The organism is Streptomyces sp. NPDC050504 (assembly GCF_044458065.1).
GTDB lineage: Bacteria > Actinomycetota > Actinomycetes > Streptomycetales > Streptomycetaceae > Streptomyces.
In genome coordinates this window covers 80347-192403 of the sequence record NZ_JBITHO010000001.1, presented here as the reverse complement: position 1 = coordinate 192403, position 112057 = coordinate 80347, and the positions used below count along the sequence as shown (strand labels likewise).

Sequence of the window (112057 nt, the reverse complement as noted above, 5' to 3'; positions counted from 1 at the left end):
GTGCACCTCGTGGGCGAAGCGCACGCCTTCGGCGTCGAAGACGTCCAGAACCGGGTTCCAGCGCTCGGCGAAGTCCTCGTAGCCCCGCTCGATCATGTGGGCGGGCACGGGCGGGAACATCGCCACCAGGTGCCAGATGGCGGATCCGGTGAAGCCCACGACGGTACGGACCCCGAGGGCGGCCGCGGCCCGCGCGGTGTCCGCGATCTCGCGGGCCGCCCTGGTGCGCACGCCCTCCGGCTCGCCGTCGCCCCAGATGCGGGCGGGCAGGATCGCCCGGTGGCGTTCGTCGATGACGGCGTCGCAGACGGCCTGGCCCACCAAGTGGTTGGAGACCGCCCAGCACGTGAGGCCGTACTTGTCGAGCAGCGCGTGCCGCCCGGCGACGTACGAAGGGTCGGCGAGGGCCTTGTCGACCTCGAAGTGGTCGCCCCAGCAGGCGAGTTCGAGTCCGTCGTAGCCGAAGTCGCGGGCCAGTCGGCAGACCTGCTCCAGCGGCAGGTCCGCCCACTGGCCGGTGAAGAGGGTGAAGGGACGTGGCATGACGGCGTGCCTCCTATGCCTGTGCGGGGACGGAACCGGCCCCTACGGGGGCGGGGTCGGCCGCCACGGGGGTGTAGACGGCGTTCTTCCGCGCGCTCTCCTCCACCGCGGCGAGCACCCGCTGCACCCGCAGCCCGTCCGCGAAGGACGGTTCGGGCTGGACGCCGTCCGCGACGGCCCGCACCAGGTCGCGGGCCTGGTGGACGAAGGTGTGCTCGTAGCCGAGCGCGTGGCCCGGCGGCCACCACGCCTCCAGGTAGGGGTGGCCTGGCTCGGTGACGAGGATCCGCCGGAAGCCCGCGGACACGGCGGGCTCGGTGTGGTCGTGGAAGGACAGTTCGTTCAGCCGCTCCAGGTCGAAGGCGAGGGAGCCCAGTTCGCCGTTGACCTCCAGGCGCAGCGCGTTCTTGCGGCCCGTCGCCATGCGGGTCGCCTCGAAGGAGGCGAGCGCCCCCGAGGCGAGGCGCCCGGTGAACAGCGCCGCGTCGTCCACGGTCACCGCGCCCCGCTCCGCGCGGGCGCCGGGCACGGGCCGCTCGCGCACGAACGTCTCGGTCAGCGCGGAGACCCCCACCAGCGGCTCCCCCGCGAGGTGTTGCGCGAGGTCCACGATGTGCGCCCCGAGGTCGCCCAGCGCCCCGGAGCCCGCCCGCTCGCGGTCGAGCCGCCAGGTGAGCGGGAAGTCCGGGTCCACCAGCCAGTCCTGGAGGTACGTCAGCCTCAGGTGGCGCAGCGCGCCGAGGCGCCCGGCCGCGATGAGTCCGCGCGCGTGCGCGACGGCCGGCACCCTGCGGTAGTTGAAGCCGACCATCGCCAACTGCCCCCGGGTGCGGGCCGCTTCGGCGGCCGCCGCCATCGCCTCGGCCTCCGCGACGGTGTTGGCGAGCGGCTTCTCGCACAGCACGTGCTTGCCCGCCTCCAGCGCGGCGATCGCGATCTCCGCGTGGCTGTCGCCCGGGGTGCACACGTCGACGAGGTGGACGTCGTCGCGGGCGACGAGCGCCCGCCAGTCGGTCTCGGCGGCCGCCCAGCCGAGCTTGTCGGCCGCGGCCCGCACGGCGTCCGGGCTGCGTCCGCACAGCGCGGCGAGCCGTGGCCTCAGCGGCAGGTCGAAGACGCGTGCGGCGGTGCGCCAGCCCTGCGAGTGGGCGGCTCCCATGAACGCGTGTCCGACCATGCCGATGCCGAGTTCCCCGGCTGCTTCGCCGGTCGCTTCCTCAGGGTTACGGGCGGCCATACGGGCTTCCTCCTCGTCGTCGTGCGGTGCGGGGCCACTGGCGGGGGCTCGCCGTCAGCGGAAGCCCGTCGGCAGGTACTGGTCGACGTTCTCCTTGGTGACGACGGCCGAGTAGCAGGTGACCGTCGCGGGGATCTCCAGTTCGGAGAGACCGCCGATGCCCTTGCCCTGGCCCAGCGCGCGGGCCAGGTCGATGGCGGAAGCGGCCATCGTCGGCGGGTAGAGGACGGTCGCCTTGAGCACGCCGTCGTCGGCCTTGATGGCGTCCATCGCGGACCTGGCGCCCGCGCCGCCGACCATCAGGAACTCCTTGCGGCCCGCCTGCGCGATGGCCCGCAGCGCGCCCACGCCCTGGTCGTCGTCGTGGTTCCACAGCGCGTCGAACTTCCCCTGGGCCTGGAGGAGTTGGGCCATCTTCGCCTGGCCGGACTCGACGGTGAACTCGGCGGCCTGACGGGCGACCTTCTTGATGTTCGGGTAGTTCTTGAGGGCGTCGTCGAAGCCCTTGGTGCGCTGTCGGGTCAGCTCCAGGCTGTCCATTCCGGCCAGCTCGACGACCTTGGCGTCCGGCTCGTCCTTGAGCTGTTCGCCGATGTAGCGCCCGGCGTTGAGGCCCATGCTGTAGTTGTCGCCGCCGACCCAGCAGCGGTACGCCTGCGGGGTCGCGAAGATCCGGTCGAGGTTGACGACGGGGATGCCCGCCTTCATGGCCCGGAGCCCGATCTGGGTCAGGGCCTTCCCGTCGGCGGGGAGGATGACCAGGACGTCGACCTTCTTGTTGATGAGGGTCTGGATCTGGCCGATCTGGGCGGCGGTGTCGTTGGAGCCCTCGGTGATCTCCAGGGTCACGTCCGAGTACTTCTCCGCCCGCGCCCTGGCGTTGTCGTTGATGGCGTTGAGCCAGCCGTGGTCGGCCTGCGGGCCCGCGAAGCCGATGGTGACGGCCTTGCCGGTCCCGTCGTCGGCGGGGGCGTCGTTGCGGGCCGGTTCCTCGTCCTTCGACTCCTTCGGCTCGTTGCTGGTGCAGGCGGTGAGCAGGGCGGTCGCGGAGACTCCCGCGGCGCCCAGGAGCATCCCTCTGCGGCTGGTGCGGGGGCTTTCTGGCATGGCGGTTCAACCCTTCCGGGAGGGGGGATCGGGTGGGTTCGCGGGGGGGTGTACGACCGGGTGTCAGGCGGGGTCGCCGCGCAGCGTGCGGCGCTGCACCAGTACGGCGGCGACGATGATCGCGCCCTTGGCGATCTGCTGCGTGGCCGTCTCCAGGTTGTTCAGGGCGAAGATGTTGGTGATCGTGGTGAAGACCAGGACGCCGAGCACCGAGCCGACGATGGTGCCCCGGCCTCCGCTGAGCAGGGTGCCGCCGATGATCGCGGCGGCGATGGCGTCCAGCTCGTAGAGGTTGCCGTTGGTGTTCTGTCCCGAGCCGGCGAGGACCACCAGCAGGAACGCGGCGATGCCGCAGCAGAGCCCGGAGAGCAGGTACAGGTAGAGGCGCTGTCTGCGGACGTCGATCCCGGCGAGGCGGGCCGCCTCCGCGTTGCCGCCGACGGCGACGGTGCGCCGCCCGAAGGTGGTGCGGCCCAGCAGCAGCCAGCCGACGGCGGTGACGGCGGCGAAGACCAGCACCAGCGGCGGAACGCCGAGCACGTAGGAGTCGGGGACGCCGAGGTCGAGCACCGAATCGACGGTGACGATCTGCGTCTTGCCGTCGGTGATCTGGAGCGCGAGCCCGCGCGCCGCCGCGAGCATGGCGAGCGTCGCGATGAACGGCACCATCCCCCCGTACGCGATGAGCACGCCGTTCACCAGGCCGCAGCCGAGGCCGACGACGACCGCGGTGAAGAGGATGCCCGCGAAGCCGTACTCCTGGGTGGCGAGCGTCGTCGCCCAGACCGAGGCGAGCGCGACGATCGCGCCGACCGACAGGTCGATGCCGCCGCCGACGATGACGAAGGTCATGCCGACGGTGACCACGCCGATGACCGAGGACTGGGTGAGGACCAGCTGGAGGTTGCCGGTGTCCAGGAACTCGTCCGGTTTGGTGAGGCCGCCGACGGCGACCAGCACGGCGAGCACGCCCAGCAGCGAGAGGTTGCGCACGTCGAGGCGGAGCCCGAGCGCGGGGCGCGAACGCGGCGCGGGGGAAGGGGACTTGGTTTCGGGTGGTGCGGTGTCCTGCGGGATCATGCGGTCGGGCTCCCTTCCATGACGAGGTCGAGCACGCGGTGCTCGTCGAGCTCCGTGGCGGGCGCGCCGTGCACCACGCGCCCCTCGCGCAGGACCAGCACCCGGTCGGCGAGACCGAGCACTTCGGGGACCTCGCTGGAGACGAGGAGGACCGCGAGCCCTTCGTCGGCGAGGCGGCGGATCACCGCGTACAGCTCGGCGCGGGCGCCGACGTCGACGCCCCGGGTCGGCTCGTCCAGTAGCAGGACGCGGCAGCCGCGCAGCAACCAGCGGGCGAGCACGGCCTTCTGCTGGTTGCCGCCCGAGAGGGTGCGGACGGGGGCGTCGGGGTCGTCGGGGCGCAGCGACAGTTCGCGGGTGGCGGCCCCGGCGGCGGCGCGTTCGGCGGCGCGGTCCAGCCAGCCGGCGCGCGAGAAGCGGGAGAGCGAGGAGACCGAGACGTTGCGGGTCACGGATTCGAGGGCGAGGAGCGCCTGGGCCTTGCGTTCCTCGGGCGCGAGGCCCAGCCCCGCGCGGACGGCGGCGCGGACGCTGCCGGGGCGCAGGGCGCGGCCGTCGACCAGGACCCGGCCGGTGTCGGGGCGGCGCGCACCGTAGACGGTCTCCAGGATCTCGGAGCGGCCGGAGCCGACGAGCCCGGCGATGCCGAGGATCTCGCCGGGGCGCAGTTCCAGGTCGACGTCGCTGAACTCGCCCTTCCTGCCCAGGCGTTCGACGCGCAGTACGGGTTCGTCCGCGCGCTCCCCGGTGGTGGCGGGGCGCGGCGGGAAGACGTACTCGACGTCGCGTCCGGTCATCAGCGCCACCACGTCCCGGGTCGGGGTGGTCTTCGCGGGGAGCCCCGCGGCGACGGCCCGGCCGTCCTTCAGTACGGTGACCCGGTCGCCGATCCTGCGGATCTCCTCCAGGCGGTGGGAGATGTGGACGACGGCGACGCCGTCGGCGGTGAGGTCGCCGACGATCCGGAAGAGGTTGTCCACCTCGTCGGGGTCGAGGGCGGCCGTCGGCTCGTCCATGACGATGAGGCGCACGTCGTGCGAGAGGGCGCGCGCCATGGAGACGACCTGCCGCTGGGCGGCGGAGAGCCGGGCGACGAGCCGGTCGGGGTCGATCTCGGGGTGGCCGAGCCGCCCCAGCAGGGCGGCGGTCGTGGACCTGGCGCCGCGCCTCCTGACGACGAAGCCCGCGGTGGTGGGTTCGTGGCCGAGGTGGACGTTCTCGGCGACGGAGAGCCCTTCGACCAGGTCGAGTTCCTGGTAGATGGTGGCGATGCCCAGGCGCATCGCGGCGCTGGGCGACTTGAGCGCGACGCGGTCGCCGCGCCAGGTGATCGTGCCGCCGTCGGGCTGGTGCGCCCCGGCGAGGACCTTGATGAGCGTGGACTTGCCCGCACCGTTCTGGCCGAGCAGACAGTGCACTTCGCCGGGGGCGACCTCCAGGTCCACGCCGTCGAGCGCGCGCACGCCGGGGAAGGTCTTGGTGATGCCGGACATGGCGAGCAGTGGTGCGGACGGCTCGGCCGGTGCCGGTGCCGGTATTGATGCTGGTGTCGGCTCTGGTGCTGGTGGTGCTGATGCCATGACGGTTCCCCCTGGCGGGTGCGGCCGGATTCAGGGCAGAGCAGGAGCAGCGGTACGGAGACGGTGGCGCGGAGGCGGTGGTGCGGGGCCCGTCAGGCGGGTGAGAAGAGGTGGTCGCTGATGAGGCGGGCCGCGCCGATCACTCCGGCGACGGGGCCCAACTCCCCCAGCACGATGGGGAGGTTGCCGGTCGCCAGCGGCAGGGACTGGCGGTAGACCTGGGTGCGCACGCTCGCCAGGAGGGTGTGGCCGAGGCCGGTCACCCCGCCGCCGATGACGACGAGCCCGGGGTTGAAGAAGCTGACGAGCCCCGCGATGACCTGGCCGACGCGGTTGCCGCCCTCGCGGATCAGGTCGAGCGAGGTGGCGTCGCCCGTCGCGGCGGCCGCCGCGACGTCCGCCGCGCTGAGGGCGCCCGCGGCGGCGAGGCGGGCGGCCAGCTCTTCGGAGCGTCCGGTACGGGCCGCTTCCTCGGCGTCCTTGGCGAGCGCGGCGCCGCTGAAGTGGGCCTCCAGGCAGCCCCGGTTGCCGCAGGCGCAGGAGCGGCCGTCCGGCTCGACCTGGATGTGGCCGATGTCGCCCGCGCTGCCGGTGGTGCCGCGGTGGACGGCGCCGCCCACGACGATGCCGCAGCCGATGCCGGTGCCGATCTTGACGCAGAGGAAGTCGGCGACGGTGCGGGCGACGCCCGCGTGCTGCTCGCCCATCGCCATCAGGTTCACGTCGTTGTCGACCATGACCGGGCAGCCGAGCTCCTGGCTGAGCGCCTCCCTGACCGGGAAGCCGTCCCAGCCCGGCATGATCGGCGGCGCGACCGGCACGCCCTCGGGGAAGCGCACCGGGCCGGGGACGCCGATGCCCGCGCCGTCGAAGCCCTCCGCGAGGCCGGACGCCCTGAGCTTGCCCGCCATCGCGAGCACCTGCTCGAAGACGGCGACGGGGCCCTCGCGGACGTCCATGGGCTGGTTGAGGTGGCCCAGGACCTCCAACTCCGCGTTGGTGACGGCGACGTCGACCGAGGTCGCGCCGATGTCCACGCCGAGGAAGCGGAGTTCGGGGGCGAGGCGGATGTTGTGCGAGCGGCGCCCGCCCCGGGACGCGGCGAGGCCGTCCGCGACGACGAGGCCGGTTTCGAGGAGGCGGTCGACCTCGACGGCGAGCTTGGAACGGGAGAGGTCCACCTGATCGCCCAGCTGGGCGCGGGAGTTGGGCCCCGAGTCGCGGAGGAGGCGCAGCAGGCGGGCCTGGTGCGCGTTGGCGGGTCGTGCGGTCATGCGTCTCACGCGGCGGCCCCTGCCTTTCCCCTGCGGTGGCCTGCGGTGGGCTTTCGAGGGGGAACGTAGCAGTCGCTGTCGGGAGTGGGAAGAAGTCGGGCGTGAATCGCCGCGAACTTTCTCCACACCGAGGACAAAGGTGGGTACGGGGGTGCTGGTTCCGCTGCGCGGGGGCGGGCGCCCTACGGGCAGCGGATCACCTGGCCCGCGTACGACAGGTTCCCCCCGAAGCCGAAGAGCAGCACGGGCTCCCCCGTACTCACCTCTCCCCGCTCCACCAGCTTCGAGAGCGCCATCGGGATCGACGCGGCCGACGTGTTCCCGGAGTCCACCACGTCCCGCGCGACCACCGCGTTCACCGCCCCGATCCGCGCCGCCATCGGCTCGATGATCCGCAGGTTCGCCTGGTGCAGCACCACGCCCGCCAGCTCCTCGGGCGTCACCCCCGCCCGCTCGCAGACCTTCCGCGCGATCGGCGGGAGCTGCGTCGTGGCCCAGCGGTAGACGGACTGCCCCTCCTGGGCGAACCGCGGCGGCGTCCCCTCGATGCGCACCGCGCGCCCCATCTCCGGCACCGACCCCCACAGCACGGGCCCGATCAGCGGCTCGTCGCTCGCCTCGACGACCGCCGCGCCCGCGCCGTCCCCGAGCAGCACGCACGACGTGCGGTCGGTCCAGTCGGCGATGTCGCCCATCTTGTCCGCGCCGATGACCAGCGCGCGGCTCGCCGCCCCGGCCCGTACCGCGTGGTCGGCGGTGGCCAGCGCGTGCGTGAAGCCCGCGCAGACGACGTTCAGGTCCAGGACCGCGGGCGAGGCCATGCCGAGGCGGGCGGCGACCCTGGCCGCCATGTTCGGCGAGCGGTCGATGGCCGTGGACGTGGCGACCAGCACCAGGTCGATGTCGGCGGGCATCAGCCCGGCCGCCGCGAGGGCCTTGGCCGCCGCGTGCGCGGCCAGCTCGTCCACGGGCTCGTCGGGGCCCCCGATGTGCCGGGTCTTGATGCCGACGCGGCTGCTGATCCACTCGTCGCTGGTATCGACCATCGCGGCCAGGTCGTCATTGGTGAGCACCTTGGCGGGCTGGTAGTGCCCGAGGGCGACGACGCGTGAGCCGGTCATGTGCGGGGTCCCCTTGCTGCGAGTGACAGGAGCTTCCCAGTCTTGGCGGCTACCGCCGGGTACGGGGTGCGTGATCCCACAGGATCCGGCGGCCGTCTTTGGAGCCTTCCGCGCCGGGGTGCGCGTCCCGGGCGGCGCGCGGCCCCGCGTACCGTACGGCGAGAATGGGGCGAACACCGGACATCGGCACCCCGTCGAGGCAGCCGTACGCGGCAGTGAGGGAGGGTCGGCCATGGGACGCGCCACCGAGCGCCGCAGGGTCGTGCGCATCAGGGACGGCGCGGTGTCCACCCGCCCCGACACGCTCGTCGCCGAGGAGCCCCTGGAGATCCGGCTGAACGGCAAGCCGCTCGCCATCACCATGCGCACCCCGGGCGACGACTTCGCGCTCGCCGCCGGGTTCCTGGTCAGCGAGGGCGTCGTCGGCGCGGCCGACGAGGTGCGGTCGATCGTGTACTGCGCGGGCGCCAAGGACGACGGCACCAACACCTACAACGTGGTGGACGTGCGCCTCGCCCCCGGCGTCCCCGTCCCCGACATCACCCTCGAACGCAACGTCTACACCACCTCGTCCTGCGGGCTCTGCGGCAAGGCCAGCCTGGACGCCGTGCGCACCGCGACCCGCTTCCCCGTCGCCGACAGCCCGCCGCTGCGCATCGCGCCCGCGCTGCTCTCCGAGCTGCCCGACCGGCTGCGCGCCGCGCAGCGCGTCTTCGACACGACCGGCGGGCTGCACGCCGCCGCGCTCTTCTCGGAAACCGGCGAGCTGCTCGACGTGCGGGAGGACGTCGGCCGCCACAACGCCGTCGACAAGCTCGTCGGGCGCGCCCAGCGCGACGGGCGGCTGCCGCTGTCGCGCGCGGTGCTGCTGGTCTCGGGGCGCGCCTCCTTCGAGCTGGTCCAGAAGGCGGTGATGGCGGGGATCCCGATGCTCGCCTCGGTCTCCGCGCCCTCGTCCCTCGCGGTGGAGCTGGCCGCCGAGTCGGGGATGACGCTGGTCGGCTTCCTGCGGGGCACGTCCATGAACGTGTACGCGGGCGAGAAGCGGCTGGAGCTGTAGGGGCGGGGCGGGGTCCGCGAACCGTTCACGGACCCCGCCCGCTCCCACCGTGTCCGGTCCCACCGGGTCCGGTCCTACCGGCCGAAGAGGCGGGCGATCCTGCTCGGGCGGTGCCACTCCTGGAACTCCCGCGCCGCGCCGCGCCCGCCCGCCTCCTCGACCTCGCGCGCGATCCGGGCCGACTCCTGCTCGCGCACCGCCTGCCTGAGCACGTCCTCCAGCAGCCCGGTGCGGGTCTTCTCCCACAGGGCGTTCAGGCCCGGCGCCATCGACCAGCTGAGGTAGCAGAAGGCGGCGTACGCGGGCGAGTCCGCGATCCGGTGGCCCACCGGCTCCTCGCGGGCGGCACCGGCGTACGCCGCGATCAGGTCGGCGTGCGCCGAGAAGGCCAGGTGCTCCAGCTCACCCGTCGGAAGCCCCTCGTCGAGCAGCGCGCGGGCGAGCGCGGTCCTCGCGCGCAGCGCGGTGACGGGCTCCAGGGGCTGCGCGGTGCGGTACAGGGTGACGGCCTCCTGCGTGAAGCCCGCGTCGGCCGTGCCGTTCTCCATGCGGCCCGCGAGGTGCAGCAGCGCGAGGCCCGCGCGGCGCCTGGAGTCCAGGCTCCGTGGGACGAAGCGCACCAGGTCGGCGGCGAGCTCGGGGGCCTGCGGGTCGTCGACGGGGGCCGTGGTCGCGGTCGCGATGAGGTCGACGTCTATGCCGGACGCGACGAGCCATTCGGGGCCGACCTGGTGGAGGAGGGTCCGTGCCTCGTCGGTGCGCATGGGGCGGGCGCCCCAGACCTTCCGGTGGGCCGCGGTCAGCACTTCGGCCCGCCCGGCGGCCTCGGGGCCCGCGCCGCCCACGAGCGCGTGGAACCGCCGCACGTCGGCGGCGGGGTCGGGCTCGGGCTCGGGCTCGGGCTCGGAATCGGGTTCCGCCCCGGCTTCGGACCCGGAGTCGGTCTCGGGTCCGGCCTCGGGTTCGGGTTCGGCGGGCGGGGCCTGCGTCGGCAGCGGGATCGGGAACGGTACGGAGGCCGGCAGGTTCTGGAAGAGCGAGGCGGGCAGCGGCACTACGGGCGGAGCGGGCGGAACGGCCTCAGGGGCGGGAGCGGGAGCGGCCTCAGGGGCCGGGGCGACCCGCAGGTCCCGTACGGGAATGTCCTCCTCGTCCGCGAGATCCATGAGATCCGCGAGATCCGCGAGATCCGCGTCCGGCTCGGGCTCCACGACCGGCTCGGGCTCCGCTTCCGGAGCCGACCACGGCTCCCCCGCGGGGACCGCGCCCATCTCCCGTACGAGGCCTGCCCCCGCCTCCTCGGGCGCCGCCACCACTGCGACGGCCGTCACCGCGACGGCCGCCCGCAGCGACTGCGGCACGGGGACCTTCAGCGCCTCGGCCAGGGCGCTGAGGTCCCGGACCAGCTCCGCCTCCCCCGCGTCCACCCACGTCAGCGCCTTCGTCAGGTCGGCCTTCAGCTGGTCCGTCGCCTGGTGCTCCGTCATCAGGGCCATCTGGTGCGCCAGTCGGGCCTGCGCCGCCCACTCCTCGGGCGAGCGCGCGTCGCCGTCGCCCTCGGCGAGCGTCACCAGCAGCGGGCCCCAGAACTCCGCGCCGTGCTCCTCGCCGTGCCGCTCCGCCCAGCGGGCCGCGGCCGTGCGGCCCACCGAGTCGAGGGCGACGCAGCGGGACGCGGCGAGCGCGGCGAGCCGGTCCGCGTCGAAGGGGCCCTCTCCCGGCAGCCGTGCGGCGAGCGCGAAGAGCTTCGGCAGGCCCGCGAGCCACACGGCGGCCGCGACGCCCGCCCAGGGGTCGGTGCGCCCGGCGCCCGGCAGGCCGCGGGCGCAGTCGTGGACGCGCAGCCCGCCGTCCAGGAGGTCGACGTCCACGTCGGGCGAGGTGCCGACCAGCCGCTGCGGCGCCGTGCCGGGGCTCGGGGTGTACGAGGCGAAGGTGAGCCCGTGCGCGGCCTCGCGCGGCAGCACGGAGCTGGCGATCGCGATCCACTGCACGGCGTCGGACTCCTCGCGCTCGACGACGACCACCCGGGGCGCGTCCGGCGACTCGTACAGCGCGCGGACGTCGGCGACGAACGCGGCGAGGTGCGCGGACCTGGAGCGGGCGAAGACGGTGAGGCCGACGCGGTTGAGCCGCCTGCCCGGCCTGAGCTCGCCGAGGGCGGGCGACTCCCACAGTTCTATCGGGAGCAGCGGGACCACGACGCCCGGGGCGAGCCGCACGGCGGTCACGTCGCCGTCGCCGTCGCCGCCCCGGGCGACGAGTCTGCTGCCGTCCGAGAGGAAGCTGTGCGTGAACGATGGTTGGGAGAGCGGGAGTCCACCGCCGTGGGCGACGATCTCCGCGATCTCCGGGAGGAGTTCGGCGGGAGTGTCCGCCGCTACCGAAGTGAACCGGGAATCCGTCCCCGACCAGTGAAGCATCACCCTTGTCCCCCTTCCGTGCGGGTCCATCCCACCAGATCCTGTCAGGCGCGGGCGCCCGAGGGGTCGGCAATGGGGGTCAAGGTCTCCGAAATCGCTTCCGGCGCGTCCGCCGCGCGGCGCCTCGCGATCACCGCGCACACCATCAGCTGCATCTGGTGGAACAGCATCAGCGGCAGCACGGCCACCGCCGCCTCCGCGCCGAACAGCACGCTCGCCATGGGCAGTCCGGCCGCGAGCGACTTCTTCGAACCGGCGAACTGGATCGCGATCCGGTCCTCCCGGCCGAAGCCGAGCCGCTTCGCCCCGTACCAGGTGAGCGTGAGCATGACCGCGAGGAGCACCGCCTCGACGCCGAGCAGCGCGCCCAGCCGCGCGAGGCCGACCCGGTGCCAGACGCCCTCGACGACGCCCGCGCTGAAGGCGGTGTAGACGACGAGGAGGATCGAGCTCCGGTCGGCGTACCCGATGACCTTCTTGTGCCGTGCGAGGAACCCGGCGACCCGGCCGCGCAGCAGCTGGCCCGCGAGGAACGGCACGAGGAGCTGGAGCGCGATCCTCAGCAGCGAATCGGCGGAGAAGCCGCCCGCGTCGCCGCCGATGAGCGCGGCGGCGAGCAGCGGGGTCAGCAGGATCCCGGCGATGCTGGAGAAGGATCCGGCGCAGATCGCGGCGGGGACGTTGCCGCGGGCCATCGAGGTGAAGGCGATGGACGACTGGATGGTGGACGGCACCAGGCAGAGGAAGAGCAGACCGCTGTGCAGAGAGGGGGTGAGGACGTACGGGACGAGGCCGTACGCGGCCAGGCCGAGCAGCGGGAACACCACGAAGGTGCAGGCCAGCACGGTGGTGTGGAGCCGCCAGTGGCGCAGCCCCGCCAGGGCCTCGCGGGCGGACAGGCGCGCGCCGTAGAGGAAGAAGAGCAGGGCCACCGCGCCCGTCGACGTCCCGCTCGCCACCTGGGCGCCCGTGCCCGAAGCGGGCAGCAGGGCCGCGAGGACCACGGTGCCGATCAGGGCGAGTACGTACGCGTCCAGGGGCAGCCAGGGCGGGAGTTTCGGAGCGGGGAGGCGGGGGCGGGGGCGGGGGCGGTTCATGGGATCATCGTCCCCCCGCCCGGCCCCATCGGGAATCCCGCTCACCGCTCTCACTGTCATCGCGGACCGTGATGACCCGGGGTAGCGTGCCGGGATGTACGAGACCTCGCAGCTGCGCACCTTCCTGGCCGTGGCCCAGACCCTGAGCTTCACGCAGGCCGCGCGGCGGCTCGGGCTGCGCCAGTCGACGGTGAGCCAGCACGTGCGCCGCCTGGAGGAGGCGGTGGGGCGGCCGCTGTTCAACCGGGACACGCACCGGGTGGACCTCACCGAGGACGGCGAGGCGATGCTCGGGTTCGCGCGGACGATCCTGGACGCGCAGGAGCGGGCCGCCGCCTACTTCACCGGTACGCGGCTGCGCGGGCGGCTGCGGTTCGGGGCGTCGGAGGACTTCGTGCTCGCACCGCGCTTCCCGGAGATCCTGGAGTCGTTCCGCCGCGAGCACCCGGAGGTGGACCTGGAGCTGACGGTGGGCCTCTCGGGGACGCTGCACCGGCGCCTCGAAGCGGGGCGCCTCGACCTGGTGCTGGCCAAGCGGCGCTCGGGGGACGCGCACGGCGAGCTGCTGTGGGAGGACGAGCTGTGCTGGATCGGGGCGCCGGGGCTGCGGCTCGATCAGCGGCGTCCCGTACCGCTGATCGTCTTCCCGCCGCCCGGCATCACCCGGGCCCGCGCGCTCGAAGTGCTGGAGGAGCACGGCCGGCCGTGGCGGGTGGTGTGCACGAGCGGCAGCCTGAGCGGGCTGATCGCGGCGGCGCGGGCGGGCCTGGGCGTGATGGTCCACGCGGGCGGCCTGGTGCCGCCGGGGCTCGTGCCGCTCCCGGCCCGCGGCGGGCTGCCCGAGCTGGGCGGCGTCGACTTCGTGCTGCTGCACGGGCGCGGGCGGCCCGCCGCGCAGGGCCCGGCGGACGCGCTGGCGGCGGCGCTGCTGGCGGGCGGGGACCGGCTGCACCGCGCGCGGCCGGCGGCCCGCGCGTGAGCCGTGCCACCAACCAACCCGCGTGCACGCGTGTCGGCCTGTGTCTGAACCTGGGTCGGAGCGGCGCGCGGGCCGGGCGGCGTGCGCCCGGCCCGGGTTCGGACACGGGCCCTCAGCTCCTGGCGCGGTGCGTCTCCTCGTACGTCAGCTGCTTGACGGTCCTGAGGATGGGCGCGCTGTCGATGTGCTGGACCCCGGGCAGGCTACCGAGGCGCCCGCTGACGTACCGGTAGACGTCCGCGGTGTCGGCGCAGACGACCACCGCGACGAGGTTGCAGTGGCCCGCGGTGGCGGAGACGAAGGCGACCTCGGGGTGGGTCGCCACGGCCCGGCCGACCTCGTCGAGCGCGGCGGGCGCCGTCGTGATCCACAGGACGGCCCTGGTGTCGTGGCCGATGGCCGCGGAGTCGAACTGCACGTCGATGAAGAGCGCGCCTGACGCGAGGAGCTGGTCCAGGGCCCGGCGCACGGACGACTCGGTGCGCCCCGTGGCCCTGCGCAGTTCCTCGACGCTCGCCCTGCCGTCCTGCTCCAGGGCCGCGATCAGCCGGTCGTCCTCGGGGGTGAGGACGGGCGGCGGGCCCGCGGGGTCGGCGGCGGGCGGCGCCAGGGCGGCGATCTCCCCGGGGGTGAGGTAGTCGCGCTTGGACAGCCAGCCGGTGGGGCCGCCGTAGAAGCGGTGCAGCATCTGGTGGGCGCGGATCTCCACGATGCTCGGGGTGCGCGGGAGCCTGCCGAGGATCAGTTCGTCGTGTTCGTCCCGGGAGCGGGGCAGGGTCATGCCGACCACTTCGGTGCCGCCCGACGCGAGCCCGATCCAGGCGGTGCGCCGACGCCTGGCGAGCGCCCTGGCCAGGGGTTCGGCCGCGTCGGGCGTGCAGCGCAGCCGCAGCAGCCAGCTGTCCTCGCCGAGCCGGGTGCCGTCGCGGACCGCGACGATCCGCAGCCCGGCCAGCTCGCGCAGCCTGCGGTAGCGGCGGGCGACGGTCTGGTCGGAGACGCCGAGGACCGCGCCGATCCGGCTGAAGGGGGCGCGGCCCGCGATGTCCAGGGCCTGGAGCACGCGCCGGTCGAGTGCGTCGAGGGTGTCGGAATTCATCGCACGGGGCTCGTCTCGTGTCGGTTTTCGTCGCCGATGGCGACCGGATCGGTGGGACTCCGACCGGTGGGCCGATCGTACGGGGGCAGGACGCCGACGTACGAGGGAGAGAGTCATGCGCAAGTGGGGGCCGCTCGTCGCGGTCTGTCTGGGGACGTTCATGCTGCTGCTGGACGTGACGATCGTGATCGTCGCGCTGCCCGACATCGCGGGTGAGCTGGGCGCCTCGCTCACCGGACTGCAGTGGGTGATCGACGTCTACGCGCTGGTGCTGGCGGCGCTGCTGCTCGGCGCGGGCGCGGCGGCCGACGTGCTGGGGCGGCGGCGGGTGTACGCGGCGGGGACCGCGCTCTTCACCCTGGCCTCGGTCGGCTGCGGCTTGGCGCCGGGCACGGGCGCGCTGGTGGCGATGCGGGGCGTGCAGGGGCTCGGGGCCGCCGCGATGTTCGCCACGACGCTGTCCCTGCTGGGCGCGGCCTACCGGGGCCGGGACCGGTCGTTCGCGCTCGGCATGTGGGGCGCGGTCAGCGGCGCCGCCGCGGCGCTCGGGCCCGTGCTGGGCGGGGTGCTGACGCAGGGCCTGGGCTGGGAGTGGATCTTCTTCATGAACGTGCCGGTGGGCGCGGTGGCGATCTGGCTGACGCTGAACGCGGTGGCGCCGGACGGCGCGCGCGGGACGCGGCGGCTCGACCTGGCGGGCGCGGCGGCGTTCGCGCTGTTCGCGGGGGCGACGACGTACGCGGCCGTGCGGGCGGGCGAGGAGGGCTGGACGTCGGGGCGGACGCTCGCGGTGTTCGGCGTGGCGGCGGTCGCGCTGGTGCTGTTCGGCCGGGCCGAGCGGCGGGCGGTGGACCCGCTGCTCGACCTGTCGCTGCTGCGGCGCGGGGCGTTCGTGACGGTGCTGGTGGCGGGGCTGGCGTACAACGCGGCGGCGTTCGGCGTGATGCCGTACGTCTCGGTGTGGCTCCAGACGGTGCTGGGGCTGAGCCCGGTGCGGGCGGGGCTGGCGCTGCTGCCGCTGGCCGCGGTGTCGTTCGTGGTCGCTGCGGCCGGCGGGCGGCTGCTGCACGGGGCGCAGGCCCGGTTCGTGCTCGGCGGCGGACTGCTGCTGATCGGCGGCGGGACGCTGGGGCAGGCCGTGCTGGACGCGGACTCGGGCTGGGCGTCGCTCTCGGCGGGCCTCGCGGTGAGCGGGGTCGGCGTGGGGCTGGTGTCGCCCGCGCTCGGCGGGGCCGCGCTGGCCTCGGTGCCCGCGCGGCACTCGGGGATGGCGGGCGGCGCGGTCAACACGTTCAGGCAGCTCGGCTTCGCGCTGGGGATCGCGGTGTTCGGCACGGTGGCGACGAGCCGGATGACCGACGTGCTGCACGACGGCGGGGCGGCCAGGGAGCTGGCGGGCGGCGGGGCGGCGGCGCTGCGCGGCACGGTGCCGGACGAGGTGCTGCGCACGGCCTTCGCCTCGGGGCTCGACGGGGCGCTGACGGCGGCTGGGGTGCTGGGGCTCGTCGGGGGCCTCGCGGCACTGGCATGGGTGCGGTCGCCGGGGCCGGAGGCAGAGACGGAGGCGAAGGCAGAGTCGGAGCGGGACCGGGGGGACGGCGTGCCCGCGGTCGGCGCCGGGGCCCCGGCGTCTCCGGGCGGCGCGTGAGCACGTAGTACAGATTTGATGGAGATTCGGGCGCGCGCTCCTTGCCCGTCGGCCGGGAGCGCGTCCCGTCTTCCCCCTTTGTGCCGGGGTTTCACCGCCTGACCTGTGGCAATGCTCTTGGCACCGGGCCTCACCAGGCCTCCGGAGCCCCTCCCGCGGGCCGGTCCCGTGGGGTAGCGTCGCGGCTCGCTGTGCGGAGCGCCACGAGGAGCAGGCCATTGCGCGAGTTCACTGTCCCACCGCTGGCGGCGCAGCCGCAGGCCGGTGGCCTTGCGGACGCCGTGTTCGACAACGCCGACAGCGATCCGCACCGGGTCGCGCTCGGCCGCAAGTCCGAGGACGGGCACTGGACCGACGTGTCCGCGGCGACCTTCCGCGACGAGGTGCTGGCGCTGGCCAAGGGGCTCATCGCGCACGGGGTCAGGTTCGGCGACAGGGTCGCCCTGATGTCCCGCACCCGCTACGAGTGGACCCTCTTCGACTTCGCGCTCTGGACGGTCGGCGCGCAGCCCGTGCCCGTCTATCCGACGTCGTCGGCCGAGCAGGTCCACTGGATGCTGCACGACGCCGAGGTGTCGGCGGTGCTGGTCGAGCACGAGGACCACGCGATGACCGTCGGGTCGGTCGTCGACCGGCTGCCGCACCTCAAGCGGCTGTGGCAGCTGGACGGCGGCGCGGTGGGCGAGCTGTTCGCGGCCGGCGAGCACATCGCGGACGACGTGGTGCACCGGCACCGGCGCGCGGTGACGCCCGACTCGGTGGCGACCGTGATCTACACGTCGGGCACGACCGGCCGCCCCAAGGGCTGCGTGCTGACCCACGCGAACTTCACGTACGAGACGGACACCGTCGTCCGGCGCTGGGAGCCGGTCTTCCACACCCGGCCCGGCGACGAGGCGTCCACGCTGCTGTTCCTGCCGCTCGCGCACGTCTTCGGGCGGATGGTGGAGGTCGCCGCGGTACGGGCCCGGGTGAAGCTCGGCCACCAGCCGACGCTCTCTGCGGGCGCGCTGCTGCCCGACCTCCAGGCGTTCCGGCCGACGTTCGTGCTGGCCGTGCCGTACGTCTTCGAGAAGGTGTACGCGGCGGCGCGGCGCAGGGCCGAGGAGGAGGGCAGGCTCGGCCCCTTCGAGAAGGCCGAGGAGGTGGCGGTGCGGTACGCGGAGGCGCTGGAGCACCGGGCGTTCGGGCTCGGCCCCGGCCCTTCGGCCGCGCTGCGGGTGCGGCACCAGTTCTTCGACAAGGTCGTCTACGGCAGGGTCCGCGAGGCGCTGGGCGGCCGGGTGCGGCACGCGATGTCCGGCGGCTCGGCGATGGAGCGCGGGCTCGGGCTGTTCTTCGGGGGCGCCGGGGTGACGGTGTACGAGGGGTACGGGCTGACCGAGACGACGGCGGCGGTCACCGCGAACCCGCCGGAGCGGGTGCGGTACGGCACGGTCGGGCAGCCGGTTCCCGGCACGACGGTGCACATCGCGGAGGACGGCGAGGTGTGGGTGCACGGCCCGCAGGTCTTCGCCGGGTACCTCGGCGAGCCCGACGCGACGGCCGCGGTGCTGCGCGACGGCTGGCTGGCCACCGGGGACCTGGGGGCGCTGGACGAGGACGGCTACCTGACGATCACCGGGCGGAAGAAGGAGATCCTGGTGACGTCGAACGGCAAGAGCGTGTCGCCGGTCGCGCTTGAGGAGCGGGTGCGGGCGCATCCGCTGGTGGCGCAGTGCATCGTGGTCGGCAACGACCGACCGTACGTCGCGGCGCTGGTGACCATCGACCAGGAGGGCGTGGACCACTGGCTGCGGATGCGCGACGAGCCGCCGATGCGGGCGGAGCAACTGGTGCGCGATCCGGAACTGGAGAAGGAGATCCGGCGGGCGGTGGTCACGGCGAACACGCTGGTGTCCCAGGCGGAGTCGATCAGGACGTTCCGGATCCTGGCGCACCCGTTCAGCGAGGAGCACGGGCTGCTGACGCCGTCCCTGAAACTGAAGCGCAGGGCGATCGAGGCGGCGTACCGGGCGGAGGTGGACGCGCTGTACGAGCGGCCGAGCCTCCCGTGACCGGCCGGTCCCGCCGGGGCGGGGCGGTCCTGCCGGGGCGGGGCGGTCCTGCTGGGGCGGGGCGGGGCGGCTAGCCGAAGAGCGGCTGCCCGGCGTCCGTGCACAGCTCGGCCGGTGGCCGCTCCCGCGCCTCGCCCGGCCGGAAGGCGATCGGCGGGCCCGCCTCCCACTGTCCGCCGTCGAACCGCACCACCCGCAGCGCCAGGACGTGCTCCCGGCCCTCGCGGGCGACGAACACCTCGTTGTAGCCGTTCTGTTCGTCGGACTCCTTGGAGCCGAGCGTCGGCGCGCCCGCGATCCGCATCGTCCAGTCGGCCTCGCGCCCGCCGAGCAACAGCCGCTCGGCGGCGGCGAAGCCCAGGTGGGTGTGGCCGTGCAGGACGAGCGCCGTCTCGGCCGCCGACAGCGCCCGCTTCGTCTGCCCCGCGTTGAGCAGGCCCGAGTAGGGCGCGACCTCGACCGCGGGGACGGGCGACAGCGGGTGGTGCAGCGCCGCGATCGACACGTACCCGGGCTCGGGCGCCAGCCGGTCCAGCACCCCGCGCGCGACGACCGCCGGGTCGTAGCGCTCGAACCCCTTGATGAGCCGTACGGCCTCCTCGCCGTCGCGGTCGTCCGCGACGGCCACGAACCGCGCCATGTGCTCCTCCAGCCGGGCCCGGTCCCCGTCGTGCACGGGCTCCCCGCCGGACTCGGCCGAGCCGAGCAGCGCGATGCGCAGCTGGGCCAGCGGGTACCTCACGTACAGCCGCCGCGCCGCGTGGTCGGCCAGGTGCAGGTCGGGGTGGGGGTAGGCGTCGAAGACCCGGGCGAACCAGGCGTGCCTGGCCTCGGGCCCCGGGGCCAGGCACAGGTCCCAGGAGACGTCGTGGTTGCCGCCGACCAGCACGACGCGCGGATCCTCCTCCCGCAGGTCCCGGTGGTCGGCGAGGAGCGCCCGCACTTCGGCCAGCCAGTCGGCGGCCTGCGCGCCGTACTCGTCCTCGGGCAGGTTCACCACGTCGCCCGTGACGACCACCAGGTGCGGGGCGCGGCCGGTGTCGGCGAGTCTGCGCAGGTGGGCCAGGTAGCTGTCCATCGGGGTGCCGTCGCCCGCGAGCGAGGCGAGCAGCCGCCCGGCCCGCGACGTGTCCTTGGCGTCGACGGTGGAGCGCAGGCTGCCCCCGTGGTGCAGGTCCGAGATCTGGTGGACGCGCAGCACCTCGGGCAGGTGCCGCGCGAGGACCGGGTCCTGTTCGATCGCGGTGTCGGGGCGCTCGCGGCCCACGCACTCGCCGAGCCCCGCGGTCCGCCACCGGGCGGAGCGCAGGGCCGCCCGGTGCTCGGGGGCGAGCCCGTCGCGGAACCACTGCTCCACGTAGGCGTGCCTGCTGACGGCCTCCTCGACGGCCGCCCGCGCCAGGGCCGCCGGGTCGTCCCTGAGCCGCGGCTGCCCTTCCGCGACCTGAAGGGCGAGTTCGAGCAGGAAGGGCACGAGCGTCCAGCCCTCCTCGTGGGCCCGCAGCCCCCGTACGACCGCGTCGGCCCACTCCGGCGCCCTGGCGGCGAACCGCGCGCACTCCGCCCGGTCGAGCGCGGGCGGGCGCACCACGTCCTTGGGCGCGTCGGCACCGAGGCAGGGCACGAGGAGCCGGTGCTCGGCCGGGGTGGCGAACACCACGGGCACGGCGCCGGTCTCCCGCACCGCCCACAGGCCCTCCGCGAGCAGCGCCGGGTCGGCTCCGGCGGCCCCGGGGCGGGCCAGTGCGGGCTCGTCGACGAGCAGCAGCTGCCCCTCCGTGAGACCGGGCTTCCCCTTGCCTCCGACGAGGCACTGGAGCCGCTTGCGGCGCACCTCCCGGTCGCCCCCGCGCAGATCGACCCGGAGCGTCGCGCCGCTCCCCCTGGCCCGCTGCACCGCGTGCGCGAGCCAGGTCTTGCCCGCGCGGCGGCCCATCACCACCAGCCAGGCGGGGCCGTTGGGCAGCGACGCGGTGGTCAGCGGCACCGCCCACGCCGGCGCGGTGCCGTCGGCGAAGCGGACGTCGAGGTCCGGCTGGTAGGACCGGCCGGCCCGGTAGTCGTTCATCGGGACGCGTTCCCCTCGCGCAGTGCGGATTCGTTCCTGGCGATCCAGTCGTAGAACGGCAGGTCGGGCAGTGCCGCGCCGGAGCTGAGCAGTCCGACGTCGACCAGGTCGGCCCGCTGCGCGCCCGCGAGCCGGACCGGTACGCGCCCGGGTGCCAGCAGCAGCCCGGCGCGGCCCGCCGGTTCGATCTCGGCCCAGCGCCCTTCGAAGTGCGAGGCCCAGCCGTCCAGCAGGCAGTCGTCCACCAGGCGGCGCAGCGCGGCCCGGCCCGCGAAGTGCGTCAGCTTCCCGCTCTGGACGGCGCGGACCACGGCGTCGCCCACCACCTGGAGGTAGAACGGCCAGGTGCCGACGAGGCTGAGGACGTCGGCGCCGCCGCGCTCGGGGGCGATCTCCACGCCGAGGTTGGCCGCGGTGCCGACGAGGAAGCGCAGGGCGTCGCGCTCTTCGAGCGGCCCCAGGTCCCGCCGCAGCACGTCGTTGCCGAAGCTGGAGCCCGGCCACTGGAGCGCCCAGCGCACCACGCTCCCCCAGTCCTTGTGGGTGCCGGTGTAGACGATCCAGGCGCCCGCCTGGCCCAGGTCGCGCAGCCAGGAGACGGCGGCGGGGTGGTATCCCGTGAGCCGCCCGACCTCGTCCAGCAGGAACACCAGGCGCTCGGTGCCGCCGCGCCCCTCCGCCTTGTCCAGGAGCGCTTCGGCGGGCCGCTCGTGGCTCCACACCTCGCGGTCGAGGCTGCGGGCGAGCCCGTCGGGCGTGTTCACGGGCGCCTCGTGGTCGTCGGGGAGCGGCAGGACGACCCGGTGGACGCCGGGCACGCCGTCCGCCCTGAGCCGGTCGGCCAGTTCGCGCAGCACCCAGGTCTTGCCCGCCCTGCGCTGGCCGAGCAGCGCGGCGGAGGTGCCGGACGCGTACAGGTCGCGCAGGTGGGCGAGTACGTCCTCGCGGCCGACGGGCCGTCCCGTGCCGCTGCCCACCGTGAACCGGTCGGCGACGAGCGAGGTGCGTTCGATGCGGAAGGGCAGCTGGGCGGCCGTCACGTCGGCGTACCGCTCGCGCGCCGCCCGGCCGATCTCCGTGAGCGCCCGCTCCTGGCCCCGGCGCGTGGGGTCGCCCGGCAGGAGGGCGACCTGGATCTCGCCGGAGCCCGCCTCGCGCTTGACCCGCCCCGGGATGTCCGCGTCCAGGTCCAGGACCGTGGCGGCGCGGACGACGTCCCGGATCGCCTCGACGGTGAAGGCGCGCGTGTCTTCAGGGGTGCCGGGACGGAAGCGCAGGCCCCGCGAACCCGCCATCACCAGGTGGATCCCGTACCGCGGGCCGCGCTCGAAGAGCGACCTGAGGTCGCCCATGACCTGCTGGGTCTGTTCGGCCGGCCAGCTCCCGCACGGCGCGAACCAGTCGTCGACCAGCACCAGCAGGTACGGCAGCCTGCGCCCGCCCGTCGTCACGCCGCGCTGGTCGACCATGGACTTGAAGCCCCCGGCCGCGAACAGCTCCTGCCGCCTGCGCAGTTCCGCGGCGAGCCGGTTCAGCAGCCGCATCACCAGGTCCGGCTGGTCGAGGGCGGCCAGGGTTCCGCAGTGCGGCAGCTCGGCCAGCGCCCCGAGGGCGCCGTCCCCGAAGTCGAGCCCGTGGACGTGGAGGTCGGCCGGGCTGTGCAGCAGCGCCGCCGAGGCGGCGAGCGTACGCAGCATCTGCGACCTGCCGCTGCCCGGGGTGCCGAAGACCACCGCCCCTCCCCCCTTGGTGAGGTCGAGCACCGCGGGGCGGCGGGCCAGCTCGCTCGGCACGTCCTCGATGCCGTACGCGATCGGTGCGGCGTCCCGGCCCGCGGCGGCGGGCTCCACCTGGCTCAGCAGCACCACCGGTTCGAGCGGGCGCAGCCAGGGGGCGAGCTGCGGCGGCACGTCGAGCTCGGCGGCCGCGGTGCAGACCGTGGAGACCAGCACGTCGAGGTCGTCCGGCCCTTCGTGGGCCGGCTCGTCCTTCAGCGACCTGTGGCGGGTCGTGCGGCCCGGCCGCACCCAGCCCACTTCGGCGGCCACCGGGCCCGCCCTGCCCGGGTCGCGCAGCCAGGTGGACGCCGTCGACATCCTGACCAGGGCCTCGCCGCCGGTCCGCAGCAGGGCCTCGCCGCGGTCGCCGCGGCCCAGGGAGGCGGCGTCGGGCGCGTCGATGAAGTCCATGCTCTCTCCGCGGTCGGCCAGCCGCAGGGCGATGCGCAGGTTGGCGGTCTCGTGCACCGCGGGCGGGAAGCCCTTCCCCGGCTGTTGCGTGGCCAGCAGCAGGTGCACGCCGAGCGGGCGGCCCCGGCGCGCGATCGCGACCAGCGCGGCCACGAACTCCGGGCGGTCCTCGACGAGTGTCGCCGTCTCGTCGACCACGATCACGAGCCGGGGCAGCGCGGGGAGTTCGCGCCGCCCGGCTCGCCGCCCGGCACGTCGCCCCGCGTAGTCGCCGAAGTCGCGCGCGCCCGCGTCCTGGAGCACGACGGCCCGGCGGCGCAGTTCCGCCTCCAGCAGCCGGGCCAGCCGGTCGGCCTGCTCCGCGTCGAGCCAGCTCACCACGCCGTTGGTGTGCGGAAGCCCGGCGCAGGGGCCGAACGCGGCCCCGCCCTTGTAGTCGATCAGCAGGAAGTTCAGCTCGTCCGGCCGGTTGCGCAGGGCCAGCGAGGCGATCCAGGTGCGCAGGAAGTGCGTCTTGCCCGAGCCCGTCGTTCCCGCGACCAGGGCGTGGGGGCCGTCCCTGTCCAGGTCGGCGACGACCGGCCCGCCCTGGGCGACGCCCACCACCGCGGCCGGCGACCGGGGCTCGGCGGCCCAGGCCCTCAGCAGTTCGGCGGGGTCGGACGCGGGCGCGCCGACCAGGTCGGTCAGCCTGGTGCCGCGGGCCCCCGCGCCGGACCTCGCCCTCGCGTCCCGCAGCGGCGCCAGGGCGCGGGCGGTGGCGTCGAGCCAGGCGTCGGTGACGGTGTCGGCCCGCCAGCCGGTCCGGTCGGGTCCGGCCGAGCCGCGCAGCTCCATGCCGTAGTGGTCTCCCGTGACGACCGCGGTGCAGTGCGGCGGAAGCCGGTCGGCCCGCGCCTCCAGGTAGACGAAGCGCATGTTGGCCAGGTGCCCCCTTTCGAGGAGGGCCAGCAGCGAGGAGCGGGCGGCCGACAGCTCGGCCCCGTCCAGCACCACCACGGTCCACGGCGGCTCGGGACCGCCCCGCTCGCGGTCCGCGAACTCCCGCAGCAGTTCGTTGACCTGGCGTACGTGCCCTTCGATGTCGCGGCTCACCGTGGGGGCGTCCCCGGTCCGCGTCGCGGGCAGCCAGCGCGCGAACCGCCAGGCGTCCGCGTACTGGGCGCCCGCCAGGACCCGCACCTTCACCTCGGACGGGCGTCTGCGCAGCGCGAGCTGGACCACGATCCAGGCGGCGAGCGACCGCCGGACGCCGCTCGGCACGGCGATGCCCAGGACCTGGTGGTCCGCGAGGTCGACGGTGACCGGGTCGTGCGCGCGCGTCAGCCCGCGCCGCAGCCTGACCCGGCCCGCGCGCTGCCCGAGCCGCACCTCCAGGGGCGCGGCGTGGACCGGCGGCCTCAACCCCCAGAGTTCGCCCATGAAGATGTTCTCCGGTTCCGGTACGGACAAGTGGTGCACGGCTGTGACCGCCTTGTCCAGGCGCGTCTGCCTCCGGCGCCGACCGCGCGGAGTCAGCCAGAAGGCACCCTTCAGCTCGTTCCGCACCTTCTCCTCGCGCTGCACCCGCCAGTCGACGGCGTCCCCCGCCGCGAAGGGGGGTGCCTCGGGCACGACGAAACCGCCGGGGCGCCGTCCCGCCTCCCCTTCCCCTGCCAGGATGCTCCGCAGCCCTCTGCCGGTCAGGCTCCGCACGGAAAGCGGCGGCGGAAGGGGCGCGCCGAAACCGACGCGCGCGCCGTCCAGCACCGGGAAGTCCCCCATCGTCCCGGACAGGCGCCGCGGCCCGTCGTACAGCATGCCGCCCCCGGCCAGCTCGGGCAGGAGCACCGCCAGCGCCCGCGCGACCTCAAGGACGGGCGTGGCGTCCGTCGCCTCCACCACCACGTCCCGCTCCGCCCCCTCCCGGGAGACGACCGTGAACATCCACTCGGGCACCGTGCGCTCCCCGCCCTCAGCGCTCCAGCTGCGGCGGCGCCTGCGCCTGGAGCTGCTGCGCGGTGGACCGGAACTCGGTCAGCCAGTCCGCGGTCTCCGACTCCACGTGCGTGCGCACCGCCGTCACGAGCCGGGTGATCAGCTTCAGCCGCCGCTCCAGCGCGGCGGGCTCCAGCGGCCCGTCGCCGCCGCGCAGCAGCTCGCCCGACCAGGCCATCCGGAACCGGCTCAGCTCGCCCTGTAGTGCCTGGGCCGCCGCGATGTCGCGCATCCAGCCGGACGAGAGCCCGAAGAAGTGGTCGAAGCCCTTGCAGCCCGCGGCCACCGCGAGCAGGACGTACCCCCAGCCCTGGGCCCCTCCCCCGTTCGCCGCGTCGGCGAGCGGCACCGCGGTGCCCGCGACGGCGAGCGCGACGGTCAGGCCGCGGACGATCCGGGACCCGACGCGCTTGAGGCGCTTGTCCCGGAAGTACCAGTCGATGGCCTCCTCGGCCTCCCGCTCGGCCCAGTCCCTGATCAGCTGGAGCGCCTGGTTCCGGTCACGGAGCGTGTCCGCGGTGAGGGCCGGGAAGGGCCTGTTCCGCAGGTTCCGCAGGTCGCGTCTGCCGTGGCTGTCGGTCGGACGCGCCGCGGGCAGTGGTGCGGGTGATGGTGCGGCCGGTGGTGTCCCCATCCTCAACTGCCTCCCCCGAAGGCCAAGTTCAGTGAGGAAAGCGTACCGCCCGGCAGGCCCGCCGGTCCCGGGAATGCGATCACCCTCCCGCACGTTGACCATGGGAGTACCAACCGACGACGTAAGGATCGACCGCTCGTGAGCAAGGTCCCCTCCATCACCCTCAACAACGGCGTCGAGATGCCGCAGCTCGGCTTCGGCGTCTGGCAGGTGCCCGACGACGAGGCCGCGAAGGCGGTCGGCACGGCCATCGAGGCCGGGTACCGGAGCATCGACACCGCTGCCATCTACGAGAACGAGAAGGGCACGGGCCAGGCGATCGCCGCCTCCGGCCTCCCCCGTGACGAGCTCTTCGTCACCACCAAGCTGTGGAACAGCGAGCAGGGCTACGACTCGACGCTGCGCGCCTTCGACGCCTCGCTCGACAAGCTGGGCCTCGACCACGTGGACCTGTACCTCGTCCACTGGCCGCTGCCGATGAAGGACGCGTACGTCGACACGTACAAGGCATTCGAGAAGCTGCTCGCCGACGGCCGCACCAGGGCCATCGGCGTCTCCAACTTCCTCCCCGCCCACCTGGAGCGGCTGATCGCCGAGACCTCCGTGGTCCCGGCCGTCAACCAGGTCGAGCTGCACCCCCAGCTCGCCCAGGCCGAGCTGCGCGCCTTCCACGCGGAGCACGGCATCGCCACCGAGGCCTGGTCGCCGCTGGGTCAGGGCAAGGGCCTCCTGGAGGTCCCGACGGTCGTCGCGATCGCCCAGAAGCACGGCAGGACCCCCGCCCAGGTGGTGCTGCGCTGGCACCTCCAGACGGGCAACGTGGTCATCCCGAAGTCGGTGACCCCCTCCCGCATCCAGGAGAACATCGACGTCTTCGGCTTCGAGCTGGACGCCGACGACCTCGCCGCGTTCGCAGCGCTGGACGAGGGCAAGCGCCTGGGCCCCGACCCGGCGACCTTCGACGTCGGCGCGTGAGCGCGGCCGGGCCCGTCGAACCGGTCCCGGAGGGGCTGTACCTGCTGCGCAACATCGGCAGCGGGCTGGTCCTGGAGGTGTACGGGGGAGCGAAGGGCAGCGGCGCCAAGGTGCAGCAGGGCGCGGAGACCGGCGCCGCCTCGCAGCACTGGCGCATCGCCCCGGTGCACGAGGGCGCGAGCCTCTACCACGTGGTGAACGCGCACAGCGGCAAGCGGCTCGACGTGGCCAACGCCGACACCGAGAACGGCGCACGGATCCAGCAGTGGAAGGCGAACAACTTCGGTGCCCAGGAGTGGCTGGTCGAGCGGCACCTCGACCCGGCCGCGCCGGGCACGGTGACGCTCACCGCGTTCATCAGCGGCCTCGCCCTGGAAGTGGACGAGGCCGGTGACGCCAGGCAGTGGGAGGACACCGACTCCCCCGCCCAGTGGTGGCGGTTGGAGCCGGTGAAGGAGTAGGGCCCGAGGGGGCGCCGCGCACCGCGGCGCCCCCTTCCACCTGCCCGGGGCCCTTCTGCCTGCCCGGGGCCCGTTCACTTGCCCCGGAACTCCTGCGGGCTCACTCCCCGCACCCGCTTGAACGCCGCGCTGAGCGCGAACGACCCGCCGTAGCCGACCTTCCTCGCCACCGCCTCGATCGTGGCGTCCGTCTCGCGCAGCAGATCGGCCGCGAGCGCGAGCCGCCACCCCGTCAGGTAGGCCATCGGCGGCTCGCCCACCAACTCCGTGAAGCGGCGGGCGAGTCCGGCCCGGGAAACGCCGGTCTTCGCGGCGAGCGCGGCCACCGTCCAGGGGTGCGCCGGGTCGTTCTGGAGGAGCCGCAGCGCCTGCCCCACGACCGGGTCGCCCATCGCGGCGTACCACGCGGGCGGCCGTGCGCCCGGCCGGGAGAACCAGGCGCGCAGCACCGCGATCAGCAGCAGGTCCAGGAGCCGGTCCAGGACCACGCTCTGGCCCGGCTCGTCGCGCGCGATCTCCTCGTCGAGCAGCGGCATCAGCGGGCAGTTCCACACCTCGGCGGGGAGCAGCAGCAGCGGCGGCAGCGCGTCGAGGAGGCGTCCGCTGATCTCGCCCGCGAGCAGGTACGTGCCGATCAGCATGGTCGCCGAGCCGTCGGGGGCGTTGCCCCAGGTGCGCACGCCGAGGTTCATCGACTGGGCCAGCGGCTCCCCGCGCAGGGTGGTGCACACCCCGCCGGGGCCGACGGTGGCGTGCGGTTCGGCGTCCGGCGCGTGCGCGACGGTGTACGCCTCCGGGCCGCGCACGACCGCGACGTCCCCGGCTACGAGCCTGACGGGCTCCCCGCCGTCGGGCACGATCCAGGCTTCGCCCCTGGCCATCGACATGAGGCAGATCGGAGCCCGGTCCTCGATCCGCACGGACCAGGGCGGTTCCATCACCATGCGCAGCAGGAAGGCCCCCCTGGCCCGCGGCCCGTCCAGGAGTCCGGCGAGTGCGTCCATGCCGAAAGCGTAGACGCAGGCGCATGCGGCTGAGCTTCTGGGCCATGGAGGGCGCCGGGGGTCGGGGGCCAGTCTGTGGTCATGACGACGAACACGAGGAACAGCGGAACGGACAGCGGGAACGGCGGGCGGACCGTGCTCGTGACGAGCGGCACGGGCAAGACCGGCCGTCGCGTGGTGGAGCGGCTGCGGGAGTCGGGCCTGGACGTCAGGTCCGGGTCGCGCGGCGCGGGCGACGTGCGCTTCGACTGGGACGACCCCTCGACCTGGGAGCCGGCGCTGACCGGCGCGGACGCGGCGTACGTCGCGTACTACCCGGACCTGGCGGCGCCGACCGCCCCCGACGCGCTGCGGGAGCTGGGCCGGATCGCGGCGCGGTGCGCGGTGCGCGAAGTGGTGCTGCTCTCGGGGCGGGGCGAGCCCGAGGCCGTGGTGGCCGAGCGGGCGCTGCGGGAGGCGGCGGACGGCGTGGTGGTGACGGTCGTACGGGCGGCGTTCTTCGCGCAGAACTTCAGCGAGGGGCCGTTGGCGGAGGGCCTCGCGACGGGTGAGCTCGTCTTCCCCGCGGGGCGGACGGCGGAGCCGTTCGTGGACGCGGACGACCTGGCGGACGTGGTCGTCGCGGTGCTGGCCGGGGACGGGCAGCGGGGCGGGGTGCACGAGGTGACCGGGCCGAGGCCGCTGACCTTCGACGAGGTGGCGGCGGAGCTGTCGCGGGCGACGGGGCGCGCGGTGCGCTACGTGCCGGTGACGCCGGAGCAGTACGCGGCGGCGCTGGAGGGGTTCGGGATGCCCCGGGGCGAGGCGGTGTGGCTGGCGGAGCTGTTCGGGACGCTGCTGGACGGCCACAACTCCTCGACGACGGAGGGCGTGAAGCAGGTGCTGGGCCGGGACCCGAAGGACTTCGCGGAGTTCGCCGACGGGGCGGCGGCAGCGGGTGTCTGGGGGGCCTGAAGGGGCTGCCCGGAGCCGGGGGCTCCAGGGCGTGCGGAGACGTGCGGGTGACGCCGATGTGACGCACACGTATTGCCGGTGCGGCCGAGGGGCCATAACTTGCCGGTATGGAGCTGGAGTTGCGTCACCTTCGGACGATAAGGGCCATCGCGGACGCGGGCAGCCTCACCAAGGCGGCCACCGCTCTGGGGTTCGCCCAGCCCGCGCTCTCCACGCAGTTGCGGCGCATCGAGAAGGCCCTGGGCGGACCGCTCTTCGACCGGGACCACACCGGGGCGCGGCCCACGCTCCTGGGCGAGCTGGTCCTGGAGCGGGCCAGGGTGCTGCTGCCCGCCGTGCGCGAACTCCAGGAGGAGGCGGTGCGGTTCGCCAACACCGTGGAGCGCCTGGACCGGTTCAGGCTCGGCGGGACGCACGGCCCGCTGCTGGGCGGGGTGGTGGACCGGCTGGCGACGGCCCGTCCGTCGGCGCCCGTGTCCACGTACACCTCCTGGTCGGTGAGCGAGATCAGCTCGATGCTCGTCGCGGGGCGGCTGGACTTCGCGCTGATCGGCACGTGCGGCGAGAGCGCGCCGCCCGAGGCGGAGCGGCTGCGCTGGCAGGTGGTCGGTACGGACCCGGTGTTCGTGATGCTCCCCGACGGCCACCGGTTCGCGGGCAAGGAGGAGTTGGAGCTGTCCTGGCTCGCCGACGAGTGCTGGACGAACGTGCCGGGCGAGGGCTGTTTCGCGGACTGCTTCAACGCGGCGTGCACCCGGGCTGGCTTCACGCCCTCCCAGGTGTACGAGACGGACACCGCGTCCTGCGTGCACCTGGTCCAGGTGGGCCGCGCGGTGGGGTTGTGCCGGGCGACCTTCCCGCCGACCCCGGGCCTCGTGACCCGTCCGCTGGCCGGGGCGCCGCTGGCCTGGCGGCACCTGCTGGGCTGGCACCCGGACGCCCCGGCGGCGGACGCGGCGGGCGCGGTGTCGGGGCACACCCGCGCGGCGTACGCCGAGGCGGTGGCGCGCAGCGAGACGTACGCGCGGTGGCTGGCGGAGCACCCGAGGTTCGGCGCGTCGGACTGAGCGGGGCGGAGCCGGTAGCGGTACGGGCACACGGGGCAGGGCCGGTAGCGGTACGGGCACCACGTGCCCCCGTACGGCTACGGGGGCACCACGTACCCCCGTACCACCGCTACGGCCCCTGCCCGTCAGTGCGCGCCGTGGCCGCGCGCCGCTTCCTCGACGCGCTGGGCGAGCGCGAAGTCCTTCTCGGTGACCGCGCCGCCCGCGTCGTGGGTGTGCACCGCGAGCGTCACGGTGTCGTAGCCGAGGGTCAGTTCGGAGTGGTGGCCCAACTCCTCCTGGATCCCCGCGACGTGGACGACCAGGGCGGTCGCGGCGAAATGGTTCGCGAGGCGGTACGAGCGACCGATCCGGTCTCCCGTCAGCGTCCATCCCGGCAGCTCGCGCAGCCGGTCCTCGATCTCTTTCTGGGACAGCGGTTCCGTGGGCATCGCCCGACTCCCTCCGGTGGGCCGGCAGGTGGCACGAGTATGACACCCGGCCTGCCACTCCAGCACGGGTACTGACACGATCCACTCATGACACAGGGAAAGCGTCACGCGATCGTCATGGGCGGCAGTCTCGCCGGGCTCCTCACGGCACACGTGCTCGCCGCGCACGCCGACCGGGTGACCGTGATCGAGCGCGACCGCTACCCCGAGGGGCCCGAGCCGCGCGCCGGGGTCCCGCACGGCAGACACACCCACATCCTGCTGGAGAGCGGGCTGCGTGCCCTGGACGAACTCCTCCCCGGCTTCGCCCGGGAGCTGGTCGACGGGGGCGCGCACCGCGTGGGCATGCCCGACGACGTGGTGCTCTGGCAGTCGGGCGGCTGGCAGCGGCGCACCGAGGGCACCGCCCATCTGGTCTCCGCGTCCCGCCCGTTCACCGAGTGGCTGGTGCGCCGCCGGGTGCTGGCCCACGAGCGGATCGAGGTCCGGCAGTCCACCGACGCGATCGGCCTGGTCGGCGACGCGTCCCGGGTCAGGGGCGTGCGGGTGCGGACCCGGGATACCCGGGCCGCCGGGGCCGCCGGGACCGCCGATGCCGAGGTCCTGACGGCCGACCTGGTCGTCGAGGCGACCGGCCGGGGCAGCCGCGCCCCGCAGTGGCTGGCCGAACTGGGCGCCGAGCCGCCCGCCGAGGAGACCGTCGACTCGGGCCTCGGCTACGCCACCCGGATCTTCCGCGCCCCGCCGCCCGACCACCCCGGCACGTACAGCGGCGTCTACGTCGTCCCCGATCCCGGCCGGCCGCGCGGGGCCGTGGTGCTCCCGCTGGAGGGCGACCGCTGGATCGTGACGCTCTCCGGTTTCCGGGACGGCGCGCCGCCCACCGACGAGGAGGGCTTCGCGCGCTTCGCCGACCTGCTGCCGCACCCGGTGGTCCACGACTGGGCGGCCAAGGGCGAGCCCGCTTCCCCGGTGCACGGCTACCGCAGGACCGCCAACGTCCGCCGCAGGTACGACCGTTCGGGGCGCCGCCCGGCCGGGTTCCTGGTCGTGGGCGACGCGCTCAGCGCGGTGAACCCGGTGCACGGGCAGGGCATGACGGTGGCCGCGCTGGGGGCGCTCGCGCTGCGCGACGTGCTGGCCGACCGGGGCCGCGCGCCCACCACGCGCCGCGCGCAGCGGGCGCTGTTCACGGCGACGCGGCAGGCGTGGGACGTCGCGACGGGCGCCGACAAGGCGATGCCGGGGACCACGGGCAACGCGTCGGGAGCGCGGGCCGCCGACGTGCCCGTCGACTGGTACCTGGGCCGCATCCTGGCGCGCGCCTCGGGAAACCCCGTGGTGGGCGCGGCGATTCGCGACGTGCTGTTCCTGAAGGCGCCGCTCGTCTCGCTGTTCGCGCCGCGCGTGCTGCGGGAGGTGCTGCTGAGTCCCGTACCGCCGCTGGTGACCGAGCTGCCGAGGTTCCCCGAGCGCCACTGACCCCCGGCGCCCGGTGGGGGCGTCCCCGAATCCCCGCAGACGCCCGCGCGTTTGATCGGTTACGGTCGAAGGCATGACGACTGCCGCACCCGCGCCCGCGCCCGCCACCGGAGTGGGCCCCCTGCTGCGCGGCTGGCGCGAGCGGCGGCGGCTGAGCCAGCTGGAGCTGGCCCTGCGCGCCGACTCCTCCGCCCGCCACATCAGCTTCGTGGAGACCGGCCGCTCCCGGCCCAGCGAGGAGATGATCCTCAAGCTGGCCGACCACCTGGACGTGCCGATGAGGGACCGCAACGGCCTGCTCCTGGCGGCGGGTTACGCCCCCCGCTACGCCGAGACCACGTTGGACGACCCGTCGATGTCGGCGCTGCGCGAGGGCATCGCGCGCCTCCTGGAGGGCTACGAGCCCTACCCGGCGCTCGTGGTGGACGCGGCGTACAACGTGGTCGCGGCCAACCGGGGCATCATGGCGCTGCTCGACGGGGTGCCCGAGCACCTGCTGACCGCCCCGCTGAACGCCATGCGCCTGGCCCTCCACCCGGAGGGCCTGGCGTCCCGGCTGCTCAACTACCGGGAGTGGCGCGCCCATCTGCTCCACCAGATGGAGCGGCAGATCGCCCTGGCAAGGTACGAGCCGCTGCGCGCGGTGTACGACGAGGTCGCCGCGTACCCGGCGCCGGAGGGCGCGGACGCCTTCGACCGTACGGTGGAGCCGGAGCCGTACGCCCACTTCGCGCTCCCGATGGTCGTCGAACACGGCGGCCAGGTGCTGTCGTTCGTCTCGTCCATCGCGACGTTCAACACCCCGATGGACGTGACCGTCGCCGAGCTGGCCATCGAGACGCTGCTCCCGGCCGACCCGGCGACGGCGAAGTACCTCAGGACGCTGGCGTCCTAACGCCCCGTCGCCTTCAGCGCCATCTGCTGGACGACAGCGAACCCCGCGACGACGGCCGCCTGGGCCGGGATCCAGAACGTCCCGACGGCGGTCGCGTCGAACCAGGCGAAGAGCGCGACGACCGAGAGGACCGCCCAGGCGTAGTTGGCCTCGATCACCAGCTTGGTGAGGAAGGCGGAGGGCTCGCGCCGCGTGGCGAGCCAGGCGACGTCGGCGGCGTACAGGAGCAGGAAGACCCCGATCCCGAGCACGAGCCCCCGCCCGACCCCGAGCAGTTCGGCGACGGGCCCCGACAGGGCGGCGTACACGAGGCCGTTGGCCCCGGTGACGACCGCGTCGAGAGCCAGGAAGCGCCGCAGGGAGGCGACGGGCTCGGCGGTACGGGAGAGGCCGGAGAGCAGGGCTGACGACATGGTGGATCGCCTCCGTCGGAGTCGTACGTGCAGGTCAGGACCGCGGACTCGGACGGAGTGCGCCGCCCGAGTCCCGGTACGACAACCATGCCGGGCGGGCCGGCGGGGGTCGATTACCCGAGAGGTAATGGAGGCGCCGCCGCTACTGCGCCGCCGTTACTGCGCCTCCAGGTAGGCCGACAGCCTTCGCAGGTCGGTGTGGACCGCGCTCTCCGGGGTCAGGACTATGCGCAGGTGTTCCGTGACCACCCGCTCCCTCGATGCCGTCAGGAACGAGATCACTATCAGGTGCACCAGGTCCGCCTGGGAGATCTGGCCCGAGAGGCGGGCCAGGCCCAGGCCGATCGCCGGGATGTTGAGCGTGCCCAGGTCGCCCGAGGTCCGGACGGTCGGCCAGAGTGCCGCCAGCGCGTCCCAGATGCGCGAGACGCTGGACTCCGCGACGCAGTCCTCGGTCATCCGGCTGTACGCCAGGCCGTAGTACGTGCGTCGTTCGTTCCTCAGGACCGCCACCGTGCCGAGCGGGTAGCGGTCCAGTTTGCCCAGCGGCTTCGTCTCCCGCGTCTCCCGGCCCACGACCGGCTTCGTGCGCAGCGCGCCCACCAGGTCCGCGTCCAGTGCGGTCCTGTCGTCGCCGTACTCGCGGGCCAGGAACTGCGCCTGCACGCTCGTGGTGGCGATGATGCGGGGCGGCTCGGTGTCGAAGGTGTCGGTCATTCCGATGACCAGGTGGCCGTCCTGTTCGAAGAGGTCCCCGACGACCACGGAGATCCGGGTCGTCGGAACGCCGAACTCCCTGCTGTACGAGGAGCGCGGCCACGCCGTCCACAGCGCGTAGCCGAGCGGGACCGCCAGTGCACCCGTGAGGATCGGGACGCCGAACTCCTGGGTGAGGTCGGGGAACAGGCCCGTCGCGAGCCCGACCACGCCCGCGACGAGGCCGAGGGCGGCGAGGAACGAGCGGGTGAACAGGGCGATGGTGCTGGGGCGCCGCAGATTGGCCAGCAGCGCCCGGCCGGGCAGTCCGCTCACTCAGCGGCCGTGTAGCGCTCGGTGGCCGTGAAGGACTCGGGGACCTCGGTGGCCCCGGAGGCCGCTGGGGATCCGGGAACCGCGGAGGGCCCGGGAACCGCGGAGGACCCGGTCGCGGATTCGCCGTCGCCCGGCCGCCCGGCCCGGTGCGGGGCCAGCGGGAGTGCGGGCGGCAGCAGCAGGGTCTCCCGGTCGGGGCCAGCGATGATCTCGTAGCCGTCCTCCGACTTGACCGAGACGTGGACGCCCCGGACCTCCGCGTACTCGTCCACCTCCCGCGCGAGCAGCTCAGCGGTGGAGTTCGAGATCGCCCCGGCCTCGTACACCACCTGGTACTCCTCGGGGATCCGGTCCGTGATGACCCGGTAGTTGAGCGCGCGGTCCTGCGGGACGGAGAGGTGGCCGATCAGCTCGTCGATGATCTGGCGCTGCGCCTTCCGGTCGGCGGCCGGCACCTGGTCGTCCCGCTCCGGCTTCACCCTGAGCATCGGGGCGGAGGAGTCGAGGCGCGCGAACAGGGTGCGCATCACGCTTTCCTGACGTCGCGTCAGGACCAGTACCTCTTCCAACACGTCCCCGGTGTCGCGCACCGGCGTGGCGTCGGGCGACGCCCCCGGCAGTTCCCTGGCCTGCTTCAGCGCCTTCTCCAGGCGCGGCCAGAAGAGGTCGAACGTCTCGTCCAGCCTGGCGTCGTCCAGGTCCCCGAGGTTGACGTGGTCGCGGACCGTGCGGACCATCGCCAGGACGTCCTCGCGGCTGGCGCTGGACGCCGCCTGGAACTGGGCGAGCGGCCCCGTGAGGTCCTTGACCGGGAGGTCGAGCAGGCACGGGATGACCCGCGCCTCGCCGAGCGCCTTGGAGAGCGCGCCCGCCTCGAAGTTGATCCACGGCGCCTGGCTGTTCTCGCGGGTGACGCAGATGATGCCGAGCGAGGTCTGCTCCAGCTCGGTCGCGATCACCCTGAGCCCCCGGTCGCCCTTGGCGATGTCGAGCGAGGAGACGAAGGGGTCGATGGCCTGGATCACGTACTTCAGCCAGGACTTGAGCGACTCTGCCATCAGCTTCGACTGGGGTCCCGACCAGCTGATGAACACCTTCACCGCAGCGGTCCCTCCGCATTCGGCGCGGGCCGGTCGCCCGGCCGCCAGCTGAGCGTGATCTCGAAGTGGGCGTCCGTCGTGTTCTTGGCCACCACGGCCTGCCCGCTGCCGGTCACCTTGATGCCGAAGTGGATCGTCACCTCGTCCGGCTGCGTCTCCCGCAGCGCGCGCATGGCGGCGGCGGCCGCCTCGCTCACCGGCTGGAAGACCCGGTCGAAACTGGCCACCGGCCGGTCGGGGCGCAGTGAGCGGAAGTCGCCGTCCCGCTCCTCGATCTCCACGCTCACCACGTCGCCGCGGGAGTGGTAGTTCACGACCCCGTCGTCGATTCTGCCTACGCTCAACTGCTCCAACTCCTCAGCGCCTCAGGACAACGTCACCAGCGTACGGAGGAGCGGGCCCCGCCGGGAGTGTTCAGCCGATCGGAGTCACGACGCGCGCGGCCCAGGCGTCGGAGACCTCCGCGAGCGTCGCCGGCGACCAGCGGGGGGCGCGGTCCTTGTCGATCACCTGGGCGCGGATGCCCTCCACCAGGTCGGGCCAGGCGAGGGCCGCGCAGGAGGTGCGGTACTCCTGCTCCAGGACCTGCTCCAGGGTGGGCAGCGCGCGGGCGGCGCGCATCGCGGCGAGCGTGGTCTTCAGGGCCGTGGGCGACTTGGCCAGCAGGGTTTCGGCCGTCTCCTTCGCCTCGGGGACCCCGCTGTCCAGGAGCCGTTCGACGATCTCCGCGACGGAGTCCGCCGCGTAGCAGGCGTCGATCCACGCGCGCCGCTCCGCGAGGGCGCCGGGCTCCGGCGCGGTCTCGTGGCGCGCCACCACGTCCGCCGCCTCGTCCCTGGCCAGTTCGGCCACCAGGACGCGCAGCCGCTCGGAGGGGACGAAGTGGTCGGCGAGGCCGCACAGCAGGGCGTCGGCGGCGCCGATCGCCGCGCCGGTCAGCGCGAGGTGGGTGCCCAGTTCGCCGGGGGCGCGGGAGAGGAGGTGGGTGCCGCCCACGTCGGGGACGAAGCCGATGCCGGTCTCGGGCATGGCGACCTTGGAGCGCTCGGTGACGATCCGTACGCCGCCGTGGGCGGAGACGCCGACGCCGCCGCCCATCACGATGCCGTCCATCACGGCGACGTACGGCTTGGGGTAGCGGGCGACGCGGGCGTTGAGGCGGTACTCGTCGCGCCAGAACGCCGCCGACGCCGTGCCGCCCGCCCGCGCGTCGTCGTGGATGGCGCGGATGTCGCCGCCCGCGCACAGGCCGCGCTCCCCCGCGCCGGTGAGGACGACCGTACGGACGTCCCGGTCGTGCTCCCAGGCCGTCAGCGCCTCGTCGACGCGGTTCACCATGGAGTGGGTGAGGGCGTTGATGGCGCGGGGGCGGTTGAGCGTGATGTGCCCGGCGCGGCCGTCGGTGTGCAGGAGCACGGTGTCGTCGGGGGCGCCGGTGGGGATCGGGGTCATGGCGCCCCAGCGTAGGAGACGTCCCGGGGTGTCATCGCGGCTGGTGCGCCCTGTTCACCGGGCGGACGGTGGCACGCCTCATCCAGGACGCGCCTCATCTAGGACACGTGGCGGCCTAGTTCCCTGGGAAGCTGGACGGCCCGTCCCCCGCCCCGAGGAGTCCCCGCGTGACCGCCCGAGCCGACGCCGCCCCCGTCCGCCTCGTCGACGACGCCGAGCGCCGCCGCCGCATCGCCGTGCGCCAACTGCTCGCCCCCGCGCACCGCGCCGCCACCGTGCGCGGCGTGGTCGACGCGGTGGTCGCGCTGCACGCCACCGACCCGGCGACGGTGCACCTGTCGGCGGCGGCCCGGCTCGCCGAGCCCTCGGTGGCGGCGGTCGAGTCGGCCCTGCACGAGGACGGCGGCCTGGTGCGGATGCACGGCATGCGGCACACGCTGTTCGTGGTCGCCGACGGCCTGGTGCCCGCGCTCCAGGCGTCCACGACCGGTCCGGCCGCGGTCAAGGAGCGGCGCGGCCTGACCGCGTTCGCCGCGGAGGGCGGGCTGGACGAGGCGTGGCTCGCGGCGGCCGAGCGGGACGTGCTGAAGGCGTTGGAGGAGCACGGGCCGAGCGGCGGGGCCGTGCTCGGCACGCGCGTCCCCGCGCTGCGACAGACCCTCACGGTCTCGGCGGGCAAGCCGTACGAGGCGCGGCAGGCGATCGGCTCGCGGCTGCTGCGCGTGATGGGCATGGAGGGCAGCATCGTGCGGGGCAGGCCGCTGGGTACCTGGATCTCGGGCACGTACACCTGGGCGCACGCCGCGCCGCGTCCGGAGCTGGGCACGGCCGAGGCGCGGGCGGAGCTGGTCGCGGCGTACCTGACGGCGTTCGGCCCGGTGACGGAGGCGGACGTGAAGTGGTGGACGGGGTGGACGCTGACGGCGGCACGCGCGGCCCTCGCGGCGAACGGCGCGGAGCGCGTCGCGCTGGAGGGCGGCGCGAGCGGGTGGGTGCTGCCGGGCGACACCGGGACGACGCCCGACCCCGGACCGTGGGCGGCGCTCCTGCCCGGCCTCGACCCGACGCCCATGGGCCGAAGGGACCGGGACCACTACCTGCCGCCCGAGTACGTGGCGGCGCTCTTCGACAGGAACGGCAACATCGGCCCCACGGTGTGGTGGAACGGCCGGGTGGTGGGCGGCTGGGCGCAGCGCGCGGACGGCGAGGTGGTGTTCCGGCTGCTGGAGGAGATCGGCGCGCGCGGCGAGGCGGCGGTGGCCGGGGAGGCGGCGAGGACGGCGGCGCTGCTGGACGGGGCGCGGGTGACGCCGCGCTACCGGACGCCGCTGGAGCGGGAGTTGGCGGACGCGGCCCCGGCGTAGCGCGGTGGGCGGTGGGCGGTGGGCGGTGCGCCGTGATTGCTCGGCGCACCGCCCTGGTTCAGCCGTCCCGTCTCCCGCCGGACGTCAGTGCGTCGGTCGGGTGCGGGCCGCGCCGTTCTCCGGGGCCGTCTCCTTCGACGGGCGCTCCGAGCGCGCCGGGCGGTCCGTTTCGGGTGTCTGCGGGCGGGCGCGGGTGGTCTCGTCGAGGCGCGCGGCCTCCGCGCGGAGCATCGCGTTCAGGGCTGCGAAGGGGTCGATGGGCATGGCTGTGCGTTCCTTTGGCTACGGGGGTTGTGGCTACGGGGGTCATGCGGGCTGTCGAGCGGCACCGGCCCCTCAGCAGCGCATCACCACGCACCGCACCCCCAGGACTCCCGGCCCCGGGCCCGGCGCCCTTCCCCCGCCGTGCCTCCCGTCGGCCCCGGCCCACGCCGCCGCCGCGTGCACGGTGGTCGCGCCCCGCCCCTCGGCGCGCGCCCCGGGCCTGCCGGAGCGACGCGCGGACGAGGCGGACGAGGAGAGCGAGGTCGACGTCTCGGACGAGGGCGCGTCCTGGCGCTCCCCCTCCGCGTCCGCCGCCCCGAGCACGGCGGGCACCGCCGCGCCGCACTGCGCCCCCGCGTTCCCCGGAACCCCGAGCACCGCGAGCGCCGCCAGCAGCACCAGCAGCGCGAGGCGCACGACCGCACCCGGACGCGTCGCCGTGCCCGGACGCGCCGCCGTGCCCGGACGCCCGGTCGCACCCGGACGCGCTGCCCGGCATCGGTGCGCGGCGCGGCGGCCGGAGGCGTTGGTCATGCGCCTTCCTGTGCCCCGGAGCGCGCCTCCTCAGCCCGCGCCGCGCCGAGATCCCCTCCTCCGGACGCAGCCCATTACTCCAACGGGGTCCGTTCGGCCCCTCCCGTAATTCCTGTCGACCGCTCACCCTGGTCCTGAGAAGAGAGACACGGCAGAAAGCACGACGAAAGGCACAGCAGGAGCACAACAGAAGGAAACAGGTTGCCGGGAACCCCGGAGGGGAGGGTTTCCGGCAGTCGAGCCGTCGCCTCCGGGAGCAGCGATGTCCACCACCGTTCCAGCCGATTCCCCGGACCCCGCGGGATCACGTACGCCCGCGCCGCCCACGCCGTCCGCGCCACCCGCCGGAGTCCGGGTCTTCCTGCTCGACGACCACGAGGTGGTGCGCCGCGGCGTGCAGGACCTGCTCGACTCGGAGCCGGACATCGAGGTCGTCGGCGAGGCGGCCACCAGCGCGCAGGCGCTCCTCAGAGGGCCCGCGCTGCGCCCGGACGTGGCCGTGCTCGACGTACGGCTGCCGGACGGCGACGGCATCACCGTCTGCCGCGAGCTGAAGTCGCGCGTCCCGGGGCTCGCCTGCCTCATGCTGACGTCGTTCGACGACGACGACGCGCTGCTGGACGCCGTGATGGCCGGGGCTGCGGGGTACGTGCTGAAGCAGATCAAGGGCTCGGACCTGGTGGCGGCGGTGCGTACGGTCGCGTCCGGGGCCTCGCTGCTGGATCCGGCGTCGAAGGCGCGGCTGCTGGCCGGCCTGGGCAGGCCCGGCGGACCTGGCGGGACTGGCGGTCCTGGGGCCGTGCGGGACTCGGCCGCGGGCGATCCGGTCCACCCGGTGATGCCGGGCGGGCTGTCGGCGCGCGAGCACGAGGTGCTCGCGCTGATCGGGCGGGGGCTGACGAACCGCCAGATCGGCAAGGAGCTGTTCCTGTCCGAGAAGACCGTCAAGAACCACATCTCGCGGCTGCTGGCGAAGCTCGGCGTCCAGCGCCGCATCCAGGCGGCGGTGATCGCCAGCCGCTACGACCCGCCGGGCACCGACGAGGGCCGGGCCCGCCCAACCTGATGACCGACCGGGCCCGGTCCGCCTCACCTGATCACCGACGGATGCCCGGTCCGCCCCACCTGATCACCGGCCCAGGCCCGGCCCGCCCCACCGGATCGACCGACCGGGCCCGCCCCGCCTCATGTGATCACCGGCACCTGCCACTCCACCGCCGTACCCCCGTCCTCCCCCGCCGGGCCCACCCGCAGGGACCCGCCCAGCTGTTCCGCGCGTTCCGTGAGGTTGCGCAGGCCGCTGCGGCGGCCCCGGTGGTCGTGGTCCACGCCCACCCCGTCGTCCCGCACGGTGAGCGTCAGCTGCCCCTTGCGCACCACGAGCGACACGTCGACGCGCGTGGCGTGGGCGTGGCGCGCAGCGTTGGCCAGCGCCTCGCCGAGCACGGCCACCACGTCGTCCGCGACGGTGCGCGGCACGTCCGTGTCGATCAGGCCCTCCATCCGCAGCGAGGGCGTGAAGCCGAGCGCGGGCACCGCGTCCTCGACCGCCCTGGTCGCGCGGGACCGCAGCCCGGGGTCGTGGCCGGTCGCCGAATCGTGGCCGCGCAGCCCGAAGATGGTCGAGCGGATGATCTTGATGGTGGTGTCCAGGTCGTCGACGGCCCTGTTCAGCCGCTCGGACGCCTCCGGGTGGCGTACGAAACGGTGTGCGCTCTGAAGGGTCATCCCGGTCGCGAACAGCCGTTGGATCGCCAGGTCGTGCAGGTCGCGGGCGATCCGGTCGCGGTCTTCGAGGAGGCTCACCTGCTCGGCGTCGCGCCGTCTGGCGGCCAGCTCCATGGCGAGCGCGGCCTGCCCGGCGAAGCCGAGGAGCGGCGCGGTCTCCGCCCTGGTGAAGACGGGCTGTCCGGCCCGGCGCGCCAGTACGAGCACGCCGCGCACGCCCTCGCTGGTCGCCACGGGCACGGCGACGGCGGGGCCCAGGCCCTTCCAGCGGACGGGGCCGTAGGTGATGCGCGGATCGTGCTGCACGTCCGGCGTGGTGACCAGCTCGCCCGTCGCCAGCGCCGCCCCGGCGAACGTCCCTTCGCGGGGCAGCAGCAGCCCGAGGTGCACGTCGGCCGCGTCGCCCATCGCGAACGCCCCGCGCAGTTCCTCGCCCGCATCGGCGCCCTCCTCCACCAGGTTGACCACGCCGAGCGCGGCGGAGGTGATCTCCCGGGCGCGCTCCACCATCAGTTCGAGCACCGCGTCCTCGGCCATGCCGGACAGCAGCCCGCTGGTGACCTCGGCGCTCGCCTCCAGCCAGCGCTCGCGCAGCCGCGCCTGTTCGTAGAGCCTGGCGTTCTCGATGGCCACGCCCGCGGCCACGGCCAGCGTGGACAGGACGGACAGGTCCTCGTCGTCGAAGTCGGCGCCGCCGCGCTTCTCGGTCAGGTAGAGGTTCCCGAACACCTCGTCCCTGACCCGGACGGGAACTCCGATGAAGGTGTGCATGGGCGGGTGTTCGAGCGGGAAGCCGGAGGACGCGGGGTGCTCGGACAGCTCGCTCAGCCGCAGCGGCTCCGGGTGCCTGATCAGCTCGCCGAGCAGGCCGTGGCCCGACGGCAGGTCCCCGATGCGCTCGCGCAGCGCGTCGTCCATGCCGACGGGCAGGAACTCCGCGAGCCGCTGCCCCTCGCCGATGACGCCCAGCGCGCCGTACTCCGCGTCGACCAGCACCACCGCCGCCTCGACGACGCGCCGCAGCACCTGCGGGAGGTCCAGCTCACGGCCGACCGCGAGGGCCGCCTCCAGCAGGTTGTGCAGCCGGTCCCGGGTGCCGCGCACCGCGTCGATGCGGACTTCGAGCTCTTCGAGCAGCTCGTCCAGCCGCAGCCGCGGCAGCCCCGAGGCGCCGCCGGGGCGTTCGGCCCCGGGGCGGGCGCCTCCCGGCTTCCTCCCGGAGCTGCGCTCCCCACCGGCCCGTTCCCCGTCAGTCCGTTCCCCGCCCACCCGGCGCCTCCCGACTCACGGCCCCGCTCGGCGCGTCCCTGGGCCGAGCTACGCACAGTGCATTCACCGTAGCGGCGGGCGAGCGCGGATGTGGGCGATCTGCCGGGTCACCGCGGTCCGCCGGGTCAGCGCAGCCGGAAGACCGGGCCGCGCGGGGTGAACGGGAGCGCTGAGCCCTGCGGGACCAGGTAGGCGTGCTCGCGTCGCACGCGCAGCACGTCGCAGTACCCGTCGGTGATGATCAGCACGGGTGCGGCCGACGGGAAGTCGTCGGCGCGCTGGAGCAGGTCGACGCCCGGCTGGAGTTCGGTGCCGCCGCGCCCCCTGACCCGGACCCGTCCGGCGATCTCGGCGGGCGGCAGGTAGCCCGCGTCGAAGGGGGCCGCGTCGCAGAACACCACGCGCGCCGCCGGTACGTCGCGGGCGTCGGCGAAGTCGGCGGCGACGTTGAAGAGGTACGGGTCGCGGGCGCCGCAGCGGTCCTGGTGGCGGAGGGCGGCGTGCGGCATCTCGTGGCCGAAGCCGAGGTGGAGCACGCAGTGCGCGAGGGCCCAGGCCCACTCGGCGGGTTCGGCGCGGCGGGCGGGGTGGGCGTGGACGGTGCCGTTGGAGTCGACGGCGGCGAGTCCCCGGCATCCGGGGAACGCCTTGCGGTGTGATGAACGGCCTGTTGCGGACCGACGGTTGGGGTGATTCCGCGCATATGCTCTGCCGCGCCACCCCCCTCCCGCCGTCTTCCGAGGAGCCCCGTGCCCACCCGTCGCGACGTGCTGAAGCTGCTTGCCGCCTCGTCCGTGCTCGCCACCGCCACCACTCCCGCGCTGGCCTCACCCGCGCCCGCGCCCGGTGTCCTCGGCGCCCCCGGCCTGCCCGGCGTCCACAAGCCGCTGCCGCCCGAGCTGTTCACGCTGCGCGGCACCAACGCCGAGACCAGCTTCGCCGCGCTGCGCTCCACCGGCGCCCTCACCCCCGTCTCGCACTTCTTCGTCCGCAACCACACCTCGACGCCGCTGCTGGACGAGCGGGACTGGCGGCTGACGGTGTGGGGCGACGGGCTGCGCGGACAGCGGCCGTTCACCCTCACGTACGGTCAGCTGCGCTCCCTTCCGGCCGTCACCCGTACGTGTGTCGTGGAGTGCGCGGGCAACGGCCGCAGCTTCTTCGGCAGCCAGCAGGGGCAGCCCGCCACCGGCACGGCCTGGACGCTGGGCGGGATCGGCGCGGCCCGCTGGCGCGGCGCGCGGCTCTCCGACGTGCTGCGGCTCGCCGGGATCAGCGGCGACGCGGTGGACGTGATGCCGCGCGGGCTCGACGCCCCGTACGTCGCCGACGGCGTGGACCACGGCAGGGTGCGCCGCCCGCTGCCGGCCGCCAAGGCGCTGGACGACGTGATCCTCGCGTACGAGATGAACGGCGCGCCACTGCCGTACGACCACGGCTTCCCGGTCCGCGTCGTGGTCCCGGCCTGGGTGGGCATCGCGTCGATCAAGTGGGTGGGCGACATCGAGGTGAGCACGCGCCCGCTCCAGTCGCTGTGGAACACGCAGTCCTACCGCCTCTTCGGCGCGGCGTACCCGCCGGGCGGCAGCGCGCCGATCACCCGGCAGACCATCAAGTCCGCCTGGGAGCTGCCGCTCGGCGCCGAGCTGGCCGGCGGCCGCGCGCACCGGCTGACGGGCCGCTCCTGGTCGGCCGCCGCGCCCGTGCGGCACGTCGACGTCAGCACGGACGGCGGCGCGCACTGGCACCGCGCCCGGCTGACCGACCGGCCCCGGCACGGCACCTGGACCCGCTGGTCCACCACGTGGCGGCCGAAGGCCGAAGGCCCGGGTCACCTCCTCGCGCGGGCCACCGACACGGCGGGCAACGTCCAGCCGCCCACGACGGTGCCCAACACCCAGGGCTACCTCTTCGACGCGGTCGTACGGCACCCGGTGCGCGTGGTCTGAGGCGCGCCCGCGCGGGACGGGAGCGCACGTGCCCGCGCGGAGCGCCGTACGACTCCGTATAAAGGGAGGGTGCGGGGGATCCGATGGACTCCCCCGCGTCCCACGAAGTCCCCGAGGGCAGGAGGCGCGGATGCGACGGACGGCTGCGGAGGACCGTGGACCCGTCCGGTACGGTCCGCCCGCGCCCGAACCCGGGCTGCCCGTGCTCCCCGAGCTGGCCGCAGCGCTCGCCGCCGCCGCCGACCGCACCGAGCCCGAGCCGCCCGGCGGCGGCGCCGCGCTCCGCGATGCCGCCGCGGGGTACTGGGCGCGGCGCGGCCTGCGCTGCGGCCCCGACGAGGTGGTGGCCGCCGCGGGCGCGGGACCGCTGCTCTTCGCGCTGCTCGCCGCGCACGGCGGCGACGTGCTGGTGCCCCGGCCGTGCCCCGCGTGGTGGACTCCGCAGGCGCGGCTGCTCGGGCGGCCCGCCTACCACGTGCCGACCCCGGCGGAGTGCGGCGGCGTGCCCGATCCGTACGCCCTCCTGGAGACCGTGCGCAGGGTGCGGGCCGAAGGGGGGCGCCCGGGGCTCCTGCTGCTCTCCGTCGCCGACGACCCGACCGCCACGATCGCGCCGCCCGAACTGCTGCGCGAGGCGTGCGAGGCGGCGGTCGCCGAGGGGCTGCACGTCGTCAGCGACGAGACCTGGCGCGACACGGTGCACAGGCCGCACGAGACGGTGCTGCTCAGCCCCGCCGAGATGTGTCCCGGCCACGTCACCGTCCTGAGCGACCTGCGCGGTGCCCTCGCCCCGACGTCCTGGCCCGTCGCCGTGGCCCGGCTGCCGGGGTCCGGCCCGCTGCGGGCGCGCGCCCTGGACGTGCTGGCCGCGATCGGCGCGGCCGTGGCGGGCCCGCTCGCGAACGCCGCCGCGCTCGCGCTCACCGAGCCGGACCCGGTCGCGGTCCGCGCCAGGCGCGCCGCCGTGCTGCACGCCGGGATCGCGGCCGCCGCGCACCGCGCCCTGCTGGAGTCCGGCGCGCTGGCCCGTCCGCCGCAGGCGGGGCGCCACCTCTACGCGGACCTGGAGCCGCTGCGCGCGGGGCTCGCGGCGCGCGGCGTCTCCGACGCGATGGAGCTGGAGGAGTACCTCACCGCGCGGCTCGGCGCCCCGGCGCCCGGCGGCCACCGCTTCGGCGACGAGCTGGACGCGCTGCGGGTGCGGCTGGCGACGGGCCCGCTGCTCGGGGCGACGCCGGGGCAGCGCCTGGAGTCCCTCACCGCGGTGGATCCCCTCGGATTGCCGCACATCGGGGAAGCGCTGAGCATTTTCGGGGAGGCCTTCGCAGAACTCGGGTAGGGCCGCTCACCTCCGATGACGGGAGCCCTCGATGACGGAGACGGCGCGGCGCGCGGGAACGCGCGGGAGTACGGGGACGCAGGGGACTACGGGGACACACGGGAGTACGGGGACGCACGAACGGCCCGGACGGACCGTAGAGCCCGTAGGGCCTGTAGCGCCGGGCGTGCGCCGCGCCTGGCCCACGTCCTTCGCCGACCGGCTCACCGCCCCGCTCCCGGGGCTGCGCGCGATGGCCAGGCTCGCCCGCGAGGGCGCGATGCGGCCGGGCCCCGAAGGGCTGCGGGACGTCCCCCGGCTGCCGTACTCGCCCGCGCCGCTGCCGCCCGCGGAGCCCGGCACCGTCGCCGTCACCTGGGCGGGCCACGCCAGTTGGGTCGTGCGGATCGGCGGCCTCACCGTCCTCACCGACCCCGTCTGGTCCCGCCGGATCCTCGGCACCCCGGCCCGGCTCACGCCCGTCGGCGTGGCCTGGGCCGAGCTGCCGCGGATCGACGCGGTCGTCATCAGCCACAACCACTACGACCACCTGGACGCCCCGACGCTCAGGCGGCTGCCGCGCGACACCCCGCTGTTCGTCCCCGCGGGGCTCGGCCGCTGGTTCGCCCGGCGGCGCTTCACCGAGGTCACCGAGCTGGACTGGTGGGAGGCGGCGGAGCTGGGCGGGGTCCGCTTCGACTTCGTGCCCGCGCACCACTGGTCCAAGCGGACCCTCTTCGACGCGTGCCGCTCGCTGTGGGGCGGCTGGGTGCTGAGCGACGGCGGGGGCCGCAGCGTGTACTTCGCCGGGGACACCGGGTACGGCCACTGGTTCGGGGAGATCGGCCGCAGGCATCCGGGGCTCGACCTGGCGCTGCTGCCGATCGGCGCGTACGCGCCGCGCTGGTGGCTGAGCACGGTGCACACCGACCCGGAGGAGGCGGTACGGGCGTACGAGGACCTGGGCGCGCGGGCCATGGCGCCGATGCACTGGGCGGCGTTCGTCCTGTCGGCGGAGCCGGTGCTTGAGCCGCTGGAGCGGGTGCGGGCGGAGTGGGAGCGGGCGGGGCACGCCAGGGACCGGCTGTGGGACCTGCCGGTGGGCGGCTCGCGGGTGCTGGGCGCCTGAAGGGCACCGTCGCGCCCCGCGCGGGGCGCCCCGTTCTCACGCGTACCGCGACCGCACCCTGCGCCACACCGTCGGCACCCCGCTGATCAGCAGGGTCAGGGCCACCGCCGCCACCATCCCCTCCCACGGCTCGTCGAAGAGCGAGCCGCCCAGGATGCCGATCAGCTGGTACGTCGCGGCCCACGCCAGGCACGCGGGCAGGTCGCCGCGGAAGAACCTGCGCAGCGGCCACTTCGCGAGCAGGCACGCCAGCATGATCGGGATGCGCCCGGCGGGCACGAGCCTGGACAGCACCAGCACGGTCACCCCGTGCGTGCGCAGCTTGTCCTGCGCCTGGGACAGCCGCTCGGGCGCCACCCGGTCGCGCAGCGACTCCAGCCAGCGCGAGCCGTTCCTGGAGCGGACGCCCCGGCTGCCGAGCCAGTACAGCGCCACGTCCCCCACCAGCGCGGCGAAGGACGCCACCGCGAAGACGAAGAGCAGCGCGAACGGCGAGGTCTGGTGGACGGCGACGACGGCCGCCGAACTGACCAGCGCGCCGGTCGGCACGACCGGCACCAGCGCGCCGAACGCCACCAGCAGGAAGAGCGACGGATAGCCGATCGCCTGCTGGGTGGACTCCGGGGGCAGTTGCCCCACGACCTCCTGGATGTCCCCGATCACCGGGCGACCTCGGGTCTGGCGCGCTCGCCGTGGGCCAGCCGGTGCACCGCGACGCCGGGCGCGAGCCGCGCGGCGTGCCGGACGAACTCGTCGCCCGGCGCGTGGAACTCGTGCGGCCTGATGCCGTCCATGCCGATCGGCCAGTACGTGCCGTAGTGCACGGGCACGGCGGCGCGCGGCGCGATCCGGGTCAGCGCCTCGGCCGCGCGGCGCGCGTCGAGGTGGCCGTGCCCGAGGTAGGGGCCCCAGCCGCCGACGGGCAGCAGGGCGACGTCGACGTCGCCCACGGCCTCGGCCATGCCGTCGAAGAGGCCGGTGTCCCCCGCGAAGTAGGTGTGCGCGGCGCCGCTGATCACGTAGCCGAGCGCGGGCGAGCGGTGCGGGCCGACGGGCAGGCGCCGCCCGTCGTGCAGCGCGGGCACGGCCCGTACGCGCAGGGGCCCGACGGCGACCTCGTCGCCGGGCTCCACCTCCGTGAGCGGCAGCCCGAGCCTGCGCAGTCCCGGCACCGCCCGCGTGGCGCCGCGCGGCACCACGAGCAGGGTGCCGGGGCCCCTGCGGGCCAGGCGCGCGAGCGAGGGCAGGTGGAGGTGGTCGGAGTGCAGGTGCGAGACGAGCACCGCGTCGGCGACGGCGGCCTCGGGGGGCGGGACCTCGCCCCTGCGGCGGCGCAGGTGCGCGAAGCGGCGGGCGAAGAGCGGGTCGGTGAGGAGCCGCGTCCCGGAGTCTTCGACCGTGCAGGTGGCATGACCCCACCAGGTGACCTCCACCGCCACGCGGCGCCTCCTCTCGTGCCGGGGCCGTACCGGACCCCGGACCGTCCTCCACGAGCCTAATGCGCGCCTCGTCGCGGACGCCCGATCGGAGTAGGGTCGAGCGCCATGGACGACGTACGAGTCGCTGCGATCGCGAGCCTCACGCCGCTGGAGGAGCTCGACAGCGAGCCGTTCCTGGTGGACACGCGCAGCCAGTACGCGATGTGCGCGCGCTGGGCCGCCGACAAGGGGTACGTCGTGACCCGCCAGCTCCTCGTCTACGGGCTGCGCCACGACCACCGGGCGCTGTGGGCGGACGTGGAGGCGGGGCAGGTGGAGCTGTTCGTCGCGCCGAACGAGCGGGTGCTGGAGCGGGCGGTCAGCTCGGTGCGGGAGTTCTCCGCCGAGTGCGAGCGGCGCGGGGTGCGGTTGGAGACGGCGGGGCTGGACGAGCCCGCGTACGACGCGGCGATGAAGGCGAGCGTGCACCGGCGGATGTCGATGCCGACGGCGGGGTACGACGGCTGCTGAGCGTCCGGCCGGGGTCGGCCCCGTAGCCCGGGGGCGCCGTTTTCGCCTGCGGCGGGCCAGTCCCCTCCCGCCCCTTCCCGAAACCCTCCGGGGCCCTGCGGGGCAGTGGGTACGCGCGGCATCTGCCCCACTCTCGCGCAGTTCCCCGCGCCCCTGTCGGGGCGCGGGGTGGGGTGTGGCCCCGCGCAGCGGGATCTGTGGTGTGCCACGCTGGGGGCGTTCCGGGGAATCCAGGGTGGAGGCGCGAGCACGTGCGTGGACGGTGGCAGACCGCTGGCAGCGCCCTGTTCCGGGTGGTCGTCGTCTGGGCGGTGTCCAGCCTCACCATGCTCGCCCTCGCCGGCGCCCTCCCCGACTTCCAGCTCCAGTCCCCCGACGGCGACTCCGTCACCAAGATCGCCTTCACGGCCGCCTGGGGCGCCGGTGCCTTCGGTCTGCTGAGCGCCCTCGTCTGGCCCGTGCTGGTGCGCGCGCTGCTCCTCGTGCCCGCCCTCGTGCTCGGGCTGCTCGTCTTCTTCCTCAACGGCTCCCTCCTCCTGGTCGCCCTGCGGCTGATCCCCGACGGCCGGGGCGAGGCCGATCCGCGGACCGCCGTGGTGGTCGCGGCCGTGATGTCCGCGGTCGCGTCCGCGACGTCCACCGCGCTCGCGGTCAGGGACGACGGCGCGTACCGCCGCAGGCTCTCCCGGCTCGCCCAGCGGCGCAGGCGGCGCAGCGGTGACGACGGCGGCTGCGACGGCCCGCCCGGCACGGTCTTCCTCCAGCTGGACGGCGTCGGCCACGACACGCTGGAGCGCGCCGTGGCGGCCGGGCTGATGCCCACCGTCGCCGGGCTCCTGGCCCGCTCGCACCGCCTCGCGCCGTGGCGCACCGACTGGTCGAGCCAGACGGGCGCGAGCCAGCTGGGCATCCTGCACGGGTCGAACGAGGACGTGCCCGCGTTCCGCTGGTACGAGAAGGAGACCGCCGCGCTGATGGTCTCCAGCCGCCCCGCGTCCGCCGTCGAGATGCAGCGGCGCGCCGTGGAGCGCACCGGGAGCGCGGGGCTGCTCGCGACGGACGGGGCGAGCCGGGGCAACCTGTTCAGCGGGGGCGCCGAACAGGTCGCGCTGGTGCTGTCGATGGCGGCCCGCAGGGGGCCGCGCAACCGCTCGCGCGCCGGGTACTTCGCGTACTTCTCGGACCCGGCGAACGCGGTGCGCACCGCCGTCTCGTTCGTCGCCGAGGTGGTCCGCGAGATCGGCCAGTCGACGCGGGCCAGGCTGCGCAAGGACGCGCCGCGCGTGAAGCGGGGCGGGCTCTATCCGTTCATCCGGGCGTTCGCGACGGTCGTGCAGCGGGACGTGGTGGTCGCGGCGGTCATAGGGGACATGCTGGCGGGCCGCACCGCGGTCTACGCGGACCTCGTCGCGTACGACGAGGTGGCGCACCACTCGGGCCCCCGCAGCCGGGACGCCGAGGCGGTCCTGGAGCGGCTGGACCGTTCGGTGGCGCTGCTGGTGAAGGTCGCCGAGCACGCGCCGCGCGCGTACCGGATCGTGCTGCTGTCCGACCACGGGCAGAGTCCGGGCGAGACGTTCCTTGGGGCGTACGGGCTGACGCTCAAGGACCTGGTGCGGGCCGGGTGCGGGCTGCCCGTGTCGCGCAGGGCGTCCGGCACCAGGAGCGGCGCCGAGGCGCGCGACGCGGTGCGGTTCGCGCTGCACAGGCGCCCGGCGGAGGATCCGGACGCGCGCCCCGCGGGCGGCACCGACCCGGTGGTGCTGGCGTCGGGGAACCTGGGTCTCGTCTCGTTCCCCGACATCGCGGGCCGGGCGAGCCGCGAGCAGATCGACGCGGCGCACCCCGCGCTGCTGGGCACCCTCACCAACCATCCGGGCATCGGCTTCCTGCTCGTGCGCAGCGAGGAGCACGGCTCGCTGGTGCTGGGGCCCGGCGGGGCCGAGGTGCCGGTGGACGCGCTGTGCGACGGCGCGGGGCCGCTGGCGGCCTTCGGGCGGGGCGCGGCGGACGCGGTGCGCCGCACGGACTCCTTCCCGCACGTCGCGGACGTGATGGTGAACTCGATGCACGACCCGGCGACCGGGTCAGTGCACGCCTTCGAGGAGCAGATCGGCTCGCACGGCGGGCTCGGCGGCGGGCAGTCGCGGCCGTTCCTGCTGTGGCCCGCCGAGCTGTCGGAGCCGGTGCCCGGCGGGGGCGAGCTGGTCGGCGCCGAGCAGGTGCACCGGGTCCTCGCGCGCTGGCTGCGGGAGGACGCGGGTTCGACGCGTCCGGCGGAGCCGGTGGAGATTTCCGTGCCGCCCGCCGAAGCGGACGAAGCTTTTCCGGTTGCCGGCCGTGCCGTACAGGACAAATCCAGCTGATTTGGTGGACCGTTTCCCGTACCTGACCATGGTGAGGTTTTGGCACGAGGAGAGGCGCACCACCCCATGACCACGCAAGACGAACAGAGCAAGCACGCCCGGCAATTCGGACTGCCGATCGCGACCGCTCTGGTCATGGGCAACATCATCGGCGGCGGGATCTTCCTGCTCCCGGCGTCGGTCGCCCCGTTCGGCACGATCAGTCTCGTCGCGTTCCTCGTGCTCACCCTCGGCGCGATCGCCCTGGCCCTGGTGTTCGGCAGGCTCGCCGAGAAGCTCCCGAAGACCGGCGGCCCCTACGTGTACGCGCGCGAGGCGTTCGGCGACTTCGCGGGCTTCCTGGCGGCCTGGGCGTACTGGATCACCACCTGGGTCTCCAACGCGGCGCTCGCGGTGGCGGCCGTCGGCTACCTCGACGTGCTGGTGCCGGTCCACGAGTCGAAGGGCGCGACGATCGCGGCGGCGCTGGCGATCCAGTGGATCCCGGCGTTCGCGAACTTCGCGGGCACGCGGTACGTCGGGGCCGTGCAGCTCGTGGCGACCGTGCTGAAGTTCCTGCCGCTGCTGCTGGTCGCGGTCGGCGGGCTGTTCTTCTTCGACCCGGCCAACCTCGGGCCCTTCCGGGCCGACGACTCGGGGGCGCTCGGCGCGGTCTCGGCGTCGGCGGCGATCCTGCTCTTCAGCTACCTGGGCGTGGAGTCGGCCGCGGTCAGCGCGGGCGAGGTGCGCGACCCCAGGCGCAACGTGGGGCGCGCGACGATCTTCGGCACGCTGGCCGCCGCGCTGATCTACCTGCTGGGCACGCTCTCGGTGTTCGGCACGGTCCCGCACGAGAAGCTGGTCGACTCGACCGCCCCGTTCACGGACGCGGTCAACGCGATGTTCGGCGGCTCGTGGGGCGGTACGGCGGTGGCGGTGGCCGCGCTGGTGTCGATGGTGGGCGCGCTGAACGGCTGGACGCTGCTGAGCGCGCAGACGCCGTACGCGGCGGCGCGGGACGGGCTGTTCCCGAAGGCGTTCGCCGAGAAGCGGCGCGGGGTGCCGACGTTCGGCGTGCTGGTGACGGTGGTGCTGGCGTCGCTGCTGACGGTCTACAACTACACGGCGGGCTCGGGCGGCGTGTTCGAGATGCTGGTGCTCGTCACGACGTTCACGGCGACGGTGCCCTACCTGCTGGCGACCGCCGCGCAGATCTACTTCCTGGTCTCGGGCCAGTCCGCGCGGGTGCGGCGCGGCCAGTTGGTGCGGGACGGGGCGCTGGCGGCGGCCGCGTTCGGCTTCTCCATGTGGCTGGTGGCCGGGTCGGGGTACGCGGCGGTGTACCAGGGCGTGCTGTTCCTGTTCGTGGGCGTACTGGTGTACGCGTGCATGAAGGCCAGGCGGGAGAGGGTGCGCGCCGCAGGATGAGCACGGGATGACCCTGGGGTGGCCGCCCCTCCCCGGGGCGGCTACTCCTCCGCCGCCAGCGCCGTGAGTTCGCGCTCCAGGCCCCGCCCCCGCGCCCGCACCACCCCGTCCGCGACCTCCGCGAGCTTGTTGTTCGTGCGCTGCGAGATCCGCCGCAGCACGGCGAACGCGCCCTCCGCGTCGCAGCCCAGCACGTGCATCACGATGCCCGTGGCCCGGTCGATCACGGGCCGGGAGCGCAGCGCGGTCTCCAGCTGCTCAAGCTCAGCGAGCGCGGCGTTGTACCGGCGGTCGCGCAGCAGCCCCGCCGTGGCCTCCTCGCCGAGCACCGCCGCGAGGCCGAGCGCCGCGGCGTCCAGCGCGCCGGGGCGGAAGCTGTAGAGGCTGAGCGTCACCTCGATCCCGCTCTGGCTGAACGGCAGCGTCACGCTCGACCGTACGCCGGATTCGAGCGCCACCGCGCGGTATCCGGGCCAGCGGACCTCGGTCAACAGGTCTTCCGCGTCCACTGTTTCGCCGGTGTCCAGCGCGGCCGGTATGGGCCCGTCGCCCGAGGCGAGCTGGACGGAGGCGAGCGCGGCCAGGTCGGGATGGGTGGCGCTCGCCCTGCGCTCGGCGCCGCCCTCGGTGAGGGTGGCCACGGCGCCGCAGCACGCGGGTGCGCAGCGTGCGGACTGTTCGGCGAGGGCGGAGAGCCGACGGGCGGCCGAAGCCGAGTCCGGGCCCGTCGGCGGTCCTTGGGGCGGGCCCTGGCGGGTTCCTGTGGTCGTCCGGGGTGCCTGCTCGGGCAGCATGGGTGGTGCCTCCTCTCTCTTCTTGCGGCTTCCCCGCGCCCTCCCTGCGAAACGGCCGGAGCGGCTAGGTTCCAGATATGACGCAGACAGACGAGTTCGGCGAGGAGCTGGCGGATTTCGTCAGACGGGTCGGCGAACTGCGGACCGCGCGCACGCTGCCCGCCGAAGAGCGGCTCACGGTCCTGGACGCCGCGCTGTTCGAGCTCCAGCACGTGGCGGACTCCCTGTGGCCGAGGTTCCAGCGGCTCGCGAACCACACCGGCGGCGCTTCGGGCGCGCCGCCCGCCGACCGACAGGAGCGGCAGTTGCTGAAGGCGTTGTTCCAGCGGATGCCGCTGCCGGTCGCGCTGGTGGACCGGGAGACGGTGGTGCGCCGCGTCAACTTCGCGGCGACCAACCTCACGGGCGTACGGGCCGGTTACGCGACGGGGCGCCCGCTGGCCGCGCTGCTGACCCACGGCGACCGGGCGGTGTTCCGCTCGCAGGCCGCCGCGGTGGCCAGGGGCGAGGGCGACCGGTCCGTCGTCGTCCACCTCCAGCAGCGGCCCGACGAGCCGCTGCTGGCGACGCTGACGGCGCTGCGCCCGCCGGACGAGCCGCACGCCGCGGTGCTGGTGGTGCTCCAGCCCGGTCTGGAGCGCGCGGCCGACGCGGCGCCCGGCGGGGCGGTCGGGCACCGGGCGCCGCTGCCCGACCTGGCGGAGGCGGCCCGGCACACCGAGCTGATGGACCTGGTGGACACCATGGCGACGGAACTGCTGGGCCTGGGGGCCGACGCGGACCGTGACGAGGTGCTGGCGGTGGCGGCGCGGGTGCTGGACGGGAGGTTCGCGGACTGGGTGGTCGCCGATGCGGCGCTGCCGGGGCCGCTGCGGCGCTCCACGGTGTGCGGCCCCGACGCGCGGCTCGTACGGGACCTGTTGGCGCTGTCCCCCGAGGGCTGCCCGCTGGTGGTGGAGGCGGCGCGGGGCGGCGCGGCGGCGCTTCAGGTGCGGCCCGAGGACACGGAGGGCTTCGGCCTCGACGGCGCGGGCGCCCCGGTCCTCGTACGGGCCGGGGTGACGTCGCTGCTGTGCGTGCCGCTGACGGCCACCGGGCCCGTACGGGGCGTGCTGACGCTCTTCCGTACGGGGGCCCGGCGGGCGTTCTCCATGGCCGAGGCGCAGGTCGCGGACGTCATGTCGCGCCATCTCGCGCTGGCGCTCGCGGCCGCGGCTAGGCGGCTTCCGGAACCCGGCGCCCGTGCGTCGGCCGTGACGTGCGCCTCTGCTGCTGATCCCGCGGCGCCCGGTCCCGCACGGCCCGGTCCCGTACCGCCCGGTCCCGCACGGCCTGCTCCCGGAGCGCCTGGTCCCGCAGACGGGTGCAGCAGCGGCTGATGAGCCGGGACACGTGCATCTGGGAGATGCCCAGGTCCTCCGCGATGCGGCTCTGCGTCATGTCGCGGAAGAACCTCATGTAGAGGATCCTCTTCTCGCGCTCGGGCAGTGCGCGCAGGCCCGGTTTGACGGACTCGCGGTCGACGACGGTGTCGAGGGCCGGATCGGGGGCACCGAGCGCGTCCTGGAGGCTGTACCCGTCGTCGGCGCCGGGCAGTTCGGCGTCGAGGGAGAGCGCCGAGTAGCTGTCGAGCGCCTCCAGGCCCGCCGTGGCCTCCTCCTCGGTGATCCCGGCGCGGGCCGCGATCTCGGCGAGCGTCGGCGGGTGGCCCGACGCGGTCTGGGCGAGTTCCTGGCGGGCCGCGCGGACCCGGCCGCGCAGGTCCTGGACGCGGCGCGGGACGTGCACGGTCCACAGGTGGTCGCGGAAGTGGCGTTTGATCTCACCGGTGATGGTGGGCACCGCGAAGCTCTCGAAGGCCGAGCCGTGCTGGGGGTCGTAGCGGTCGACGGCCTTCACCAGGCCGAGGGCCGCGACCTGCTTCAGGTCCTCCATCGCCTCGCCCCGGTTGCGGAAGCGGCCCGCGAGCCGGTCGGCCATGGGCAGCCAGACGCTCGCGATCTCGCCGCGCAGCGCGTCGCGCTCCGGGCCCGCCGGGAGGACCGCGAGGCGCCGGAAGGCGTCGGCGGTGTCGGGGGCGTCGTCGTGCGGGTGCTTGCTCTTCGGATGCGTGGGCATCTCTGCGCTCCCTGGAAGGTACGGATCGGGCGGGTGTCACCGCGGGAGCCGCACCGTTTCCGGGCGTGGCACGTCCGGAGCTCGAAAGCCCCCGCGGACGTGCCTCCGGTCCGAAGCACGCAGGACGCCTGCCCCCGCGCGCCGACGCCAAACGTGGCGCGCGGGGTTCGTCCGGCGCCGACCGGGTACCCGGACCGCTCGCCCGCCAACACACGCGAGAACACCCGAGAACCGCGAGAACCGCGAGAACACACGAGAACACAGCCACGAGGTGGACAGCCATGTCACAGCTGGTGAGGGATGTCATGACGACGGGGGTCACGGCGGTGCGGCCGAACGCCTCCCTGGTAGAAGCCGCCCAGTTGATGCGCGCCCAGGACATCGGGGACGTGTTCGTCGCGCAGGACGGCCACCTGCTCGGCGTGCTCACGGACCGGGACATCACCGTGCGGGCCGTCGCGGACGGCGCCGATCCGCTGACGGTCAACGCCCAGTCCGTGTGCACCCCTTGGCCGGTGTGCGTGGGCCCGGACGAGTCGGTGGCCGCCGCCCTGTCGCTGATGCGGCGGCACGAGGTGCGGCGGCTGCCGGTGGTGGAGAACGGCAGGACGCTCGGCGTGGTGTCGCTCGGCGACCTGCCCCACGAGGCCTGACCTGACACCTGCCCGCGCGGGGGGCGTGTGGTTCGCGGCGGCACCACCGGGTACCCGCGCCCCATGTCCTCGTACCCGCACCCCGTGTCCCCGTCCGGCACGCCCCTCGCGTCCGCCTCCGCCCTCACCCGCGGCCGCTCCCCCGGCCGGTCCACCGGCCGTGCCGCCGTGCGCGCCTGGCTCGCTGCCCGGGACAACGCGCTGTTCGACCGGGTGGCCACCCGGCACTGGCCGGGCGGCGACGCGCTGCTGCCCCGGCTGAGCCGGGCGGCCGACCACGGCGTGCTCTGGTTCGGCACGGCGGCGGGCATCGCCGCCCTGGGCCGCACCCGGCGCTCCCGCAGGGCGGCCGTGCGCGGGGCCGCCTCGCTGGCCGTGGCGTCCGCCGTCATCAACACGCTCGGCAAGCGCACGGTGCGCAGGCCCCGGCCCCTGCGCGACGCGGTGCCCCTGATGCGGCAGTTGAGGCGCCAGCCGTTCACCTCGTCCTTCCCCTCGGGGCACTCCGCGTCGGCCGCCGCCTTCGCCACCGGGGTCGCCCTGGAGTCCCGCGCGTGGGGCGCGGCCGTGGCGCCGCTCGCGGTGGCGGTCGCCGTGTCCCGGGTCTACACCGGGGTCCACTACCCGGGCGACGTGCTGGCGGGCGCCGCGCTCGGGGTCGGCGCGGCGTTCGCGGTACGCGGCCTGGTGCCGACCCGCGACCAGTTCCCCGCCCCCGGCAGGCCGCACGCCGCGGCGCCCGAACTCCCCGACGGCCGCGACCTGGTGGTCGTGGTGAACGCCGAGTCGGGCTCGGCCGCCGCGCAGGCCGCCCTGGTGCGGGACGCGCTGCCGCTCGCGGAGGTGGTGGAGTGCGCGCCCGACGAGCTGTGCGCGACGCTGGAGAAGGCGGCGGGGCGGTGTGCGGCGCTGGGCGTCTGCGGCGGGGACGGGACGGTCAACCGGGCGGCGACGGTGGCCGCCGCGCACGGTCTGCCGCTCGCGGTGTTCCCGGGCGGGACCCTCAACCACTTCGCGTACGACATCGGAGTCGAGACGGTGCACGACACGTGCCGGGCGCTGGCGTCGGGCGACGCGGTCAAGGTGGACATCGGCCGCTTCACGCCGGGGCCGGGCGGCGAGGGACGCGGCCACTTCCTCAACACCTTCAGCCTGGGCGTCTATCCGGAGCTGGTCCGCATCAGGGAGCGCTGGTCGCCCAGGATCGGCGGCTGGCCGGCCGGGGTGCTGGCCGCGTACCGAGTGCTGCGCGGGGAGCGGCCGTTGACCGCAGAACTGGACGGGCGGCGGCGGGCGCTGTGGCTGCTCTTCGCGGGCAACTCCCTCTACCAGCGGGTCGGTCCGACGCCGGGGCACCGGCAGGACCTGGCGGACGGACTGCTCGACGTGCGTCTGGTGCACGGCGGCCGGGGTCCGGGGCTGCGGCTGCTCGCGGCGGCGCTCGCCGGCCCGCTCAGCCGCTCGCCGTTCCACGCGGCGGTACGGCGCGGGGAGCTGCGCGTCGCCGGACTCGCCCCCGGCACCCTCCTCGCGTACGACGGCGAAGTGGCACCGGCGCCGCGCGAGTTCTTGCTGGACAAGGCGGACGAGGCACTGGTCGTGTACCGGCCGCGCGGATGAACCGTGCGCACGGAACGCGTGTGCGCGTACGAATTCGGGGCACCCGCATCCGAGGAGGTAGAGAATATGGTTCCCATCCTGCTCGTTCTGCTCCTGGCACTGCTGCTTTTCGGTGCCGGATTCGCGGTGAAGGTACTGTGGTGGATCGCCATCGCGGTACTGGTCGTCTGGCTGCTCGGATTCCTCATGAGGTCGACGTCGGCAAGCGGGACGAGGTCCCGTTGGTACCGCTGGTAGCAGCCCGCGCGAAAAGGCTTGCAAAAAGGCTTGAGGGGCGGCGGAATCACCGTGATTCCGCCGCCCCTCCTCGTCCTGTCGCCTTTTCTCTGTTCTCCGCTACCTGTCCTTCGGGAGGAGCGGGCCGAGCGGGCCGAGGTCGATGTTGAGGTCGTCGGGTGCGAGGCCGAACTTCTCGCGCAGCAGGTCCATCCGGTCGGCGAGCAGCATGAGCGTCGTGCCGATCCGCTCCTCCTGCTCCTCGGTCAGCTCCCCGGTGTCGACCCGGCGCAGCGCCTGGCGCTCCATCAGCTGGCGGAGCAGTTCGACCACGGTCAGCACCAGCCGCGCCAGGTCGCGCTCCACGGTGTCGGCGTCGAGTTCCACCCGGCGCGCGTCCCGTTCCGTCATCACGCCTCCTCGAAGGGCGAGGGGAGGCGGGCGTCGATCGAGCTGATGAGGGCGTTGAGGTCGACGCGCACCAGGTCCACGTCGGCGATGCGCAGCGTGAGGTCGCCCGCCAGCACCACGCCGCCCGCCAGCAGCCGGTCCAGCAGATCGACCAGGGCGACCTGCCGCTGCGCGAGCGGATCGTCCGCGAAGCCGCCCGCCGCTTCCCTTTCCGCTTCCCTTTCCGCTTGCGTTTCCGTTTCCGTTTCCGTTTCCCTTCCCGTCGTCCCGCCGCTCACCGCGGGGCCTGCTGTCCGGTGAAGGAGTACGGCGCCCAGGGCCCCGTCAGTTCGACCCTGATCGCGGGGGACGCGGGGTGCAGCGCCTCGACGCGCTCCACGAACGCCTCGCTGTGCGCGCGCTCCACGAGGTAAGCGGCGTTGAGGACGTTGCGCCCCGGCGCCGCGGAGAGCCTGGCGTCCTGCGGCCGGTGCACGACGCCGTCCTCGGCGTGCCGACACAGTTCGGTGTGCAGCTGCCTGGCGGCGGTCACCGCCCGCTTCCACGCGTCGTCGCGCGCGTCCCGCTCCTGGCGCCGCCCGCGCAGGTAGTCGCGGCCCGAGGGGACACGGCCCGGCTCGCCGGGCACCCGGGCCGCCGCGGCCGTCGCCGGACCCTCGTCCACGTACACCTTGACGCCCCACTCGACGCGCCCGTCCAGCCGCTCCAGGGTCCGTACGAAGTGCTCGCGGCCCGAGTCGACGAGCCGCCGCACCCCGCTGTCGTCGCGGCAGACCGTGGCCAGCCGCAGCGGCAGCGGGGTGGTGAGGGTGGCGAGCGCGGCGACGACGGCCTGGTGGGTGCGGGCGGTCGCGGTCACCCAGCCGAGGTCCTCCAGGTGCGCCTTGAGCGGGATCTCGTCGAAGTCCCCGGCGCCCACGGGACTGACCGCGGCGACCAGGCCTTCGTGGCCGACGAGCCGGGGCGGCCGCCCGTCGAGGCCCTCGACCCCTTCGGGCAGCACGCCTTCGAACGGCCTGGTGACGGCGTACACGTAACGCAGTTCATTCATGGTGCCCTTCCAGTTCCGCGATGTGCCGGCGCAGGCGCTCGTTCTCCTCGCGGAGTTCGCGGCGGTGCGCGCCCGAGGAGAGGGAAGGGTCGTCCTCCCACCAGTCGATGCCCATTTCCTTCGCCTTGTCGACGGAGGCGACGATCAGCCGGAGTTTGATGGTGAGGAGTTCGATGTCGAGCAGGTTGATGCGAATGTCGCCCGCGATGACGATTCCCTTGTCGAGAACCCGTTCAAGGATGTCGGCGAGATTGGCGCTGCCGTTTCCCGCGTACGGGTCGGGGAGTCGGCTCGCGGTGGTCATCGACCGCTCCTGGAGCGACGGTCCTCCGCCCTTTCTTCTTCCTCTCCCTCTCCCTCTTCCTCTTCTTCCTCGAAGTCCGCGTCGTCGGCTTCATCGGCGTACTCGTCGTCGGCCTCGTCGGTCAACTCCGCGTCCTCGTCGGCCTCGGCGTAATCCGCGTCCCCCGGTTCCTCCGCCGCGACGCCGTCGCCCTCGTGTTCGCCCTCGTGCTCGCCGTCGCCCTCGTGCTCGTCGTACTCGTGGGTGTACTCGTCGTCCTCGTCCGCCCGTTTCTCCTGCGGTACGGCGGTCAGCGAGGTGTGCCGGGCGAAGTGCTTGAGGTCGAGGCGGGCGCGGCGGCCCTGAGCGCGCCAGAGGTTGCCGGTCCGCTCGAACAGGCCCTTCGGGTAGTACTCGATCAGCAGCAGCACGCGCGTCAGGTCGTCGCCGAGCGGATGGAACGTCACCACGCCCTTGGTGGTGCCCTTGGCCCCTTCAGAGGTCCAGGCGATCCGGGCCTCGGGCTCCCGGTCGGTGACCTTGGCCTTCCAGCTCCGCGTGGACCAGAAGATCTTCAGCTTCCAGTCCGACGTGTCCTCGTCGGCCTCGGACACGCTCTGCACGCCCTTGGCGAACCGGGAGAACTCCTCCAGCTTGCACCACTGTTCGTAGACGTCGGCGACCGGCACCCCGATGTCGACGGACTCCAGGATGACCGTGGGCCTGCGCCCGGCCGAGCCCGCCTTGCGGCCCTTGCCCCCGAGGCTCTTGAACGCCTCCTTGACCTTCTCCTTGAGGTGTCCCGCGCCGACCTCGACGGCACCGCGCAAGGGCCCCTTGCCCTCGGCGAGCTTGCGGCCGCCCTCCAGGGCCATCCTGGCCAGCCCCGGGCTGCGCCCCTCGGCCATGTCGTTGAGCTTCACGGTGCTCTCGCCGAGCTTGCGGCCGACGCCGGTCAGGGCGCGGACCGCCTGGGCGGCGAGGTAGTCCTGGAGCTCGCCCTTGAGGCGCTGCGCGGCAGGGCCGCCGGCGATGCCGGACAGGGGCGATGCGGTACGGGTGTCGGTGTCAGTCACGGTCGCGCGCTCCCCTCGAACCGGCGGTCGACCGGGCTGAACCCGACGCGCCGGAGGCCGACTTGGCGGAACCGGACCCGGACCCGGACCTCGCTCCGGCTCCGGACCTGGCCGTCGGCTTCTTGGCCGCCGCGCGCTTCTTCGCCGCGCCGGAGGAAGCGGGCGTCTCGGCCGTGCGCGAGGACGAGCCGACCGACGGGCTCGCGGCGCGTTTGCGCGGGGCGCGGCGCTTGTCCTGGCGCTGCTCGGAGGTGTCGTCGGGGGTGTCGTCGGAGGTACGGCCGCCGGAGGCGCGGGGCTCGTCGTGCTCCACGCCGTCCTCATCGCCGTACGCGTCCGCCTCGTTCACTCCGTCCGCCTCGTCCTCGCTCTTGCGGCCCTTGCGCGACACCCGGTCCTTGAGGCCGCGCGACGCGCGGGACGCGCCGTCCGACACGCCTTCCGTCGCCCCCGACAGCCGGTCGCGGGTGCTCTGGGTCCGGTCGTGCAGCCGGTCGGCGAGCCCTTCGAGCTGCCGGTTGACGAGCGCGCCCGTCGCGGCCCTGCCCACCCCGCGCACGTCCTCGCGGAGCTGGTCGCCGATCTCCTTGAACTGCGGGTTGTCCCGCAGCTGCGTCGCGGCGAACTCCGCCAGCGCGCCGGGGCTGAGTTTGAGCTTCTTGCCCATGACCAGGGTGCCGATGCCGAACGCCAGTTTCGCCTTCTTGGTGCGTCCGAGCACGTAGCCCGCGCCCACGGCGAGGCCGATGGCCAGCCGGTTGTTCATGTCGGGGGTTGTCCTCTCTGGAGCCGGTCGAGGAGTTCGTCCTCGCGCCGGTCGAATTCCGCCTCGTCGATCTCGCCCGCTATCAACCGCTCTTCGAGCAGGGCGAGTTCACGTGTGATGGCGGACGGGTCGTAGTACTGCCGCTCCGCCTCCGCCAGCACCTGGCGCAGCACCCAGGCGGTGCCGCGCACGGGCGCGACGGGCAGCAGGAGCAGCTCGCCGAGCAGCCCCACCTGGGGTCACTCCACGAAGCTGTAGGGCGGCAGCGGGCCGTTGACCTGGAGCACCAGCTGCGGCTGTTCCTCGCGCAGCGCGTCCACGGCGGCGAGGAACGCCTCCCCGTCGCCGTGCGCGACCAGGAACGAGACGTTGGCGAGCCATCCCTGGCTGTCGGGTCCCGGGCAGACCTCGTCGGAGGCCGCCTCCAGCGCCTGCCTCACGAGCTGCGCGTCGCGCGCCTCGCGCTGCTGCACCGCGGCGACGACGAGCTGGCCGAGCCGCAGCTTGTCCTCGTAACTTCCGCCGCTCGCCGTCCTGTTGGCCTCGCTGAGGGCGCGCAGGTCCGGGTCGTCCGCGAGTACCCGGTGCAGTACGCCCTCTTCGTCGTGGGTGGCCTTCACGTTGTACTCGCCCTTGCCCTCCAGGGCTTCGAGCCGTTCGAGGTAGTGCTTGGCGCGCTCGGCCAGCACCTGCTCGATCGCCTCGTCGTCCGTGGAGAGCGAGCCGAAGCGCATCGGGAGCACGGGGCCCGCCGTTCCCGCCAGGGCGAGGACGCCCTGGTGGGCGAGCAGGTCGCGGCGCTTGGGGCGCAGGTCGGACGGTGCGTCGCTGACCAGCGCGGCCAGGTCGCCGTGCGTGACCAGGCGGACGGGGCGCGGCGGGTCGCCGACGCCCGCGGTGCCTTCGGGGGGCGCCGGGGCCGTGGCGCGGGTGATGCCGTAGACGTAGCTGTGGGCGACGGTGCCCGAGCCGGTGTCGGCGCCGCCGGTGGACGTGCTCACTCCTGCTCCTCCTTCCTGCGTGCCGCGGCGCTGCGCCGGGAGCGCGGCCTGGACTCGGTCTCGCCCTCCTCGCGCGCCTGCTGGAACGCGTCCGAGATGGTCTGCGCGGCGCCGGACAGCGCGCCCTTGGACTTGCCGCGCGCACCGGACTCGGTGATCTCCCCGACGATGTCGGGGAGCCCGGGGCTCTTCTTCGCGCCGGTCTCCAGGTCGAGCCGGTTGCACGCCTCGGCGAAGCGCAGATAGGTGTCGACGCTCGCGACGACCACCCTGATGTCGATCTTGAGGATCTCGATGCCGACGAGGGAGACGCGGACGAACGCGTCGATGACGAGCCCTCGGTCGAGTACGAGTTCCAGGACGTCGTAGAGGCCGCTGGTGCCGCCTCCGCCGCCCTGCTGCTGTGCCGGGACCACGGTCATGCCGCCGGTGCCTCCTCCTGTTGTCTGTTGTCGGGGCGTTCAGGGGGTACGGTCGGCCCTGCCCCGCTCGTAGCGGCGCAGCCGCCGGTAGCCGGTGAGTTCGCCGCCCGGGTCGAGGTCGACCTCGTAGGTGGCGAGCAGGCTCATCGTGTCGGGGACCCTGGCCAGTTCGAGGATCTCGATCCGCAACAGCCAGCCGTCCTCCGTGCGTTCGAAGGACGAGACCGATTCGGCCGCCATGCCGGTGAGTTCGGCGAGCTGGGTGCGCGCGGCGCGCAGCACCTCCATCGGCGTGCCGTACGCGTTCTCCGCCCCGTCGCTCTTCGTCGTGCCGCTCTTCGTCGTGCCGCTCTTTGGTGCGTCGCTCTTTGGTGCGTCGCTCTTCGATGTCTCGGTCATGGCGCCTCCGACGACGGGTAGCCGTCGCGGGCCGACCCAAACCACCGCGTCCCGAACGCGCGTGCGCCCGTGCGCCGACCCCTACGCCACCACCCGGTCCACCAGCAGCCGCACCGCCGCCGCGATGCCCTGCGCGTCCACGCCCGCCGCCGCCAGCTGCTCCCCGCTGGTCGCCGAGCCCGGCATGCCGCGCACCGCGAGCCGGGCGAGCCGCGGCGCGGGGGCGCCGTCCGCGAACGCCTCGGCGACCGCGTCGCCCAGGCCGCCCTCGGGGCGGTGGTCCTCCACCGTCAGCAGGCACCCCGTCTCCTCCGCCGCCCGGCGCAGCGTCGCCGCGTCGACCGGCTTCACCGAGTACAGGTCGACGACCCGCACCGGCACGCCCGCGCTCTGGAGCAGATCGGCCGCGCGCAGCGCCTCGTGCAACGTGACGCCCGCCGCGACCACGGTCACCCGGTCGTCGTCCGACTCCCTCAGCACCTTGCTCCCGCCGATGGGGAAGCGCTCGTCGGGCCCGTAGACGACGGGCGTGCTCCCGCGCGTCGTACGCAGGTACCTGATGCCCGGGACTCCGGGCTCCGCCATCGCGGCGACCAGTCGCACGGTCTGGTTCGCGTCGCACGGGTAGAGCACCGTGCTGCCGTCGAGCGCGCGGAACATCGCCAGGTCCTCCAGGCCCATCTGGGACGGCCCGTCCTCGCCGATCTCCACGCCCGCGTGCGAGCCGACGACGCACATCGAGGCCCGGCTCACCGCCGCCATCCGCAGGAAGTCGTGCGCCCGCGTGAGGAACGCGGCGAACGACGAGGCGAACGGCAGCCTGCCGCGGGCCTGCATGCCGACGGCGGCCGCGATCATCTGCTGCTCGGCGATGTAGCACTCGAAGTACCGCTCGGGGAACTCCTTGGCGAAGTACTCTGCGCGCGTCGAGTCCCCCACCTCGCCGTCCAGCACGACCACGTCGCCGCGCGCGGCGCCCAGCGCGGCGAGCGCCCGGCCGAACGCGTCGCGGGTGGCGGCCCGCCCGCCCGGCTCGAACACGGGCGGCGTGAACCTGCGGCCGTTCTGCGTGCGCGCCGCCCGCGCGGCAGGGGGCCTCGCGACCTCGACCCGCACGAACCCGGGCCCGCCCAGCTCCGCGATGGCGGCGCTCGCGTCCGGCAGCGGCTTGCCGTGCAGGCCCTCGCGGTCCGCCGCGGACGCGACGCCCTGGCCCTTGCGCGTCCTGGCGAGCACCACCGTGGGCTGCCTGGTCGTCGAGCGCGCCTCGTCGTACGCGGCGGAGATCGCGGTGACGTCGTGCCCGTCGGTCTCCACGACGTGCCAGCCGAACGCGCGGAAGCGGCGGGCGTACGCGTCGAGGTCCCACTCGTGGCGGGTGGGCCCGCGCTGGCCGAGCCGGTTGACGTCGACGATCAGGGTGAGACCGTCGAGGCGCCGGTCGGCCGCGTGCTCAGCCGCCTCCCAGACCGACCCCTCGGCCAGCTCGCCGTCCCCGCTGAGCACCCACACGCGGTACGGCACCTGATCCAGGTACTTGGCCGCGAGGGCCATGCCCACGCCGACCGGCAGCCCCTGGCCCAGCGAGCCCGTGGCGACGTCGACCCAGGGGACGCGGGGCGTCGGATGGCCCTCCAGCCTGCTGCCGAGCCGCCGGAAGGTGAGGAGTTCCGCGTCGTCGACGACGCCCACCGCCCGGTAGAGGGCGTAGAGCAGCGGAGACGCGTGGCCCTTGGAGAGGATCAGCCGGTCGTTGCCCGGGTGGTCGGGCCGGTCGAAGTCGTAGCGCAGGTGCTCGGCGAGCAGTACGGCCGCGAGGTCGGCCGCCGACATGGACGACGTCGGATGGCCCGATCCCGCGGCGTCCGCCGCGCGCACCGCGTCGACCCTGAGCTGCTGGGCGAGTTCGGCGATCTGTCCGCTGTGCATGGCGTGGCTCCTCCGGGCGTGGGTGGGCATGGGTGGGCATGGGTGGGTCCGCCGGGTGCCCGGCGGCGCGCTCGCCAAACGTCGCCGTACGCCACCGGCAGTCGTCGAACAACGGCCGTCGTCAAACACCGGCCGTCGTCGAACACCGGCGGGCCGAGGCCGGTTTCACCGCGCGCCCGCGGGTTACCCGCCGGGTACCGGGCCCGGCGTCCTGGTCCGGGTCCGCTCGCGAGACTGGAGCTGGGGTGAAACCCGAACTTCCGCTGGAACAGCTGGTGGTGTCCGCCTACACCGTGCCCGCCGACGGCCCCGAGGCGGACGGGACGCTGGCCTGGGACGCCACGAACGTGGTCGTCGTCGAGGCGCGTGCGGAGGCGGCGTACGGCACGGGCTGGACGTACGCCCCCGCCGCCGCGGGGGCACTGATCGTGGAGCAGCTGGCGCCCGTGGTGCGGGGCGGGGACGTCGTGGACGTCCCCGCCCTGCACGGCAGGATGTGCCGCGCGGTGCGCGACGCGGGCCGCCCCGGCATCGCCTCCTGTGCGATATCGGCGGTCGACCTGGCACTGTGGGACCTCAAGGCACGGCTGCTGGACCTGCCGTTGACCCGGCTGCTGGGCGTGGCGGTGAAGCGGGTGCCGGTGTACGGCAGCGGCGGCTTCACCACGTACCACGAGACGCATCTGGCCTCGCAGCTCAACGGCTGGGTGCACGGCCAGCGGATTCCCCGCGTGAAGATCAGGATCGGTGAGGCGTGGGGCCGCGCGGCCCCGCGCGACCTGCGGCGGGTGCGCCAGGCGCGGGAGGTGATCGGCAAGCGGACCGAGCTGTACGTGGACGCGAACGGCGCCTACACGCGCAAGCAGGCCGTGCGCGTCGGCCGGGCGCTGACCGAGTACGGGGTCGGCTGGTTCGAGGAGCCGGTGTCGTCGGACGACCTGACGGGGCTGCGGCTGGTCCGGGACGCGCTGGTCTGTGACGTGGCGGCGGGCGAGTACGGCTACGACCTGCCGTACTTCGCGCGGATGGTGTGCGCGGGCGCGGTCGACTGCCTCCAGGTCGACGCGACGCGCTGCGGCGGCCTCACCGAGTTCCTGCGGGCCGCCGCCCTCGCCCAGGCGCACGGTCTGGAGGTCTCGGCGCACGGCTCGCCGCACGCGCACGCGCACGGCGCCGCGGCGGTGCCGAACCTGCGGCACATCGAGTGGTTCCACGACCACGTGCGGATCGAGGCGATGTTCTTCGACGGCGTCCTGGACCCCACCGGGGGCACGGTCACGCCGGGCGGTTCGCCGGGCAACGGGCTGCTGCTGCGCCACGCGGACATCGAGCCGTACCGGACGGCGTGACGGGCCTCGCGGAGCTTCAGCCGGGCGTGCCGCCGAGTTCGCGCTCCAGCCAGGCCACGCCGAACTCCACCACGTCCGCCGCCTCGAAGAGGTGGCTCTCGGCCGCCCCGACCGTACCGCCGCGCCCGATGCCCGCCGCGAGCATGCCGCGCGCGATCACCTCGAACGGGTCGTGGCCGTCGGCCACGACCGACGAGTAGTCGAACGCGCCGTCCGAAGAGTCGATGTCGTGGAACCTCCGCCAGACGCGCTGCCCGTTCTCGCTGACGGGCTGTTCGTAGTCCACGAACCGCTTGCCCGGCGCCTGGGCCAGCGCCTCCGCGTGGTGCAGCAGCGTGAGCGTGTCGAGCGGCGCGCCGAGCATCAGCACCCGGCCGCCGCGCTCGACCAGGCGCGCCAGCGGGCTGCCCGGACCGTGCGGGTCGTCCCACGGGTGGTCGGCCATCAGCTCGGCCGCTTCGGCGCCGAGCGCGGCGAAGCTCGCGTCGGGGTGGCGGCTGCGGACGGCGCCCGGCATGCGGCGCAGCGCCTCGGGCAGCCGGCCGTTGTTGTGGTCGGCCTCGCTCAGGAGCGGGTCGTACGCGGGGTGCTCGGCGCGCAGCGCGGCCTGCCACGCCTCGGGCCAGTCGGTGAAGTCGTAGGGCGGGGCGTCGTTCCAGCCGCAGGTCACCATCAGCGTGCCCCGCTCGCCCACCACGTCGCGCAGCGCGCCGACGACGGTCTCGGGGCCGCCGGAGACGTAACCGATCGCGGACATGCGGGTGTGGAACATGACGGTGTCGCCCTCGCGCAGTCCGAGCGCGGTGAGGTCGCGTGCGATGCGGCCCCGGGTCACCGGGCCTTCGGAACGCTTCAGCAGGGCCAGTTCGTCCATGGGGCGACGCTAACCGCCGCCGCGTCCGCCCCGCGAGCGGATATCGGGCGGGCGGGCCCGGTTCAGGCGCGGTAGTGCGGGGGTTCCGCGCCCGGCACGGCCGGCGGCGCCATCGGCGGGGTCGTCGGGGTGACGGGCGGCGTCGCGGGGGCGGCCGGGGCGTGCGACGGTACGGGCGGGGCCTGCGGGGCGTCCGCCACGCGCTGCCGCGCGTCGTCCCGGCCCTTCAGGCCCTTCCCGCCCGTCAGCCCCTTCCCGCCCGTCAGGCCCGTCCGGTCCTTCCGTGCGGCCGACTTGAGGACGGCGGCCACTCCGAGCAGCAGTACGCCGACGACGAGCGCCGCGGCCCACGCGGGCAGCGCGAGCGCGAGGGCCAGCACCAGGAACGCGGTCAGCGCGGCACCGCCGTACAGCCCCGCCGCGCCCGCGCCCGCGTACATCCGCATCGTGCGGCGGCGCTTCGCGCCCTGTTCGCGCAGCTCTTCCCTGAGCGTTTCGCGCACGGAGCGGGTGACCTCGTCGGCCAGCTTCCTGTCGATGTGCGGGTCGATCGTGTTCCTGTCCATGGCAGGGCGAGTACCCGTCCCGTCGGCCGCCATGCGCCTTCCGCCACAAGGGGCTTGTCCGCATCTTGAAACGCAGGTCTCATCATTCGACATGTCGGCGTACCGTTGCGGCACCGCGGAAACAGCGGCGAGAGGGAGGCACACCATGTCCGAGAAGCCGGCGGAGACCGTCGTCTACACCCACGGCCACCACGAGTCCGTACTGCGCTCGCACACCTGGCGCACGGCAGCCAACTCCGCGGCGTACCTCATCGGCGAACTGACCCCCGAACTGCACGTCCTGGACATCGGCTGCGGCCCCGGCACCATCACGGCCGACCTGGCGGCCCTGGTGCCCCGCGGCCGGGTGACCGGTGTCGACATGGCGCCCGGCATCGTGGACCGGGCGCGGGCGCTGGCCGCCGAACGCGGCCTGGACAACACCGGGTTCGCGGTGGCCGACGTCCACGCGCTGGACTACCCGGACGACTCCTTCGACGTCGTCCACGCCCATCAGGTGCTCCAGCACGTGGGCGACCCGGTGCGGGCGCTGCGCGAGATGCGGCGGGTCACGCGGCCCGGCGGGCTCGTCGCCGTGCGGGACAGCGACTACGGCGCGTTCACCTGGACCCCGGCGTCTCCCGTACTGGACGAGTGGCTGGCGCTGTACCGCCGCGTCGCGCGCGCCAACGGCGGCGAGCCGGACGCGGGGCGCGCGCTCAAGTCCTGGGCGCTGCGGGCCGGTTTCGCCGAGGGGGACATCACGGCGACCGCGTCGGCGTGGTGCTTCTCGACGCCCGACGAGCGCGCGTGGTGGAGCGGCCTGTGGGCGGAGCGCACGACCGCCTCCTCGTACGCGCGGATCGCGGTCGGCGGCGGGCACGCGACCGAGGAGCGACTGGCCGCCGTGGCGGACGCGTTCCGCGCGTGGGGCGCGCAGGACGACGCGTGGTTCATGGTGCCGCACGGCGAGCTGCTGTGCCGGGTCTGAGGAGCGGAACCCGGCGCGCCACCGAACGCCACCAACTACCCTTCTGCGCATGGAGATCTTGGGCACCACACTGCGCGTCTACGTCGCCGACCTGGAGGCCGCCGTGGCCTTCTACGAGGGGCTGGTGGGCAGTCCCGCGCTCCGCTTCGAGCGCGGCGGCGTCTCCGTCGCGGCGGTCGGCTGCTTCCTCGTGATGAGCGGACCCGAGTCGGAGCTGGAAGTGCTGCGCAAGGTCTCGGCGACGATCGCGGTGAGCGACGTGGACGCCGCGCACGCGTCGCTGACGGCGGCCGGGGCGCGGATCGTCGCGGGCCCGGTGCCGACCCCGGTGGGCCGCAACCTGATCGCGGTCCACCCGGACGGTTCGGTCTTCGAGTACGTGGACCGCAAGCCCGCCGTGTAAGGCGGCCGCGTGAGGCGGCCGTGTGATGCGGCCGCCCCCTGCCCCGGAGCGGACAGGGGGCGGTCGCGTTCTCAGTCCTCCAGGCCCGTCCGCCGCCGGGGCGGGCGCATCGCGTACTCGTACCGCTCGGGCAGCGGGTCGGTGGTGATCGACGCCCACACCTCGCGCAGCACCTCCGCGCCCTCCCGCAGGTCGGCGACCTCGAAGCCCGTCTCGTACACCGCTCGGGCCTCCGCCGTGCGCCCTTCCGCGACGAGGATGCGCGCCTCCAGGAGCCGGAAGCGCCCGCGCACCCTGACCGCCGTGCCCAACCTGCCCTGAACGCCCCGCGCTTCGGCTGTCCGACCCGCGTCGAGCAGGGTCTCGATCGTCTCCCTGGCCAGCGCCGCCGTCGCGGCCGTCCATGCCTCGCCCTCGTCGCGGCGCTCCTCGCACAGGTCCGCGAAGGCCGCCAGATAGCGGTCGCCCGCCCGGCCCTTCTCGCCCGCCACCCGGTCGGCCGCCGCGAGGCAGCGCAGCAACGGCCAGCGGGACGGCGCGAGTTCCAGCCCGCGCTCCCAGCTGCGCACCGCCTGTGCGAGGTCGCCCGCGTGCCATTGCGCGACCCCCAGGTGGTACTCCGTCAGCGGATCGGCTGGCGCGGTCTCCAGCATGTCCCGCCAGTGCGGGGCGACCAGCGTGGGTCCCGGCGGCGCCACCCTGCGCGGCTCGGGGAGCGCGCCCTGGCGGAACAACTCAAGCCAGGGTGCCTGCTGTTCGCCGAGCGTGCTCTCCGGGAAGGGCGTGCCGGGCAGCTTGAGTCCGGCACGCAGCACTTCGAGCGCGCCCCAGCCCGAACCGGTCGCCAGCACGGTGTCCGGTTCGGCGTCGGCGTACGGCCGCCAGACGGCGTACGCCTCGTCCAGCGCCGCGCGCGGCAGGGCGTCGGCGAGCCGCGCCCCGACCTCCGCACGGGCGGCCGCCCAGTCCTCGCCGTGGACGCGCGCGGGGTCACCGGCCAGCGGCCCGTACGCCTCCAGCCAGCTGAACTCGGCGCCCTCGTCGAGGGTGACGTGCTCCAACTGCGTACGGGCCAGGCCCGCTTGGATCTCGGCGTAGCCGCCGGTGCCCGGTTCGGTGAGCCACCGCTGCCAGCGGCGGCCGCCCGTGCCCGAGCCCCACAGGAAGAGCTTGCGGCCGCGCAGCAGGTCGGTCGAGGTCTGGACGAGGCCCCGGCCCCCGGCGTCGAGCGAGGCGATCCACTTCCTGGAGTCGTCGGGCACGTCGTAGAAGTAGTCCCCGGCGAACTCGCCGCGCGTCGGGTACGAGCGGTCCGCGCCCTCGGACTCGGGCACCGGGACGCGGCGCAGGCTGCGCTCGTAACCGAAGTGCCAGGCGGCTTCGGCTGGGGCGACGATCCGGGTCGTGTCGGACTCGGGCACCGCGATGTTGGACCACCAGTAGGTGGGCACCGGATGCTCGTGCGGATTGCGGATCCGCACGCCGACGTGCAGGAATTCGGATCCGGTCGGCAGCCAGAGGTCCACCTGGAACGGCAGGTCGCGCAGCCGCTCCCACTCCCACAGGCGCAGCATCTCGCCGCCGTCGGGCGCGGTGACGACGGCGGCGTGCAGCGGGGCGCAGCTGAGGGTGGTGTGCCCGGTCGCGCCGATGTTCCACTCGATGCCGCCGGAGAACCAGGCGCCGTTGAGCGCGAAGTCGGCGGGCTGGAACACCGGGTTGCGGTACAGCAGTTCGCGTCCGGTCGGCTTGTGGAACAGCGAGTGGACCCGGCCCCCGAGGCCGGGCAGGACGGTGGCGCGCAGCCGGTCGTTCTCGACGACGACCGCGTCGATGCCGGTCCCGGTGCGCTCGCGCCCGTAGCCGTCGAGCACGCGGGTGGGCAGGATCGTGCGCAGCGGCGCGTGGCCGAGCTGCCGCGCCATGTCCCTGGGCAGTGCGGCCCGTTCGACCCCGCCGACCTCGACGGTCTGCGCGGCGCCGGGCGGGCTGAGCGCGGGCAGCGGGTTCTCGGCGCCCAACGGGGCGGCGGGCAGGGTCAGTACGGTCCTGCGGACGGTGGTGGCGTTCACGGCCAAGGCAACCTCGCTCGCTCGTGCGGGCGGCCGTGGGTGGGACGGCCGCGCTGAGAGCCTGGACACAGGCCCTGACCATGGAACACTCAGCGGGCGTGCGCTGAGAAGGGGTACGGGTGGGCGCGGCTCTCGCGGCGCCCCCGCCTACGCCGGGGTCAGTGCCTCGACCAGCAGGTCGGTGAGGAGCGTGCCCGCCGAGCCGTCCGGGTCCCGGTCCGGGTCGTACACCGTGACGTTCATGCCGACGCAGCGCTCGGACGCCAGCACCGTGCGCAGCAGGGGCAGGAGTTCGTCCGGGAGCAGGCCGTCCTCGTCGGGGCTGTCGACCGCCGGCATCACGGACGGGTCGAGCACGTCGGCGTCGAGGTGCACCCAGAACCCGTCGAGCTGGGGGATCTCCAGGCTGGTCACGGCGGCGCCCGCGACCTCGGCCGGGCCCCACTGGCGGATCTGGCCGACGGTGGTGTTGGGGATCTTCAGCGCGGCGAGCTCTTCGTGGTCGTCGGTGAAGGCGTCGCGGCAGCCGAAGAGCCGTACGTCCTCGTCGCGCAGATAGGGCCGCAGCCCCTCGATGTCGGTGAGGTCCGTCTGGCCGCGCCCGGTGGCGATGGCCAGTTCCTCGCCCGCGGCGGCCCCGACGCGGTCGGAGTTCCCCGGGTGCCTGAAGTCGGCGGACGCGTCGATCGACACCAGTCCGTACCGGCCGGCTCGGCGCATCGCCAGCGACGCGCCGAGCTGGATCGAGCAGTCGCCGCCGAGCACCAGCGGGAAGTCGCCGGCGCGCAGGTGTCCTTCGATGCGGTCAGCGAGGACGCGGGTGTACGCGGTGATGGCGGCGGCGTTGAACACGCCGTCGCCCTCCTGCCAGCCGCTGATGTCGTAGCGCGGCGGGACGACGACACCGCCCTCGAAGGCCCCGAGCCGCTGCACGATCCGCCGGTCGCGCAGGGCGCCCGCGAGCTTGTGGCAGCCGGGCACGGCGCCGGGGACCGGGGGGCGCAGACCGAGGTTGGAGGGGGCGTCGACGGCCACGATATTCCGCATGCGCCCCATCCTCACCGCCGTACGCTGATGGATCAACGGTGTTTCGCGGAGAGGGAAGTGGAGCGGAAAGTGGAGCGGGTAGCGGAGAAGGAAGCAGAGAGGGAAGTGGAGAGGCAAGCGGACGGCATGGGAGTGCGGCACACGTACCGGGTGATCGTCCGGGGCGTATGGGACGGCCTGACGGACGAGTCGCGGGCCCGGCTCCTCGCGGAGGCCGACGACCACGGCCTGACGGCGATGCGGTTCACCGAGGAGGGCTCCCTCGCCTACGACCGGGCCCTCAAGCACTTCAGCTTCCGCTGCGTCGTGGTGTCGGACGCCGACGACGGCGACGAGATGGCCGGCGTGATCGCCGAGGACCGCGTGGAGCGGGCGCTGGGCGGGCTCGGGCACGGGTTCCGGGACCTGCGGTCGACGGTGACCGACATGGACACGATGAAGATCAACCGCAAGGGGCGCTGAGCCGGGCGGGGCGGGGCGGGTGCCCGGTGCGCCGTCCGTCAGGAGACCATCTCGGCGGTGATCGCCCAGCGTTCGTGGTCGCGCCACGCGCCGTCCACGAGGAGGAAGTCGGGCGAGAGCCCTTCGAGCCGGAATCCGGCGCGGCGCACGAGGGCGATCGAGGCCGCGTTGGCGGGCTGGACGTTGGCCTCCAGGCGGTGCAGCCCCATCGGCCCGAAGGCGTGCCCGAGCAGCAGGCCGAGGCCCTCGCCCATGAGCCCGCGTCCCGCGGCGTGCGCGAAGGCGCCGTAGCCGATGGCGCCGCAGCGGAAGGCGCCGAAGACGATGTTGTTGATGTTGATGAACCCGGCGATGGCTCCGGAGTCCCGCTCGCAGACGAGGAACCCGGCCTTGGCCGGGCCCTCGATGAGCCCCTTCGCGTACGGGGCGTAGGCCTCGGGGTCGGCGGGCGGGAAGAGCCAGGGGCGGTGCAGCTCCCGGCTCTCGCGGACGCGGGCGGTGAACTCCTCGGCGTCGTCGTGGCGAAAGCCCCGTATCGCCGCGCGCTCGCCCGCGGCGAGGAAGTCGTCGGTGGACATCGCCCCACCCTATGCGCGACCAGCCGTCCACCGGCCCGAGGAGGCCCCCTGCCGATGGCACCTCTTCAGCGCCGCGCCCCTCCGGCACCGCGCCCCTACGGGCAGGCCTCGCCCTTCTTCACGACTCCGACCCGTACCGTCTGTCCTTCCAGCCGCTTCCCCGCCGCCGGATACTGCTCGCACACCTTCCAGTTGAAGGGCCACAGCACCTTGCGGTGCGCCGCGCTCACGTCCTTGACCTCCACCTTCTGGCGGTAGTCCAACTCGTTGTAGACGCGGATCAGCCCCTTGCCCAGGAAGTCGGGCATGGGCCTGGGCGCGGGCCCGGCCACCACGCCCGAGCCCGCACCCGTCACCGCGGCGGGCACCGCCAGCGCCGCTCCGGTCGTCGCCGAGAGCGCGAGCAGCGCGCCCGCCGCCACCGTCACCGCCCGCCTCACTTGCCGCGCCTCCTGAAGAAGTAGCCGCCGCACAGCACGCCGACCACGAAGACCATCAGCAGCGCCAGGTAGAGCGGCATGGACACTTCGGGGATGAGCAGGCGGATCTTCACCTGCCGGGTGTTCTCGAAGATGAAGACGAGCGCGAGTACGAAGACCGCGATGACGGCGATCCTGCCGGGCGTGAACGGCCCGCTCAGAGCGCCGCCCCTGCCGGGTGCATCCTTGGGGCTCATGGTCCGGCCCTTTCTGGACGGGTACTGGATGTTCCGTACGTTCCGTTCCAGCATGTGCGGACGCGCCCGGGTCGGGGCAGCGGAGCGGGCCGTACGGGTGAGACGGTACGGTCGGGGCCGCGCCGGACACGGCGTGCACTTGTCTGACAGGAAGGGCGTACACGGCGTGAGCGGGCAGCAGCGGAGGCCGGTCGTCGTGCTGTACGAGCGCATCGCGGACGCGATCCACGACGGCACCTACCCGCCGGGCTCGACGCTGCCGTCCGAGCCGAAGCTCGCCACCGAGCTGGGCGTGAGCCGTCCCGCGCTGCGCGAGGCGCTGCTGCTGCTCCAGGAGGACGGCCTGCTGACGGTACGGCGGGGAGTGGGCCGCACCGTCAACGACCGCCCGCCCCGGCGCGGCTTCGAGCTGCTGCGCCCGCTGGAAGAGCTGCTGTCCCCCGCCGCGCCGCTGCGGGTGCGCGCCCTGCTGCGCGCCCTTGAGGAGCCGACCGACTTCACCACCCAGCATCTGCTCGCGCCTGCGGGCTGCGAGCTGCACTTCTGGGAATCGGTGCTGGTCGGGGACGGTACACCGGCGGCGCTCAGCCATGAGTGGGCGGCGCCCGAGCCGGTCCTCGAAGCGGCCCGCCCCGCCTTCGCCGCCGCGCTGCGCACGGCGCTGTCCGAGCCGCCCGCTTCGATGCTCGCCGTGCTGTCCCGCCACTCGCGCGGCCTGCCGCTGACCGCGCACAGCTCGGTGAGCGCCACGCTCCTCGGGCGGCGGCGCGGCGAACAGCTGGGGCGGCCCGCCGACACCCCCGCCGTGCTGATCACCCAAGTGGTGCGGGTCGGCGAGACCCCGGTGCTCGCGGCCAAGCACATGCTGCCGACGGGCGCGCCCGCGCTGCCGGTCACGCACTCGTTCTGAACCGCCACTCCAGTGGCGTACACTTCCGCGCCATGCACTTGTCTGACATCCTCCGCGCGCCCAAGGTCGTCCTCCACGACCACCTCGACGGCGGTCTGCGCCCCGCCACGATCATCGAGCTGGCCCGCGAGGCCGGATACACCGGTCTGCCGACCGAAGAGCCTGCCGCGCTCGCCGTCTGGTTCCGCGACGCGGCGGACTCCGGTTCGCTGGAGCGCTACCTGGAGACGTTCGCCCACACCTGCGCGGTGATGCAGACCCGCGAGGCCCTGGAGCGCATCGCCGCCGAGTGCGCCCAGGACCTGGCGGAGGACGGCGTCGTGTACGCCGAGGTCCGCTACGCCCCCGAGCAGCACCTGGAGCGGGGGCTGACCCTCGACGAGGTCGTCGAGGCGGTGAACGCGGGCTTCCGCGAGGGCGAGCGGCGCACCGGCGGGAAGATCACCGTGCGCGCGCTGCTGACCGGCATGCGGCACACCGACCGCTCGCTGGAGATCGCCGAGCTGACCGTGGCGCACCGGGACGGCGGCGTCGCGGGCTTCGACATCGCGGGCGGTGAGATCGGCAACCCGCCGGCCCGCCACCTCCCCGCGTTCCAGCACCTGAAGCGCAACAACTGCCACTACACGATCCACGCGGGCGAGGCCGTCGGCGCGGAGTCGATCCACGAGGCCGTGCAGGTCTGTGGCGCGGAGCGGATCGGGCACGGCGTGCGGATCACCGACGACATCGCCGAGGACGGCACGCTGGGCCGCCTCGCCGCGTACGTCCGCGACAACCGCATCGCGCTGGAGGTCTGCCCGACGTCCAACCTCCAGACGGGCGCCGCGAAGGACTACGCCACGCACCCGATCGAGCGGCTGCGCACGCTCGGCTTCCGGGTCACGCTCAACACGGACAACCGTCTGGTGTCGGGCACGACCATGAGCCGCGAGTTCGCGCACATGGTGGAGGCGTTCGGCTACGGCCCGGAGGTCTTCGAGGAGCTGACGGTGGCGGCGGCGGAGGCGGCGTTCCTCCCGCTCCCGGAGCGCGAGCGCCTGATCGAACAGATCATCCGTCCGGGTTACGCGGCGCTCACGGCGTAACCGCCTCCGGGTAGCGCTCCGCACCCGCGGCCCGGTGGTGGGCTGATCGCGCGGTTCCCCGCGCCCCCGAGGCGCCTGTGCCCAACGGGGCCGTCCAGCACAGGCGCCCCCGCCGGGGGCGCGGGGAACCGCGCGAGAGCGGGGCACACCCGCAGCACACGCCCACCCGCCCCGGGCGGGCTCGCCCCCCCCTACCGCTCCACGAGCGCGGGCTCGTCGAGCACCACCACGCCCAGCGCGGCGTCGAGCACCCCCGCCACCCCCAACGGCACCGTCACGGCCTCCGCGCAGTGCCCGAACCCCAGCTCCTCCACCACCGGCACCCCGAGCCCCCCGAGCCGGTCCAGGAGCAGCGCCCGCACCTCCTCGTAGGGCCCGCACTCCACCCACGAGCCGAGCGCGATGCCCGCGACCCCGTTCAGCAGCCCGGAGCGCAGCAGCTGCGTGAGGATCCGGTCCAGCCGGTACGGCTCCTCGCCCACGTCCTCCAGGAGCAGCAGCCCGCCCGCGGCGGACGTCCTGGCCCACGGCGTACCCAGGTCCGCCGCGAGGAGGCTGGCGCAGCCGCCCGTGGTGACGCCCCTTGCCCGCCCGGGGACGAGCGCACGGGCGGTGCCGAGTCCCAGGGTCCGTACCCCCTCCGGCTCGAAGAGCGTCGCCCGCAGCGAGTCCTGCGTGCCGGCGTTCTTCAGGAACGCCTCGGTCGCGACCATCGGCCCGTGCAGCGTCGACCAGCCGCACCGCGCGGCGACCGCCTCGTGCAGCACGGTGACGTCGCTGTACCCGACGAAGGGCTTGGGGCCCGCCGCGCGCACCGCGGCCCAGTCGACCAGGTCGACCATGCGCTGTGCGCCGTACCCGCCCCTGGCGCAGAGGACCGCCGCGGTCGACGGGTCGCACCACGCCTCGGTGAACTCCCGGGCCCGCGCCGCGTCCGACGCGCCCGCGAGGTACCCGAACCCGGGCTGGACCTCGCGGACGTGGGGCCGGACCACCGGGTCGAGGTCCCAGCCGCGCAGGATGTCGAGCCCCCTGTCCAGGCGCTCGGCGGGGACCGGCCCGCTGGGCGCGACGACGGCGACCCTGTCCCCCGCCCGCAGCCGGGCCGGCCTGGTCAAGGGCACGAGCGGCGCCGCGCCGCGCCCGGTGCGCCCGGCCGACCCGCTCACTTGCCGAGCTCCAGCGGCGGCACGTCGGGCCGCTCGACCCCGAACACCTGGGCGTACAGGGAGAGTTCCGCCTCCAGCGCACGGACCAGGGTGTCGGCCCTGCGGAAGCCGTGGCCCTCGCCCTCGAAGGCGAGGTAGGCGTGCGGGACGCCGCGCCCGGCGATCGCGGCGAGGAAGCGCTCGCACTGCTCGGGCGGGCAGATCACGTCGTCGAGGCCCTGGAGCAGCAGGAACGGCGCGGTGAGAGTCGTGACGTGCCGCAGCGGCGAGCGCTCCCGGTAGCGGGCGGGCACCTCGGCGTACGGGCCGATCAGCGACTCCATGTACCGGGACTCGAAGTCGTGGGTGCCGCCGTCCGTCCAGCCCTCCGGGTCGAGCACGGGGTAGCTGATGGTGCCGCAGGCGTACACGTCGGTACGGGCCAGTGAGGCCGCCGCCGTCCAGCCGCCCGCGCTGCCGCCGCGGACGGCGAGCCGCGCGGGGTCGGCCGTGCCTTCCGCGGCGAGTGCCGTCGCGACCGCCGCGCAGTCCTCGACGTCGACCACGCCCCACTGCTCGCGCAGCCGGTTGCGGTACTCCCTGCCGTATCCGGTGGAGCCGCCGTAGTTGACCTCGGCGACGCCGATGCCGCGCGAGGTGAAGTAGGCGATCTCCAGGTCGAGGACGAGCGGTGCGCTGCTGGTGGGGCCGCCGTGCGCCCACACCACGTAGGGCGGCAGTTCGTCGTCGGGCGCGGCGCGGTCGGGGTTGTGCGGCGGGTAGACGTGGGCGTGGATCTCGCGGTCGTCGGGCCCGGTGAAGGTGCGGATCTGCGGCTCGGGGTAGTAGGCGGGGTCGACCGCGTCGTCGTGCGGGGCGCCGATGACGCGGGCCCGCCCGGTACAGGTGTCGAGCTCCACCACTTCGCAGGCGCTGCGCGGGCTCGCGGCGATGCCGAAGACCCTGCTGCCCCGTACGGCGAGGCTGGCGGCCCACTGGGTCCAGGGTCCCGCGGCGTCGACGATCTCGCCGGTCTCCGGGTCGAGTATGCCGAGCGCGGTCGAGCCCCTGCCGTGGACGGTGGCGACGAGGCCGCTCTCCAGGGGCCTGAACCAGGTGAGCCCGGTCTTCCAGAGGGGTCCGGCGAACTCCTCCTCGCGGCCGGGGCAGAGCGCGGTGCGCTCCTGCCCTTCGGCTCCGCTCCGGTACAGCTCCCACCAGCCGCCGCTGTCCGACGCGAGGAGCAGTGAGCCGTCGGGGGCCCATTCGACCTGTGCGACGGATTCGTCGGGCCCGCCCGCCACCGACCGCGCCGCGCGCAGCGGGCCGCCGTCCGCGGGGTCGGGCACGTCGGCGACGACCACTTCGGTGCCGTCCCAGGGCATGCGGGGGTGGTCCCAGGCCAGCCAGGCCGCGCGGCGCCCGTCCGGGGAGAGCTTGGGTCCCGTGACGAAGTGGTGCCGGTCGTCGGAGAGTTCCCGCACGGCCCGCCGGTCGTCGGCGGCGGAGCCGTCCAGCGGCACGGCGGCCAGGACGCGGCGCACGTCGCTCGGCGCCCCTCCGGTGAACTCCTCCAGGACGCACCAGACCTCGCCCCGGTCGAGGAGGATCACGGGGTCGGCCCAGCGCAGCCCGCCGCCGACGCCGGAGACGGGGGTGAGGGGGTGCGGTTCCCCGCCGCCGTCCGGCTCGTGGGCGTAGAGCCGCTGGTCGGGGTAGTGGACGAAGACGACGAGCGGGCCGTTGTCGCCCGCCGCTCCGGCCCACGGCTGCCCGCCGTACTCGATGACCCGGCTGCGGACGTTCCAGGGCGCCGGGAGCACGGAGGTGGTCGCGCCGTCCGCCGCGAGCCTCACCAGGGCGCGTCTGCCGTCCTCGGCGGGCCTGGGCTCGGTCCACCAGACCTCTTCGCCGACCGTGCCGATGTGGTCGGGCCGTCCGTCGCGCGACGCCGCGAGCGACGCGTCGATCGGTGACGGCCAACTGCCGTACGCCCCCGTGGGCACCATCGTCAACTCCCCTTAAGCGGACTGGAGGTAGTGGTCGAGAACGCGGACGCCGAAGTGCAGCGCGTCGACGGGGACGCGTTCGTCGACGCCGTGGAAGAGCGCCTGGTAGTCGAAGCCGGGCGGCAGTTTCAGCGGCGAGAAACCGTACCCCGTGATGCCGAGCCTGGAGAACTGTTTGGCGTCCGTGCCGCCCGACATGCAGTAGGGGACGGCGCGCCCCGCCGGGTCGAACCTCTCGACGGCGGCGCGGAGCTTGGCGTACGTCGGGGAGTCGACCGGGGCGGTGAGCGCGGTCTCCCCGTGGTGGAACTCCCACTCCACGTCGGGTCCCGTGAGCCGGTCCATCGTCTCGCGGAACTCCGCCTCGCCGCCGGGCACGATCCGTCCGTCCACGAAGGCCGTGGCGTGCCCCGGGATGACGTTGACCTTGTAACCGGCGTCCAGCATCGTCGGGTTGGCGCTGTTGCGGACGGTCGATTCGACGAGCGCGGCGGCCGGGCCGAGCTTGCCGAGCAGTTCGTCGACGTCCAGGTCGGGGGCGTCGAGGTCGGGGGCGATGCCGTGCAGCGCGGCCAGTTCCGCGAGGGCGGCGCGGACCGTGGGGGTGAGCCGCACCGGCCATTCGTGCGCGCCGACGCGGGCGACGGCGGCCGCCAGGCGGCTGACGGCGTTGGTGCGGTTGACCTTGGAGCCGTGGCCCGCCCTGCCGCGCGCGGTGAGCTTGAGCCAGGCCGTGCCCCGCTCCCCCGCCGCGATCGGGTAGAGGCTCAGGCCGGGTCCCGCGTGGAAGGTGAAGGCGCCGGACTCGCTGATGCCTTCCGTGCACCCCTCGAAGAGGTCGGCGTGGTGGTCGGCGAGGAAGCCGGAGCCGTCGACGGCGCTGGCCTCCTCGTCGGCGGTGTAGGCGATGACGATGTCCCTGCGGGGCCGGACGCCCGCGCGCTTCCAGGCGCGGGCGACCGCCAGCACCATCGCGTCCATGTTCTTCATGTCGACGGCGCCCCGGCCCCAGACGACGCCGTCGGCGACCTCGCCGGAGAAGGGGTGGACCGTCCAGTCGGCGGCCTCGGCGGGCACCACGTCCAGGTGGCCGTGGACGAGCAGGGCGTCGGCCGAGGGGTCGGTGCCCTCGATCCTGGCCACCACGTTCGTCCTGCCTGGGCTGCGTTCGAGGAGTTCGGGCTGGAGCCCGGCCTCGGCCAGCCGCTCGGCGACGTACTCGGCGGCGGGCCGCTCGCGGCAGTCCCCGCTCCCCCGGTTGGTGGTGTCGATCCGGATCAGCTCGGAGGTGAAGGCGACCACCTCGTCGAGTGCCGTCCCGTCCACGACGCCGTCGCGCCATTCCTCAGCCATACTGCTCCTCCACTGCGGCGGAGACGATCGTGGTGACCGCCTTGAAGGTGCGAATGCCCTCATACATCCGCTCGCTGGTGTACGCGACACGCCGTTCGCCGGTCTGTTCGACGCCGGGAACCACCGTGGCAGCCGCCGCGAGGTGCTCCGCGTCGAACTCCAGCGCCACGGTGAACGGCCCGCCCCGCACCGGTTCGTGGCGGACCGCGAGGGACGTGGCGTCCTTGGCCGCGGCCCGGATGTCGGCCGCGGTGCGGGCCGGGGTGCGGCACACCGCCGCGTACCGCGAGACGTGGTCCTTGACGGCGACCTTCAGTGCCCCGGGGGCGTACCCGAGGGCGTCCTCGCAGGTGAGGTCGTCGCCCGTGACGAGGACCACCGGGATGCCGTACTCGGCGACGACGTGCGCGTTGAGCAGGCCCTCGCTGGCGCGGACGCCGTTCAGCCAGACGCCCGTGATGGAGTTGGCGAGGTAGGTGTGGGCGAGCACGCCCTCGGCGCCCGCACCCGTGTGGTACCCGACGAAGGCGATGCCGTCCACGTCGCCGTGCTGCACGCCCTCGACCATGGAGAGCGACTTGTGCCTTCCGGTGAGCATCTGGGCGCGCTCGTCGAGCCGTTCGAGCAGCAGGTTGCGCATCGTCCAGTGCGCCTCGTTGACGAGCACCTCGTCGGCGCCGCCGTCGTAGAAGCCCAGCACCGCGGCGTTCACGTCGGACGTGAACATCGTCCGGCAGCGTTCCCACTGCGGTGTGCCGGGCAGCACGTCGGCCGGCCAGGTGACGCCCGTGGCGCCCTCCATGTCGGCGCTGATGAGGATCTTCGTCATGCCTCGAAACCGTACGCGGTGCCGACCGAGCCCCGCCAGGCCTGTGGATAACTATCGGTGGTCTAGACCGCCAGCTTCACTCGTTGTGCCCTACGGCATGCCCCACGACCAGCCATTTCGAGGGAAGTTCCAGGCGCGAGCCGTCCGCCGTGTACTCCGTCGTCGTCAGTGGAAGCTCCCCGCTCGCCAGCACGTCGAGACCGGCCGCAGCGATGTGTCCGAGCAGCGCCGCGTCCGCGACCCTGCCCGGCGCGATGCCGTGCTCGAAGACCGGCCTGAGCTTCGGCGGCGGCCCGCCCGGGTCCTTCGCCAGCTCCAGCAGCAGCGGCCCCGCCGCCTCCGCGAGCTCCACCAGGATCGCCCTGCCGCGCTCCCCGACCAGCACGGCGACGGCATCGGCCAGGGCCTGCCTGTCCGCCTCCTCCGCCTGGTGCAGCACACCGCGCACGTACACGTTGGCGTCGCCCAGTTCGGCGTGCAGCCGCGCGACGGCCGCGCCGTCGGCCGCGTCCAGCTGCTCGAACCGCACCTCGCCCAGCTCGTCCCCGCCCCGCGCCTGTCTCACCGCAGCGGCCGACAGGTCCACGCCGAGCACCCTCGGCAGCCGGTCGGCGAGGTACCGCGTCTGGGTGCCGTTCCCGCACCCCAGGTCCACCAGCGGCAGCCCCCTGTCGGCCAGTTCGGGCTCCAGGAGCGCGAGGTGGACCCCCGAGGTGAGCGCGGGTTCGGAGTCCCAGAAGACCGTGCCGCGCCCCTCGGGCGCCTCCTGCCAGAAGCCCTCCCAGGCCGCCTTGTACCGATGCGTGACGCTCATGACCAGCTCCCCAGGACGCGGTGGACACCACAGCCGTACCGGAGTACTGGCGTACCGCACTACCGGCCGCGCGGCAACGAGGACGACGCGGGAAACGGCGTCTCGAACCAGACCGTCTTGCCCTCGCCCGTACGGCTGCTGCCCCACTCCCGCGCCAGCGCGCTCACCACCCGCAGCCCCCGCCCGAACTCGTCGTCGGGGCCTGCGGCGAGCAGCGCGGGCAGCGTGTGGTCGTCGTCCACGACCTCGCACAGCAGCTCGTCGCCGCGCACCAGCCGCAGCTCCACGTGCGAACGGTGCGCGTGCCGCAGCGCGTTGGTGACCACCTCGCTCACCATCAGCTCGACCTGCCAGGCGATCTCGTCCAGGCCCCACTGCCGCAGCCGCCCGACGGCCAGCTTCCTGGCCCGCGCCACCTCGCGCGCGTCGATCGCGAGCCGCCAGCGCGCGACGTCGTCGGTCCCGATGCCGTTCAGCCTGGCCATCAGCAGCGCCACGTCGTCCCTGCGGCCGCCGCGCGTGCCCAGCGCGCGGATGATGGTGTCGCAGGCGTCGTCCATGGACGCGGCCGGATGCGCCGCCGACTCGCAGAGCGTCGCGAGCCCGACCCCGATGTCCTCGCCGCGCACCTCCACCAGGCCGTCGGTGCACATCACCAGCCGGTCGCCCGGCTCCACGGGCACCCGGGCCGTCTCGAAGGGCACCCCGCCGACCCCGATCGGCGCGCCCGTCGGCAGGTCGAGCAGCACGCTGCGGCCGTCCCTCGCACGCACCAGCACGGGCGGTACGTGCCCGGCGTTGCCGAGCAGCAGTTCGCCGCCCGTCGGGTCGTAGACCGCGTACAGACACGTCGCCAGGTAGTGCTCGCCGAGCCGCTGCGCCAGGTCGTCGAGGTTGCGCAGCAGTTGGGCGGGCGGCAGGTCGAGCGCCGCCATCGTCTGCACGGCGGTTCGCAACTGGCCCATCATCGCGGCGGCGTTGAGGCCGTGCCCCATCACGTCGCCGACGACCAGGGCGGTGCGCGAGCCCGGCAGTTTGATCGAGTCGAACCAGTCGCCGCCGACCCGGCCGAGCAGGGTGCCGGGCAGATAGCGGGTCGCCGTGTCGCAGCCCGGCATGCGCCGCGCGACGTGCGGCAGCATCGAGTCCTGGAGGGTCTCGGCGACGCTCTCCTGGTAGGTGTACATCCGGGCGTTGTCGAGCACGAGTCCGGCGCGGGCGGCCAGTTCGGCGCCGGTGACCCGGTCCATGTCGTTGAACCTGGCCCGCTGCGGATGGCGCAGCAGGATCATGAAGCCCAGCACCACGTTGCGCGCCTTCAGCGGCACCACCAGCATGGAGCGCCCGCTGATCAGCGGCCTGATGTCGCGCTTCTCGAACTGCGAGGCGATGGCCGTGCCCATCTCCTCGCTGATGTGCGGCACGAGGACGGGTTCACCGGTCGTCATGCACTGGAAGAACGGCGTGTGCACGGGGAACGGCATGGACTCGCCGACCGGCACCACGTCGTCCCAGCGGCCCGGCGCGTCGACGTGTTCGACGGCGACCCGGTGCCACAGGGTGGTCGCGTCCGGCGGTCCTTCGGGGAACCCCTCGCCCGCGACGACCTGTTCGCGCAGGTAGGTTCCGGCGACGTCGGTGAGCCGGGGCACGACGGCGGCGCTGACCTCCTGGATCGTGACCGCCAGGTCGAGCGAGGAGCCGATCCGGCCGCTCACCTCGTTGAGGAATTCGAGCCGCTCCCGCACGGCGGCGTACTCCAGGTCCTGCCGCTCCTGTTCGGGGTCGGGCACCGTCTGGTCAGCGCCCTCCGCCCGGTTGGAGCCCTGCCGTGCCGCCCCGCGCCCCGCGCGCCTGGGCACGCCCCAGTCGGGAGTGACGGGCACCCGGTCGTGGTGGCTGAACTCCAGGACGGGATAGCCCAGTTCCAGGACCTGCGAGACGATCCGGGTGGCCTCGCGCACGCTCATGCTCGGCAGGATCTCCGGGAGCTGTCCGGCGAGTTCCCGGTAGCCGGGGAAGTCGGTGTGGAGGGCGAAGGCGGGGGCGATCCGCTCGACGCCCGCCTCCCCGTCGGGGTCGTCCCCCTCGGGGTGCAGCTGTCCCGCGTCGGCCGCGAGCACCAGCAGCCGTTCGGGTCCCGGACCCACCAGGGGGTACGCCCACCAGAGCACGTCCACCCGGCCGCCGTCGGGGCGCGGGTCGGTGAACCTGGCCCGCCCCGCGGTCGGATAGGAGGTCGCCCCCGCGAGCGAGGCGTCCAGGTCCGGCCGGTCGGGTCCGAGGTCGCCGTACGGATCCGCGTTCCCGCTGCCCCGCAACGCCCCGGAGACCGGCAGCAGTTCGATCGCGGGGCGGCCGACCGCCGTCTCCTTGTCGTGGCCGAAGAGCCTGCGCGCACCGGTCGACCAGTGCGTGACCAGCCCTTCGGCGTCGACGACGACCACGGCGAGCGGCATGCGCCCGGACGTGCCGGGGCGCTGGTCGCGCGGCGGGGACAGGGGTGGAGGCGGGGGTGCCGGTGGAACGCCACTGTCCATGGCTGGGAGGCTCCTTCCACGCCACAAGAATCTGCGGCCTGCCTCCACCGTACGGCCACCCGAGGGGCGCTCGCGGGGCAACGGCCGAATCGGTCGCGCGCCCGCGTGCGCCGTTCGAACAATCAGTCCTCGTGGCCCAGTTGGAGGTCGCGCTCGGTGCGTCCGCCGCCCGCGACCTGGAGCACCGTGGCGACCGGCGGATAGCCCGCCGCGATCACCGTGTACTCGCCGGACGACAGGTCGACGAAGCGGAACGTCCCGTCGGCGCCCGTGGTCAGCGTGTCCACCACGTTGCCCGCCGCGTCCAGCAGCGTGACCCGCGCATCCTCCACGGGCCGCCCGCCGGTGGCCCGTACGGTCCCCCGCAGCACCGCGCCGCCCGCCAGCTCGACGTCCTGCCGGGTCTCGCGCGACGCCTGGACGCTCACCGGCAGCGCGGCGGGCCGGAAGGCGGGCGCGCTCGCGGCGAGCGTGTACTCGCCCGCCACCAGCTCCGTGATGACGTAGGCCCCTTCACGCCCGCTGCGCGTGGTGGCGACGACCTCGCCGCGCACGTCGGTCAGGGTCACCGCCGCGTCCCGCACGGGCGTGCCGTCGGCGGTCACGACCGACCCCGCGAGGCGGCCCGCGCCGCCCAGCACCACGTCCAGCTCGACGGGACGCTCCCCGACGGTGACGGACACGGCCTGCGGCTGGTGGCCGCCGGCCGCCGCGATCATCACGTACGAGCCGGGTCCCGGCACGCTCAGCGCGTACCGTCCGTCCGCGCCGCTCGCGCCCCGGCCGATCTGGTGCCCGCGCACGTCGATGAGGGTGAGCGCGGCGCGCGGCACGGTGGTGCCGTCGTGGTGCGCGACGGTCCCGCAGACGGGCACGCCCGCGAGGCGGTCGGGGCGGGCCTGCGGCAGCGGGGCGGCCTCGGGAGAAGGAGCGGGGGCGGGGACGTTCTGGGACACCAGCGGTTTCTCCTTGAGGAAGAAGGCGAGGAACAGGCCGAGCGCGAGGACCGGCACCAGATAGAGGAAGACCCGCGGCATCGCGTCGGCGTACGCCTGGACGTAGGCGTCCCTGAGCGCGGGCGGCAGCGTGTGGACCAGCTGCGGGGTGATCGACTCCGGGTCGGGGAGCGCGGCGCCCGCCGGGAGGCGCTCGCCGAGCGCGTCGTCGAGGCGGCCTGCGAAGAGGGTGCCGAAGACGGCCGCGCCGACGCTGCCGCCGATCTGCCGGAAGTAGTTGTTGGCGCTGGTGGCGGTGCCGAGGTCGGCGGGCGGCACGGAATTCTGCACGGCGAGGATCAGGACCGGCATGACCAGGCCGATGCCGATGCCCAGTACCGCCTGCCAGATGCTGTACTCCAGGCGCGGGGTGCCGGTCTCCAGGCGGGACAGCAGCCACATGCCGACGGCCGCGAGGGCCGAGCCGAGCAGCGGGTAGACCTTGTAGCGGCCGGTCCTGCTGATGAGCTGCCCCGAGACGATCGAGGCGCCGACGATGCCGCCCATCATCGGGAGCATCAGCAGCCCCGACTCGGTGGCGGTGGCGCCGTCGACCATCTGGAGGAAGGTCGGGAGGTAGCTGGCGGCGCCGAACAGGGCGACGCCGATGACCGCGCCGACGAGCCCGCTGACGTTGAAGACCGAGTCCCTGAAGAGCCGCGGCGGCACGATCGGTTCGACGGCGCGGTGCTCGACCACGACCAGGAGCAGGGCCGTGCCCGCGGCTCCGGCGGCGAGGCCGACGATGACGCGGGAGTCCCAGGCGTACTCCGTGCCGCCCCAGCTGGTGAGCAGCACCAGGCAGGTGGAGGTGGCGGCGAGCAGCAGCGCGCCGAGCACGTCGAGGCGGGCGCGCGCGGTCGGCCTGGGCAGCTTCAGCACGAGGGCCACGAGGACGAACGTGACCAGGCCGAAGGGCACGTTGAAGTAGAAGCACCAGCGCCAGGAGGCGTGGTCGGTGAAGAAGCCGCCGAGCAGCGGGCCCGCGACGGACGCGAGGCCGAAGGCGCCGCCGATGAGGCCCATGTAGCGGCCGCGCTGCCGGGCCGGGACGATGTCCGCGATGATCGCCTGTACGCCGATCATGAGGCCGCCCGCGCCGATGCCCTGGATCGCCCGGAAGGCGATGAGCTGGTCCATGGAGCGCGACCAGCCCGCGAGGCCCGAGCCGACCACGAAGACGACGATCGAGAAGAGGAAGACGCCCTTGCGGCCGAAGAGGTCGCCGAGCTTGCCGTAGATCGGCAGGGCGATGGTGGAGGTGAGCAGGTAGGCGGTGATCGCCCAGGACATCCGGTCCAGGCCCTGGAGTTCACCGACGATCTTCGGCAGCGCGGTGGCCACGATCATCTGCTCCAGCGCGGCGAGGAGCAGCGCGAGCATCAGCGCGAAGAACACCATGCGCACGCGGCGCGGGCTCAGCTCCGCGGTGTCGTGCGCGGCCCCGGGACCCGGCGGGGGCGGGGCTTCGACGCCGTTCGAAGGCGCCTCGTCGAACGCGGGGGCCGCGGCGTCCGCCGCGGGTGCGCCCGGCGGCCCGTCCTTGACCAGCGTGATTCCACCCACGTACCGCTCCCCTCGTCACGCCCCGTCGCACTTGCGCGGCCCATTTCTCGCATCGAGCGACAAGTACGGGCAAGCTCGGGCAAGCACGACGAAGCGTCTTCGAAGGGGTGTTTCAGCGGCTAACTCGCCGGTCGGAGCCTTACGACGGACCACGGGGGCGGGTACGGAAATCCACCCGAACCGGTGAGTGCCCGAGGCTACTTCTCGACCTTGGCCGCGAGGTTGGCGAGCACGGCGTCGTAGATCCGGCCGAGGCCCTTGGGGGCGAAGGTCTTCTCGAAGAAGCCGCCGATGCCGCCCGCGCCGTTCCAGACGGTGGTGACGACCGCACGGGACCTGCCCTCGCCCGCGGGCGTGACCGTCCAGGTGGTGACCATCGAGGAGTTGCGGTCCTTCTCGACGAGCTGGCCGTCCGTCGGCTCGGTCACCTCCAGGAGGCAGTCGCGGATGCGCTTGCTGGTCGCCTGGAGCTTCCAGTGGACGAGGGTGCCCTCGCCGTCGCCGCCCTCGCGCACCTCGTACTCGCTGAAGTGCTCGGTCAGCAGCTCGCCGCGGGCCTCCTGGTAATCGGCCAGCGTGTCGAACACCGTCTCCGCGTCCGCCGCGATGATCCGCTCCGTCGTGGCTTCGACCTGCGCCATGCCTGTTCCTCCAGCACTCGTTGTTCGGGGTGCCCGCTCGGGGTGCCCAGAGCCAATCACCTGGGGCACGGCCGCTCAAAATCGGGGTTGCGGGAAAGAAGGGAACACCTGTTCTATTCTGGGGTCAGTGCTACCGAGGAGGCGCGATGCGCTGGGACCATCTGGCGGACGACCCCACCCACACGAACCAGTCCCCGAGCACCGCGCTCTTCGCGGCGGACTCGGTCACGACCCGGACCTTCGACAGCCCGGAGTTCCGCGGCATCACCTTCCACGAGGTCCGGGCCCGTTCGATCGTGAACCGGGTGCCCGGGGCGTCCCGCATGCCCTTCGAGTGGACCGTCAACCCCTACCGGGGCTGCACGCACGCCTGCGTCTACTGCTTCGCCCGCAAGACGCACAGCTACCTCGACCTCGACACGGGCCTCGGCTTCGACTCGCAGATCGTCGTCAAGGTCAACGCCCCCGAACTGCTCCGCCGCCACCTCGGCTCGCGCGGCTGGCACGGCGCGCACATCGCGATGGGCACGAACGTCGACTGCTACCAGCGGGCGGAGGGCCGCTACCGCCTGATGCCCGGCATCGTCGAGGCGCTGCGCGACCACGCCAACCCCTTCTCGATCCTCACCAAGGGCACGCTGGTCCTGCGCGACCTGGAGCTGCTGAAGCAGGCGGCCGAGGTCACCGAGGTCGGCGTGTCCATGTCCGTCGGCTTCGTCGACGAGGAGCTGTGGCGCACGGTCGAGCCCGGCACGCCCTCGCCCGCGCGCCGTCTGGACGCCGTACGGACGCTGAGCGACCACGGCCTCGACTGCGGGGTGCTGATGGCGCCCGTGATCCCGTTCCTCGGCGACCACCCCGACCAGCTGCGCGCCACGGTGCGGGCGGTCGCGGCGGCCGGGGCGACCTCGGTCACCCCGCTCGTCCTGCACCTGCGGCCCGGCGCCAGGGAGTGGTTCACGGCCTGGCTGGCGCGCCACCACCCGCACCTGGTGCGGCGCTACGAGCGGCTGTACGCGGAAGGGGCCTACGCGCCCAAGTGGTACCAGCGGCGGATCACGGGGTACGTGCACGAGCTGGCCGAGGAGTTCGGCATCGGGCCCTCCCGGCAGGCCGCCGCGCGGCGCGTCCCGCGGCGCCCCGTGCCCGCGCCGGACGCGGGGCCGACCCAGCTCACGCTGCTCTGAACGGCTGCGCGAGGATGGCCGCATGACGACGAACTCACATCTCACCCACGTACTGGCGCCCGAGGGCGTCGCGCCCGGCACCGGCTACAGCCACGTGGTCTGGGGCACCGGCCGCTTCGTCGCGGTGTCCGGCCAGTGCTCCCTCGACGAACAGGGCGCGGTCGTCGGCGAGGGCGACCCCGAGGCACAGGCGCGGCAGGTGTTCGAGAACATGCGCCGCTGCCTCGCGGAGGCCGGCGCGACCCTGGCGGACGTGGTGAAGCTGACGTACTTCATGACGGACCTCGCGCACCTGCCCGCCGTGCGGACCGCCAGGAACGAGGTGTTCGACGAGACGCGGCTCCCGGCCAGTTCGGCGGTGCAGGTGTCCGCGCTGTTCAGGCCCGGACTCCTCATGGAGATCGAGGCCTTCGCGATCGTCCCCGAAGGGCGCTGAGCGTGTCCCTCGTGGTGCGCGACCTCGTCCCGGACGACTGCGAGGCGGTCGCGGAGCTGCGGGTGTCGGGCTGGCGGGCGGCGTACGCGGGGCTGGTGCCGCGGTCGTACCTCGACGCGATGGACGCGGCGGCGGACGCGGCGCGGCGGCGCGAGTTCCTGGCGGGGCCCACGGCTCCGGCGGTCACCAACGTGGTGGCCGAGGACGGCACGGGCGTCGTGGGGTGGGCCGCGTACGGACCGTACCGCGAGGGGAGCGAGCGCATCGCGGGGACCTGCGAGCTGTACGCGATCTACCTCAGGCCCGAGCGCGTCGGCACGGGCGTGGGCCGGGCGCTGCTCGCGGACGTGCTGGAGCGGGTGTCGGGGGCCGGGTTCACCGAGGTGCGGCTCTGGGTGCTGCGGGAGAACGCGCGGGCGCGGCGGTTCTACGAACGCGCGGGATTCGTGTTCGACGGGGCGGAGGAGCCGTGGGAGGTGGACGGGACGGTGGTCCCCGAGGTGCGGTACGCACGCGGGCTCCCGTAGCCGGGCAGGGCCCTCGATCGAGCACGAACGGTGTCAGACCCTCCCGTTAAGGTTTTTTCGTCTGCAAGTGGGTGCGGGGGGTGCGGCCGGGGCGTACGCGTCCCTGCGCTGAGACGCCCGGCCGGGGCGGGGCGCCGCCTGCTCAGCGGAGCCCCGCCCCCGCCCCGCCGCCGTCCACCTGCCCCCGCAACCGCTCCAGCGCGATGACCGCCACGATCCCCAGCTTCGGGTGCCGCACCGCCGCCTCAAGCACCCCCCGCCCCCGCTCGTCCCGCAGCTCCCCCAGCCCCTCCACGCACGCCAGCCCCACCCGCCAGTGCGGGTCCCCCGGCACCAGCCTCCTGCGCAGCGCCGTGATCAGGGCCGGCACCGACTCCGGGGCCCGTAGCCTCGTCAGCAGCCGCACCGGCATCAGCGCGTACGCCGCCCGCAGTTCGTTCGTCGCGAGCGCGGCCGCGGCCCGGGGCGTGCGCGGGTCCGCCAGGATCTCCAGCGCGTGCGCGGCCGAGACGCACCGCTCGGGGTCCCGGTGGTTCAGCAGCAGCACCAGCGCCTCGAACGCCCGCCGGTCCCCCGCGCACCCCAGCCGGAACGCCGCGACCTCCCGCGCCCACAGGGGCTGTTCGGCGGCGGTCAGCACCCCCGCCAGCGCCTCCAGGTCCGCCGTCGCGACCAGCCGGTCGCACGCCGCGACCGCGTCCGCCGAAGGACCCGCCTCGTCCCGCAACCGGTCCGCGAGCGACCGCAACTCCTCGTCCATGGTCGGAAGCGTAGCCAGCACACCGGCCCGCCACGCGGCGCAGATCACATGTCACCGGTACCGCGCGGGGCTGGCGCGCTCGTTACTCGCCGGTTAATCTCAAGTGAGCGGGGCACACCCCGCGACTGCCCTGCTCCTGGCGGCCTGGTGACGCAGCCGCCACGAGTGTTCGTCGGTTCGGCAGTCGAAGCACGCGGTCCACCGCATCGAGTCGCAGCACCCAGTACGGCCCCGGGACAGGGCCGCACCCTCAACACCCGTACGCCACGAGCGTGTTCACGCACCCGACGGGTTCTCCACGCACACGCACCGCGTACCGCCGCATCGCGCGCCGCCGCACCGCCGTCCCAGTCGTCACTCATCTCCTGGAGTCCGCCAATGGACACCCCTCTCTCCACCATCGCCGTCGTCGGCCTCGGCACCATGGGCGCCGGCATCGCCGAGGTCCTGCTCCGCGCGGGCCGCGAGGTCATCGGCATCGACATCAGCGCCGACGCCGCCCGGGGCGCCGTCGCCGCCGTCGAGGCGTCGACCGCGCGCGCCGTGACGCGCGGCCGGATCACCGAGGACGAGCGCACCGCGCTCCTCTCCCGCTTCCGCACCTCCGCCGAGCTCGGGGCCGCCGCCACCGCCGAGTTGGTCATCGAGGTGGTCCCGGAGTCGTACGAGCTCAAGCAGCGCGTCTTCCGCGAGCTCGACGCGATCGTCGCGCCCACCGCCATCCTGGCGACGGGCACCAACGCGCTGTCCGTGACCCGGCTCGCCGCCGAGTCCGCGCACCCCGAGCGCGTGCTGGGCCTGCACTTCTTCAACCCGGCGCCCGCCATGAAGCTCGTCGAGGTCGTCTCGTCGGTGCTCACCGCGCCGCCCGCCGTCGACGCCGTCACCGCGCTCGCCCTGGAGCTGGGCAAGGAGCCGGTGGCCGTCGGCGACCGGCCGGGCTTCGTCGCGGACGGGCTGCTCTTCGGCTACCTCAACCAGGCCGCCGCGATGTACGAGTCCAACTACGCGTCCCGCGAGGACATCGACGCCGCGATGAAGCTGGGCTGCGGCCTGCCGATGGGCCCGCTCGCCCTGCTCGACCTGATCGGCATCGACACCGCCAGGACCGTGCTCGAAGCGATGTACAGCGCGTCGCACGACCGGCTGCACGCCCCCGCGCCGATCCTGCGCCAGCTCAGCGAGGCCGGTCTGACCGGCCGCAAGGCGGGGCGCGGCTTCTACACCTACGAGGCGGCGGGCTCGGCGGTCGTCGTGCCCGACGCGCTCACCCCGGCCGCGAGCGGCGGGGAGCCCGTCGCGCACGGGGTGCGCTCCGTGGGCGTCGCGGGCTCGGGCACCATGGCGTCGGGCATCGCGGAGGTCTTCGCCAAGGCGGGGTACGAGGTGGTGCTGGCCGCGCGCGGCCGGGAGAAGGCGGACGCGGCGAAGGCCCGCATCGCCAAGTCGCTGGCGCGCTCGGTCGACAAGGGACGGCTGAGCGCCGACGCGAGGGACGCGGCGCTGGCCCGGATCACCCCGGCCGCCTCGCTCGACGCGTTCGCGGACGTCGACCTCGCGGTGGAGGCCGTCGCCGAGGACCTGGCGGTCAAGCAGCAGCTCTTCGGGACGCTCGACAAGGTCTGCAAGCCGGGCGCGATCCTCGCCACCACCACCTCCTCGCTGCCGGTCGTCGCCTGCGCCCGCGCCACCTCGCGCCCGCGGGACGTCATCGGCATGCACTTCTTCAACCCGGCCCCGGCGATGAAGCTGGTCGAGGTGGTCCGCACGGTGCTCACCTCCGACGAGGTCCACGCCACGGTCAGGGCGGTCACGGCCGAGATCCGCAAGCACCCGGTGGACTGCGGCGACCGGGCCGGTTTCATCGTGAACGCGCTGCTCTTCCCGTACCTCAACAACGCGATCAAGATGGTCGAGGAGCACTACGCGACGCTGGACGACATCGACGCGGCGATGAAGCTGGGCGGCGGCTACCCGATGGGCCCGTTCGAGCTGCTGGACGTCGTCGGGCTGGACGTCTCGCTCGCGATCGAGAAGGTGCTGCACGCGGAGTTCCGCGACCCGGGCCTGGCGCCCGCGCCGCTCCTGGAGCACCTGGTGGCGGCCGGCTGCCTGGGACGCAAGACGGGGCGCGGATTCCGCGAATATGCCAGGCGCTGACCCCGGCGCCGGGTGGGGCGGGCTGCTGGATCCTTCCGGCGGTCCGCCCCCACAGGCGCACTCTCCTGCATCAATGCAGTACGTTCAGCTCATGTCCCAGCCCGCGAAGAACTCCCGTACGTCCTCCGCAGCCGACGCCCCGGAAAGTGCCGCGGGCAGTCGCGCGGCGGCGCAGCGCCTGAAGATGCGGCGCGAACTCGCGGCCGCTGCGATGGAGCTCTTCTCCACCAAGGGCTACGAGGCGACGACCGTCGACGAGATCGCCGGTGCGGCCGGAGTCGCCCGACGCACCTTTTTCCGCCACTTCCGGTCCAAGGAAGAGGCGATCTTCCCGGACCACGACGACACCCTCGTACGCGCCGAGGCGGTGCTGAACGCGGCCCCTGCGCACGAGCACCCGCTGGACACCGTCTGCCGGGGCATCAAGGAAGTCATGAAGATGTACGCGGCCAAGCCGGCCGTGTCCGTCGCCCGCTACAAGCTGACCCGCGAAGTGCCCACGCTGCGCGAGGCCGAGATCGCCTCCGTCGCCCGCTACGAGCGCCTGTTCACCCGCTACCTGCTGGGCCACTTCGACGAGCGCGACCACCACGACGGCAACGACGACCCGCTGCTGGCCGAGGTCGCGGCGTCCGCCGTCGTCACCGCGCACAACCACGTGCTGCGCCGCTGGCTGCGGGCGGGCGGCCAGGGCGACGTGGAGACCCAGCTCGACCACGCCTTCGAGATCGTCAGGGAGACCTTCGGCACGGGCATCGGCGCGGGCCGCACGGCCCCGCAGGAGGACCGGGCCCCGGCGGTGACGAGCGCGCGGGAGGGCGAGGTGCTGGTGACGGTGGCCCGGACGGACGCACCGCTGCCGGAGATCATGCGCACCATCGAGAAGGCGCTCAAGCAGCGCTGAGACGCCCCCGCCCAACCCCTGGCACTGCGTGCCATCGAGCCCCCGCACCGGCCCCGGTGCGGGGGCTCGATGGCGTTTCCCGGACCTCGTGACCACACCCGGGAACGCTTCGGCCGACCCCGCGGAACCCCTGCCTGGAGCGGCATTCGATCGATCATCGCTCATATGCGCGGGCCAATCCGCAACTGAGGGAAATTCTTGGCACTGAGTGCCTTGCCAGGTGTCACGAGGTGCCATACGTTGATGTTGTCCGGGCGGCCGGCGCACCGGGACAGCTCGTGCGCCGGCTGTCCCCACCGGTCATCGACCGGTGCGCCCGGACGCCTGCGTCACAGGCAACCTCCCGCGCCACACCCAGCGCTCTGCCAGCACCCAGCACCACCGGCCGAACCGACGGCACACCTCCACCCCAGCACCCTCATCCGCGCTTCCCTCGGCGCGAACCATCCGGAGGAACCACCGTGAAGCACATCCTGGACGCGATCCAGTCGCAGGACAGCACCGCCGCCGACTTCGCGGCCCTGACCGTCCCCGAGTCATACCGCGCCGTCACGGTGCACAAGGACGAGGCCGAGATGTTCACCGGGGTCGCCAGCCGCGACAAGGACCCCCGCAAGTCCCTGCACGTCGAGTCCGTCCCCGTGCCCGAACTCGGCCCCGGTGAGGCCCTGGTGGCCGTCATGGCCTCCTCCGTGAACTACAACTCCGTCTGGACCTCGATCTTCGAGCCGGTCTCCACCTTCGGCTTCCTGGAGCGCTACGGCAGGCTCAGCGACCTCAGCAAGCGCCACGACCTGCCGTACCACGTCATCGGCTCCGACCTGGCGGGCGTCGTCCTGCGCACCGGACCAGGCGTCAACGCCTGGCAGCCCGGCGACGAGGTCGTCGCGCACTGCCTCTCCGTCGAACTGGAGTCCAGCGACGGCCACAACGACACGATGCTCGACCCCGAGCAGCGCATCTGGGGCTTCGAGACCAACTTCGGCGGCCTCGCCGAGATCGCCCTGGTCAAGTCCAACCAGCTGATGCCCAAGCCGCGGCACCTGAGCTGGGAGGAGGCCGCGGCCCCCGGCCTGGTGAACTCCACCGCGTACCGCCAGCTGGTCTCGCGCAACGGCGCGGGCCTGAAGCAGGGCGACAACGTGCTGATCTGGGGCGCGAGCGGCGGACTCGGCTCGTACGCGACGCAGTTCGCGCTCGCCGGCGGCGCCACCCCCATCTGCGTCGTCTCCAGCGACCAGAAGGCCGACATCTGCCGCTCGATGGGCGCGGAGGCCGTCATCGACCGCAATGCCGAGGGCTACCGGTTCTGGAAGGACGAGCGCACCCAGGACCCCAAGGAGTGGAAGCGCTTCGGCAAGCGCATCCGCGAACTCACCGGCGGCGAGGACATCGACATCGTCTTCGAGCACCCGGGCCGCGAGACCTTCGGCGCCTCGGTGTACGTCACCCGCAAGGGCGGCACCATCACCACCTGCGCCTCCACCTCCGGCTACATGCACGAGTACGACAACCGCTACCTGTGGATGTCGCTCAAGCGCATCATCGGCTCGCACTTCGCCAACTACCGCGAGGCGTGGGAGGCCAACCGCCTCATCGCCAAGGGCAAGATCCACCCGACGCTCTCCAAGGTCTACTCGCTCGACGAGACCGGCCAGGCCGCGTACGACGTCCACCGCAACCTCCACCAGGGCAAGGTCGGCGTCCTCGCGCTCGCCCCCGAGGAGGGCCTCGGCGTGCGCGACCACGAGAAGCGCGCCCAGCACATCGACGCCATCAACCGCTTCCGCAACGTCTGAACTCCTCGGGGAGCACACGATCATGACTGAGCGTCAGAAGGACCGGCCGTGGCTGATGCGGACCTACGCCGGTCACTCCACGGCCGAGGCGTCCAACGAGCTGTACCGCCGCAACCTCGCCAAGGGGCAGACGGGCCTGTCGGTCGCCTTCGACCTGCCGACCCAGACGGGGTACGACCCCGACCACGTCCTCGCGCGCGGCGAGGTCGGCCGCGTGGGCGTCCCGGTCTCCCACCTGGGCGACATGCGGCGGCTGTTCCAGGACATCCCCCTGGAACAGATGAACACCTCGATGACCATCAACGCCACCGCCATGTGGCTGCTGGCGCTCTACCAGGTGGTCGCCGAGGAGCAGGGCGCGGACATCGCCACGCTCCAGGGCACGACGCAGAACGACATCGTCAAGGAGTACCTGTCCCGGGGGACGCACGTCTTCCCGCCGGGACCCTCCCTGCGCCTGACGACCGACATGATCGCGTACACGGTCTCCCACATCCCCAAGTGGAACCCGATCAACATCTGCTCGTACCACCTCCAGGAGGCGGGCGCGACGCCGGTCCAGGAGATCGCGTACGCCATGTCGACCGCCATCGCCGTCCTCGACGCGGTGCGCGACTCGGGACAGGTCCCGGCCGAGAAGTTCGGCGACGTCGTGGCCCGCATCTCCTTCTTCGTGAACGCGGGCGTCCGCTTCATCGAGGAGATGTGCAAGATGCGGGCGTTCGGCCGGATCTGGGAGAAGATCGCGCTGGAGCGGTACGGCATCGACAACCCCAAGCAGCGCCGCTTCCGCTACGGCGTGCAGGTCAACTCCCTGGGCCTGACCGAGGCGCAGCCGGAGAACAACGTGCAGCGCATCGTCCTGGAGATGCTGGCCGTGACGCTCTCCAAGGACGCCCGCGCGCGGGCCGTGCAACTGCCCGCCTGGAACGAGGCGCTGGGCCTGCCCCGCCCCTGGGACCAGCAGTGGTCGCTGCGCATCCAGCAGGTGCTGGCGCACGAGAGCGACCTGCTGGAGTACGAGGACATCTTCGCCGGTTCGCACGTGGTCGAGGCCAAGGTGGACGCCCTGGTCGCCGAGTGCCTGACCGAGATCGAGCGGATCCAGGAGATGGGCGGCGCGATGGCCGCCGTCGAGTCCGGCTACCTCAAGTCGCAGCTCGTCTCCTCGCACGCCGAGCGCAGGGCCAGGATCGAGGCGGGCGACGACAAGATCGTCGGCGTGAACATCTTCGAGACGACCGAGGAGAACCCGCTCACCGCCGACCTGGACGGCGCGATCATGACGGTCGACCCGGCCGTCGAGGCGCGCGTGGTGCGGGCCGTCGGCGACTGGCGCACCACCCGCCAGGAGTCCTCCGACCGCCAGGGCATGGGCGACCCGTTCCACTTCCCCACCGTCCGCCAGGCGCTGGACCGCCTCAAGGAGGTCGCGGCGGGCACCGGGAACCTCATGGAGGCCACCCTGGAGTGCGCCCGCGCCGGGGTCACCACCGGCGAGTGGGCCGGGGCGCTGCGCGAGGTGTTCGGCGAGTACCGCGCCCCCACGGGCGTCTCCTCCGCGCCGGTCGCGGTGACGGCCGAGCCCGGCACGCCGCTCGCCCTGGTCCGCGAGAAGGTCAGGCGGACCGGCGACGAACTGGGCGGACGGCTGCGCCTGCTGGTCGGCAAGCCGGGCCTGGACGGGCACTCCAACGGCGCCGAGCAGATCGCGGTGCGCGCCCGCGACGCCGGGTTCGAGGTGGTCTACCAGGGCATCAGGCTCACGCCCGAGCAGATCGTGGACGCCGCGCTCGCCGAGGACGTGCACTGCGTGGGCGTGTCCATCCTCTCCGGCTCGCACGCCCAGCTGGTGCCGGACGTGCTGGAGCGGCTCCGCGAGGCGGGCGCCGCCGACATACCCGTCATCGCGGGCGGCATCATCCCGCCCGCCGACGCCGAGGAACTGAAGCGGGCCGGCGTGGCCGCCGTCTTCACCCCGAAGGACTTCGGCATCACGGAGATCATCGGTCGTATCGTCGACGAGATCCGAAAAGCGAACAAGCTCGACCCTCTGGAGGTTCCCGCATGACCCAGGTAAACCGACTGCGCCCGCGCCGCTCCTGCCTCGCGGTCCCCGGATCCAACCCGCGCTTCCTGGAGAAGGCCCAGGGCCTCCCCGCCGACCAGGTCTTCCTCGACCTGGAGGACGCCTGCGCGCCGCTCGCCAAGCCCGAGGCGCGGCACACCATCGTGAAGTTCCTCAACGAGGGCGACTGGACCGGCAAGACCAGGGTCGTACGGGTCAACGACTGGACGACCGAGTGGACGTACCGGGACGTCGTGACGGTCGTCGAGGGCGCGGGCCAGAACCTCGACTGCATCATGCTGCCGAAGGTGCAGGGCGCCGAGCAGGTCGTCGCGCTGGACCTGCTGCTCACCCAGATCGAGAAGACGATGGGCTTCGAGGTCGGGAAGATCGGCATCGAGGCGCAGATCGAGAACGCGCGCGGCCTCAACAACGTCAACGCCATCGCCGAGGCGTCCCCGCGGCTGGAGACGATCATCTTCGGCCCGGCCGACTTCATGGCGTCGATCAACATGAAGTCGCTGGTCGTCGGCGAGCAGCCGCCCGGCTACGGCGCGGACGCGTACCACTACATCCTGATGAAGATCCTGATGGCGGCCCGCGCCAACGACCTCCAGGCGATCGACGGCCCCTACCTCCAGATCCGCAACGTGGACGGCTACCGCGAGGTGGCCCGGCGCGCCGCGGCGCTGGGCTTCGACGGCAAGTGGGTGCTGCACCCGGGCCAGGTCGAGGCGTCCAACGAGATCTTCTCGCCGTCGCAGGAGGACTTCGACCACGCCGAGCTGATCCTGGACGCGTACAAGTACTGCACGTCGGAGGCGGGCGGCAAGAAGGGCTCCGCGATGCTCGGCGACGAGATGATCGACGAGGCCAGCCGCAAGATGGCGCTGGTCGTCTCCGGCAAGGGCCGCGCGGCCGGCATGACCCGTACCTCCACCTTCGAGATCCCGGAGGCCTGAGCGACATGCAGTTCGGACGCACCTACGAGGAGTTCGAAGTCGGCGCCGTGTACAAGCACTGGCCGGGGAAGACGGTCACGGAGTACGACGACCACCTCTTCTGTCTCCTCACGATGAACCACCACCCCCTCCACATGGACGCCAACTACGCCGAGAACACGACGGACTTCGGCAAGAACGTCGTCGTCGGCAACTACGTCTACTCGCTGCTGCTGGGCATGAGCGTCCCCGACGTCTCGGGCAAGGCGATCGCCAACCTGGAGATCGAGTCGCTGCGGCACGTGGCGCCGACCTTCCACGGCGACACGCTCTACGGCGAGACGACCGTCCTCGACAAGACCCCGTCGAAGTCGAAGAACGACCGCGGGATCGTGTACGTCGAGACGAAGGGGTACAAGCAGGACGGCACGCTGGTCTGCGTGTTCCGCCGCAAGGTGATGGTCCCCACCGAGACGTACGTCAAGGAACGCGGCGGCGAGCAGCCCGGCCGCCCGCAGCTGAAGGAACAGGGGAAGTAGCCATGTCCCGTCTCGCCCAGACCCACGGTCTGACCGACGTCCAGCAGGAGATCCTGAAGACGGTCCGCGAGTTCGTCGACAAGGAGATCATCCCTGTCGCCACCGAGCTGGAGCACCGCGACGAGTACCCGACGCAGATCGTCGAGGGGCTCAAGGAGCTCGGGCTCTTCGGGCTGATGATTCCCGAGGAGTACGGGGGCCTCGGCGAGTCGCTGCTCACCTACGCGCTGTGCGTGGAGGAGATCGCGCGCGGCTGGATGTCGGTGTCCGGCATCATCAACACGCACTTCATCGTGGCGTACATGCTCAAGCAGCACGGCACGCAGGAGCAGAAGGACGCCTTCCTGCCGCGGATGGCACTGGGCGAGGTGCGTGGCGCGTTCTCGATGTCGGAGCCGGGCCTGGGCTCCGATGTGTCGGCGATCACGTCCAAGGGCGTCAGGGACGGCGACGAGTACGTCCTGAACGGCCAGAAGATGTGGCTCACGAACGGCGGGACGTCGAACCTGGTGGCCGTGTTGTGCCGGAGTGACGAAGGACACCCCGAGGGGACCGCCCCCCACAGATCGATGACGACCTTCCTCGTGGAGAAGGAGCCGGGCTTCGGCGAGGTCCGCCCCGGCCTCACGATCCCGGGCAAGATCGACAAGATGGGTTACAAGGGCGTCGATACCACCGAACTCATCATGGACGGACTGCGAATTCCGGCCAATCGGGTCCTCGGGGGCACGACCGGGCGCGGTTTCTACCAAATGATGGACGGCGTCGAGGTCGGCCGCGTCAACGTAGCGGCGCGTGGCTGCGGAGTCGCACAGCGTGCGTTCGAGCTGGGTGTCTCATATGCCCAACAACGTCACACTTTCGGCAAGCCGATCGCCCAGCACCAGGCAATTCAGTTCAAGCTGGCCGAGATGGCTACCAAGGTCGAGGCCGCCCATGCCATGATGGTGAACGCAGCACGCAAAAAGGACTCCGGGGAACGAAACGACCTGGAAGCGGGGATGGCGAAGTACCTCGCGTCCGAGTACTGCAAGGAAGTGGTCGAGGACGCGTTCCGCATCCACGGCGGCTACGGGTTCTCCAAGGAGTACGAGATCGAGCGGCTCTACCGGGAGGCACCGATGCTGCTGATCGGTGAGGGGACCGCCGAGATCCAGAAAATGATCATTGGGCGCCGACTGCTCGAAGAGTACCGAGCCCAGGGTTGATTGTCCGCTTGGTGGTGATTTGACCGCGAAGAAGATCACACCCTGTCATGGCGATTCGGTGCCTTCAAGCCGCGAGACTCCGCCGCTGGCTTGCCCAGTTGCGGGCCGCAACCGATAGCATCGCGGGAAACGCCAAGCAATTCGCCGCCGTCCCCCGTTACTCAGCGCGGCACCATCCGCTACGAAGGTCATCCATGCCCCACAGCCAAACCTCTGCACCTCGCGACAGCCTCGTCGGCGTACGCCTCGCGCGCGGAGCATCGCCGTGGCTCCTGCCGACCGTCGCCACCGCGGCGCTCAGCCTCGCACGGGCCCGCAAGTCCGGTCGCTGGGCCGCCGTGGCCGTGCCCACCACCGCTCTCGCGGCGGGCATGCTCTGGTTCTTCCGGGACCCCGAGCGCGAGATCACCCAGGGCCGGGTGATCTCTCCGGCCGACGGCGTGGTGCAGAGCATCATGCCGTGGAAGGACGGGCGCACCCGCGTCGCCATCTTCATGAGCCCGCTGAACGTCCACGTCAACCGCGCGCCGCTGGCCGGCACGGTGACGTCCGTCGAGCACGTCCCCGGTGGTTTCGTTCCCGCGTTCAACAAGGAGAGCGAGAACAACGAGCGGGTCGTCTGGCACTTCGACACCGAGCTCGGCGACATCGAGATGGTGCAGATCGCGGGTGCGGTCGCCCGTCGCATCGTGCCGTACGTGCCCCAGGGCACCAAGGTCGAGCAAGGCGAGCGCATCGGTCTGATCCGCTTCGGCTCCAGGGTCGACATCTACCTCCCGGAAGGTGTCGAGGTCGCGGTCGAGGTGGGCCAGACCACTACCGCGGGGGTGACTCGAATTGACCGTGATTGATCCCGACACACAGGCGAACTGGGTCCCCGAGGCCGAGGAGCAGGACGAGTCCGAGGACATGCCGCTGTCACTGCGGCTGTCGATAGCGGACACGCTCACCCTCGGCAACGCCACGTGCGGCTTCATGGCGGTGTACTTCACCACCACCGGGATCCTGATTCCGCACCTCCAGGGCAGCCAGGAGACCGGCATGGCGCGGCACAGCGCCGCGACCGCCGTGATCCTGATGCTCCTCGCGGCGATCTTCGACCTCTGCGACGGCCTGGTGGCGCGCAAGCTGCGCTCCTCGCCGATGGGCGCCGAGCTGGACAACCTCTCGGACCTGATCAGCTTCGGGCTCGCCCCGGCCTACTTCGTGCTCGTGTACGGAATGGTCGCGGACGACGCCCACCAGCGGGTCGCGGCGGTCGCCGCGATCGTGGTGCTGCTCGCGGTGGTGCTACGGCTCGCCAGGTTCTCCTGCGTGACCATGAAGGACGGCATGTTCCAGGGCATGCCGAGCCCCTTCGGGGCGCTGACGGTCGTCTCGATCGTCCTGCTGGAGCTGCCCTTCATCCCCACGCTGCTCGCCGTGATCGGCGTCGCGTGGCTGATGGTCAGCCGGGTCGAGTACCCGAAGCCGCGGGGCATCCTCGCGGTCGCGATGCTCAGCTGGATCGTGGGCGCGATGGGCATGCTGGCGGCGTGGGCGTTCGACGCCCCCGGCGGCCAGCTGCTGCTCCAGACCGGCTGCGCGCTCCAGGTCGTCCTGGGTGCGGTGATCCCGCTCTTCGCCACGGCGCGGCGCGTGAACACCTTCCGGGGCAACCGGCGCGAGGCACGGGCGGCGCAGCTGCCGTAGCGGTACGGATGACACGACGAGGGCCCGGGTGCAGGGGGGACGGCACCCGGGCCCTCGCACGTCCGCGTGCGCCCCGCCGCCGCCCTCCCCAATGTCGGTGGGCTCTGGGATGATCCTCGGTCATGACGACTGGGGGAACGGCCAGGGGAACGACGGACTTATCGACGCTGATCGAGGAGCGGGTGCGCGAGGCCCCGGACAGGACCGCCGTACTGACCGAGGGCGGACGGCTCTCGTACGGGGAGCTGGACCGGCGCGCCCGGCGCCTCGCGGCCCGGCTCGGGGCGCAGGGGCTGCGGCCGGGCGGCGTGGTCGCGGTGTGCACGGTGAAGCTGCCCGACGTCCTGGTGGGCGTCCTGGGCGCCCTCAGGGCGGGCGGGGCGTACGCGGTGGTCGCGCCGCACGAGCCGGGGCGCGAGGTGCGGGCGCGGCTGGACCTCGTGAAGGCGGCGGCCGTCGTGACGCACGCGGTGCACCTGCCGAGGGTGGACGAGCGGGGGGCCGACGGGGGCGGGCGGCCGACGCTCTGCCTGGAGGACGTCGAGGACGGCGCCGCGGGCGACGGGGACGACGGGGGCGGTCCCGCGGCGCCGCGCAGAGCGGCGGCGGCGGCCGTGCTGGTCACCGCCGGGGCGGCCGGGAAACCCCGGGCGGTCACGCTGAGTCACGCCCGCCTGACCGCCGCGTACCGAAGCTGGGCCGAGGTGTACGGGCTCGACGACCGGGACCGCGTCCTGGTGACCGCTGCCCCGGACACCGCCGCGTTCACCGGTGGCTGGATACGGACGCTGGGCGCGGGCGCCACGCTGGTGGCCTCCTGGCGGGCCGCGGGGGCCGAGGGGTGCACCGTGCTCGACACGGACCCGCTGGAGGCCGCACGGGCCCTGGAGCGGCCGCGCCGGGGGCTGCGGCTCGTGTCGGTGGGCGGCGAGCGGCTCGGCCTCGCGGAGCAGGCGCGGCTCCAGGGGCTGCTCGCGCCCGGGGCGCGGGTGCTGAACGTGTACGGGACGGCGGAGGTCGCCGGGTGCGGCACGTGGTTCGGCACGGACCAGCTGGCGGGGCCCGTGGAGGCGCCCGAGCGGGTCTCCTACGTGGGGCGGCCGTTCCCCGGGTGCGGGGCGCAGCTGCGCAAGGGACAGATCTGGCTGACGCCTCCGGAGGGCGGCGACCCCGTGCCGACCGGGGACTTCGGCCGCGAGACGCCTGCCGGGGCCGCCGGGGCGGCCGGTCCGCTGGAGTTCCGGGGCAGACGGGCGGACCGCGTCAACCTGGGCGGCCGGACCGTCGACACCTATCGGGTGGAGAGCGCGCTGGCGAGCGTGCCCGGGGTGCGGGAGGCGGTCGTCACGGAGGCGGACGGCGAGCTGGTCGCGTACGTGGTGCCGCGGCAGGGCGGCGGCGGCAGGACCGGCACCGGGGTGGCGGAGCTGCGGAAGCTGTTGACCGGACTCGTCCCTTCGGCGGACGTACCGGAACGGGTGGTGACGGTGGCGTCGCTGCCGCGCGACCGGGCGGGGAAGGTGACGCGGAGCGCGCTGCCCCGCCCGGCGCGCGAGCGGGCTCCGGGCTCGGGCCGGGCCTCGGGGGGCGGGAAGGGTGCGGGCGGGGACCTGCCGCCCGAGGTCGCGCAGTGGGCGCTGGTGCCGGTGGTGGCGACGGTCCTGGCGGCGTTCCTCACGGGGGTGTTCTGGCCCGGCTCGACGGACGTGAGCGCGGTGCCGGCGCCGTGGGCGGGGCTCTTCCGGATGCTGTACGTCGCGGAGTGGCTCGCCTTCGGGGCGGGCACGGCGTTCCTGCTGAGCGGGTACCCCCTGATGCGGCGGCAGGGGAAGCCCAGGGGGCTGACGGTGGCGGCCCACCTGGCGGTGGTGTGGCTGCTCGTGTCGTGGTGGCCGCAGGACAATTCCTACCGGCTGGCGGCGAAGGACGACTGGGGGCGGCAGGCGGCGCTCGTGTACGTGTTCAACGTGCCGCTGATGCTGGCGGGGGTGGTGGTCGCGGTCTGGGCCTCGTACCGCCCCCGGGAGCGGTGAGGCGGGGGCGGGGTCACGTCCCTCGTGGGGCCCGTTGCCCGGGGGCGCCGTTCCGCCTGCGGCGGGCGTTCCCCTACCCGCCCCTTCCCGAAACCCTCCGGGGGCCCTGCGGGGCCGGTTGGGTACGCGCGGCATGTGCCCCACCCTCGCGCAGTTCCCCGCGCCCCTAAAAGGGGCGGGGTGGGGGACGCCCCGCGCAGCGGAACCCGCGCCCCCCGCACCCCGCGCCCCGCACCCCTCACAGGAACATCTCCGCCAGTTCGCCGCTCCGGACGCGGAGCAGTGCCTCCGCCGCGTCCACCTGGGCCCGGCTCCGCGCAGCGACCAGCACCCCCGCGTACGGCTCCGGTTCGTAGGACGCCGTCGGGATCGTGGGGATCAGCGTCGCGCCGATCCCCGCGCACGTCTCCCCGACGGACCGCAGGTGCTCCAGCAGCTCCCGCTCCGGCAGCCGCGCGCCCAGCACGACCCGGTCGACCGCGCGCACCACGTGCTCCCCGCCGCGCACCTCGTCGAGGCGGGCCTTGGCCATGAACGCCACGGCGGGTCCCGTCAGGCGCAGGTTCGTCTCGGTGGGCGCGAGGCCGCCCGTACCGACCACGTAGTCGACGTCGTACCACCCCCGGTACCCCGCCGCGGCCAGTGCCCCGCCGACCAGGACGCCGAACCCGCGTGCCACGGCGGCGAGTTCCCCGGGCACGGAGCCGGGCCCCACCGTCGCGCCCAGGTACACCGCGTCCCGCACCCGCATCTCCGCGACGCCGACCTCGTGGACCGTCCCGTCCGCGTCGACGACCCCGTCGAAGGTGATGTCGCGCAGCGGGCCCGCCGTGCCGACGAACTCCTCCAGCAGCAGCGGCCCCTTGGGGAGCGCGCGCAGGACGGCGCGCGGCCGACGGGCGGAGGTGATGCGCGTCGTCGCCCCGCCCGCGCCGTGCTCCGCCTTCACGACCGTGACCGCCCCGGCGCGGGCCCGCGCCGAGAGCAGCCGGGCCGCGGCGCGCCGCGTCGGCGCCCGCCACTGCTCGGGGACCGTGATCCCGGGGCAGCGCGGGGCCAGGGTGCGGAACAGCTCGTTGGCCGCGCTCTTCCCCTCGTACCGGAAGGCGTCCTTCGGCGGTGCGTACCCGGTGAGGCGTCCGCTCTGCGCGGTGTGGCCCCACGGCACGAACGGCAGGCCGAGTCCGCGCAGATGGCTCTCCAGGGCGGGCCGCCGCAGCACCTCGGCGACCGGGTCCGCGACCTCCTCGTACAACTCGACCTGCCCCCAGGCCAGTTCGCGGCCGACGGTCGCCAGCCACGCCTCGCCGACCCGGCCGGGCAGCACCACGGCCGCCGGGTGCGGGCTGGCCAGCGCGGCCAGGCTCGCGTAGTGCGCGCTGCCGCGCCGCGCGGCGGGCGACAGCTCCGCGAAACCGCCCTGGAACTGGGCGGCGTTGCCCAGGTGGACGGCCCGCCGCTCGCCCGTCCAGGCGCGCAGCCAGCCCTCGCGGGGCGCGATGCTCACCTCGTAGCGGGGCAGGGCGCGCAGCGTTCCGGCCGACTCGCCCGCCCGGCGCGCGCCCATCGCCCGGTAGAAGCCCTCCGCGTGCGGGTCGGACTCGATGGTGAGCCGGGTGAAGCCCGCCTCGCGGGCCGCGGCGAGCACGTGCCCGTACAGCAGCCGTCCCACGCCGCTGCCGATCTCCGAGGGCTCGACGAAGAGCATGCCGATGCTGCCGTCGGGGGCGGTGCCCTCCAGCGTGGCCAAGCCGACCACCCCGTCGGGATCCCGCTCGGCGACGACCGTCCGACGGGCCGTCACCTCGTGCGGCGCTATGGTGAGTTCGTCACGGCAGGACTCCAGGAACGCCTCCCCGTACCCCCAGTGCGCCTTGGAGCGCAGCACCAGGTCGGTGAGTCGTACAGCTTCCTCGGGACAAGCCTCGCGAATTCGCACACACGGACTCTAACGGGAATGCGGCGGGCTACCCGCCCGGCGTGAACCCCTCGGCCGCCTTCGCCGCCGCCGCGGGCCTGACCACCTTGAGCCCGCCCTTGATCACGAGGTCCGGTTTCATGATGACGCTCTGCTTCGTCGAGGGCCCCGCCGGGTCGGAGAAGTCGTGGCTGACGCCGAAGCCGTTGTCGTACGAATTCAGCGAGAGCAGCGCCCTGCCGACGCCCTCGCGCGTGAGGTCCTTGGCCGCGCACGCCTTCTTCAGCACCTCGCCGAACACCGAAGCGGCCGTCCAGCCCGCGACGACGCCGTTGTCGAGCACGTCCTTCGGGTAGGCGGCCGCGTACTCCGCCGCCAGTTTCGCGGGGCCCGCGCCCGGGTCGCCGATGGGCAGCGAGGAGGCCGCGACGTAGTAGTCCTGGGCGAGGGCGGGGCCCGCCTGGGTCTTCAACAGCTGGGGGGCGAAGGCGGAACCGTTGCCGACGACGGGGACGCGCCAGCCCGTCGCGGCGGCGACGCCGACCAGCGAGGCAGCCTGGCGCGGGCCCGCGCTGATCAGGACGGCCTTGACGCCCGCCTGTTTGAGCGCGGCGACCTGCGCGGACATGTCGTTGTCGGTGGGCTTGATCTTCTGCTCGACGACCGTGAGCCCGGCCTGCTTCGCCGCGTACCTGGATCCGGCGAGGGAGTTCTCGCCGTAGTCGCCCTCGAAGTAGACGTGGCCGATCCTGTCGCCCTTGGCGATGCGCTTCTCGGACAGCAGGAAGTCGACCGCGTTGATCGTCTCGATGTCGTACGTGGCGCCCACGACGCGCACGTACGCGGAGCCGAGCAGCGCGGCCGACCACGCCTGCGGCAGGACCAGGCCCTTGTCCCGGCCGTCGACGCGCTGTTTGACGGCGGCGACGAAGGGCGAGCCGATGAACTGGGTGAAGCCGAGCACCTTCGGCTCCAGTTCGGTGTAGCCGGCGACGGCGCGCTGCGGGTCGTAGCCGTGGTCGCGGACGGTCAGCCCGATCGTACGGCCGCAGATGCCGCCCGCCGCGTTGGTCCGCTTCACCCAGAGCTGCTGGGCCTGGGTGACGCTCTTGCCGAGCGAGGCGTAGACGCCCGTCATGTCGGTGAGGGCGCCGAGGGCGATGGTCCTGTCCGTGACGCCCTTGCCGGTCTTCACGCCTCCGGCGCCCTCGTCCCCGCCGCCCTCGTTCCCGTCCTTGGCCTTGTCGCTGCACCCGGCGACGGTCAGGGCGAGGACGGCGAACAGCGCCGCGTACCCACGTGGCTTCATTTCTTCTCCCCTGGGGTGATGAGTCGCGTGAGGCCGCCGGGCAGGAACAGCACGACCGCGACGACCGCGGCTCCGTACAGATAGCGGGACGCCTCGCCCGGCGAGACGCCGCCCGTGCCCGGGGCGGAGACCAGCGGGAGCGAGTCGCTGTAGTGCGTGAGCAACTGCGGGAGGAGCGAGACGAACGCGGCGCCGACGACGGCTCCCGCGACGGTGCCGAGGCCGCCGATGACGATCATGGCGAGGTATTCGAGGGACAGGATCATCCCGAAGTACTCGGGGACGGTGCGCTGGAAGACCAGGGCGACCAGGACGCCCGCGAGCCCCGCGTACATCGAGGAGAGGACGAAGACGGCGGCGCGGTAGCGGGCGACCGGCACGCCCATCACGCCCGCGGCGACGCGGTGGTCCCGGATGGCGTTCATGGCGCGGCCGGGACGGGAGCGGAGCACGCCGCGGGCGAAGAGCGCGCAGCCCACGAGGGCGGCGAGCGCCGCGTACCAGAGCTTCTCGGAGGACTGGAAGGGGACGCCGAGCACCACGGTCACGGAGTCGTCGAAGTCGATGCCGAAGAGGGAGAGCGGGGGCACGGCGCGGCCGTTGAAGCCGCCGGTGAGGTCGCGGGCGTTGAACAGGACGTGCTGCCCGATGAAGATCAGGGCGAGGGTGGCGATGCCGAGGTACGCGCCGCGCAGCCGCCCCGCGATGGGGCTGAACAGGCCGCCCGCCGCGCCCGCGACGAGCACGGCGAGGACGGCCGCGAGCCACCCCGGCAGGCCGAGTCCGGTGAGGCGGTGGCCGCTCTCGGTGGTCGGCCCGCCCGCGAGGACGCAGTAGCTGTACGCGCCCACGGCGAGGAAGAAGGCGTGGCCCATGGAGAGCTGGCCCGTCGCGCCCGTGAGGAGGTTGATGCCGATGGCGCCGATGGCGGCGGCCATGGCGAAGAGCCCGGCCTGGAGCCAGAAGCGGTCGAGGTAGAAGGGGAGGGCGAGGAGGAGGACCGCGCCGAGGGCGGCGACGGGCCGGTGGTACGGGACGGGGCGGCGCGGGGCCGTGGTCACGCGCGGGGGCCCGTCGGGGGTCCTGGGGGGCGGGGGTTCAGACACGGACCGGCTCCTTCGTGCCGAAGAGGCCGGCGGGGCGCACCAGCAGCACCGCGACCATCACCAGGTACGGGGCAAGCTCGCCGATGCCGCGCCCCAGGAAGGACAGGTCCGACTGGTAGCCGGTCGCCAGGGCCTCGGTGACGCCGACGATCAGGCCGCCGGCGAGCGCCCCCGTCGTGGAGTCGAGGCCGCCCAGGATCGCGGCGGGGAACGCCTTGAGCGCGGCGAGCGACGTGGTGCGTTCCAGGCCGGGGGTCGGGAAGACGGTCAGGAACAGCGCGGCGACGGCGGCGAGCGCGCCCGCGACCGCCCACGCGGAAAGCGAGACCCGACCGAGGCGCACGCCCATGAGGGCGGCGGCGTTCGGGTTCTCGGCGGCGGCCCGCATCGCGACGCCCCAGCTGGTGCGGCGGAACGCCAGCAGGAACACGGTGATCAGGAGCGCCGCCGCGACGAACGCGGCGATCCTGGTCTGGGCGACGGTGACGTCCCCGACGGTGACGACGCGGTTGCCCCAGGGGTCGCCGAGCGAGAGCACGTCGGTGCCGATGCGGCGGGTGAGGTCGGTGGTGAGGAGGATGTCGACGCCGATGGTGACGATCGCGAGCACGCTCGTGTCGCTCCCCCGGTAGCGGCGCATCACCAGGAACTCGACGGCCGCGCCCACCACGGCGGCGCCCGCGATGCCGACCGCGAGCGCGGGCCAGAAGCCCAGGTCCTCGTGGAGCACGGCGGTGAGGTAGCCGCCCGCGAGGAGCAGCGAGGCGTGGGCGAAGTTGACGACCTCGGTGGCCTTGAAGATGACGACGAAGCCGAGGGCGATCAGGGCGTAGACGGAACCGGCGGAGAGGCCGCCGATGAGCAGTTCGACGAAGGTGGTCACGGGGCGCCCGCCTCTCCGGGGGCGCCGGCCTCTCCGGGGACGTCGGGCCCAGGGTCGCCCAGGTAGGCGCGCAGCACCTCCGGGTGGCGCTGCACCTCCTGGGGCGTGCCCCCGGCGATCCGGCGGCCGAAGTCCAGTACGGTCACCGCGTCCGCGAGCCGCATCACCACCCCCATGTCGTGTTCGACCAGCACGATCGATATGCCGAGGCTGTCGCGGACGCCCGCGACCACCGCGGCCGTGCGCCGCCGCTCGTCGGCGGTCATGCCCGCGACGGGCTCGTCGAGCAGCAGCACGCTGGGCTCCATGCACAGCGCGCGGCCCAGCTCCACCAGCTTCTGCTGCCCGTACGGCAGGGCGCCCGCGGGCCTGTCGAGGGCGTCGGCGAGCCCGATGAAGTCGGCGATCTCCGCGACGCGCCGCCGGTGCGTCCGCTCCTCGCGGGCGGCGCCCGGCAGCCGCAGTCCGGCGGCGATGAAGCCGGTGCGGGTGAGGCGGTGGCGGCCGAGGAGGAGGCTGTCGGCGACGGTCGCGCGGGGTGGCAGGGCGAGGTTCTGGAAGGTGCGGGCCACGCCGAGCGCGGCGATGCGGTGCGGGGCCAGTCCGGTCAGTTCGGTGTCGCCGAGGAGCACGCGGCCCGACGTCGCGCGGTAGACCCCGGAGAGGACGTTGAAGCAGGTGGACTTGCCCGCGCCGTTGGGCCCGATGAGCGCGTGGACGCTGCCGGGCTCGACGGTGAACGAGACGGCGTCGAGGGCGGTGAGCCCGGCGAAGCGCACGGTCAGTTCGCGCGCCACGAGGGCGGGCGCCCCGCCCGCCGGGGCGGGGCCGCTCTTCCGCGCTCCCCCGCTCACGGCGTCCACCCGCGCAGCCGGGGCGCGTCGGCCTCGGCCCGTACCGCGTCGTTCGCCGCGTCCTCGTCGACCACTCCCAGGTAGCGCCGCCGCACCTCGTCGGACGCGGCGAGTTCGGCGGCGGGGCCGTGCAGCGCGACCTCGCCGACTTCGAGCACGTACGCGGTGGAGGCGAGCCGCAGCGCGATCGCGGCGTTCTGCTCGACGAGGAGCACGGACGTGCCGGCCGCGTTGATCTCCCGTACGGTCTGGGCGATGCGCCGCGCCATCAACGGGGCGAGGCCCAGGGAGGGTTCGTCCAGCAGGAGCAGCCGGGGGCCCGCCATCAGCGCGCGGCCCAGCGCGAGCATCTGCTGCTCGCCGCCTGACAGCAGCCCGGCGCGCTGGTGGGCGCGGTCGGCGAGGACCGGGAAGAGCGCGTGGACGCGGGCCAGCGCGGCGGCGCTCGCGCGGCGCCCGCCGGGGCCCCGGCCGTCCCGTCTGCCGAGCGCGCCCGCCCTGAGGTTGTCGGCGACGGTCATCCGCGCGAACACCTGCCGCCCCTCGGGGACCTGGACGACCCCGGCGGCGACGACCCGGGCGGCGCCGAGGCCGTCGAGCGCGATCCCGCCGAAGCGGATGGAGCCCGTCCCCGCGCCCCGGTGGAAGGCGAGGGTGCGCGAGATCGCCCGCAGCAGGGTGGTCTTGCCCGCGCCGTTCCCGCCGAGCACCGCGGTGATCGCGCCGTCGGGCACCGTCAGCGACACGTCGTGCAGGGCGCGCACGGGCCCGTACGACACGGAGAGCGAGCTGACTTCCAGAGCTGCGGCCACCGCCCCGCCCCCTCCCTCTGCCACCGGGCCTCGCGGCCCGTGGGGGCACAGACCAGCAGTCGACTCGTGTCACCGTCCACCGGCCGCGCCCGAATCGCTGCCGATGACCAGCAAAGGAGCCGCCCGGTTGTGCACGGGCACAAGCGGGCGCGGCTCCGGGGGACGCATGGCCCGCGCGGGACCTGGGCAGGGGCGGCCCGCGCTGGCATCCTCACCAGCCATGGGCGGCCGCAGAGCGCGTACGGAACGCGAATGGTCGGTCCTGCTGAGCTCCTCGCGCCTGTTGTTGGAGCGCGTGCCGAGGCTCGCGGACCAGCTCGTCGAGGAACTGCGGGGCCACTCGCCGCAGTACGACATCGCCGTGCCGAGGGACGAGCACTGGCGGCAGATCAGCGAGGCGATGCGCTACGGCATCGAGGCGCTGGCCGCGACGCGCTCGGCGCCGAGGCGCGACCTGGAGTACGCACAGGAGCTGGGGCGCGAACGGGCCGAGCAGGGGCTGCCGTTGGAGCTGCTGCTCTACGCGTACCGGCAGGCGGGCTATCTGATCTGGGACGAACTCCTGGAGATCGTCGGCGAGAAGGACCCGGACGCGCTGCCGCTGCTGGTGCACACCGCGTCGCACATGTGGGCGGGCGTGGACCGGGAGGCGGCGACGGTGGCGGAGGCGTACCGCAGGACGGAGGAGGAGTTGCGGCGGCGCACCGACGAGCGGGTGCAGGCGCTTCTCGACGCGCTGCTGGAGGGGGGTGCGACGCCGGGCCTCGCAGCCCGCGCCGCGGCCGGTCTCGACCTGCCGGAGCAGGGCAGGTACGCGGTGGCGCTGCTGCGGGTCGACCGGCACGCGCCGTTCCACCGGATCGCGGAGGCGGACGGGATGCGGTTCTTCTGGCGGATGCGGACGGATTGCGAGGTGGCGGTGGTGGCGCTGGGCGACGCGCCGCTGGACGCGCTCGCCGCGCTGCTGGTGGACCGGTGTCCGGGGACGGGCGGGATCAGCCCCGTGGTGCACAGCCTGGCGGAGCTGGGCCCGGCGCGGCGCCTGGCGGAGACGGCCCTGCTGACGTGCGGGCCGGACGCGCCGTGCATCGTGCGGCTGGACGAACGGCTGCCGACCGCGCTGGTGGTGAGCCGGCCCGACCTGGCGGCGCGGCTGGTGGCGGGCGTGTTCGGCGAGCTGCTGACCCTGGATCCGGCGGACCGCGCGGTGCTGCTGGAGACGCTGGACGCGTGGCTGGAGTGCGGGGGGTCGGCGGGGCGGGCTGCGGGGCGGCTGTACTGCCACCGCAACACGGTCTTCAACCGGTTGCGGAGGCTCGAACAGTTGACGGCGAGGTCGCTCTCGCGGCCCCGGGACCTGATCGAGATGACCCTGGCCCTGGACGCGTTCCGGCTGACGCCGGGGTGAGCGGGGGGGGCTCGTGGCGGGCCCGCCGGGGCCGGGTGACCACGTGCGGGCGGGTGGTGGGCTGGTCGCGCCGGGCCCCCCCCCCCCCCCGGGGGGGGGGGGCCGGCGCGGGGGGGGGGGCCCCCCGCCCACGGGCCCCACACCGCCGGCCGGCGCGGCCCCCCCGCC

101 protein-coding genes and 2 pseudogenes (1 of these 103 cut by a window edge) are annotated in these 112057 nt (G+C 73.9%); 42 read left to right on the top strand and 61 right to left on the bottom strand.

Annotated elements, in window-relative coordinates; all coding sequences use genetic code 11:
* The 7 genes from ACIBNE_RS00815 to ACIBNE_RS00785 all read right to left on the bottom strand — a co-directional run.
* A protein-coding gene (locus tag ACIBNE_RS00815) for a sugar phosphate isomerase/epimerase family protein (protein WP_399267991.1) crosses the window boundary here: on the bottom strand, positions 1 to 543 show its 5' portion. Its footprint begins 462 nt before the window's first position; the window shows 543 of its 1005 coding nt (coding positions 1-543); the start codon lies at positions 541 to 543; the stop codon falls past the left edge of the window.
* 13 nt (positions 544 to 556) lie between these two features.
* Entirely contained in the window at positions 557 to 1780 is a 1224-nt protein-coding gene (locus ACIBNE_RS00810; protein ID WP_399267989.1) for a Gfo/Idh/MocA family protein, read from the bottom strand.
* Positions 1781 to 1834: 54 nt separating this feature from the next.
* Entirely contained in the window at positions 1835 to 2887 is a 1053-nt protein-coding gene (locus ACIBNE_RS00805; RefSeq protein ID WP_399267987.1) for a substrate-binding domain-containing protein, read from the bottom strand.
* Positions 2888 to 2950: 63 nt separating this feature from the next.
* Positions 2951 to 3967: an ABC transporter permease gene (locus ACIBNE_RS00800; RefSeq protein WP_399267985.1), complete on the bottom strand. Its 1017-nt coding sequence runs from the start codon at positions 3965 to 3967 to the stop codon at positions 2951 to 2953.
* Positions 3964 to 5460 carry a sugar ABC transporter ATP-binding protein gene (locus ACIBNE_RS00795; RefSeq protein WP_399267983.1) on the bottom strand — a complete coding sequence of 499 codons (1497 nt, stop codon included), beginning with the start codon at positions 5458 to 5460 and terminating at the stop codon, positions 3964 to 3966. Before ACIBNE_RS00795 ends, ACIBNE_RS00800 begins: the two co-directional genes overlap by 4 nt.
* Before the next feature lie 179 nt (positions 5461 to 5639).
* Positions 5640 to 6821 carry an ROK family protein gene (locus tag ACIBNE_RS00790; RefSeq protein ID WP_399267981.1) on the bottom strand — a complete coding sequence of 394 codons (1182 nt, stop codon included), beginning with the start codon at positions 6819 to 6821 and terminating at the stop codon, positions 5640 to 5642.
* A 182-nt stretch (positions 6822 to 7003) separates the two neighbouring features.
* Entirely contained in the window at positions 7004 to 7942 is a 939-nt protein-coding gene (locus ACIBNE_RS00785; RefSeq protein WP_399267979.1) for a beta-ketoacyl-ACP synthase III, read from the bottom strand.
* Positions 7943 to 8174: 232 nt separating this feature from the next.
* Between ACIBNE_RS00785 and fdhD the strand changes: the two genes are divergently transcribed.
* A complete protein-coding gene (gene fdhD, locus ACIBNE_RS00780; protein ID WP_399267977.1) occupies positions 8175 to 9002 on the top strand; it encodes a formate dehydrogenase accessory sulfurtransferase FdhD in 828 nt (275 codons plus the stop codon).
* A 74-nt stretch (positions 9003 to 9076) separates the two neighbouring features.
* Here the strand turns inward: fdhD and ACIBNE_RS00775 are convergent, their stop codons facing one another.
* The gene (locus ACIBNE_RS00775) at positions 9077 to 11425 is read right to left on the bottom strand and encodes a GTPase-associated protein 1-related protein (protein WP_399269985.1); all 2349 of its coding nucleotides are present in this window, start codon (positions 11423 to 11425) and stop codon (positions 9077 to 9079) included.
* A gap of 44 nt (positions 11426 to 11469) precedes the next feature.
* Entirely contained in the window at positions 11470 to 12522 is a 1053-nt protein-coding gene (locus tag ACIBNE_RS00770; RefSeq protein ID WP_399267975.1) for a bile acid:sodium symporter family protein, read from the bottom strand.
* A gap of 94 nt (positions 12523 to 12616) precedes the next feature.
* Between ACIBNE_RS00770 and ACIBNE_RS00765 the strand changes: the two genes are divergently transcribed.
* Positions 12617 to 13501, top strand: a complete 885-nt coding sequence (locus ACIBNE_RS00765; protein ID WP_399267973.1) for a LysR family transcriptional regulator — start codon at positions 12617 to 12619, stop codon at positions 13499 to 13501.
* 112 nt (positions 13502 to 13613) lie between these two features.
* Here ACIBNE_RS00765 and ACIBNE_RS00760 read toward each other — a convergent pair whose 3' ends face one another.
* A complete protein-coding gene (locus ACIBNE_RS00760) occupies positions 13614 to 14600 on the bottom strand; it encodes an Lrp/AsnC family transcriptional regulator (protein WP_399267971.1) in 987 nt (328 codons plus the stop codon).
* Positions 14601 to 14715: 115 nt separating this feature from the next.
* On the opposite strand from ACIBNE_RS00760, the gene ACIBNE_RS00755 reads away from it, so the two are divergent.
* Positions 14716 to 16248, top strand: a complete 1533-nt coding sequence (locus ACIBNE_RS00755; protein WP_399267969.1) for an MFS transporter — start codon at positions 14716 to 14718, stop codon at positions 16246 to 16248.
* Positions 16249 to 16490: 242 nt separating this feature from the next.
* Positions 16491 to 18305: an AMP-dependent synthetase/ligase gene (locus tag ACIBNE_RS00750; protein ID WP_399269983.1), complete on the top strand. Its 1815-nt coding sequence runs from the start codon at positions 16491 to 16493 to the stop codon at positions 18303 to 18305.
* Positions 18306 to 18375: 70 nt separating this feature from the next.
* Here ACIBNE_RS00750 and ACIBNE_RS00745 read toward each other — a convergent pair whose 3' ends face one another.
* Genes ACIBNE_RS00745 through ACIBNE_RS00735 form a run of 3 tightly spaced genes read right to left on the bottom strand, consistent with a single transcriptional unit; the run spans position 18376 to position 25173 of the window.
* Positions 18376 to 20373 (bottom strand): metallophosphoesterase family protein, encoded by a 1998-nt coding sequence (locus ACIBNE_RS00745; protein ID WP_399267967.1) that lies wholly within the window; start codon positions 20371 to 20373, stop codon positions 18376 to 18378.
* The gene (locus ACIBNE_RS00740) at positions 20370 to 24500 is read right to left on the bottom strand and encodes an FtsK/SpoIIIE domain-containing protein (protein ID WP_399267965.1); all 4131 of its coding nucleotides are present in this window, start codon (positions 24498 to 24500) and stop codon (positions 20370 to 20372) included. Before ACIBNE_RS00740 ends, ACIBNE_RS00745 begins: the two co-directional genes overlap by 4 nt.
* A 16-nt stretch (positions 24501 to 24516) precedes the next feature.
* The gene (locus ACIBNE_RS00735) at positions 24517 to 25173 is read right to left on the bottom strand and encodes an SLATT domain-containing protein (protein ID WP_399267963.1); all 657 of its coding nucleotides are present in this window, start codon (positions 25171 to 25173) and stop codon (positions 24517 to 24519) included.
* A 138-nt stretch (positions 25174 to 25311) separates the two neighbouring features.
* Here ACIBNE_RS00735 and ACIBNE_RS00730 point away from each other — a divergent pair, with 138 nt between their 5' ends.
* Both ACIBNE_RS00730 and ACIBNE_RS00725 read left to right on the top strand, forming a co-directional pair.
* On the top strand, positions 25312 to 26148 hold the full coding sequence (locus tag ACIBNE_RS00730) for an aldo/keto reductase (protein ID WP_399267961.1): 837 nt from the start codon (positions 25312 to 25314) through the stop codon (positions 26146 to 26148).
* Positions 26145 to 26609 carry an RICIN domain-containing protein gene (locus ACIBNE_RS00725; RefSeq protein WP_399267959.1) on the top strand — a complete coding sequence of 155 codons (465 nt, stop codon included), beginning with the start codon at positions 26145 to 26147 and terminating at the stop codon, positions 26607 to 26609. Before ACIBNE_RS00730 ends, ACIBNE_RS00725 begins: the two co-directional genes overlap by 4 nt.
* Positions 26610 to 26683: 74 nt before the next feature.
* Here the strand turns inward: ACIBNE_RS00725 and ACIBNE_RS00720 are convergent, their stop codons facing one another.
* A complete protein-coding gene (locus ACIBNE_RS00720) occupies positions 26684 to 27613 on the bottom strand; it encodes an AraC family transcriptional regulator (RefSeq protein ID WP_399267957.1) in 930 nt (309 codons plus the stop codon).
* Between the two features lie 81 nt (positions 27614 to 27694).
* Here ACIBNE_RS00720 and ACIBNE_RS00715 point away from each other — a divergent pair, with 81 nt between their 5' ends.
* Both ACIBNE_RS00715 and ACIBNE_RS00710 read left to right on the top strand, forming a co-directional pair.
* Positions 27695 to 28567, top strand: a complete 873-nt coding sequence (locus ACIBNE_RS00715) for an NmrA family NAD(P)-binding protein (protein ID WP_399267955.1) — start codon at positions 27695 to 27697, stop codon at positions 28565 to 28567.
* 107 nt (positions 28568 to 28674) lie between these two features.
* Positions 28675 to 29634, top strand: a complete 960-nt coding sequence (locus ACIBNE_RS00710) for a LysR substrate-binding domain-containing protein (RefSeq protein WP_399267949.1) — start codon at positions 28675 to 28677, stop codon at positions 29632 to 29634.
* A gap of 125 nt (positions 29635 to 29759) precedes the next feature.
* On the opposite strand, the gene ACIBNE_RS00705 is transcribed toward ACIBNE_RS00710, so the two are convergent.
* Positions 29760 to 30065: a 4a-hydroxytetrahydrobiopterin dehydratase gene (locus ACIBNE_RS00705; protein ID WP_399267947.1), complete on the bottom strand. Its 306-nt coding sequence runs from the start codon at positions 30063 to 30065 to the stop codon at positions 29760 to 29762.
* Between the two features lie 87 nt (positions 30066 to 30152).
* On the opposite strand from ACIBNE_RS00705, the gene ACIBNE_RS00700 reads away from it, so the two are divergent.
* Both ACIBNE_RS00700 and ACIBNE_RS00695 read left to right on the top strand, forming a co-directional pair.
* Positions 30153 to 31547, top strand: coding sequence for an NAD(P)/FAD-dependent oxidoreductase (locus ACIBNE_RS00700; RefSeq protein WP_399267945.1), 1395 nt, complete (start codon positions 30153 to 30155; stop codon positions 31545 to 31547).
* A gap of 73 nt (positions 31548 to 31620) precedes the next feature.
* Positions 31621 to 32442 carry a helix-turn-helix domain-containing protein gene (locus ACIBNE_RS00695; protein WP_399267943.1) on the top strand — a complete coding sequence of 274 codons (822 nt, stop codon included), beginning with the start codon at positions 31621 to 31623 and terminating at the stop codon, positions 32440 to 32442.
* Here the strand turns inward: ACIBNE_RS00695 and ACIBNE_RS00690 are convergent.
* The 5 genes from ACIBNE_RS00690 to ACIBNE_RS00670 form a co-directional block, all read right to left on the bottom strand.
* Entirely contained in the window at positions 32439 to 32855 is a 417-nt protein-coding gene (locus ACIBNE_RS00690; RefSeq protein WP_399267941.1) for a hypothetical protein, read from the bottom strand. The two genes, ACIBNE_RS00695 and ACIBNE_RS00690, sit on opposite strands and share 4 nt — an antisense overlap.
* A gap of 156 nt (positions 32856 to 33011) precedes the next feature.
* Positions 33012 to 33887, bottom strand: coding sequence for a macro domain-containing protein (locus ACIBNE_RS00685; protein WP_399267939.1), 876 nt, complete (start codon positions 33885 to 33887; stop codon positions 33012 to 33014).
* Positions 33884 to 34987, bottom strand: a complete 1104-nt coding sequence (locus tag ACIBNE_RS00680) for a hypothetical protein (RefSeq protein WP_399267937.1) — start codon at positions 34985 to 34987, stop codon at positions 33884 to 33886. The genes ACIBNE_RS00685 and ACIBNE_RS00680 overlap by 4 nt, the downstream gene beginning before the upstream one ends.
* The gene (locus ACIBNE_RS00675; protein WP_399267935.1) at positions 34984 to 35331 is read right to left on the bottom strand and encodes a CU044_2847 family protein; all 348 of its coding nucleotides are present in this window, start codon (positions 35329 to 35331) and stop codon (positions 34984 to 34986) included. The genes ACIBNE_RS00680 and ACIBNE_RS00675 overlap by 4 nt, the downstream gene beginning before the upstream one ends.
* A gap of 70 nt (positions 35332 to 35401) precedes the next feature.
* On the bottom strand, positions 35402 to 36439 hold the full coding sequence (locus ACIBNE_RS00670; RefSeq protein WP_399267933.1) for an enoyl-CoA hydratase/isomerase family protein: 1038 nt from the start codon (positions 36437 to 36439) through the stop codon (positions 35402 to 35404).
* A gap of 167 nt (positions 36440 to 36606) precedes the next feature.
* Between ACIBNE_RS00670 and ACIBNE_RS00665 the strand changes: the two genes are divergently transcribed.
* Entirely contained in the window at positions 36607 to 37803 is a 1197-nt protein-coding gene (locus ACIBNE_RS00665) for a winged helix DNA-binding domain-containing protein (protein ID WP_399267931.1), read from the top strand.
* An 84-nt stretch (positions 37804 to 37887) separates the two neighbouring features.
* Here ACIBNE_RS00665 and ACIBNE_RS00660 read toward each other — a convergent pair whose 3' ends face one another.
* Together ACIBNE_RS00660 and ACIBNE_RS00655 are read right to left on the bottom strand one after the other, a co-directional pair.
* On the bottom strand, positions 37888 to 38067 hold the full coding sequence (locus ACIBNE_RS00660) for a hypothetical protein (protein ID WP_399267929.1): 180 nt from the start codon (positions 38065 to 38067) through the stop codon (positions 37888 to 37890).
* Positions 38068 to 38139: 72 nt separating this feature from the next.
* Complete coding sequence (locus tag ACIBNE_RS00655; RefSeq protein WP_399267927.1) at positions 38140 to 38601, bottom strand: hypothetical protein; 462 nt, start codon at positions 38599 to 38601, stop codon at positions 38140 to 38142.
* Between the two features lie 262 nt (positions 38602 to 38863).
* Between ACIBNE_RS00655 and ACIBNE_RS00650 the strand changes: the two genes are divergently transcribed.
* On the top strand, positions 38864 to 39667 hold the full coding sequence (locus tag ACIBNE_RS00650) for a response regulator (RefSeq protein WP_399267925.1): 804 nt from the start codon (positions 38864 to 38866) through the stop codon (positions 39665 to 39667).
* Between the two features lie 119 nt (positions 39668 to 39786).
* Here the strand turns inward: ACIBNE_RS00650 and ACIBNE_RS00645 are convergent, their stop codons facing one another.
* Together ACIBNE_RS00645 and ACIBNE_RS00640 are read right to left on the bottom strand one after the other, a co-directional pair.
* The gene (locus tag ACIBNE_RS00645) at positions 39787 to 41490 is read right to left on the bottom strand and encodes a GAF domain-containing sensor histidine kinase (RefSeq protein ID WP_399269981.1); all 1704 of its coding nucleotides are present in this window, start codon (positions 41488 to 41490) and stop codon (positions 39787 to 39789) included.
* Between the two features lie 233 nt (positions 41491 to 41723).
* Positions 41724 to 42038: pseudogene (locus ACIBNE_RS00640) on the bottom strand (hypothetical protein); the annotation flags it as partial.
* 261 nt (positions 42039 to 42299) lie between these two features.
* Between ACIBNE_RS00640 and ACIBNE_RS00635 the strand changes: the two are divergent.
* The 3 genes from ACIBNE_RS00635 (at position 42300) to ACIBNE_RS00625 (ending at position 45994) form a co-directional block, all read left to right on the top strand.
* Positions 42300 to 43547, top strand: a complete 1248-nt coding sequence (locus ACIBNE_RS00635; RefSeq protein ID WP_399269979.1) for a sulfite oxidase — start codon at positions 42300 to 42302, stop codon at positions 43545 to 43547.
* Between the two features lie 130 nt (positions 43548 to 43677).
* Positions 43678 to 44886: an aminotransferase class I/II-fold pyridoxal phosphate-dependent enzyme gene (locus ACIBNE_RS00630; protein WP_399267923.1), complete on the top strand. Its 1209-nt coding sequence runs from the start codon at positions 43678 to 43680 to the stop codon at positions 44884 to 44886.
* Positions 44887 to 44917: 31 nt separating this feature from the next.
* Positions 44918 to 45994 (top strand): MBL fold metallo-hydrolase, encoded by a 1077-nt coding sequence (locus tag ACIBNE_RS00625; RefSeq protein WP_399267921.1) that lies wholly within the window; start codon positions 44918 to 44920, stop codon positions 45992 to 45994.
* A 36-nt stretch (positions 45995 to 46030) separates the two neighbouring features.
* On the opposite strand, the gene ACIBNE_RS00620 is transcribed toward ACIBNE_RS00625, so the two are convergent.
* Together ACIBNE_RS00620 and ACIBNE_RS00615 are read right to left on the bottom strand one after the other, a co-directional pair.
* Entirely contained in the window at positions 46031 to 46657 is a 627-nt protein-coding gene (locus tag ACIBNE_RS00620) for a DedA family protein (protein ID WP_399267919.1), read from the bottom strand.
* A complete protein-coding gene (locus tag ACIBNE_RS00615) occupies positions 46654 to 47433 on the bottom strand; it encodes an MBL fold metallo-hydrolase (RefSeq protein WP_399267917.1) in 780 nt (259 codons plus the stop codon). The genes ACIBNE_RS00620 and ACIBNE_RS00615 overlap by 4 nt, the downstream gene beginning before the upstream one ends.
* A 105-nt stretch (positions 47434 to 47538) precedes the next feature.
* Between ACIBNE_RS00615 and ACIBNE_RS00610 the strand changes: the two genes are divergently transcribed.
* From ACIBNE_RS00610 to ACIBNE_RS00600, 3 genes are all read left to right on the top strand, one after another.
* Positions 47539 to 47943 carry a hypothetical protein gene (locus ACIBNE_RS00610; protein WP_399267915.1) on the top strand — a complete coding sequence of 135 codons (405 nt, stop codon included), beginning with the start codon at positions 47539 to 47541 and terminating at the stop codon, positions 47941 to 47943.
* A 326-nt stretch (positions 47944 to 48269) separates the two neighbouring features.
* Positions 48270 to 50309, top strand: a complete 2040-nt coding sequence (locus ACIBNE_RS00605; RefSeq protein ID WP_399269977.1) for an alkaline phosphatase family protein — start codon at positions 48270 to 48272, stop codon at positions 50307 to 50309.
* A 66-nt stretch (positions 50310 to 50375) separates the two neighbouring features.
* On the top strand, positions 50376 to 51716 hold the full coding sequence (locus ACIBNE_RS00600) for an amino acid permease (protein WP_399267913.1): 1341 nt from the start codon (positions 50376 to 50378) through the stop codon (positions 51714 to 51716).
* Between the two features lie 41 nt (positions 51717 to 51757).
* Here the strand turns inward: ACIBNE_RS00600 and ACIBNE_RS00595 are convergent, their stop codons facing one another.
* Entirely contained in the window at positions 51758 to 52510 is a 753-nt protein-coding gene (locus ACIBNE_RS00595) for an ANTAR domain-containing response regulator (RefSeq protein ID WP_399267912.1), read from the bottom strand.
* A 77-nt stretch (positions 52511 to 52587) separates the two neighbouring features.
* Between ACIBNE_RS00595 and ACIBNE_RS00590 the strand changes: the two are divergent.
* Positions 52588 to 53703 (top strand): annotated as a pseudogene (locus ACIBNE_RS00590) (PAS domain-containing protein); the annotation flags it as partial.
* A 22-nt stretch (positions 53704 to 53725) separates the two neighbouring features.
* On the opposite strand, the gene ACIBNE_RS00585 reads toward ACIBNE_RS00590, so the two are convergent.
* A complete protein-coding gene (locus tag ACIBNE_RS00585; RefSeq protein ID WP_399267910.1) occupies positions 53726 to 54628 on the bottom strand; it encodes an RNA polymerase sigma factor SigF in 903 nt (300 codons plus the stop codon).
* Positions 54629 to 54909: 281 nt separating this feature from the next.
* Here ACIBNE_RS00585 and ACIBNE_RS00580 point away from each other — a divergent pair, with 281 nt between their 5' ends.
* The 3 genes from ACIBNE_RS00580 (at position 54910) to ACIBNE_RS00570 (ending at position 57138) form a co-directional block, all read left to right on the top strand.
* Positions 54910 to 55281: a CBS domain-containing protein gene (locus ACIBNE_RS00580; protein WP_399267908.1), complete on the top strand. Its 372-nt coding sequence runs from the start codon at positions 54910 to 54912 to the stop codon at positions 55279 to 55281.
* A 63-nt stretch (positions 55282 to 55344) separates the two neighbouring features.
* Positions 55345 to 56901: a bifunctional phosphatase PAP2/diacylglycerol kinase family protein gene (locus ACIBNE_RS00575; RefSeq protein ID WP_399267906.1), complete on the top strand. Its 1557-nt coding sequence runs from the start codon at positions 55345 to 55347 to the stop codon at positions 56899 to 56901.
* Between the two features lie 66 nt (positions 56902 to 56967).
* Positions 56968 to 57138 (top strand): hydrophobic protein, encoded by a 171-nt coding sequence (locus ACIBNE_RS00570; protein ID WP_399267904.1) that lies wholly within the window; start codon positions 56968 to 56970, stop codon positions 57136 to 57138.
* Between the two features lie 99 nt (positions 57139 to 57237).
* On the opposite strand, the gene ACIBNE_RS00565 is transcribed toward ACIBNE_RS00570, so the two are convergent.
* The 11 genes from ACIBNE_RS00565 to ACIBNE_RS00515 form a co-directional block, all read right to left on the bottom strand.
* Positions 57238 to 57528 (bottom strand): gas vesicle protein K, encoded by a 291-nt coding sequence (locus tag ACIBNE_RS00565; protein ID WP_399267902.1) that lies wholly within the window; start codon positions 57526 to 57528, stop codon positions 57238 to 57240.
* Positions 57528 to 57683, bottom strand: a complete 156-nt coding sequence (gene gvpJ / locus ACIBNE_RS00560) for a gas vesicle protein GvpJ (protein WP_399269975.1) — start codon at positions 57681 to 57683, stop codon at positions 57528 to 57530. Before gvpJ (ACIBNE_RS00560) ends, ACIBNE_RS00565 begins: the two co-directional genes overlap by 1 nt.
* Before the next feature lie 119 nt (positions 57684 to 57802).
* Complete coding sequence (locus ACIBNE_RS00555; RefSeq protein ID WP_399267900.1) at positions 57803 to 58579, bottom strand: GvpL/GvpF family gas vesicle protein; 777 nt, start codon at positions 58577 to 58579, stop codon at positions 57803 to 57805.
* The gene (gene gvpJ / locus ACIBNE_RS00550) at positions 58572 to 58883 is read right to left on the bottom strand and encodes a gas vesicle protein GvpJ (protein WP_399267898.1); all 312 of its coding nucleotides are present in this window, start codon (positions 58881 to 58883) and stop codon (positions 58572 to 58574) included. Before gvpJ (ACIBNE_RS00550) ends, ACIBNE_RS00555 begins: the two co-directional genes overlap by 8 nt.
* Positions 58880 to 59938 carry an SRPBCC family protein gene (locus ACIBNE_RS00545; protein ID WP_399267896.1) on the bottom strand — a complete coding sequence of 353 codons (1059 nt, stop codon included), beginning with the start codon at positions 59936 to 59938 and terminating at the stop codon, positions 58880 to 58882. The genes gvpJ (ACIBNE_RS00550) and ACIBNE_RS00545 overlap by 4 nt, the downstream gene beginning before the upstream one ends.
* Positions 59931 to 60704, bottom strand: coding sequence for a DNA primase (locus ACIBNE_RS00540; protein ID WP_399267894.1), 774 nt, complete (start codon positions 60702 to 60704; stop codon positions 59931 to 59933). Before ACIBNE_RS00540 ends, ACIBNE_RS00545 begins: the two co-directional genes overlap by 8 nt.
* Positions 60701 to 60937 carry a gas vesicle protein GvpG gene (locus ACIBNE_RS00535; protein ID WP_399267892.1) on the bottom strand — a complete coding sequence of 79 codons (237 nt, stop codon included), beginning with the start codon at positions 60935 to 60937 and terminating at the stop codon, positions 60701 to 60703. The genes ACIBNE_RS00540 and ACIBNE_RS00535 overlap by 4 nt, the downstream gene beginning before the upstream one ends.
* A 6-nt stretch (positions 60938 to 60943) precedes the next feature.
* The gene (locus ACIBNE_RS00530) at positions 60944 to 61705 is read right to left on the bottom strand and encodes a GvpL/GvpF family gas vesicle protein (protein WP_399267890.1); all 762 of its coding nucleotides are present in this window, start codon (positions 61703 to 61705) and stop codon (positions 60944 to 60946) included.
* On the bottom strand, positions 61702 to 62127 hold the full coding sequence (locus tag ACIBNE_RS00525; RefSeq protein ID WP_399267888.1) for a gas vesicle structural protein GvpA: 426 nt from the start codon (positions 62125 to 62127) through the stop codon (positions 61702 to 61704). The genes ACIBNE_RS00530 and ACIBNE_RS00525 overlap by 4 nt, the downstream gene beginning before the upstream one ends.
* Positions 62128 to 62166: 39 nt before the next feature.
* On the bottom strand, positions 62167 to 62526 hold the full coding sequence (locus tag ACIBNE_RS00520) for a gas vesicle protein (RefSeq protein ID WP_399267887.1): 360 nt from the start codon (positions 62524 to 62526) through the stop codon (positions 62167 to 62169).
* Positions 62527 to 62607: 81 nt separating this feature from the next.
* Positions 62608 to 64455: a transketolase gene (locus ACIBNE_RS00515; protein WP_399267885.1), complete on the bottom strand. Its 1848-nt coding sequence runs from the start codon at positions 64453 to 64455 to the stop codon at positions 62608 to 62610.
* A 245-nt stretch (positions 64456 to 64700) separates the two neighbouring features.
* On the opposite strand from ACIBNE_RS00515, the gene ACIBNE_RS00510 reads away from it, so the two are divergent.
* On the top strand, positions 64701 to 65804 hold the full coding sequence (locus ACIBNE_RS00510) for an enolase C-terminal domain-like protein (RefSeq protein ID WP_399267883.1): 1104 nt from the start codon (positions 64701 to 64703) through the stop codon (positions 65802 to 65804).
* Between the two features lie 16 nt (positions 65805 to 65820).
* On the opposite strand, the gene aac(3) is transcribed toward ACIBNE_RS00510, so the two are convergent.
* A complete protein-coding gene (gene aac(3) / locus ACIBNE_RS00505; RefSeq protein ID WP_399267881.1) occupies positions 65821 to 66678 on the bottom strand; it encodes an aminoglycoside 3-N-acetyltransferase in 858 nt (285 codons plus the stop codon).
* A 62-nt stretch (positions 66679 to 66740) separates the two neighbouring features.
* A complete protein-coding gene (locus ACIBNE_RS00500) occupies positions 66741 to 67244 on the bottom strand; it encodes a phage holin family protein (protein ID WP_399267879.1) in 504 nt (167 codons plus the stop codon).
* Between the two features lie 145 nt (positions 67245 to 67389).
* Here ACIBNE_RS00500 and ACIBNE_RS00495 point away from each other — a divergent pair, with 145 nt between their 5' ends.
* Together ACIBNE_RS00495 and ACIBNE_RS00490 are read left to right on the top strand one after the other, a co-directional pair.
* On the top strand, positions 67390 to 68214 hold the full coding sequence (locus ACIBNE_RS00495) for a class I SAM-dependent methyltransferase (protein ID WP_399267877.1): 825 nt from the start codon (positions 67390 to 67392) through the stop codon (positions 68212 to 68214).
* Positions 68215 to 68263: 49 nt separating this feature from the next.
* Positions 68264 to 68617, top strand: a complete 354-nt coding sequence (locus ACIBNE_RS00490) for a VOC family protein (protein ID WP_399267874.1) — start codon at positions 68264 to 68266, stop codon at positions 68615 to 68617.
* Positions 68618 to 68688: 71 nt separating this feature from the next.
* On the opposite strand, the gene ACIBNE_RS00485 is transcribed toward ACIBNE_RS00490, so the two are convergent.
* Entirely contained in the window at positions 68689 to 70689 is a 2001-nt protein-coding gene (locus ACIBNE_RS00485) for a DUF5107 domain-containing protein (RefSeq protein ID WP_399267871.1), read from the bottom strand.
* 147 nt (positions 70690 to 70836) lie between these two features.
* Positions 70837 to 71736 (bottom strand): arginase family protein, encoded by a 900-nt coding sequence (locus ACIBNE_RS00480; protein ID WP_399267868.1) that lies wholly within the window; start codon positions 71734 to 71736, stop codon positions 70837 to 70839.
* Between the two features lie 126 nt (positions 71737 to 71862).
* Here ACIBNE_RS00480 and ACIBNE_RS00475 point away from each other — a divergent pair, with 126 nt between their 5' ends.
* The gene (locus ACIBNE_RS00475; protein WP_399269973.1) at positions 71863 to 72198 is read left to right on the top strand and encodes a DUF6204 family protein; all 336 of its coding nucleotides are present in this window, start codon (positions 71863 to 71865) and stop codon (positions 72196 to 72198) included.
* Positions 72199 to 72236: 38 nt separating this feature from the next.
* Here ACIBNE_RS00475 and ACIBNE_RS00470 read toward each other — a convergent pair whose 3' ends face one another.
* The 3 genes from ACIBNE_RS00470 to ACIBNE_RS00460 form a co-directional block, all read right to left on the bottom strand.
* Positions 72237 to 72776: a GNAT family N-acetyltransferase gene (locus ACIBNE_RS00470; protein ID WP_399267866.1), complete on the bottom strand. Its 540-nt coding sequence runs from the start codon at positions 72774 to 72776 to the stop codon at positions 72237 to 72239.
* A gap of 95 nt (positions 72777 to 72871) precedes the next feature.
* Positions 72872 to 73216, bottom strand: a complete 345-nt coding sequence (locus tag ACIBNE_RS00465; protein ID WP_399267864.1) for a hypothetical protein — start codon at positions 73214 to 73216, stop codon at positions 72872 to 72874.
* On the bottom strand, positions 73213 to 73452 hold the full coding sequence (locus ACIBNE_RS00460) for a lipopolysaccharide assembly protein LapA domain-containing protein (protein ID WP_399267862.1): 240 nt from the start codon (positions 73450 to 73452) through the stop codon (positions 73213 to 73215). Before ACIBNE_RS00460 ends, ACIBNE_RS00465 begins: the two co-directional genes overlap by 4 nt.
* 166 nt (positions 73453 to 73618) lie before the next feature.
* Between ACIBNE_RS00460 and ACIBNE_RS00455 the strand changes: the two genes are divergently transcribed.
* On the top strand, positions 73619 to 74362 hold the full coding sequence (locus ACIBNE_RS00455) for a GntR family transcriptional regulator (protein WP_399267860.1): 744 nt from the start codon (positions 73619 to 73621) through the stop codon (positions 74360 to 74362).
* Positions 74363 to 74394: 32 nt separating this feature from the next.
* Positions 74395 to 75450 (top strand): adenosine deaminase, encoded by a 1056-nt coding sequence (locus tag ACIBNE_RS00450; protein ID WP_399267858.1) that lies wholly within the window; start codon positions 74395 to 74397, stop codon positions 75448 to 75450.
* A gap of 191 nt (positions 75451 to 75641) precedes the next feature.
* Here ACIBNE_RS00450 and ACIBNE_RS00445 read toward each other — a convergent pair whose 3' ends face one another.
* The 8 genes from ACIBNE_RS00445 to ACIBNE_RS00410 all read right to left on the bottom strand — a co-directional run bounded on the left by ACIBNE_RS00445 (position 75642) and on the right by ACIBNE_RS00410 (position 87345).
* A complete protein-coding gene (locus ACIBNE_RS00445; RefSeq protein ID WP_399267856.1) occupies positions 75642 to 76619 on the bottom strand; it encodes an LD-carboxypeptidase in 978 nt (325 codons plus the stop codon).
* Complete coding sequence (locus ACIBNE_RS00440; RefSeq protein WP_399267854.1) at positions 76616 to 78607, bottom strand: prolyl oligopeptidase family serine peptidase; 1992 nt, start codon at positions 78605 to 78607, stop codon at positions 76616 to 76618. Before ACIBNE_RS00440 ends, ACIBNE_RS00445 begins: the two co-directional genes overlap by 4 nt.
* A 12-nt stretch (positions 78608 to 78619) precedes the next feature.
* Entirely contained in the window at positions 78620 to 79960 is a 1341-nt protein-coding gene (locus ACIBNE_RS00435; protein WP_399267852.1) for a M20/M25/M40 family metallo-hydrolase, read from the bottom strand.
* Positions 79953 to 80789, bottom strand: a complete 837-nt coding sequence (locus ACIBNE_RS00430) for a M55 family metallopeptidase (protein WP_399267850.1) — start codon at positions 80787 to 80789, stop codon at positions 79953 to 79955. The genes ACIBNE_RS00435 and ACIBNE_RS00430 overlap by 8 nt, the downstream gene beginning before the upstream one ends.
* 76 nt (positions 80790 to 80865) lie before the next feature.
* Complete coding sequence (locus ACIBNE_RS00425; RefSeq protein ID WP_399267848.1) at positions 80866 to 81603, bottom strand: class I SAM-dependent methyltransferase; 738 nt, start codon at positions 81601 to 81603, stop codon at positions 80866 to 80868.
* Positions 81604 to 81662: 59 nt separating this feature from the next.
* A complete protein-coding gene (locus ACIBNE_RS00420) occupies positions 81663 to 84143 on the bottom strand; it encodes a SpoIIE family protein phosphatase (protein ID WP_399267846.1) in 2481 nt (826 codons plus the stop codon).
* Between the two features lie 122 nt (positions 84144 to 84265).
* Positions 84266 to 86704 carry an MFS transporter gene (locus ACIBNE_RS00415; RefSeq protein ID WP_399267844.1) on the bottom strand — a complete coding sequence of 813 codons (2439 nt, stop codon included), beginning with the start codon at positions 86702 to 86704 and terminating at the stop codon, positions 84266 to 84268.
* Positions 86705 to 86901: 197 nt separating this feature from the next.
* Entirely contained in the window at positions 86902 to 87345 is a 444-nt protein-coding gene (locus tag ACIBNE_RS00410; RefSeq protein WP_399267842.1) for an SRPBCC family protein, read from the bottom strand.
* Positions 87346 to 87491: 146 nt separating this feature from the next.
* On the opposite strand from ACIBNE_RS00410, the gene ACIBNE_RS00405 reads away from it, so the two are divergent.
* From ACIBNE_RS00405 to ACIBNE_RS00395, 3 genes are read left to right on the top strand one after another with little or no spacing between them, the layout of a single operon-like run.
* Complete coding sequence (locus tag ACIBNE_RS00405; RefSeq protein WP_399267840.1) at positions 87492 to 88532, top strand: Rv2578c family radical SAM protein; 1041 nt, start codon at positions 87492 to 87494, stop codon at positions 88530 to 88532.
* A gap of 22 nt (positions 88533 to 88554) precedes the next feature.
* A complete protein-coding gene (locus ACIBNE_RS00400; RefSeq protein ID WP_399267838.1) occupies positions 88555 to 88968 on the top strand; it encodes a RidA family protein in 414 nt (137 codons plus the stop codon).
* Positions 88969 to 88970: 2 nt separating this feature from the next.
* A complete protein-coding gene (locus tag ACIBNE_RS00395; RefSeq protein WP_399267836.1) occupies positions 88971 to 89495 on the top strand; it encodes a GNAT family N-acetyltransferase in 525 nt (174 codons plus the stop codon).
* A gap of 142 nt (positions 89496 to 89637) precedes the next feature.
* Here the strand turns inward: ACIBNE_RS00395 and ACIBNE_RS00390 are convergent, their stop codons facing one another.
* Complete coding sequence (locus ACIBNE_RS00390; protein WP_399267834.1) at positions 89638 to 90255, bottom strand: HEAT repeat domain-containing protein; 618 nt, start codon at positions 90253 to 90255, stop codon at positions 89638 to 89640.
* 378 nt (positions 90256 to 90633) lie between these two features.
* On the opposite strand from ACIBNE_RS00390, the gene ACIBNE_RS00385 reads away from it, so the two are divergent.
* From ACIBNE_RS00385 to ACIBNE_RS00340, 10 genes are all read left to right on the top strand, one after another.
* Positions 90634 to 92415: a 3-hydroxyacyl-CoA dehydrogenase family protein gene (locus ACIBNE_RS00385; protein WP_399267832.1), complete on the top strand. Its 1782-nt coding sequence runs from the start codon at positions 90634 to 90636 to the stop codon at positions 92413 to 92415.
* A gap of 91 nt (positions 92416 to 92506) precedes the next feature.
* Positions 92507 to 93319 (top strand): TetR family transcriptional regulator, encoded by an 813-nt coding sequence (locus ACIBNE_RS00380; RefSeq protein ID WP_399267830.1) that lies wholly within the window; start codon positions 92507 to 92509, stop codon positions 93317 to 93319.
* 461 nt (positions 93320 to 93780) lie between these two features.
* Positions 93781 to 95118 carry a crotonyl-CoA carboxylase/reductase gene (gene ccrA, locus ACIBNE_RS00375; protein WP_399267828.1) on the top strand — a complete coding sequence of 446 codons (1338 nt, stop codon included), beginning with the start codon at positions 93781 to 93783 and terminating at the stop codon, positions 95116 to 95118.
* Positions 95119 to 95140: 22 nt separating this feature from the next.
* Positions 95141 to 97189 carry a protein meaA gene (locus ACIBNE_RS00370; RefSeq protein ID WP_399267826.1) on the top strand — a complete coding sequence of 683 codons (2049 nt, stop codon included), beginning with the start codon at positions 95141 to 95143 and terminating at the stop codon, positions 97187 to 97189.
* Positions 97186 to 98148 carry an HpcH/HpaI aldolase/citrate lyase family protein gene (locus ACIBNE_RS00365; protein WP_399267824.1) on the top strand — a complete coding sequence of 321 codons (963 nt, stop codon included), beginning with the start codon at positions 97186 to 97188 and terminating at the stop codon, positions 98146 to 98148. The genes ACIBNE_RS00370 and ACIBNE_RS00365 overlap by 4 nt, the downstream gene beginning before the upstream one ends.
* A gap of 5 nt (positions 98149 to 98153) precedes the next feature.
* Entirely contained in the window at positions 98154 to 98666 is a 513-nt protein-coding gene (locus ACIBNE_RS00360) for a MaoC family dehydratase (RefSeq protein WP_399267822.1), read from the top strand.
* 2 nt (positions 98667 to 98668) lie between these two features.
* Positions 98669 to 99874, top strand: a complete 1206-nt coding sequence (locus tag ACIBNE_RS00355; RefSeq protein WP_399267820.1) for an acyl-CoA dehydrogenase family protein — start codon at positions 98669 to 98671, stop codon at positions 99872 to 99874.
* A 194-nt stretch (positions 99875 to 100068) separates the two neighbouring features.
* Complete coding sequence (locus tag ACIBNE_RS00350) at positions 100069 to 100725, top strand: phosphatidylserine decarboxylase (protein ID WP_399267818.1); 657 nt, start codon at positions 100069 to 100071, stop codon at positions 100723 to 100725.
* The gene (pssA, locus tag ACIBNE_RS00345; protein ID WP_399267816.1) at positions 100712 to 101566 is read left to right on the top strand and encodes a CDP-diacylglycerol--serine O-phosphatidyltransferase; all 855 of its coding nucleotides are present in this window, start codon (positions 100712 to 100714) and stop codon (positions 101564 to 101566) included. The genes ACIBNE_RS00350 and pssA overlap by 14 nt, the downstream gene beginning before the upstream one ends.
* A gap of 122 nt (positions 101567 to 101688) precedes the next feature.
* Positions 101689 to 103599 (top strand): AMP-binding protein, encoded by a 1911-nt coding sequence (locus ACIBNE_RS00340; protein ID WP_399267814.1) that lies wholly within the window; start codon positions 101689 to 101691, stop codon positions 103597 to 103599.
* A 238-nt stretch (positions 103600 to 103837) separates the two neighbouring features.
* Here ACIBNE_RS00340 and ACIBNE_RS00335 read toward each other — a convergent pair whose 3' ends face one another.
* From ACIBNE_RS00335 to ACIBNE_RS00310, 6 genes are read right to left on the bottom strand one after another with little or no spacing between them, the layout of a single operon-like run.
* Positions 103838 to 105538 carry a GNAT family N-acetyltransferase gene (locus tag ACIBNE_RS00335; protein WP_399267811.1) on the bottom strand — a complete coding sequence of 567 codons (1701 nt, stop codon included), beginning with the start codon at positions 105536 to 105538 and terminating at the stop codon, positions 103838 to 103840.
* Positions 105539 to 105566: 28 nt separating this feature from the next.
* On the bottom strand, positions 105567 to 106826 hold the full coding sequence (locus ACIBNE_RS00330) for an ABC transporter substrate-binding protein (RefSeq protein WP_399267809.1): 1260 nt from the start codon (positions 106824 to 106826) through the stop codon (positions 105567 to 105569).
* A complete protein-coding gene (locus tag ACIBNE_RS00325) occupies positions 106823 to 107932 on the bottom strand; it encodes a branched-chain amino acid ABC transporter permease (RefSeq protein ID WP_399267807.1) in 1110 nt (369 codons plus the stop codon). The genes ACIBNE_RS00330 and ACIBNE_RS00325 overlap by 4 nt, the downstream gene beginning before the upstream one ends.
* Positions 107925 to 108815: a branched-chain amino acid ABC transporter permease gene (locus ACIBNE_RS00320; protein ID WP_399267805.1), complete on the bottom strand. Its 891-nt coding sequence runs from the start codon at positions 108813 to 108815 to the stop codon at positions 107925 to 107927. The genes ACIBNE_RS00325 and ACIBNE_RS00320 overlap by 8 nt, the downstream gene beginning before the upstream one ends.
* Positions 108812 to 109612 (bottom strand): ABC transporter ATP-binding protein, encoded by an 801-nt coding sequence (locus ACIBNE_RS00315; RefSeq protein WP_399269971.1) that lies wholly within the window; start codon positions 109610 to 109612, stop codon positions 108812 to 108814. The genes ACIBNE_RS00320 and ACIBNE_RS00315 overlap by 4 nt, the downstream gene beginning before the upstream one ends.
* 53 nt (positions 109613 to 109665) lie before the next feature.
* Complete coding sequence (locus ACIBNE_RS00310) at positions 109666 to 110481, bottom strand: ABC transporter ATP-binding protein (protein ID WP_399267803.1); 816 nt, start codon at positions 110479 to 110481, stop codon at positions 109666 to 109668.
* 220 nt (positions 110482 to 110701) lie between these two features.
* On the opposite strand from ACIBNE_RS00310, the gene ACIBNE_RS00305 reads away from it, so the two are divergent.
* Entirely contained in the window at positions 110702 to 111889 is a 1188-nt protein-coding gene (locus ACIBNE_RS00305) for a PucR family transcriptional regulator (protein WP_399267801.1), read from the top strand.
* Positions 111890 to 112057: the final 168 nt, after the last annotated feature.

What these genes read in the sequence shown, in the direction of transcription:
- ACIBNE_RS00810 (WP_399267989.1), bottom strand. Translation starts at nt 1,780, where the DNA reads ATGGCCGCCCGTAACCCTGAGGAAGCGACCGGCGAAGCAGCCGGGGAA.
- ACIBNE_RS00805 (WP_399267987.1), bottom strand. Translation starts at nt 2,887, where the DNA reads ATGCCAGAAAGCCCCCGCACCAGCCGCAGAGGGATGCTCCTGGGCGCC.
- ACIBNE_RS00800 (WP_399267985.1), bottom strand. Translation starts at nt 3,967, where the DNA reads ATGATCCCGCAGGACACCGCACCACCCGAAACCAAGTCCCCTTCCCCC.
- ACIBNE_RS00795 (WP_399267983.1), bottom strand. Translation starts at nt 5,460, where the DNA reads ATGTCCGGCATCACCAAGACCTTCCCCGGCGTGCGCGCGCTCGACGGC.
- ACIBNE_RS00790 (WP_399267981.1), bottom strand. Translation starts at nt 6,821, where the DNA reads ATGACCGCACGACCCGCCAACGCGCACCAGGCCCGCCTGCTGCGCCTC.
- ACIBNE_RS00785 (WP_399267979.1), bottom strand. Translation starts at nt 7,942, where the DNA reads ATGACCGGCTCACGCGTCGTCGCCCTCGGGCACTACCAGCCCGCCAAG.
- fdhD (WP_399267977.1), top strand. Translation starts at nt 8,175, where the DNA reads ATGGGACGCGCCACCGAGCGCCGCAGGGTCGTGCGCATCAGGGACGGC.
- ACIBNE_RS00775 (WP_399269985.1), bottom strand. Translation starts at nt 11,425, where the DNA reads ATGCTTCACTGGTCGGGGACGGATTCCCGGTTCACTTCGGTAGCGGCG.
- ACIBNE_RS00770 (WP_399267975.1), bottom strand. Translation starts at nt 12,522, where the DNA reads ATGAACCGCCCCCGCCCCCGCCCCCGCCTCCCCGCTCCGAAACTCCCG.
- ACIBNE_RS00765 (WP_399267973.1), top strand. Translation starts at nt 12,617, where the DNA reads ATGTACGAGACCTCGCAGCTGCGCACCTTCCTGGCCGTGGCCCAGACC.
- ACIBNE_RS00760 (WP_399267971.1), bottom strand. Translation starts at nt 14,600, where the DNA reads ATGAATTCCGACACCCTCGACGCACTCGACCGGCGCGTGCTCCAGGCC.
- ACIBNE_RS00755 (WP_399267969.1), top strand. Translation starts at nt 14,716, where the DNA reads ATGCGCAAGTGGGGGCCGCTCGTCGCGGTCTGTCTGGGGACGTTCATG.
- ACIBNE_RS00745 (WP_399267967.1), bottom strand. Translation starts at nt 20,373, where the DNA reads ATGAACGACTACCGGGCCGGCCGGTCCTACCAGCCGGACCTCGACGTC.
- ACIBNE_RS00735 (WP_399267963.1), bottom strand. Translation starts at nt 25,173, where the DNA reads ATGGGGACACCACCGGCCGCACCATCACCCGCACCACTGCCCGCGGCG.
- ACIBNE_RS00720 (WP_399267957.1), bottom strand. Translation starts at nt 27,613, where the DNA reads ATGGACGCACTCGCCGGACTCCTGGACGGGCCGCGGGCCAGGGGGGCC.
- ACIBNE_RS00715 (WP_399267955.1), top strand. Translation starts at nt 27,695, where the DNA reads ATGACGACGAACACGAGGAACAGCGGAACGGACAGCGGGAACGGCGGG.
- ACIBNE_RS00710 (WP_399267949.1), top strand. Translation starts at nt 28,675, where the DNA reads ATGGAGCTGGAGTTGCGTCACCTTCGGACGATAAGGGCCATCGCGGAC.
- ACIBNE_RS00705 (WP_399267947.1), bottom strand. Translation starts at nt 30,065, where the DNA reads ATGCCCACGGAACCGCTGTCCCAGAAAGAGATCGAGGACCGGCTGCGC.
- ACIBNE_RS00700 (WP_399267945.1), top strand. Translation starts at nt 30,153, where the DNA reads ATGACACAGGGAAAGCGTCACGCGATCGTCATGGGCGGCAGTCTCGCC.
- ACIBNE_RS00695 (WP_399267943.1), top strand. Translation starts at nt 31,621, where the DNA reads ATGACGACTGCCGCACCCGCGCCCGCGCCCGCCACCGGAGTGGGCCCC.
- ACIBNE_RS00690 (WP_399267941.1), bottom strand. Translation starts at nt 32,855, where the DNA reads ATGTCGTCAGCCCTGCTCTCCGGCCTCTCCCGTACCGCCGAGCCCGTC.
- ACIBNE_RS00670 (WP_399267933.1), bottom strand. Translation starts at nt 36,439, where the DNA reads ATGACCCCGATCCCCACCGGCGCCCCCGACGACACCGTGCTCCTGCAC.
- ACIBNE_RS00660 (WP_399267929.1), bottom strand. Translation starts at nt 38,067, where the DNA reads ATGCCCATCGACCCCTTCGCAGCCCTGAACGCGATGCTCCGCGCGGAG.
- ACIBNE_RS00655 (WP_399267927.1), bottom strand. Translation starts at nt 38,601, where the DNA reads ATGACCAACGCCTCCGGCCGCCGCGCCGCGCACCGATGCCGGGCAGCG.
- ACIBNE_RS00650 (WP_399267925.1), top strand. Translation starts at nt 38,864, where the DNA reads ATGTCCACCACCGTTCCAGCCGATTCCCCGGACCCCGCGGGATCACGT.
- ACIBNE_RS00630 (WP_399267923.1), top strand. Translation starts at nt 43,678, where the DNA reads ATGCGACGGACGGCTGCGGAGGACCGTGGACCCGTCCGGTACGGTCCG.
- ACIBNE_RS00625 (WP_399267921.1), top strand. Translation starts at nt 44,918, where the DNA reads ATGACGGAGACGGCGCGGCGCGCGGGAACGCGCGGGAGTACGGGGACG.
- ACIBNE_RS00610 (WP_399267915.1), top strand. Translation starts at nt 47,539, where the DNA reads ATGGACGACGTACGAGTCGCTGCGATCGCGAGCCTCACGCCGCTGGAG.
- ACIBNE_RS00605 (WP_399269977.1), top strand. Translation starts at nt 48,270, where the DNA reads ATGCTCGCCCTCGCCGGCGCCCTCCCCGACTTCCAGCTCCAGTCCCCC.
- ACIBNE_RS00600 (WP_399267913.1), top strand. Translation starts at nt 50,376, where the DNA reads ATGACCACGCAAGACGAACAGAGCAAGCACGCCCGGCAATTCGGACTG.
- ACIBNE_RS00595 (WP_399267912.1), bottom strand. Translation starts at nt 52,510, where the DNA reads ATGCTGCCCGAGCAGGCACCCCGGACGACCACAGGAACCCGCCAGGGC.
- ACIBNE_RS00585 (WP_399267910.1), bottom strand. Translation starts at nt 54,628, where the DNA reads ATGCCCACGCATCCGAAGAGCAAGCACCCGCACGACGACGCCCCCGAC.
- ACIBNE_RS00580 (WP_399267908.1), top strand. Translation starts at nt 54,910, where the DNA reads ATGTCACAGCTGGTGAGGGATGTCATGACGACGGGGGTCACGGCGGTG.
- ACIBNE_RS00575 (WP_399267906.1), top strand. Translation starts at nt 55,345, where the DNA reads ATGTCCTCGTACCCGCACCCCGTGTCCCCGTCCGGCACGCCCCTCGCG.
- ACIBNE_RS00570 (WP_399267904.1), top strand. Translation starts at nt 56,968, where the DNA reads ATGGTTCCCATCCTGCTCGTTCTGCTCCTGGCACTGCTGCTTTTCGGT.
- ACIBNE_RS00565 (WP_399267902.1), bottom strand. Translation starts at nt 57,528, where the DNA reads ATGACGGAACGGGACGCGCGCCGGGTGGAACTCGACGCCGACACCGTG.
- ACIBNE_RS00555 (WP_399267900.1), bottom strand. Translation starts at nt 58,579, where the DNA reads ATGAATGAACTGCGTTACGTGTACGCCGTCACCAGGCCGTTCGAAGGC.
- gvpJ (WP_399267898.1), bottom strand. Translation starts at nt 58,883, where the DNA reads ATGACCACCGCGAGCCGACTCCCCGACCCGTACGCGGGAAACGGCAGC.
- ACIBNE_RS00540 (WP_399267894.1), bottom strand. Translation starts at nt 60,704, where the DNA reads ATGAACAACCGGCTGGCCATCGGCCTCGCCGTGGGCGCGGGCTACGTG.
- ACIBNE_RS00525 (WP_399267888.1), bottom strand. Translation starts at nt 62,127, where the DNA reads ATGACCGTGGTCCCGGCACAGCAGCAGGGCGGCGGAGGCGGCACCAGC.
- ACIBNE_RS00520 (WP_399267887.1), bottom strand. Translation starts at nt 62,526, where the DNA reads ATGACCGAGACATCGAAGAGCGACGCACCAAAGAGCGACGCACCAAAG.
- ACIBNE_RS00515 (WP_399267885.1), bottom strand. Translation starts at nt 64,455, where the DNA reads ATGCACAGCGGACAGATCGCCGAACTCGCCCAGCAGCTCAGGGTCGAC.
- ACIBNE_RS00500 (WP_399267879.1), bottom strand. Translation starts at nt 67,244, where the DNA reads ATGGACAGGAACACGATCGACCCGCACATCGACAGGAAGCTGGCCGAC.
- ACIBNE_RS00495 (WP_399267877.1), top strand. Translation starts at nt 67,390, where the DNA reads ATGTCCGAGAAGCCGGCGGAGACCGTCGTCTACACCCACGGCCACCAC.
- ACIBNE_RS00490 (WP_399267874.1), top strand. Translation starts at nt 68,264, where the DNA reads ATGGAGATCTTGGGCACCACACTGCGCGTCTACGTCGCCGACCTGGAG.
- ACIBNE_RS00480 (WP_399267868.1), bottom strand. Translation starts at nt 71,736, where the DNA reads ATGCGGAATATCGTGGCCGTCGACGCCCCCTCCAACCTCGGTCTGCGC.
- ACIBNE_RS00475 (WP_399269973.1), top strand. Translation starts at nt 71,863, where the DNA reads ATGGGAGTGCGGCACACGTACCGGGTGATCGTCCGGGGCGTATGGGAC.
- ACIBNE_RS00470 (WP_399267866.1), bottom strand. Translation starts at nt 72,776, where the DNA reads ATGTCCACCGACGACTTCCTCGCCGCGGGCGAGCGCGCGGCGATACGG.
- ACIBNE_RS00460 (WP_399267862.1), bottom strand. Translation starts at nt 73,452, where the DNA reads ATGAGCCCCAAGGATGCACCCGGCAGGGGCGGCGCTCTGAGCGGGCCG.
- ACIBNE_RS00450 (WP_399267858.1), top strand. Translation starts at nt 74,395, where the DNA reads ATGCACTTGTCTGACATCCTCCGCGCGCCCAAGGTCGTCCTCCACGAC.
- ACIBNE_RS00440 (WP_399267854.1), bottom strand. Translation starts at nt 78,607, where the DNA reads ATGGTGCCCACGGGGGCGTACGGCAGTTGGCCGTCACCGATCGACGCG.
- ACIBNE_RS00435 (WP_399267852.1), bottom strand. Translation starts at nt 79,960, where the DNA reads ATGGCTGAGGAATGGCGCGACGGCGTCGTGGACGGGACGGCACTCGAC.
- ACIBNE_RS00430 (WP_399267850.1), bottom strand. Translation starts at nt 80,789, where the DNA reads ATGACGAAGATCCTCATCAGCGCCGACATGGAGGGCGCCACGGGCGTC.
- ACIBNE_RS00425 (WP_399267848.1), bottom strand. Translation starts at nt 81,603, where the DNA reads ATGAGCGTCACGCATCGGTACAAGGCGGCCTGGGAGGGCTTCTGGCAG.
- ACIBNE_RS00420 (WP_399267846.1), bottom strand. Translation starts at nt 84,143, where the DNA reads ATGGACAGTGGCGTTCCACCGGCACCCCCGCCTCCACCCCTGTCCCCG.
- ACIBNE_RS00410 (WP_399267842.1), bottom strand. Translation starts at nt 87,345, where the DNA reads ATGGCGCAGGTCGAAGCCACGACGGAGCGGATCATCGCGGCGGACGCG.
- ACIBNE_RS00405 (WP_399267840.1), top strand. Translation starts at nt 87,492, where the DNA reads ATGCGCTGGGACCATCTGGCGGACGACCCCACCCACACGAACCAGTCC.
- ACIBNE_RS00400 (WP_399267838.1), top strand. Translation starts at nt 88,555, where the DNA reads ATGACGACGAACTCACATCTCACCCACGTACTGGCGCCCGAGGGCGTC.
- ACIBNE_RS00390 (WP_399267834.1), bottom strand. Translation starts at nt 90,255, where the DNA reads ATGGACGAGGAGTTGCGGTCGCTCGCGGACCGGTTGCGGGACGAGGCG.
- ACIBNE_RS00385 (WP_399267832.1), top strand. Translation starts at nt 90,634, where the DNA reads ATGGACACCCCTCTCTCCACCATCGCCGTCGTCGGCCTCGGCACCATG.
- ACIBNE_RS00380 (WP_399267830.1), top strand. Translation starts at nt 92,507, where the DNA reads ATGTCCCAGCCCGCGAAGAACTCCCGTACGTCCTCCGCAGCCGACGCC.
- ACIBNE_RS00370 (WP_399267826.1), top strand. Translation starts at nt 95,141, where the DNA reads ATGACTGAGCGTCAGAAGGACCGGCCGTGGCTGATGCGGACCTACGCC.
- ACIBNE_RS00365 (WP_399267824.1), top strand. Translation starts at nt 97,186, where the DNA reads ATGACCCAGGTAAACCGACTGCGCCCGCGCCGCTCCTGCCTCGCGGTC.
- ACIBNE_RS00360 (WP_399267822.1), top strand. Translation starts at nt 98,154, where the DNA reads ATGCAGTTCGGACGCACCTACGAGGAGTTCGAAGTCGGCGCCGTGTAC.
- ACIBNE_RS00355 (WP_399267820.1), top strand. Translation starts at nt 98,669, where the DNA reads ATGTCCCGTCTCGCCCAGACCCACGGTCTGACCGACGTCCAGCAGGAG.
- ACIBNE_RS00350 (WP_399267818.1), top strand. Translation starts at nt 100,069, where the DNA reads ATGCCCCACAGCCAAACCTCTGCACCTCGCGACAGCCTCGTCGGCGTA.
- ACIBNE_RS00340 (WP_399267814.1), top strand. Translation starts at nt 101,689, where the DNA reads ATGACGACTGGGGGAACGGCCAGGGGAACGACGGACTTATCGACGCTG.
- ACIBNE_RS00330 (WP_399267809.1), bottom strand. Translation starts at nt 106,826, where the DNA reads ATGAAGCCACGTGGGTACGCGGCGCTGTTCGCCGTCCTCGCCCTGACC.
- ACIBNE_RS00305 (WP_399267801.1), top strand. Translation starts at nt 110,702, where the DNA reads ATGGGCGGCCGCAGAGCGCGTACGGAACGCGAATGGTCGGTCCTGCTG.